The 112192-nt window shown below is 67.2% G+C and carries 103 protein-coding genes and 1 pseudogene (1 of these 104 cut by a window edge); 49 read left to right on the top strand and 55 right to left on the bottom strand.

Annotation, left to right across the window (positions count from 1 at the left end; translation table 11 throughout):
• The 4 genes in view from GLA29479_RS13010 to GLA29479_RS12995 are tightly spaced (at most 5 nt apart) and all read right to left on the bottom strand, a layout consistent with a single transcriptional unit that may run on beyond the window.
• A protein-coding gene (locus GLA29479_RS13010) for an FAD-dependent oxidoreductase (RefSeq protein WP_057971839.1) crosses the window boundary here: on the bottom strand, window positions 1-75 show its start. It extends 1260 nt beyond the left edge of the window; the window shows 75 of its 1335 coding nt (coding positions 1-75); the start codon lies at window positions 73-75; the stop codon falls past the left edge of the window.
• The gene (locus GLA29479_RS13005) at window positions 68-316 is read right to left on the bottom strand and encodes a 2Fe-2S iron-sulfur cluster-binding protein (RefSeq protein ID WP_057916629.1); all 249 of its coding nucleotides are present in this window, start codon (window positions 314-316) and stop codon (window positions 68-70) included. Before GLA29479_RS13005 ends, GLA29479_RS13010 begins: the two co-directional genes overlap by 8 nt.
• Complete coding sequence (locus GLA29479_RS13000) at window positions 313-1428, bottom strand: NAD(P)/FAD-dependent oxidoreductase (protein WP_057971838.1); 1116 nt, start codon at window positions 1426-1428, stop codon at window positions 313-315. Before GLA29479_RS13000 ends, GLA29479_RS13005 begins: the two co-directional genes overlap by 4 nt.
• 5 nt (window positions 1429-1433) lie before the next feature.
• Window positions 1434-2372, bottom strand: coding sequence for a 4-hydroxyproline epimerase (locus tag GLA29479_RS12995; RefSeq protein WP_057916628.1), 939 nt, complete (start codon window positions 2370-2372; stop codon window positions 1434-1436).
• 111 nt (window positions 2373-2483) lie between these two features.
• Between GLA29479_RS12995 and GLA29479_RS12990 the strand changes: the two genes are divergently transcribed.
• The gene (locus tag GLA29479_RS12990; RefSeq protein WP_057971837.1) at window positions 2484-3203 is read left to right on the top strand and encodes an AraC family transcriptional regulator; all 720 of its coding nucleotides are present in this window, start codon (window positions 2484-2486) and stop codon (window positions 3201-3203) included.
• Between the two features lie 92 nt (window positions 3204-3295).
• On the top strand, window positions 3296-4126 hold the full coding sequence (locus GLA29479_RS12985) for a leucine-rich repeat domain-containing protein (protein ID WP_057971836.1): 831 nt from the start codon (window positions 3296-3298) through the stop codon (window positions 4124-4126).
• A gap of 69 nt (window positions 4127-4195) precedes the next feature.
• Here the strand turns inward: GLA29479_RS12985 and GLA29479_RS12980 are convergent, their stop codons facing one another.
• From GLA29479_RS12980 to GLA29479_RS12965, 4 genes are all read right to left on the bottom strand, one after another.
• The gene (locus GLA29479_RS12980; protein ID WP_057971835.1) at window positions 4196-4675 is read right to left on the bottom strand and encodes a RidA family protein; all 480 of its coding nucleotides are present in this window, start codon (window positions 4673-4675) and stop codon (window positions 4196-4198) included.
• Window positions 4676-4682: 7 nt separating this feature from the next.
• Window positions 4683-5759 carry an arginase family protein gene (locus GLA29479_RS12975; protein ID WP_082639012.1) on the bottom strand — a complete coding sequence of 359 codons (1077 nt, stop codon included), beginning with the start codon at window positions 5757-5759 and terminating at the stop codon, window positions 4683-4685.
• A 486-nt stretch (window positions 5760-6245) separates the two neighbouring features.
• Entirely contained in the window at window positions 6246-7601 is a 1356-nt protein-coding gene (locus tag GLA29479_RS12970; RefSeq protein WP_057916624.1) for a Gfo/Idh/MocA family protein, read from the bottom strand.
• Window positions 7602-7753: 152 nt separating this feature from the next.
• Entirely contained in the window at window positions 7754-8161 is a 408-nt protein-coding gene (locus tag GLA29479_RS12965) for a RidA family protein (RefSeq protein WP_057916623.1), read from the bottom strand.
• A 628-nt stretch (window positions 8162-8789) separates the two neighbouring features.
• Between GLA29479_RS12965 and GLA29479_RS12960 the strand changes: the two genes are divergently transcribed.
• From GLA29479_RS12960 to GLA29479_RS12935, 6 genes are all read left to right on the top strand, one after another.
• Window positions 8790-9566, top strand: a complete 777-nt coding sequence (locus GLA29479_RS12960; protein ID WP_057916622.1) for an SDR family oxidoreductase — start codon at window positions 8790-8792, stop codon at window positions 9564-9566.
• Window positions 9566-10855 carry an amino acid deaminase gene (locus GLA29479_RS12955; RefSeq protein ID WP_057916621.1) on the top strand — a complete coding sequence of 430 codons (1290 nt, stop codon included), beginning with the start codon at window positions 9566-9568 and terminating at the stop codon, window positions 10853-10855. Before GLA29479_RS12960 ends, GLA29479_RS12955 begins: the two co-directional genes overlap by 1 nt.
• Before the next feature lie 81 nt (window positions 10856-10936).
• Complete coding sequence (locus GLA29479_RS12950) at window positions 10937-11794, top strand: MurR/RpiR family transcriptional regulator (RefSeq protein ID WP_211264981.1); 858 nt, start codon at window positions 10937-10939, stop codon at window positions 11792-11794.
• Window positions 11791-13269: an N-acyl-D-amino-acid deacylase family protein gene (locus GLA29479_RS12945; RefSeq protein WP_057971834.1), complete on the top strand. Its 1479-nt coding sequence runs from the start codon at window positions 11791-11793 to the stop codon at window positions 13267-13269. The genes GLA29479_RS12950 and GLA29479_RS12945 overlap by 4 nt, the downstream gene beginning before the upstream one ends.
• Window positions 13259-14194 carry a 2-dehydro-3-deoxygalactonokinase gene (locus GLA29479_RS12940; RefSeq protein ID WP_057916618.1) on the top strand — a complete coding sequence of 312 codons (936 nt, stop codon included), beginning with the start codon at window positions 13259-13261 and terminating at the stop codon, window positions 14192-14194. The genes GLA29479_RS12945 and GLA29479_RS12940 overlap by 11 nt, the downstream gene beginning before the upstream one ends.
• Window positions 14191-14874, top strand: a complete 684-nt coding sequence (locus GLA29479_RS12935) for a 2-dehydro-3-deoxy-6-phosphogalactonate aldolase (protein ID WP_057971833.1) — start codon at window positions 14191-14193, stop codon at window positions 14872-14874. The genes GLA29479_RS12940 and GLA29479_RS12935 overlap by 4 nt, the downstream gene beginning before the upstream one ends.
• A gap of 203 nt (window positions 14875-15077) precedes the next feature.
• Here GLA29479_RS12935 and GLA29479_RS12930 read toward each other — a convergent pair whose 3' ends face one another.
• The 3 genes from GLA29479_RS12930 to GLA29479_RS12920 all read right to left on the bottom strand — a co-directional run bounded on the left by GLA29479_RS12930 (window position 15078) and on the right by GLA29479_RS12920 (window position 18271).
• On the bottom strand, window positions 15078-15788 hold the full coding sequence (locus GLA29479_RS12930) for a FadR/GntR family transcriptional regulator (protein ID WP_248842856.1): 711 nt from the start codon (window positions 15786-15788) through the stop codon (window positions 15078-15080).
• A 258-nt stretch (window positions 15789-16046) separates the two neighbouring features.
• A complete protein-coding gene (locus GLA29479_RS12925) occupies window positions 16047-17630 on the bottom strand; it encodes a sodium:solute symporter family transporter (protein ID WP_057971831.1) in 1584 nt (527 codons plus the stop codon).
• Window positions 17627-18271 carry a 2-dehydro-3-deoxy-6-phosphogalactonate aldolase gene (locus tag GLA29479_RS12920; protein WP_057971830.1) on the bottom strand — a complete coding sequence of 215 codons (645 nt, stop codon included), beginning with the start codon at window positions 18269-18271 and terminating at the stop codon, window positions 17627-17629. Before GLA29479_RS12920 ends, GLA29479_RS12925 begins: the two co-directional genes overlap by 4 nt.
• 252 nt (window positions 18272-18523) lie before the next feature.
• On the opposite strand from GLA29479_RS12920, the gene dgoD reads away from it, so the two are divergent.
• Together dgoD and GLA29479_RS12910 are read left to right on the top strand one after the other, a co-directional pair.
• Window positions 18524-19669, top strand: a complete 1146-nt coding sequence (dgoD, locus tag GLA29479_RS12915) for a galactonate dehydratase (RefSeq protein WP_057971829.1) — start codon at window positions 18524-18526, stop codon at window positions 19667-19669.
• Entirely contained in the window at window positions 19663-20415 is a 753-nt protein-coding gene (locus GLA29479_RS12910) for an SDR family NAD(P)-dependent oxidoreductase (protein ID WP_057971828.1), read from the top strand. The genes dgoD and GLA29479_RS12910 overlap by 7 nt, the downstream gene beginning before the upstream one ends.
• 33 nt (window positions 20416-20448) lie before the next feature.
• Here the strand turns inward: GLA29479_RS12910 and GLA29479_RS12905 are convergent, their stop codons facing one another.
• Window positions 20449-21441 (bottom strand): FadR/GntR family transcriptional regulator, encoded by a 993-nt coding sequence (locus tag GLA29479_RS12905; RefSeq protein ID WP_248842732.1) that lies wholly within the window; start codon window positions 21439-21441, stop codon window positions 20449-20451.
• A gap of 144 nt (window positions 21442-21585) precedes the next feature.
• Here GLA29479_RS12905 and GLA29479_RS12900 point away from each other — a divergent pair, with 144 nt between their 5' ends.
• The 5 genes from GLA29479_RS12900 (at window position 21586) to GLA29479_RS12880 (ending at window position 29771) form a co-directional block, all read left to right on the top strand.
• Window positions 21586-24588, top strand: coding sequence for a TonB-dependent receptor (locus tag GLA29479_RS12900; RefSeq protein WP_057971826.1), 3003 nt, complete (start codon window positions 21586-21588; stop codon window positions 24586-24588).
• Between the two features lie 64 nt (window positions 24589-24652).
• On the top strand, window positions 24653-26023 hold the full coding sequence (locus tag GLA29479_RS12895) for a hypothetical protein (protein WP_057971825.1): 1371 nt from the start codon (window positions 24653-24655) through the stop codon (window positions 26021-26023).
• Window positions 26024-26168: 145 nt separating this feature from the next.
• Window positions 26169-26453 carry a transposase gene (locus tag GLA29479_RS12890; RefSeq protein ID WP_057971824.1) on the top strand — a complete coding sequence of 95 codons (285 nt, stop codon included), beginning with the start codon at window positions 26169-26171 and terminating at the stop codon, window positions 26451-26453.
• An 85-nt stretch (window positions 26454-26538) separates the two neighbouring features.
• Window positions 26539-28419 carry a glycoside hydrolase family 35 protein gene (locus tag GLA29479_RS12885; protein WP_057971823.1) on the top strand — a complete coding sequence of 627 codons (1881 nt, stop codon included), beginning with the start codon at window positions 26539-26541 and terminating at the stop codon, window positions 28417-28419.
• Between the two features lie 233 nt (window positions 28420-28652).
• The gene (locus GLA29479_RS12880) at window positions 28653-29771 is read left to right on the top strand and encodes an RICIN domain-containing protein (protein ID WP_057971822.1); all 1119 of its coding nucleotides are present in this window, start codon (window positions 28653-28655) and stop codon (window positions 29769-29771) included.
• Between the two features lie 279 nt (window positions 29772-30050).
• On the opposite strand, the gene GLA29479_RS12875 is transcribed toward GLA29479_RS12880, so the two are convergent.
• Genes GLA29479_RS12875 through GLA29479_RS12860 form a run of 4 tightly spaced genes read right to left on the bottom strand, consistent with a single transcriptional unit; the run spans window position 30051 to window position 32022 of the window.
• Window positions 30051-30995 carry an ADP-ribosylglycohydrolase family protein gene (locus tag GLA29479_RS12875; RefSeq protein WP_057971821.1) on the bottom strand — a complete coding sequence of 315 codons (945 nt, stop codon included), beginning with the start codon at window positions 30993-30995 and terminating at the stop codon, window positions 30051-30053.
• Entirely contained in the window at window positions 30992-31372 is a 381-nt protein-coding gene (locus tag GLA29479_RS12870) for a cupin domain-containing protein (RefSeq protein ID WP_057971820.1), read from the bottom strand. The genes GLA29479_RS12875 and GLA29479_RS12870 overlap by 4 nt, the downstream gene beginning before the upstream one ends.
• Window positions 31373-31426: 54 nt before the next feature.
• Window positions 31427-31633: a twin transmembrane helix small protein gene (locus GLA29479_RS12865; RefSeq protein ID WP_057971819.1), complete on the bottom strand. Its 207-nt coding sequence runs from the start codon at window positions 31631-31633 to the stop codon at window positions 31427-31429.
• Entirely contained in the window at window positions 31630-32022 is a 393-nt protein-coding gene (locus GLA29479_RS12860) for a hypothetical protein (RefSeq protein ID WP_187308465.1), read from the bottom strand. The genes GLA29479_RS12865 and GLA29479_RS12860 overlap by 4 nt, the downstream gene beginning before the upstream one ends.
• A gap of 206 nt (window positions 32023-32228) precedes the next feature.
• Between GLA29479_RS12860 and GLA29479_RS12855 the strand changes: the two genes are divergently transcribed.
• Window positions 32229-33653: an aminotransferase-like domain-containing protein gene (locus GLA29479_RS12855; RefSeq protein ID WP_057971818.1), complete on the top strand. Its 1425-nt coding sequence runs from the start codon at window positions 32229-32231 to the stop codon at window positions 33651-33653.
• On the opposite strand, the gene GLA29479_RS12850 is transcribed toward GLA29479_RS12855, so the two are convergent.
• Together GLA29479_RS12850 and GLA29479_RS12845 are read right to left on the bottom strand one after the other, a co-directional pair.
• Window positions 33565-34095, bottom strand: coding sequence for an MmcQ/YjbR family DNA-binding protein (locus tag GLA29479_RS12850; RefSeq protein WP_211264980.1), 531 nt, complete (start codon window positions 34093-34095; stop codon window positions 33565-33567). The two genes, GLA29479_RS12855 and GLA29479_RS12850, sit on opposite strands and share 89 nt — an antisense overlap.
• A 4-nt stretch (window positions 34096-34099) precedes the next feature.
• Window positions 34100-34507, bottom strand: coding sequence for a GFA family protein (locus GLA29479_RS12845; protein ID WP_057971817.1), 408 nt, complete (start codon window positions 34505-34507; stop codon window positions 34100-34102).
• Window positions 34508-34608: 101 nt separating this feature from the next.
• Here GLA29479_RS12845 and GLA29479_RS12840 point away from each other — a divergent pair, with 101 nt between their 5' ends.
• The gene (locus GLA29479_RS12840; RefSeq protein WP_057971816.1) at window positions 34609-35556 is read left to right on the top strand and encodes a helix-turn-helix transcriptional regulator; all 948 of its coding nucleotides are present in this window, start codon (window positions 34609-34611) and stop codon (window positions 35554-35556) included.
• A 213-nt stretch (window positions 35557-35769) separates the two neighbouring features.
• On the opposite strand, the gene GLA29479_RS12835 is transcribed toward GLA29479_RS12840, so the two are convergent.
• The 4 genes from GLA29479_RS12835 to GLA29479_RS12820 all read right to left on the bottom strand — a co-directional run bounded on the left by GLA29479_RS12835 (window position 35770) and on the right by GLA29479_RS12820 (window position 42525).
• A complete protein-coding gene (locus GLA29479_RS12835) occupies window positions 35770-38181 on the bottom strand; it encodes a S8 family serine peptidase (protein ID WP_057971815.1) in 2412 nt (803 codons plus the stop codon).
• Between the two features lie 512 nt (window positions 38182-38693).
• A complete protein-coding gene (locus GLA29479_RS12830) occupies window positions 38694-40670 on the bottom strand; it encodes a GMC family oxidoreductase (protein WP_057971814.1) in 1977 nt (658 codons plus the stop codon).
• The gene (locus GLA29479_RS12825) at window positions 40667-41158 is read right to left on the bottom strand and encodes a hypothetical protein (protein WP_144436508.1); all 492 of its coding nucleotides are present in this window, start codon (window positions 41156-41158) and stop codon (window positions 40667-40669) included. Before GLA29479_RS12825 ends, GLA29479_RS12830 begins: the two co-directional genes overlap by 4 nt.
• Before the next feature lie 11 nt (window positions 41159-41169).
• Window positions 41170-42525, bottom strand: a complete 1356-nt coding sequence (locus GLA29479_RS12820) for a hypothetical protein (RefSeq protein WP_248842731.1) — start codon at window positions 42523-42525, stop codon at window positions 41170-41172.
• Window positions 42526-42595: 70 nt separating this feature from the next.
• On the opposite strand from GLA29479_RS12820, the gene GLA29479_RS24570 reads away from it, so the two are divergent.
• On the top strand, window positions 42596-42859 hold the full coding sequence (locus GLA29479_RS24570) for a hypothetical protein (protein WP_144436507.1): 264 nt from the start codon (window positions 42596-42598) through the stop codon (window positions 42857-42859).
• A 96-nt stretch (window positions 42860-42955) separates the two neighbouring features.
• Here GLA29479_RS24570 and GLA29479_RS12815 read toward each other — a convergent pair whose 3' ends face one another.
• On the bottom strand, window positions 42956-43909 hold the full coding sequence (locus tag GLA29479_RS12815) for an AraC family transcriptional regulator (protein ID WP_057971812.1): 954 nt from the start codon (window positions 43907-43909) through the stop codon (window positions 42956-42958).
• Window positions 43910-44385: 476 nt separating this feature from the next.
• On the opposite strand from GLA29479_RS12815, the gene GLA29479_RS12810 reads away from it, so the two are divergent.
• Both GLA29479_RS12810 and GLA29479_RS12805 read left to right on the top strand, forming a co-directional pair.
• Window positions 44386-47580 carry an efflux RND transporter permease subunit gene (locus GLA29479_RS12810; RefSeq protein WP_057971811.1) on the top strand — a complete coding sequence of 1065 codons (3195 nt, stop codon included), beginning with the start codon at window positions 44386-44388 and terminating at the stop codon, window positions 47578-47580.
• Window positions 47577-48704, top strand: a complete 1128-nt coding sequence (locus GLA29479_RS12805; RefSeq protein ID WP_057971810.1) for an efflux RND transporter periplasmic adaptor subunit — start codon at window positions 47577-47579, stop codon at window positions 48702-48704. The genes GLA29479_RS12810 and GLA29479_RS12805 overlap by 4 nt, the downstream gene beginning before the upstream one ends.
• A gap of 243 nt (window positions 48705-48947) precedes the next feature.
• On the opposite strand, the gene GLA29479_RS12800 is transcribed toward GLA29479_RS12805, so the two are convergent.
• Entirely contained in the window at window positions 48948-49490 is a 543-nt protein-coding gene (locus GLA29479_RS12800) for a nuclear transport factor 2 family protein (RefSeq protein ID WP_248842730.1), read from the bottom strand.
• A 256-nt stretch (window positions 49491-49746) separates the two neighbouring features.
• Window positions 49747-50061, bottom strand: a complete 315-nt coding sequence (locus tag GLA29479_RS12795) for a hypothetical protein (RefSeq protein ID WP_057971809.1) — start codon at window positions 50059-50061, stop codon at window positions 49747-49749.
• 368 nt (window positions 50062-50429) lie between these two features.
• Between GLA29479_RS12795 and GLA29479_RS25295 the strand changes: the two genes are divergently transcribed.
• Entirely contained in the window at window positions 50430-50669 is a 240-nt protein-coding gene (locus GLA29479_RS25295; protein ID WP_057916602.1) for a hypothetical protein, read from the top strand.
• 4 nt (window positions 50670-50673) lie between these two features.
• Window positions 50674-51057: a hypothetical protein gene (locus tag GLA29479_RS25290; RefSeq protein ID WP_169795658.1), complete on the top strand. Its 384-nt coding sequence runs from the start codon at window positions 50674-50676 to the stop codon at window positions 51055-51057.
• Window positions 51058-51516: 459 nt separating this feature from the next.
• On the opposite strand, the gene GLA29479_RS12785 is transcribed toward GLA29479_RS25290, so the two are convergent.
• Window positions 51517-51921, bottom strand: a complete 405-nt coding sequence (locus tag GLA29479_RS12785; RefSeq protein ID WP_082638625.1) for a DUF4189 domain-containing protein — start codon at window positions 51919-51921, stop codon at window positions 51517-51519.
• A 116-nt stretch (window positions 51922-52037) separates the two neighbouring features.
• Window positions 52038-53165: a TrbL/VirB6 family protein gene (locus GLA29479_RS12780; protein ID WP_169795657.1), complete on the bottom strand. Its 1128-nt coding sequence runs from the start codon at window positions 53163-53165 to the stop codon at window positions 52038-52040.
• Between the two features lie 801 nt (window positions 53166-53966).
• On the opposite strand from GLA29479_RS12780, the gene GLA29479_RS12775 reads away from it, so the two are divergent.
• The 4 genes from GLA29479_RS12775 to GLA29479_RS12760 all read left to right on the top strand — a co-directional run bounded on the left by GLA29479_RS12775 (window position 53967) and on the right by GLA29479_RS12760 (window position 57669).
• Entirely contained in the window at window positions 53967-54578 is a 612-nt protein-coding gene (locus GLA29479_RS12775; RefSeq protein WP_031370056.1) for a response regulator, read from the top strand.
• Between the two features lie 106 nt (window positions 54579-54684).
• Complete coding sequence (locus GLA29479_RS12770) at window positions 54685-55305, top strand: hypothetical protein (protein WP_057916599.1); 621 nt, start codon at window positions 54685-54687, stop codon at window positions 55303-55305.
• Window positions 55302-56669 carry an XVIPCD domain-containing protein gene (locus GLA29479_RS12765; RefSeq protein ID WP_057971806.1) on the top strand — a complete coding sequence of 456 codons (1368 nt, stop codon included), beginning with the start codon at window positions 55302-55304 and terminating at the stop codon, window positions 56667-56669. The genes GLA29479_RS12770 and GLA29479_RS12765 overlap by 4 nt, the downstream gene beginning before the upstream one ends.
• Window positions 56670-56811: 142 nt before the next feature.
• Window positions 56812-57669, top strand: a complete 858-nt coding sequence (locus tag GLA29479_RS12760; RefSeq protein ID WP_057971805.1) for a ParB N-terminal domain-containing protein — start codon at window positions 56812-56814, stop codon at window positions 57667-57669.
• Between the two features lie 457 nt (window positions 57670-58126).
• On the opposite strand, the gene GLA29479_RS12755 is transcribed toward GLA29479_RS12760, so the two are convergent.
• From GLA29479_RS12755 to GLA29479_RS12720, 8 genes are all read right to left on the bottom strand, one after another.
• Window positions 58127-59140 carry a diguanylate cyclase domain-containing protein gene (locus tag GLA29479_RS12755; RefSeq protein ID WP_057971804.1) on the bottom strand — a complete coding sequence of 338 codons (1014 nt, stop codon included), beginning with the start codon at window positions 59138-59140 and terminating at the stop codon, window positions 58127-58129.
• Window positions 59137-60156 (bottom strand): chemotaxis response regulator protein-glutamate methylesterase, encoded by a 1020-nt coding sequence (gene cheB, locus GLA29479_RS12750; RefSeq protein ID WP_057971803.1) that lies wholly within the window; start codon window positions 60154-60156, stop codon window positions 59137-59139. Before cheB ends, GLA29479_RS12755 begins: the two co-directional genes overlap by 4 nt.
• Window positions 60153-62411 carry a hybrid sensor histidine kinase/response regulator gene (locus GLA29479_RS12745; RefSeq protein ID WP_057971802.1) on the bottom strand — a complete coding sequence of 753 codons (2259 nt, stop codon included), beginning with the start codon at window positions 62409-62411 and terminating at the stop codon, window positions 60153-60155. The genes cheB and GLA29479_RS12745 overlap by 4 nt, the downstream gene beginning before the upstream one ends.
• Complete coding sequence (locus GLA29479_RS12740; RefSeq protein ID WP_057971801.1) at window positions 62408-62992, bottom strand: chemotaxis protein CheW; 585 nt, start codon at window positions 62990-62992, stop codon at window positions 62408-62410. Before GLA29479_RS12740 ends, GLA29479_RS12745 begins: the two co-directional genes overlap by 4 nt.
• Window positions 62993-63019: 27 nt before the next feature.
• Window positions 63020-64285: a CheR family methyltransferase gene (locus GLA29479_RS12735; RefSeq protein WP_057971800.1), complete on the bottom strand. Its 1266-nt coding sequence runs from the start codon at window positions 64283-64285 to the stop codon at window positions 63020-63022.
• Complete coding sequence (locus GLA29479_RS12730; RefSeq protein WP_057971799.1) at window positions 64282-64746, bottom strand: chemotaxis protein CheW; 465 nt, start codon at window positions 64744-64746, stop codon at window positions 64282-64284. Before GLA29479_RS12730 ends, GLA29479_RS12735 begins: the two co-directional genes overlap by 4 nt.
• Window positions 64747-64785: 39 nt before the next feature.
• Window positions 64786-66405, bottom strand: coding sequence for a methyl-accepting chemotaxis protein (locus GLA29479_RS12725; RefSeq protein WP_057971798.1), 1620 nt, complete (start codon window positions 66403-66405; stop codon window positions 64786-64788).
• Between the two features lie 397 nt (window positions 66406-66802).
• The gene (locus GLA29479_RS12720; RefSeq protein ID WP_057916588.1) at window positions 66803-67660 is read right to left on the bottom strand and encodes a PA4780 family RIO1-like protein kinase; all 858 of its coding nucleotides are present in this window, start codon (window positions 67658-67660) and stop codon (window positions 66803-66805) included.
• Window positions 67661-67755: 95 nt separating this feature from the next.
• On the opposite strand from GLA29479_RS12720, the gene GLA29479_RS12715 reads away from it, so the two are divergent.
• The 3 genes from GLA29479_RS12715 (at window position 67756) to GLA29479_RS25285 (ending at window position 72179) form a co-directional block, all read left to right on the top strand.
• Window positions 67756-68466 (top strand): rRNA pseudouridine synthase, encoded by a 711-nt coding sequence (locus GLA29479_RS12715; protein WP_057971797.1) that lies wholly within the window; start codon window positions 67756-67758, stop codon window positions 68464-68466.
• A 1286-nt stretch (window positions 68467-69752) separates the two neighbouring features.
• Window positions 69753-70871 carry a ricin-type beta-trefoil lectin domain protein gene (locus GLA29479_RS12710; protein WP_057971796.1) on the top strand — a complete coding sequence of 373 codons (1119 nt, stop codon included), beginning with the start codon at window positions 69753-69755 and terminating at the stop codon, window positions 70869-70871.
• A 201-nt stretch (window positions 70872-71072) separates the two neighbouring features.
• Window positions 71073-72179: an RICIN domain-containing protein gene (locus GLA29479_RS25285; RefSeq protein ID WP_057971795.1), complete on the top strand. Its 1107-nt coding sequence runs from the start codon at window positions 71073-71075 to the stop codon at window positions 72177-72179.
• A 193-nt stretch (window positions 72180-72372) separates the two neighbouring features.
• Here GLA29479_RS25285 and GLA29479_RS12700 read toward each other — a convergent pair whose 3' ends face one another.
• The gene (locus GLA29479_RS12700) at window positions 72373-73404 is read right to left on the bottom strand and encodes a LysR family transcriptional regulator (RefSeq protein WP_248842729.1); all 1032 of its coding nucleotides are present in this window, start codon (window positions 73402-73404) and stop codon (window positions 72373-72375) included.
• 22 nt (window positions 73405-73426) lie between these two features.
• Here GLA29479_RS12700 and GLA29479_RS12695 point away from each other — a divergent pair, with 22 nt between their 5' ends.
• From GLA29479_RS12695 to GLA29479_RS12685, 3 genes are all read left to right on the top strand, one after another.
• Window positions 73427-73966, top strand: coding sequence for a carboxymuconolactone decarboxylase family protein (locus GLA29479_RS12695; RefSeq protein WP_057916583.1), 540 nt, complete (start codon window positions 73427-73429; stop codon window positions 73964-73966).
• A gap of 82 nt (window positions 73967-74048) precedes the next feature.
• The gene (locus GLA29479_RS12690; RefSeq protein WP_057971794.1) at window positions 74049-75611 is read left to right on the top strand and encodes a 2Fe-2S iron-sulfur cluster-binding protein; all 1563 of its coding nucleotides are present in this window, start codon (window positions 74049-74051) and stop codon (window positions 75609-75611) included.
• A gap of 208 nt (window positions 75612-75819) precedes the next feature.
• On the top strand, window positions 75820-76701 hold the full coding sequence (locus tag GLA29479_RS12685) for an alpha/beta fold hydrolase (protein WP_211264979.1): 882 nt from the start codon (window positions 75820-75822) through the stop codon (window positions 76699-76701).
• A 97-nt stretch (window positions 76702-76798) separates the two neighbouring features.
• On the opposite strand, the gene GLA29479_RS12680 is transcribed toward GLA29479_RS12685, so the two are convergent.
• The 3 genes from GLA29479_RS12680 to GLA29479_RS12670 all read right to left on the bottom strand — a co-directional run bounded on the left by GLA29479_RS12680 (window position 76799) and on the right by GLA29479_RS12670 (window position 79242).
• Window positions 76799-77362, bottom strand: coding sequence for a DUF2846 domain-containing protein (locus tag GLA29479_RS12680; protein WP_057971792.1), 564 nt, complete (start codon window positions 77360-77362; stop codon window positions 76799-76801).
• A 127-nt stretch (window positions 77363-77489) separates the two neighbouring features.
• On the bottom strand, window positions 77490-78038 hold the full coding sequence (locus tag GLA29479_RS12675; protein WP_211264978.1) for a DUF6196 family protein: 549 nt from the start codon (window positions 78036-78038) through the stop codon (window positions 77490-77492).
• Window positions 78010-79242: an esterase/lipase family protein gene (locus GLA29479_RS12670; protein ID WP_057973190.1), complete on the bottom strand. Its 1233-nt coding sequence runs from the start codon at window positions 79240-79242 to the stop codon at window positions 78010-78012. Before GLA29479_RS12670 ends, GLA29479_RS12675 begins: the two co-directional genes overlap by 29 nt.
• A gap of 155 nt (window positions 79243-79397) precedes the next feature.
• On the opposite strand from GLA29479_RS12670, the gene GLA29479_RS12665 reads away from it, so the two are divergent.
• Window positions 79398-79820 carry a GFA family protein gene (locus GLA29479_RS12665; protein WP_057971790.1) on the top strand — a complete coding sequence of 141 codons (423 nt, stop codon included), beginning with the start codon at window positions 79398-79400 and terminating at the stop codon, window positions 79818-79820.
• A gap of 47 nt (window positions 79821-79867) precedes the next feature.
• Here GLA29479_RS12665 and GLA29479_RS25280 read toward each other — a convergent pair whose 3' ends face one another.
• Both GLA29479_RS25280 and GLA29479_RS25275 read right to left on the bottom strand, forming a co-directional pair.
• Complete coding sequence (locus GLA29479_RS25280) at window positions 79868-80038, bottom strand: hypothetical protein (RefSeq protein WP_169795656.1); 171 nt, start codon at window positions 80036-80038, stop codon at window positions 79868-79870.
• 37 nt (window positions 80039-80075) lie between these two features.
• On the bottom strand, window positions 80076-80213 hold the full coding sequence (locus GLA29479_RS25275) for a hypothetical protein (protein WP_169795655.1): 138 nt from the start codon (window positions 80211-80213) through the stop codon (window positions 80076-80078).
• Window positions 80214-80600: 387 nt separating this feature from the next.
• Between GLA29479_RS25275 and GLA29479_RS12660 the strand changes: the two genes are divergently transcribed.
• From GLA29479_RS12660 to GLA29479_RS12650, 3 genes are read left to right on the top strand one after another with little or no spacing between them, the layout of a single operon-like run.
• Window positions 80601-81608: a methionine ABC transporter ATP-binding protein gene (locus GLA29479_RS12660; RefSeq protein ID WP_057971789.1), complete on the top strand. Its 1008-nt coding sequence runs from the start codon at window positions 80601-80603 to the stop codon at window positions 81606-81608.
• Window positions 81605-82288 (top strand): methionine ABC transporter permease, encoded by a 684-nt coding sequence (locus GLA29479_RS12655; RefSeq protein ID WP_057916575.1) that lies wholly within the window; start codon window positions 81605-81607, stop codon window positions 82286-82288. The genes GLA29479_RS12660 and GLA29479_RS12655 overlap by 4 nt, the downstream gene beginning before the upstream one ends.
• A gap of 40 nt (window positions 82289-82328) precedes the next feature.
• Window positions 82329-83123, top strand: coding sequence for a MetQ/NlpA family ABC transporter substrate-binding protein (locus GLA29479_RS12650; RefSeq protein WP_057916574.1), 795 nt, complete (start codon window positions 82329-82331; stop codon window positions 83121-83123).
• Between the two features lie 25 nt (window positions 83124-83148).
• On the opposite strand, the gene pcaD is transcribed toward GLA29479_RS12650, so the two are convergent.
• Window positions 83149-83958, bottom strand: a complete 810-nt coding sequence (gene pcaD / locus GLA29479_RS12645) for a 3-oxoadipate enol-lactonase (protein ID WP_057971788.1) — start codon at window positions 83956-83958, stop codon at window positions 83149-83151.
• Between the two features lie 26 nt (window positions 83959-83984).
• Between pcaD and GLA29479_RS12640 the strand changes: the two genes are divergently transcribed.
• Both GLA29479_RS12640 and GLA29479_RS12635 read left to right on the top strand, forming a co-directional pair.
• Complete coding sequence (locus GLA29479_RS12640) at window positions 83985-85085, top strand: LysR family transcriptional regulator (RefSeq protein ID WP_248842728.1); 1101 nt, start codon at window positions 83985-83987, stop codon at window positions 85083-85085.
• Window positions 85086-85302: 217 nt separating this feature from the next.
• The gene (locus tag GLA29479_RS12635) at window positions 85303-85713 is read left to right on the top strand and encodes a DUF6006 family protein (RefSeq protein WP_057971786.1); all 411 of its coding nucleotides are present in this window, start codon (window positions 85303-85305) and stop codon (window positions 85711-85713) included.
• 98 nt (window positions 85714-85811) lie between these two features.
• Here GLA29479_RS12635 and GLA29479_RS12630 read toward each other — a convergent pair whose 3' ends face one another.
• Window positions 85812-86654 carry a dienelactone hydrolase family protein gene (locus GLA29479_RS12630; RefSeq protein WP_211264977.1) on the bottom strand — a complete coding sequence of 281 codons (843 nt, stop codon included), beginning with the start codon at window positions 86652-86654 and terminating at the stop codon, window positions 85812-85814.
• A 120-nt stretch (window positions 86655-86774) separates the two neighbouring features.
• On the opposite strand from GLA29479_RS12630, the gene GLA29479_RS12625 reads away from it, so the two are divergent.
• Window positions 86775-87758, top strand: a complete 984-nt coding sequence (locus GLA29479_RS12625; RefSeq protein ID WP_057973188.1) for a GlxA family transcriptional regulator — start codon at window positions 86775-86777, stop codon at window positions 87756-87758.
• A gap of 184 nt (window positions 87759-87942) precedes the next feature.
• Here GLA29479_RS12625 and GLA29479_RS12620 read toward each other — a convergent pair whose 3' ends face one another.
• The 3 genes and pseudogenes from GLA29479_RS12620 to GLA29479_RS12610 all read right to left on the bottom strand — a co-directional run.
• A complete protein-coding gene (locus tag GLA29479_RS12620) occupies window positions 87943-88935 on the bottom strand; it encodes a glycoside hydrolase family 6 protein (RefSeq protein WP_057971785.1) in 993 nt (330 codons plus the stop codon).
• Between the two features lie 281 nt (window positions 88936-89216).
• Window positions 89217-91385, bottom strand: coding sequence for a prealbumin-like fold domain-containing protein (locus GLA29479_RS12615; protein ID WP_057916568.1), 2169 nt, complete (start codon window positions 91383-91385; stop codon window positions 89217-89219).
• 247 nt (window positions 91386-91632) lie between these two features.
• Window positions 91633-93351: pseudogene (locus GLA29479_RS12610) on the bottom strand (ArnT family glycosyltransferase); the annotation flags it as partial.
• 532 nt (window positions 93352-93883) lie between these two features.
• Here GLA29479_RS12610 and fabV point away from each other — a divergent pair.
• Window positions 93884-95089, top strand: a complete 1206-nt coding sequence (gene fabV / locus GLA29479_RS12605; protein ID WP_057916567.1) for an enoyl-ACP reductase FabV — start codon at window positions 93884-93886, stop codon at window positions 95087-95089.
• A gap of 74 nt (window positions 95090-95163) precedes the next feature.
• Here fabV and GLA29479_RS12600 read toward each other — a convergent pair whose 3' ends face one another.
• Window positions 95164-95439, bottom strand: a complete 276-nt coding sequence (locus GLA29479_RS12600) for a hypothetical protein (protein ID WP_057916566.1) — start codon at window positions 95437-95439, stop codon at window positions 95164-95166.
• A 31-nt stretch (window positions 95440-95470) separates the two neighbouring features.
• Window positions 95471-95797, bottom strand: a complete 327-nt coding sequence (locus tag GLA29479_RS12595) for a DUF2834 domain-containing protein (RefSeq protein ID WP_057916565.1) — start codon at window positions 95795-95797, stop codon at window positions 95471-95473.
• A gap of 607 nt (window positions 95798-96404) precedes the next feature.
• Here GLA29479_RS12595 and GLA29479_RS12590 point away from each other — a divergent pair.
• The 3 genes from GLA29479_RS12590 to GLA29479_RS12580 are packed head-to-tail and all read left to right on the top strand — an operon-like array spanning window position 96405 to window position 99157.
• Window positions 96405-97136, top strand: a complete 732-nt coding sequence (locus tag GLA29479_RS12590; RefSeq protein WP_057916564.1) for a tRNA-dependent cyclodipeptide synthase — start codon at window positions 96405-96407, stop codon at window positions 97134-97136.
• 16 nt (window positions 97137-97152) lie between these two features.
• On the top strand, window positions 97153-98361 hold the full coding sequence (locus tag GLA29479_RS12585; protein ID WP_057971783.1) for a cytochrome P450: 1209 nt from the start codon (window positions 97153-97155) through the stop codon (window positions 98359-98361).
• Between the two features lie 28 nt (window positions 98362-98389).
• Window positions 98390-99157 (top strand): class I SAM-dependent DNA methyltransferase, encoded by a 768-nt coding sequence (locus tag GLA29479_RS12580; RefSeq protein ID WP_082638614.1) that lies wholly within the window; start codon window positions 98390-98392, stop codon window positions 99155-99157.
• Between the two features lie 69 nt (window positions 99158-99226).
• Here GLA29479_RS12580 and GLA29479_RS12575 read toward each other — a convergent pair whose 3' ends face one another.
• From GLA29479_RS12575 to GLA29479_RS12565, 3 genes are all read right to left on the bottom strand, one after another.
• The gene (locus tag GLA29479_RS12575) at window positions 99227-100768 is read right to left on the bottom strand and encodes a class I adenylate-forming enzyme family protein (RefSeq protein ID WP_057971781.1); all 1542 of its coding nucleotides are present in this window, start codon (window positions 100766-100768) and stop codon (window positions 99227-99229) included.
• Window positions 100769-100897: 129 nt separating this feature from the next.
• Window positions 100898-101785 carry an alpha/beta fold hydrolase gene (locus GLA29479_RS12570; protein ID WP_057971780.1) on the bottom strand — a complete coding sequence of 296 codons (888 nt, stop codon included), beginning with the start codon at window positions 101783-101785 and terminating at the stop codon, window positions 100898-100900.
• Window positions 101786-101898: 113 nt separating this feature from the next.
• Window positions 101899-104145 (bottom strand): TonB-dependent receptor, encoded by a 2247-nt coding sequence (locus GLA29479_RS12565; RefSeq protein WP_057971779.1) that lies wholly within the window; start codon window positions 104143-104145, stop codon window positions 101899-101901.
• A 196-nt stretch (window positions 104146-104341) separates the two neighbouring features.
• Between GLA29479_RS12565 and GLA29479_RS12560 the strand changes: the two genes are divergently transcribed.
• On the top strand, window positions 104342-105304 hold the full coding sequence (locus GLA29479_RS12560) for a helix-turn-helix domain-containing protein (protein ID WP_082638612.1): 963 nt from the start codon (window positions 104342-104344) through the stop codon (window positions 105302-105304).
• Window positions 105305-105336: 32 nt separating this feature from the next.
• Here the strand turns inward: GLA29479_RS12560 and GLA29479_RS12555 are convergent, their stop codons facing one another.
• Window positions 105337-105798 (bottom strand): MaoC family dehydratase, encoded by a 462-nt coding sequence (locus tag GLA29479_RS12555; protein WP_057971777.1) that lies wholly within the window; start codon window positions 105796-105798, stop codon window positions 105337-105339.
• A gap of 215 nt (window positions 105799-106013) precedes the next feature.
• Between GLA29479_RS12555 and GLA29479_RS12550 the strand changes: the two genes are divergently transcribed.
• Window positions 106014-106961, top strand: a complete 948-nt coding sequence (locus GLA29479_RS12550; RefSeq protein WP_057971776.1) for an extracellular catalytic domain type 1 short-chain-length polyhydroxyalkanoate depolymerase — start codon at window positions 106014-106016, stop codon at window positions 106959-106961.
• A 126-nt stretch (window positions 106962-107087) separates the two neighbouring features.
• Window positions 107088-107978 (top strand): haloalkane dehalogenase, encoded by an 891-nt coding sequence (locus GLA29479_RS12545; RefSeq protein WP_057916555.1) that lies wholly within the window; start codon window positions 107088-107090, stop codon window positions 107976-107978.
• Between the two features lie 17 nt (window positions 107979-107995).
• On the opposite strand, the gene GLA29479_RS12540 is transcribed toward GLA29479_RS12545, so the two are convergent.
• Both GLA29479_RS12540 and GLA29479_RS12535 read right to left on the bottom strand, forming a co-directional pair.
• The gene (locus tag GLA29479_RS12540) at window positions 107996-108682 is read right to left on the bottom strand and encodes a nitroreductase family protein (RefSeq protein WP_211264976.1); all 687 of its coding nucleotides are present in this window, start codon (window positions 108680-108682) and stop codon (window positions 107996-107998) included.
• Window positions 108658-109530: an EamA family transporter gene (locus tag GLA29479_RS12535; protein WP_057971774.1), complete on the bottom strand. Its 873-nt coding sequence runs from the start codon at window positions 109528-109530 to the stop codon at window positions 108658-108660. The genes GLA29479_RS12540 and GLA29479_RS12535 overlap by 25 nt, the downstream gene beginning before the upstream one ends.
• A 77-nt stretch (window positions 109531-109607) precedes the next feature.
• Between GLA29479_RS12535 and GLA29479_RS12530 the strand changes: the two genes are divergently transcribed.
• From GLA29479_RS12530 to GLA29479_RS25270, 3 genes are all read left to right on the top strand, one after another.
• Window positions 109608-110123: a MarR family winged helix-turn-helix transcriptional regulator gene (locus GLA29479_RS12530; protein WP_057971773.1), complete on the top strand. Its 516-nt coding sequence runs from the start codon at window positions 109608-109610 to the stop codon at window positions 110121-110123.
• Between the two features lie 164 nt (window positions 110124-110287).
• The gene (locus GLA29479_RS12525) at window positions 110288-110770 is read left to right on the top strand and encodes a hypothetical protein (protein WP_057971772.1); all 483 of its coding nucleotides are present in this window, start codon (window positions 110288-110290) and stop codon (window positions 110768-110770) included.
• A 90-nt stretch (window positions 110771-110860) separates the two neighbouring features.
• Window positions 110861-111037, top strand: a complete 177-nt coding sequence (locus GLA29479_RS25270; protein WP_169795654.1) for a hypothetical protein — start codon at window positions 110861-110863, stop codon at window positions 111035-111037.
• Between the two features lie 39 nt (window positions 111038-111076).
• Here the strand turns inward: GLA29479_RS25270 and GLA29479_RS12520 are convergent, their stop codons facing one another.
• On the bottom strand, window positions 111077-112042 hold the full coding sequence (locus GLA29479_RS12520; RefSeq protein WP_425599933.1) for an Lnb N-terminal periplasmic domain-containing protein: 966 nt from the start codon (window positions 112040-112042) through the stop codon (window positions 111077-111079).
• Between the last annotated feature and the right edge of the window lie 150 nt (window positions 112043-112192).

Below are 112192 nucleotides of genomic sequence, written 5' to 3'. Positions count from 1 at the left end.
GCTGGCGGCCGCGCGCGCCGCCGCCAGCCCGGCCGGACCTGCTCCGATCACCAGCACGTCGCAGGGCTCAGTCATCGCGCTGCACCTGCATGCCGTCGCGCGCCACCACCACGCAGGCGCGTTGATGGGCGACGCCGTCGATGCTGACCCGGCACTCGAAACACAGACCCATGCCGCACAGCGGCGCACGCGCCTCGCCACTGCGCGAGCGGCGAAAGCGCAGACCGAGCTGGGCCACGGCCGCAGCGACGTTGGCCCCGGCCGGCACTTCGACGGCGATGCCGTCGATCGACAATTGCACGTTCGAACGTTTCATCGCAGCGCGCGCTCCGGCAAGAATGGCGCGGGATCGATGGCTGGCGCGCGGCCGAGCATCTGGTCGAGCAACAGCTGCGCCGTGCCCAGCGCGGTGGTCACGCCAAGCCCTTCGTGGCCGGCCGCGACCCAGGTGCGCGGCCGGTCGGCGACGGCGCCGATGTAAGGCCTGCCGTCGGGCGTGGTCGGCCGGAACCCGGTCCACACCCGCAGCGCCTGCAATTCGCCCAACATCGGCAGGAACGCGAAGGCGCGTTCGAGCATGCGCCGCAGCATCGGCAACGACACCGCGCGGTCCTCGACACCGAACTCGCGCGAGGAACCGATCAGGATCTGCCCGGTCGGACGCGGCTGCACGTTGAAGGCGACGCTGCTGTCGGCATCGCCGTGGGCGCTGTCGGCATAGCCGAGTTCGAGCAATTGATGGCGCACCCGCCCGGGGTAGCGCTCGGTGATGACCAGGTGCCCTTTGCGTGCGCGCATCGGCAATTGCGGCAGCAGCTCGGGCACGGCGCAGCCGGTCGCGACCAGCACCGGGCCGGTCAGTTCGCTGCCGTCGTCGAGGCGCGCACCGTTCGCGGTCAGCGCGGTCACGCGGCGACCGAGGAAGTCGCTGGCGCCGGCCTGCAGGGCGCGCTGCAGCAAATGCTGGGCGACGCGCGGCGGATACACCACCGCCTCGTCGGCGACCAACATGCCGCCGCACAGGCCCGGGGTGAGCCCGGGTTCTAGTCGGTACAACTCGTCGGCGTCGATTCGTTGCGCGCGAACGCCGGCCGCGGCCAGGCGCGCGATCTTGGCGGCGACGCCGTCGAACTCGCGCGCCTCGCGCGCGACCCACAAGGTGCCGCAACGGCTGAATTCGGCTTCGGGCAGATCGGCGAAGCGTTCCCACAGGGCCAGCGAATACCGCGACAAGGCCAGCTCGGCCGGGTCGTCGTCCATCGCCACCAGATGCCCCATCGCCGCCGCGGTGGCACCGCCGCCGACCGGGCCGGGCTCGACCACGGCGACCCGCAGCCCTTCTTGCACGGCACGCTCGGCGCAGGCGCTGCCGACGATGCCGGCACCGACCACGATCAAGTCGTAGGTGTTGGAAGGCGTTGCGCTCATGCCGGTCACTTCGCCGCGATGCCCCAGGCGAAGGGGTCGGCTTCGTCGATCAACAACTGCGCGTGTGCGGTGATGTATGCGCTGCCGGTGATGGTCGGCAGGACGCCGCGCGGGCCCGGGCGATAACGCCCTTCGAACACGCTGCCGAGCACGCTCTCCTGGCGCCACACCGCGTCCGCCGCGAGCTTGCCGTCGGCGGCGAGGCAGGCCAGCTTGGCGCTGGTGCCGGTGCCGCAGGGCGAACGGTCGTAGGCCAGGCCCGGGCACAGGACGAAGTTGCGCGCGTCGACGCCGGGCGTGGTCGACGGCGTTTCCAGTTCGATGTGATCGATCGGCGCGCCGTCGGCGCCGCTCACGCCGGCCGCTTCCAGCGCATGCCGGATCGCTTCGGAATAGTCGCTGAGCTCGCGCTGGTGCAGCAGCGAGATCACCCGCGCGACGCGGGCGATGAAGAACCAGTTGCCGCCCCAGGCGACATCGCCGACGACTTCGCCGTAACCCGGTACCTCGATGCGCACGCCGGCCAGATGGCGCCAGCTTTCGACGTTGTCGACCGAAACCCGGCCGTCGTCGTGCAGTTCGGCACCGACCGTGCCGACCGGCGTTTCGATGCGGTGCCGGCCCGGCTGAATCCGGCCGAGGTGCTGCAGGGTGCGCACCAGACCGATGGTGCCGTGGCCGCACATGCCCAGATAGCCGACGTTGTTGAAGAAGATCACTGCGGCGGCGGCCTCGGGCTCGCTCGGCGGCAGCAGCAAGGCCCCGACCACCGTGTCGGAACCGCGCGGCTCGCAGGCGATGGCCTGGCGCCAGTGGTCGAATTCGGCACGGAAGCGCTCGCGCTTCTCGGCCAGGCTGCCGCTGCCCAGATCGGGGAAGCCGGCAACCACGACCCGGGTCGGTTCGCCGCCGGTGTGGGAGTCGATGATGTCTAGGCTGTGCATGCCGCCATGCTCGCGTCGGCGGCCTCGCGCGTCTAGGAATCCTTGCCGGTCATGGATGCGGAATTCGGCATAATCAGGCTATCGTTGAGGAACCGCCCGGAGCAGGCCGCCATGTCCCTACTGATTCCCGCCGACCTCATGCAGACCCTGTGCGACGCCCTGCCGGACGTGGTGTTTTTCGCCAAGGACGCGTCCGGCCGCTACAGCCACGCCAACCTGACCCTGGTGCGCCGGCTCGGCCTGAAGCGGCGCGAGGACGTGATCGGCCGCGACGTCACCGAGCTGTTTCCGGCCCGCCTCGGCGGCCGCTATGCGATCCAGGACCGGCGCGTGCTCGACGGCGAGACCATCGAGAACCAGCTCGAAGTGCATTTATTCCCTAACCGGCAACCGGGCTGGTGCCTGACCGGCAAGCGCCCGCTGCCGCTGGCCGACGGCCGCACCGGCCTGGTCGGCCTGTCGCGCGACCTCGGCGCGCCCGACGGCCATCACCCGACCTACGAACGCCTGCGCCGGGTCACCGAACATATGCAGGCGCACTTCGCCGGTGCCTTGCGCGTGACCGCGTTGGCCGAACTGGCCAAGCTGTCGGTCGCGCAACTGGAACGCCATTTCCAGCGCGTGTTCCAGCTGACCCCACAGCAGGCCCTGACCAAGATCCGCATCGAAGCGGCGATGCGGTTGCTGCAGGAAGAGGCGAGCATCGCCGAGGTCGGCCAGTCCTGCGGCTTCTCCGACCAGAGCGCGTTCGCGCGCCAGTTCAAGGCCACCGTCGGCATGGCGCCCAGGGAGTACCGGACTTTGCACCGCGATTACCGTTCCAAGATTTGATGCGCTACCGGATCCTATCGAGGTTCGATTCGCGTTGACCCGTCCATAGGAGGCATAGATCATGCCGCACAGTAACCACAGAATTCGGGTATATGACCGTAGACGGAAACGATGGTCCGACGCTGCAAAGCGAATTCGATGGCAGCGACGTCGCTGCGCTGATCGCAGCCGGCCCTATCCAACGACTGACCATCGATGGCAAAGCGCTGCTGACCAAAGCGCACGCGCGCGAGCTGTCCGCCCTTCCCTTCATCGACGAGTTACGAGTGATGGGCGCGGTCACGCGACGGGCCATGCAACATGTACTCGGAGTACCGCAGTTGCGGGAGCTCGATGTAGGGCGCATTCGGCGCCCAGGCCGCCTACAGGGCTTCGGTTCCGCGGAACATCTGCGCGTGTTTCGCGAACATTACGGGCTGGCGGAGATGGACATACTGGAAGTCGCGCGTAGCCCGGGCTTGACCGAACTGTCGTTGCATTCGGCGCGACTCACGCACCGCGCTTTCGACGCCCTAATGGAAATGCCAGCGCTGCATTCGCTGGATATCGAAGGAACCCCGTTCGATGACGTCATGGCTGCCAGCCTCAAGCGCTCGGCGACCCTGCTCCACCTCGATGCGGGTCGAACTCGGGTCACCGGCAGAGGGCTGGCCGCGATTCGCGAATTCGAACAACTGCGCTCACTCGATCTTTGGTGTACCAACATCCCTCAGGCTGAACTGAACTTGCTCTGCGGCATGCCCATGCTCGAGTACTTATCCCTCGGCTGCGCCCAGGATGAGTACCACCTTCACATCGAAGGCATCCTGCCGATACTGGGCGAGTTGCCGAGCCTGCAACGCCTGTGGCTCGACGGCATCGAAGTTCCGGAGAGGATTCAGGCGGAATTGAAGAGTCGCTACGCCTACGTCCGTATCAACTGAATGCGGCCCGACACCGGATCGGTATCGATCTCGCGAGGTGGAAGAGCGGGGGGCGGTAGTTTTGATCCCTTATGCCAACGCGATCGCCTCGATCTCGATGCGCCAGGCTTCGTCGTAGATGCCGGTCACCACCACGCTGACCGCGGGATCGGCGCGGCCGGTCAACAGGCGGTGGCGGATCTCATGTTCGCGCTTGCGGTCGCGCGCGCGGGCGAGAAAAACAGTCAGCTTCGCCAAGTGGCGCAGGTCCATGTCGGCCGCGCGCAGTTGCGTCTCGATGTTGGCCCAAGCGAGAGCGCATTGTGCGGAAAAATTCCGCGGCGCCTCGCCCTGTGCGTCGACCGGGATCTGGCCGCTGACGAACAGCAGCCTGGTCGCGGCAGTGATGGGATGAGTTTGCGCGGCGTGGATTGATTCGCCGTCGGACGCGGTCGGCGAATCGCCGCCGGCTTCATCAACGACTTTGCTTCGGGGCTTCGACGCTGCGGCAGGCCCCGACAGCAAGGTCATCGCCGCGGCACTGGCCAGCAGGAAGCTGCGCCGCTGCATGGCGAGGTCAGCGTGCCGGTGCGGGCGATGCCGCGTCCGCAGCGCCTTGCCGCGACCAGCGGCCGCTGTCTTCGAAGGCACCCGCGACGGTATCGGCCAGATGCGACGCGAGGCGCCCGTCGGGGTCGAGATCGGGATCGAAGATCGTCAATTCCATGCCGACCGCATCCGGGCTGGCGAGCAGTTGGGCGAGCAAGGCACGCAGTTGCGCGAAGTCGAGGCCGCCGGGGTTCGGCGAGTCGACCGCCGGCATCACCCGCTCGGCCAGCACATCGGCGTCGAGATGAATCCAGTAACCCTTGGTCGGCCTCGCCTCCAGCCGAGCGCGCGCCTCGCGCCCGGCGCGTTCGGCGCCGAGACGGCGGATCGCCGCAGCATCGATGGCGTGGATACCGGAACGCTCGAAACTCTCGACCTCGTAGTCGACCCGGTCCTGGTCGGCGACCGCCAAGCCAAGATGGACGACATCGTCGCTGCGGAAATAAGGCGAACGACCGCGCAGGTCGGACAGCGCCGCCGGGCCGTGCCCGGTCGCCAGGCCGAGATCGAGCCCGGCCGCGGTCAACAGCCCGCGATAACGGCGGCGGTCGCGGATGAAGGAAAAGTCGTCGTGGGCATCGATGAAGGCCAGGCCGTAGCGGCCTCGCTGCTTGAGGGCCAGGCCGCTGCCGAGCAGTACGCTGCAATCGCCGCCGAGCACCAGCACGAACCGGCCCTGGGCGAGCAGCGGCATCAGGCGGTCGGCCAGGGCCTGGCTGTAGTCGCGCAGCGCGGCGCCATTGCGAAAGCCGATCGCGAAGTCGGCAGCGGGCGAATAAGGCGGCGCGTCGACGCGGCCGCCATCATCGGCACGCAGGCGCTGCAGCAGCCCGGTCGCGCGCAAGGCCTCGGGGAGTTTGCGCACGCCCGGTTCGACACCCGGCGCCGGCGGACGCAAGCCCAGGTTGCTCGGCGCATCGATGACGACGAGGGCGGCAAGGTTCGACAAGGCGGCTCCGGGCGCGACGGGCGGCGGCTGAGCGCAGGCCGGCAGCAGCGAAGACAAGGCGGCGCCGAGCACCGCAGGTCCGATCGCGAGGCGCATCCACATAACCTCTTAATGTGTCTTTAGAGGTTATTCCTGTCCGATTGAACCTGTCAATTATGTTTTGACGGTTATGGCTGTGCGACGTCATCTGCGCCATTCATATGGAGGCGGTAGCGTTCCGATTGCCTCCCGCAAGGGCCGCTCCCCACAGGATCTCCTTAGGTCATCGGCCACGGCCGCGCGGTCGCTAGAGCTGATATCCCCTGCAGGCATCGTCGATGACGGCCAGTTGCGCGCTCGCTGCGTATTCGCGGTCGTGGCTCGCGCCGCTCCTATTCTCGTAGCCGGCGGCCTGGAGGCCACGCGGGCAAAAAAGACCCGGCTTGCGCCGGGTGGAGGTCGGATGGAGAGTGCGAGGGTGCGGCGATGCCATGCAGAAGACACCCCGCGACGGGTGCGGCAACCTGCGCATGTCCGGCGATACGTGCCGGCGACCGCCCGCCGGATCGGCGGCGAGCGGCTATCGCATGGCTGCCTCAGACCTCAGTAGCGGTCGTTCAAGGCGAAGATCGGCTTGCGATTCTTCCACTTGCCTTCGGTGAAATCCGGGAATTCCACGGTCTTGTGCTCGGCGATGGACTGCTCCGACAACGGCGTGATCGCGCTCCAGGCGACCGCGTCGTAGATGTCGATCGGCATCGGCGCATCGGCCTTGAGCGCCTCGATGAAGGCGTGCACGACGAAGTAGTCCATGCCGCCGTGGCCGGCGCCGGCCGCGGTCTCGGCGAACCGCTGCCACAGCGGGTGATCGTACTTCTCCAGCCAGGCCTCGGCCTTGTCCCACTCGTGCGGCGTGGTCTTGCCTTCGATGTGGATCGAATCGTTGATGTCCATCCACAGGCCGTCGGTGCCCTGCACGCGGAAGCCGAGCGAGTACGGACGCGGCAACGAGGTGTCGTGCTGCAGCAGGATGGTCTCGCCGTTTTCGCAGGCGATCTGGGTGGTGACCAGGTCGCCGAGCTTGAACTTGACCTTGGCGTTCGGATGCTCCGGGCCGGCCTGCTTGACGATGTAGTCGTGCAGGCCGCGCGCCTTGCTCGAGAACGAGCTGAGGTAGGTGAAACGGTTGCCGCGATGGATGTTGGCGACCATCGCGCAGGGGCCGATGCCGTGGCTCGGGTACAGCTCGCCGTCGCGCTGGACCGAATGTTCGGTGCGCCAGCGCGCCTCCGACCAGCCCTTGGCGCCGAATTCGACGCCGCCGCCGGTGGCGCGCTCGGGGCTGCCGCTGTTGAGTTTCACCGCGCGCAGGTCGTGCTGGTAGCCGCCCTGCAGATGCACGATTTCGCCGAACAGGCCCTGCCGCACCATGTTCAGCACCGCCAGCACGTCGCGGCGATAGCACACGTTCTCCAGCAGCATGTAGGGCGTTCCGGTCTTTTGCTGGGTGCGCAGCACCTGCCAATGGTCGTCGAGGGTGATGCCGGCGACCACTTCGCAAGCGACCGCGATGTGCGCCTGCATCGCCGCGATCGCCATCGGCGCATGGAACTCCCAGGGCGTGGCGATGATCACACCGTCGAGTCCGCCCTTGTCGAGCATCTTGCGATAGGCGTCGTTGTCGCCGCCTTCGCCGTAGGTCGCCGGCTTGGGCCGGCCGGCCTTCTCGATCATCTTCAGCGCGCGGCCGAGCATGATCGGCTCCACGTCGCACAACGCGACGACCTCGACGTCGTCGCGACGCACCAGCTCCTTGAGCAGCACCTGGCCGCGCATGCCGGTGCCGATCAGGCCCAGGCGCAACTTCGAGCGTTTGCGGGCGAAGGCCGGTGTGAACGCCGTGCTGGCCAATACGGTGCCCGCGGTCGCGGAGGTAGCGAGGAAGTCGCGTCGGTTCATGAAGAGAGTCTCGGTCGAGTATGGGGGCGGTGAGGAGCCAGGAGTGAGAAACGAGGCGTGGGGAACGAGTTAGTGAAGAGCGAGGAACCGGTAGCGAGTCGAGAACACGGGGATAGCGGCGGCGTTGGCCGCTCGCTCCTCACTCCTCACTCCTAAGCGCCCCTCAGCGGGCTGTAAGCGATGGCTTCGATCTCGATCTTGCAATCGACCATCATTTGCGAGCGCACGCACGAACGCGCCGGCGGCTGCTCGCCGAAGTACTCGCGGTAGACGCGGTTGAAGGTCCAGAAGTCGCGCGTGTCGTCGAGCCAGACGGTGATCTTGACCACGTGGCTCAAGTCGCAGCCGGCCAGGCCGAGCACTTTCTTGACGTTCTCCATGGTCCGGCGCGTCTGCGCCTCGATGCCGCCCTGCTCGATTTCGCCGCGCTCGTTCATGGCGACCTGGCCGGAGATGTAGACGAAGTCGCCGGCACGCACCGCCGGCGAGAATGGCAGTTGTTGGCCGCCGGCGCCGCTGGGCTCCAGGCCGTAGCGGACGATGGAATCGGAATCGCTCATGGATGGACTCTCTGCGTAAGGAGGAACGGGAAGAACGAAGGTACGACGGCCGGCGCGCGCTCCGCCGCACTACCCGCAGATCGCGGGCAGCATGGCGACCACGCTCGGAGTCGGATGGCACATTCAAGGCCTTCCCATTGCCGACGTGAAAGTATCTTACAAACTTTCATGATGCATTTTGCACTGCAACATGGCGATTTATCATGGCCTCTGCTACATTTTCTTCGCCCATGAAGCCATCTGTGTTTTAAATTTACAGGAATGATCGGATGCCCAGGGGAAACCGCGCCGTGACCCATTCCCCAAGCCCCACGCCTGGGAGTCCGGCCGCGCACCCGAGCCACGCGACCGGCACGCAAGCCGGGCCGCGCCTGCGCCGTTTCACCGTCGAACTGCGGCCGAAATCCTGCGCACCGATCGCGCCTTCGCCGCGCGGCCGCCACGACGGAACCCATGGATTCGCACGATCCCGCTTCGCGCAGATAGTGTGCCGACGCCTCGCTCAGCACACCCAAAACCTCCGCTATCGGCGATATTCCGGTCTACCGTCACCACCCGCTGCTTCCCGATCGCCTCGTTGCGCTCGGTCCGACGCGGCGGGCGCCCCCATTGAAGGAATGATCCGCCCATGAGCCAAAGCCGTTTGACCTTGATCACCGGAGCCGCGGGCGGCATCGGCCGAGGATTGCTCGCCCGTTTCGTCGCCGGCGGCGATCGCGTGCTCGCTCACGATCGCGATGCCGATGCGCTGACCGCGCTGGCTGCGAGCTTCGCGCCCGGGCAAGTGCTGACGGCGGCGTCCGAGCTGTCCGATCTCGACGCCTTGCGCGCCGCACTCGCGCCGGTCACCGAAGCGCACGGCCCGATCGGCGCGGTCATCGCCAACGCCGGCAGCGCCGAAGGACTGAGCCTGGCCGGCACCGCGCCGGGCGCGTGGCAGCGCGACGTCGACGTCAACTTGAACGCCGGCTACTGCACCGTGGAAGCGGCGCTCGACGGGCTAAAGCGTACCCGCGGCAACATCGTCTTCATCGGCTCGGTCAACGGCCTCGCCGCACTCGGCCATCCGGCCTACAGCGCGGCCAAGGCCGGCTTGATCAGCTACGCCAAATCGATCGCGATCGAATACGGCCGGCTCGGCCTGCGCGCCAACGTGATCTGCCCGGGCACGGTCAAGACTCAGGCCTGGCAGGCGCGCGCCGACAAGCACCCGCAAGTGTTCGAGGACTTGAAGAAGTGGTACCCGCTCGGCGACTTCGCCACGCCCGAGGACATCGCCGAGGCCGCCTGGTTCCTCGCTTCGCCGCAGGCTCGCATGATCAGCGGCGCGGTGTTGCCGGTCGATGGTGGCCTGATGGCCGGCAACCGGGTGATGGCCAGCGAACTCACTCTGGAGACGTACTGATGAGCGAGGCGCTGCGTCAGCTCGGGCAGAATTTGTTGCTCCCCGGCGTCAAGGGATTGCCGTTGCAGCAAGCCACGCGCCAGGACGCGATCGGCGGGCTCGGCCTGCACGTTCTCGACGGCACTCTGTCGTATCCGGTCGCGGTGCTGCGCGAGTCCACCCTCGCCCACAACATCGCCTGGATGCGCGATTTCGTCGAACGCGCCGGCGCCCTGCTCGCGCCGCACGGCAAGACCACCATGAGCCCGCAGTTGTTCCAGGCCCAACTCGATGCCGGCGCCTGGGCGATCACCCTGGCGACGATCCCGCAATTGCGCATCGCTCATCGTTTCGGCGTGCGCCGGGTGCTGCTGGCCAATCAGCCGGTCGCGATCGCCGACATCGAAAGCCTGGCCGCGCTGCTGCGCGACGACCCCGGTTTCGAGGCCTGGGTCCTGGTCGATTCCTCGGCCGGCGCACGACGCCTCGCCGATGTGATGCGGCGGCTCGCGCCGCAACGTCGATTGCCGGTGCTGGTCGAACTCGGCGCCGAAGGCGGCCGCACCGGCGTGCGCGGGCTCGACGCCGCGCGGGTACTCGCGCGCGAGGTCGCCGCGAGCCCGGCGTTGCGCCTGGCCGGCATCGAAGGCTACGAAGGCCTGTGGGTCGGCGCCGACCGCGACAGCGACTTGGCACGCGTGCGCGGCCTGCTCGCCGAAATGGTCGAGCTGACCCGTCGCTGCGACGATGAGGGCCTGTTCGACGGCGAGGAGATTTTGATCAGCGCCGGCGGCTCGGCTTATTTCGATTTCGTCGCCGATGCCTTCGCCACCGTCGGCGCGACCACGCGCCCCCTGCGACGCGTACTGCGCTCGGGGTGTTACCTCACCTCCGACCACGGCTTCTATCACGGCCTGCAACAGGAAATGCGTACCCGCCACGACGCCAGCTTCCGCCACGGCCTGCAGCCGGCGCTGGAAGTGTGGGCGGCGGTGCAGTCGCGTCCGGAGCCGGGCCTGGCCCTGCTCACCCTCGGCAAGCGCGATGCGTCCTACGACATCGACCTGCCCAAGCCGCTGTGCTGGCATCGCCCCGGCGAGCCGGCGCCGTCGCCGATGCGCGATGCGCGCATCGCCAAGATGAACGATCAGCATGCCTATCTCGAACTGCCGCACGACCATCCGCTGCAGGTCGGCGATCTCGTCGCCACCGGCATCTCCCACCCTTGCACCACCTTCGACAAATGGCAGGTGCTGCTGACGGTCGACGACGGCTATCGCGTCACCGGCGCGATCAACACTTTCTTCTGATCGCGCCCTCGACGCGATCGACACCCTCTACTCGCCGCGCCACCGACGCGATCGACCATTCTTCCGAGGAACGACCCCATCGTGTCCGACAACCTCATCCCCAAGATCCGCGGAGCGCTCGACACCTTGCGTCCGGCCGAGCGCAAGGTCGCGCAGACCGTGCTGGCCGACCTGGACTTCGCGATTCACGCCAGCATCGGCGCGCTGGCGATACGCGCCAACGTGTCCGAGCCCAGCGTGACCCGCTTCTGCCGCGCGATCGGCTGCGAAGGCCTGCGCCAGTTCAAGGTCCAGCTCGCCCACAGCCTCGCCGTCGGCGTGCCCTACCAGACCGTCACCATCGACAAGGACGACGACGCCGCGACCCTGGTGCACAAGGTCTGCGACAGCATCTCCGCGGCCCTGCACGATGTGCGCGAGCGCACCGACCCGGCTGCGCTCGACGCCGCCGCCGGCTTGATCGCCGGCGCTCGACGCGTGTGCTGCATCGGGGTGGGCTCGGGCTCGGGGGTGGTCGCGCAGGACGCCTTCCTGCGCTTCCTGCGCCTGGACATCGCCGCCACCGCGCACAGCGACGGCCATCTGCAGCGGCTCGCCTCGGGCATGCTCGACGCCAACGACGTGTTGTTCGCGATCTCCCTGTCGGGCCGCAGCCCGGAGGTCAACGACAGCGTGCGCATCGCCAAGCAGCGCGGCGCGCGCATCATCGCCCTGACCCAGGCCGGCACGCCGTTGGGCTGGGACGCCGACGTGCCGTTGTTGCTGCCGCCGTCGAGCGCGGCAACGCCGTACTCGCCGGGCGTGTCGCGGCTGATGCAGTTGGCGGTGATCGACATGCTGGCGATCGCGGTCGCGCTGCGCCAGGAACCGGGCGTGCTCGAGAAAGCGCGTCGGGCCAAGGCCGAAGTCGAACGCACCCAGGTTCCCGGCCGCTCATGAGCACAAGATTCGCACCGGCGGCAGCCACCTTCGATCTGGTCATCGCCGATGCCTGGGTGCTCGACGGCAGCGGCGGCCCCGGCTACCGCGCCGATGTCGCCGTCGACGGCGAACGCATCGCCGCGATCGGCGCGCCCGACAGCCTGCACGGACGCGAACGCGAGGACGCGCGCGGGCTCGCACTGGCACCGGGCTTCATCGACGTCCACACCCACGACGACCGCGCGGTGCTCGACGACCCCGGCGTGTTCAACAAGCTCAGCCAAGGCGTGACCACGGTGATCACCGGCAATTGCGGGATCAGCCTGGCGCCGTGGCGCGCCGACCGCGAACCGCCGGCGCCGCTGTCGTTGATCGGCGGCCAGGCCGATTTCCGTTTCGAACGCTTCCGCGACTACCTCGATGCGGTCGACGCGGCGCGCCCGGCGGTCAACGTGGCGGCCATGGTCGGTCATTCGACCCTGCGCATCGCCGAGGTCGCCGATCTCGACCGCGCCGCCGACGACGCCGAGATCGAACGCATGCGCGCGCGCTTGCGCGAGGCGATGCAGGCCGGCGCGATCGGTTTCTCCAGCGGCCTGTTTTACAAGCCGAGCCGGGCCGCGCCGAACAGCGAAGTGATCGAACTCGTCCGCGAGAGCGGCGCCCACGGCGGCGTCTACGCCTCGCACCTGCGCGACGAATACGACGGCGTGCTCGAAGCGATCGACGAAGCCGTCGATGCCGGCGAGGCCACGCACACCCCGGTGGTGCTGTCGCATCACAAGTGCGCCGGCCCCGCGAACTGGGGCCGCACCGTCGAGACCCTGGCGCGCATCGACGAACGCCGGCGCCGGCACTGGGTCGGCCTCGACGCCTATCCCTACACCGCCGGCTCGACCGTGCTCGATCCGGATTACGTCGACGGGGTGATCCGGATCCTGGTGAGCTGGTCGACGCCGCACCCCGAACAGGCCGGTCGCGACCTGGGCGATATCGCCGCCGATTGGCAAGTCGACCAAAAGGAAGCCGCGCGCCGCCTGCACCCGGCCGGCGCGGTGTATTTCCAGATGCGCGAGGACGACGTCCGCCGCGTGCTCGGCCACGACCGCACCATGATCGGCTCCGACGGCCTGCCGCACGACGCGCACCCGCATCCGCGCCTGTGGGGCGCGTTTCCGCGCGTACTCGGCCATTACTGCCGCGACGAGGGCCTGTTCCATCTGCCCGAAGCGGTGCGCCGCATGACCGCGCTGTCGGCCGACAGCTTCGGTCTGAAACGGCGCGGACGCATCGCCCCCGGACTCGCCGCCGACCTGGTGCTGTTCGACCCCGCCACCATCGCCGATCGCGCCACCTTCGCCGACCCCAAACAACCGGCCGCGGGTATACGCGCGGTCTGGGTCGGCGGTGCCTGCGCCTTGCGCGATGCCCATCCCACCGGCGAGCGCCGCGGCCGCGCTCTGCGCCGCGAGGAGGAACGCCATGCTCGATGAATCGCTCCATCGCAACACGTCCAACACCGGCACCGCAGTCGCCCTGATCGGCGTCGACTGGGGTTCCACCCATCTGCGCGTGCACGCCTTCGACGCGCTCGGCGGCATCATCGCCACGCGCCAGAGCGCGCGCGGCATGGCCTCGCTGCATTCGCCCGAGGCCTTCGCCGCCGCGCTCGACGACTTGCTCAGTGTCGACCTCGACGATGGCGATGCGCCGATCCTGCTGGCGGGCATGGTCGGCGCGCGCAACGGTTGGCAGGAAGCACCGTACGCGCCGCTGCCCGCCCATGCCGATGCGCTCGCCGCGGCGTTGCAGCCGCTGACGTTCAAGCAACGCCGCGCCGCGATCGTGCCCGGCGTCAGCGGCGCCAGCGACGGCTTCGACGACGTCATGCGCGGCGAAGAGACCCAGGCACTCGGCGTGCCGCCCGGCACCCGGCGCGTCGCCGCGCCGGGCACGCACAGCAAATGGCTGACCCTGGACGGCGGCGGCGTGGTTGGGTTTTCCACCTATCCGACCGGCGAGATTTACTCCCTGCTGCTGCATCACAGCCTGCTCGGGCGCGGCCTGCCGGCCGAGGCCTGGTCGGAACGCGGCTTCATCAAGGGCCTGGACACCGCGCGCGAACGCCCCGATTGGCTGCACCAGCTGTTCGGCGTGCGCGCGCGCAACGTCCGCGACGCGGCGCCGGTCGAGGAACTGCCGGCGTTCCTGTCCGGCCTGTTGATCGGCTACGAGTGCCTGGCCGCCAACAACGAACCCGGCGACGGCGGCGAAGTCGCGGTGATCGGCGGCGCCAAGCTCGCCGCGACCTACGCCCTGGCGCTGCGCCGCTACGGCATCCCCCACTACATCATCGAAGGCGACACCGCGTTTTGCCGCGGCTTGTGGCGCATCGCAAAGGCAGCCCGATTCGTATGACCCTCGCCACGTCCACCTCCCTGCCCCTGCCGAGCACGCTGCCGGCCTGGCTCGTCCAGTCGCCGTTCGTCGCGATCCTGCGCGGCATCACCCCCGACGAAGCGCTGCCGGTCGGCGAAGCGCTGTGGGATGCGGGCTGGCGCATCATCGAAGTGCCGCTGAATTCGCCCGATGCGTTCGAGAGCATCGCCCGCCTGCAACGGCGTTTCGGCGATGCGATCCTGCTCGGCGCCGGCACCGTACGACGCGCCGACGAAGTCGACACCCTGGTCCGCATCGGCGCGCGCCTGATGGTCTGCCCGCACACCGATCCGGCCCTGATCGGCTACGCCAAGGCCTGCGGCCTGCTCGCCCTGCCGGGCGCGGCGACGCCGAGCGAATGCCTGGCCGCGCTCGACGCCGGCGCCGACGGGCTCAAACTGTTTCCGGCCGACGCACTCGGCCCGGCGATGCTGAGCGCCCTGCGCGCAGTGCTGCCCGCCGGCACCGCGGTGCTGCCGGTCGGCGGCATCCACACCGACCTGCTCGCGATCTGGCGCAAGGCCGGCGCGGTCGGCTTCGGTATCGGCGGCACGCTGTACAAGCCCGGCACCACCGCGCCGCAGGTCGCCTCGACCGCGCAGGCCTTCAACGAAGCCTGGCTGGAGTCGGTGCCGCCGCTGCGCAACGCGCAGTCGTAATTCGCTTCGCTGCGTCCCGGGCCGGCGCGACGGCCGGCCTCGACCGCTGCGCCCTCGTCGACGGCGCAGCCTGCCGGTCATCGCCGCGCCAGGTTCGGTCGTCGCAAGCCTCCATGCCTGTGACGGCAACGCGGTAGCCGACCGCCGTTCGTCCAGGCGATGTTGTCGACGTCACCGCTTGCATCCTCCTGGCGAAAGCCGACTCAACCGGTCGCGGACCGTGCCGCCAACGACTCGATCAAGGTCGCCGCCTCGTCGAGCAAACCCTGCATGGCCGACTTCGCACGCTTGGCGTCGCCCGCCGCAATCGCTTCGTACACGCGCGCATGGTCCTTCACGCTCGCCAAATCCACGCCCTTGGAGCGGTTGGTGACCACGATCGAGATCCGCAACGCGGTATCGATGAGATCCCGCAGGCGGGAGTAGAACCGGTTGCCGCTCGCTTCCAGGATCGCCACATGGAAAGCGATGTCGGATTCGAGCGCATCGTCGAGGCCCGACTCGGCCGCCCGCATACGCGCGATCGCCTCCCCGATCCGGGCGATGGCCGCCGCATCGCCGCGCTGCGCCGCCATCATCGCGGCCATCGGCTCGAACGCGAGCCTCACCTGGGTGAACTCGAGCAACAACTCCACCGAAGGCTTGCGCTCCAACAACCAGCGCAGGACGTCCGGGTCGAGCAGATTCCAGTTCGCCTCCGGCTCGACCATGGTGCCGCGCTTGGGACGCGCGCTGAGCAAGCCCTTGGCGGTAAGCATCTTGACCGCCTCGCGCACGATGCTGCGACTGGCGCGCAATTGCACGCATAACTCGGCCTCGATCGGGAAGGCCTGTTCCGGACCGTAGTGGCCGGTGACGATCGCCTCGCCGAGGGCCTCGACGATTCTCCGGGTCAAACTTGCGGAACGAGGCATTCGATTCATACGGTCAGCTCCGATAATGGCCGTCGCGACGGTTGCATGCGCACCATCGACGATGGCGAAGCTTACCTAGTCCGAGCAGGCCGCAGTTTCTCATGCCTGCACGCCCCGGGCACTCGCGCCGGCACGGAACGGCGGCGATCAGAGCCGGGCACGGACGCCATGGTCTGCGCCGGACGCGGACAGACCGCGCTGGCACGCCCTTGACGGGCGGCCAGCACGTCGAGCGCGATCGGGAAGACCGACCGCCGTCTACCACCAGGTGGCGTAAAGCGCCACGAGTATCGCGACCACCGCCAACGCCGCCACGTTGAAGCCGGCACTGGTGCGGAAGCCGACCGTCTCGACCTCGATGCGGTTCGACCCGGCACGGGACCCGACCAGCCACGACACCGACATCGCCAGCGGCGCCGTCAGCAGGAACACCAGCCCCATGCGGTCGAGGAACGGCAGCGCCGGCCAGAGGATCTTGAACAGATACGAACACGCTACTGAGCTTATCGCCGCGGCGATCGCGCCGGCCTCGTTCGCGCGCTTCCAGAACAGACCCAGCAGGAAAATCACCGTGATCCCCGGGGTGAAGAAACCGGTGAACTCCTGGATGAACTGGAACGCCTGATCCGACTTGCCCAGCAACGGCCGGGCGGTGATCGCAGCGACGATCACCGCGACGGTGGCCACGATGCGGCCGACCCGGACCAGCCGACGCTGGCGCGCGGGTTCGTCGGCGCGGTCCGCGCCCGACCAATGCTTGTCGAACAAATCCAGAGTGAAGATCGTCGCGATCGAATTGATCTTCGATGCCATGCTGGACACCACCGCGGCGATCAGTGCGGCGAACACCAACCCGAGCACGCCGGGCGGCAACAGCTGCATCATCGTCGGATAGGCTTCGTCGGGCTTGGACAGACCCGGCGCCAGCATGACCGCGGCGATGCCGGGCAGCACGATGATGACCGGCATCAACAGCTTCAGGAAGGCGGCGAATATGATGCCCTTCTGCGCCTGGTCCAGATCGCGCGCGGCGAGCGCGCGCTGGATGATGTACTGATTGAAGCCCCAGTAGCTCAGGTTGGCCAGCCACATCCCGCCTATCAGCACCGACAACCCCGGCAAGTCCTGGTAGTAGGGACTGTCCGGCGCCAGAATCATGTGGAAATGCTCGGGCGCGCGTTCGACCAGTAGGCGGAAGCCGCCGCCGATCCCCGAGTCGCCGCCGATCTTGCCGAGGGTGAGCCCGGAGACCAACAGACCTCCCGCCACCAGCAGGGCGACTTGCACGATGTCGGTCAACGCTACTGCCTTGAGGCCGCCATACAGTTGATACAGCAGGGCGAACCCAGCCAACAGGTACAGCGCCAGACCCTGGTCGATTCCGGCGATCTTGCTGACCGCGATCGACCCCAGCCAGGCGATGGAGGTCAGGTTCACGAACACGTACAGCGCGAGCCAGAACACCGCCATCAGGTTGCGGATCGACGGTCCGTAGCGTTGCTCGAGGAACTGCGGCATCGTGGCGATGCGGTTATGCAGGAATATCGGCAGGATCCATTTGCCGACGATCAGCAGCGTCGCCGCCGCCATCCATTCGTACGACGCGATCGCCAGGCCCAGCGCATAGCCGGAGCCGGACATGCCGATGATTTGCTCGGCCGAGATGTTCGCCGCGATCAACGAGGCGCCGATCGCCCACCACGGCAGCGACCGCGAGGCGAGAAAGTAGTCGTTGCTGCTCTTGCGCTGTCCGTGCTTTTCGCGTGCGACCCAATGCGCCAGGCCGAAAATAACAACGGCGTACACGCCGATGATGACCAGATCGATCGTCGACAGCTTCATGCGCCCACCGCCTTTGCCCGTTCGTCGCCCGCGGCGGCCGCCTCGAAGAAGGCATCGGCGCGCCGGCCGACCTCCTCCGCGGTCATGCCGGGCCGGTACAGACCGCTGCCGAGACCATAGCCGTCGACGCCGGCGTGGCGCCACTGCGCGGCGTTGCGCTCATCCACCCCTCCGACCGCGCATATCCTCACTCCTTGCGGGAGCACGGCGCGCAATGCGCGCACATGGCCCGGGCCATAGGTCGAAGCGGGGAACAGCTTGAGCATATCGGCCCCCGCGGCGATCGCCTCGAAGGCTTCGCTGACGCTGCCGACACCCGGCATCGGCACCAGCCCCAACTCCAGCGCTCGCCGTATGACCGCGGCATTGGTGTTCGGCGCGACCAGCAAGCGCCCCCCGGCCGCATGCAGCCGCTCGACTTGCCCCAGGTCGAGGACGGTGCCGGCGCCGCACAGGCAGTCGCCTCCGAACGCCCGCTGCAACAATTCGATGCTGACGAAGGGCTCGGGCGAGTTGAGCGGCACCTCGATGGCGCCGACGCCGCGCGTCACCAGCGCCTCAGCGATCGCCAGCACCTCCCTGGGCGCGATGCCTCGCAGGATCGCTACGACGAATGGCGTTGTTTCGCGTTTGGACGACATCGTGATCCTTGCTCCGGCCTACGTGGTCGAACGGGCACCGCATCCGCGATGCCGCAGCGTGCTGCTGCGAGCGATTCGCTCCGCCGCGGCGCCATGCCGCGCGGCGCATGCCAGCAAAAAACCCCAGACAGCGTGCGTGGCTTGCGTATACGAACCAGCCCTGGAGCCTTGCGTCGTTGCGGCCGTCGCGATGGCTTAAAGTACTTATATATGATAAAACTACAACCTGTCCATCACCTCGCCCTGTTGCCTATGAGCACCATCGTCCGGATCGAAACCTTCCGCGTGCCGCCGCGCTGGCTGTTCGTACGCGTCGAGACGAGCGATGGCGCGGTGGGATGGGGGGAGGCGAGTCTGGAAGGCCATGCCGAAGCCGTCGAGGGCGCATACGAAGCGCTTCGCGACCGCTTCATCGGCGCGGATGCGAACCGCATCGAGGACATATGGCAGGTCGCCTACCGACTGGGCTTCTACCGCGGCGGCCCGGTGCTGATGTCGGCCCTGGCCGGCCTGGACCACGCGCTGTGGGACTTGCTGGGCAGACGCCTGGGGATTCCGGTCTGGCAACTCCTCGGAGGCAAGGTGCGCGATCGCATCGCCGTCTATGCCTGGGTCGGCGGCGACCGCCCCGCCGAGGTCGAGCAGGCCAGTCGCGTCCGCCAACAACAGGGCTTCACCGCGGTCAAGATGAATGCCACCGAGGACCTGGATTGGCTGGCCCGCCCGCGCGACCTGGACCCGGTGCTCGAACGCGTCGCGGCCGTGCGCGCGCTCGGGTTGGACGTCGGCCTCGACTTCCACGGCCGAGTGCACAAGCCGATGGCGCGCACGCTGATCAGCGCGTTGGAACCGCTCAGCCCGCTTTTCATCGAAGAGCCGGTACTGTCGGAGCATCCCGAGGTGCTGACCCAGCTCGCGCAATTCACCAAATTGCCGATCGCGATAGGCGAACGGCTCTACAGCCGCTGGGATTTCAAGCCGTTCCTGCAGGCGGCATCGGTCGACATCCTGCAGCCCGATTTGAGCCACGCCGGCGGGATTTCCGAATGCCGGCGCATCGCGGCCATGGCCGAAGCCTACGACGTCGCCATCGCCCCGCACTGCCCGCTCGGCCCGCTCGCGCTCGCGGCCTGCTTCCAGCTGGCCACCGCCACACCGAACTTCGTGATCCAGGAGATGTCGCTCGGCATCCACTACAACAGCGCGGACTACGACCTGCTGACCTATCTGAGCAACCCGCAGGTGTTCGACATCCACGAAGGCTACGTCGAGGTGCTGTCCGGCCCGGGCCTGGGCATCGAGATCGACGAAACCAGGGTGCGCGAGGCCGCGCGCATTCCGCATACTTGGCGCAATCCAATCTGGCGCGGCGTCGATGGGAGCATCCGGGAATGGTGAAATTCGCGCGACGTTTCGACAACCGCAACGTGCTGATCACCGGCGGGCTGGGCGGCATCGGCCTGGCCTGCGCCAAACGCTTCGCCGCGGAGGGCGCCAACCTCGCCCTGCTCGACTTCCGCCCCGATCGCGATGCCGAAGCGGCCGCCGCCTGCCGCGCCGCCGGCGCCGCCCAGGCCATCGCGCTGTGCTGCGACGTGTCCGCCGAAGATCAGGTCCAGGCCGCCTGCGCGCGCGTGCGCGACTCCCTCGGCGAGCTCGACATCGTGGTCAACACCGCGGGACTGATGCTGTTCAAGCCGCTCGAAGCCTTCGACGGCGAAGACTGGCGGCGACTGCTCGGCGTCAATCTGCTCGGGCCGGTGTACTTCACCCGCGAATGGCTGCGGCATGCCGCGCCGGGCGGCGCGATGGTCAACATCGCCAGCGTCCACGCCTCGATGACGACGCCGCTGGTGGCGCCCTATGCGGCGGCCAAAGCCGCCTTGCTGTCGCTGACCCGCAGTGCGGCGATCGAAGGCGCCGCGAAAGGCCTGCGCGCGAACGCGGTACTCCCCGGAGCCATCGACACCCCGATGCTGTGGTCCAACCCCAATCTGGAATCGGGCGCCGAGGTCCTCTCGGCCCAGGACATCGGCACCCCGGACGACGTCGCCGGCGCGGTGTTGTTCCTGGCGTCCGATGAAGCCCGGTTCGTCACCGGAACCGGCCTGGAAGTCAGCGGCGGCCGGCTGGCGAGGCTGTAGCCGCGGTCGACACGCGTCGGCTTGCCGGCGCCGCTAGCGTTTCATGCGGCTGAGGTTCGTCCGCGAGTCGTCGACGATCCCGAGCATCGCATCGCGCGCCTTGCCGGCCTGCTGCAAGCGAATCGCTTCGAGCACGGCGAAATGCTGCGGCAACGAGTACTTGAAATCCACCACCCGGCTCGCCGACAACGAGAAATAGGTCGCCAGCGCGGTCTCGATGACCGAGAACAACGACACCATCAATTCGTTGTTGGTCGCTTCCAGCACGCTTTGATGGAACTCCAAGTCGGCCTTGGTCCAGGCGTCCAGATTATTGGCCGCCTCCATCGCCGCATACGCGCCTTTGATCCGCGCCAATTGCCTCCTGTCCCGGCGCTTGGCCGCGGCCGCGGCCGCCGCGGGTTCGATGATCTCGCGCATCTCGGCAAGCTTGTGCACGAAATCCTGCGTCGGCATCGATTCGCAGCGCCAGGCGAGCACATCGGCATCGAGCTGGTTCCAGTAGCGCGTCTCACGCACGCGCGTGCCGGTCTTCTGCCTCGTCTCGATCAAGCCCTTGGAGGTGAGCACCTTCAACGACTCGCGCAACGCGGTGCGGCTGATCGTCATCTGCTCGGCGAGCATTTCCTCGCGCGGCAGCAATTCACCCGGCTTCAATTCGCCGCCGACGATGCGCCTGCCCAGTTCCTGGACCACGTGGCTGTGCAAATTGCGAATGGAAACGGGCTTCATCAAAGCAGGCTTCATCAAAACGGCCTTCAACGTCCAATGTCCCTGGAATGCGGCCGCACGCGACCGGCGTCGCGCGCATGAGTAACGGTCGACAACGCTAACACACCGGGTCGCGGGCTTCGCATCGTCCGTGCCGGCCTCGCCGCATCGCGCCGCGAAGGTCGTCGTACGCGCATCGCAACGGGCGGGCGAGCGCGCTCGCCGGTCCGCGGCCGTCGCAACGCGCAACGCGTCATCCGTCGCGAGCGCACGACGCCGCAGACACAACGACCTGCCGATGGTGCCACGCAGCATCGAGCGCTTCCGGCACGCGATGAGTAAAAAAGCACATTTCGCCGGGAATAGACGGGCGAAAACGGCGATGGGCGGCACTTGACTCAAGAATTATATGTACTTATATATGACAAATACTAGTAGTCCGGTCCTGAGGGGGACGCAATGAAGTTGCAGCAGCGAAACAACCCATACCGCGCGCAGATCAAGCGGTCCCGGCTGGCCTGGGGGCTGGCGGCGGTTCTGGCCGCCGCGAATGGCGCGCACGCGCAATCGATCACCGGCGGCCTGTACGGATATGCGCCGACCCAGGGGCAAGTGAGCGTGCTCGTCGAAAACCCGGAGACGGGCTTTCGCAGAGAACTCAAAGTGGATGCGAACGGCCGCTACACCGCTTCCGGCCTCAACCCCGGCGGTTACACGGTAAAGATCAGTCGCGATGGCCAGCTCGTCTCCGAGAGCCGGATCAGCGTGCGGCCGAACAGCGATACCGCCGTGGCCGCGGCGAGCGCGCAGAACGCGGCCACCGAACTCGACACCGTCGTGGTGACCGGCACCTCGATGGCGACCGAGGTCACGCCGATCGACGTGTCGACCCCCGAACTGACCAATCACTACAGCCGCGAACTCATCAACGGCCTGCCCCTGCCTCCGTCGGCGACTCCCGAACGCATCGCCCTGCTGCGCTCGAACGCACGCCACGACTCCAACACCACCGGCCTGGTGCAGCTCGGCGGCGCCTCGCCGGCCGAGAACCGCTATTACTTGAACGAGTTCGATACGACCAACGACCGCACCTCGCTCGGCTCCAACCGCCTGCCGCGGGAAGCCATCCAGGACACCGAAGTGCTCGCGGGCAGCTTCGGCGCCTCATGGACCAACGCCACCGGGGGCATCATGGCGCAGACGGTTCGCCAGGGCAGCAACAGCTTCCGCGCAGGCTATTCGCTGTACCTGACGCCGCCGACGTCGCGCCTGCTGAACCCGCGCGAGAAGGACATCTACGGTGGCGACGACTCCTACTACAAGTACGTGTCCAACAATCACCGGGATTCGAGCGCGACGCAGTACGCCTGGGGTTCGGGCGCGTTGATCAAGGACAAGCTGTTCGCCTTCGTCCTGCTGGGCAAGACCTCGCCCTGGAAGAGCTACCGCTACACCATCAACCGCGCGACGACCACGACCAGCAGCAACAAGAATGCGTTGGTGAACCTGACCTGGAACATCAACGACGATCAGACTTTCAACCTGATCGGCTCGCGCGACTGGAGCGAATCGGATACGGACACGTATTTGCTGAAAGGCAACTACACCACCGATCGGGTCGCGTTCTCGCAAAGCTCGCATTCCCCGGCCCGCCAGCGGATGCTGATCGGCAACTACCACTGGAACATCACCGACGACCTGCAACTCCGGCTGATGGGCGGCTATCTGGGCCAGATCAACGATCGCGCCCACGGCTCGGAAGACATTCCCTATGTCGACGAGTACAACAGCACCACCCAGAAGACCGTCAACATCGGCGCGAACGATCGCACCGTCAATTTTCGTCCGGACGACTATTGGCGCCGCGGCTACAAAGGCGATCTGACCTGGAACGTCCAGGATCACAAGATCGTGTTCGGCCTGGAGCATTACGTGCACTACCTCGGCCAGGACTGGCATACGCCCTTCGCCGGCTGGTACACCTATTACGACCGGCCGAACACCGTCCAGCTGCAGAACGGCGAGCGGGTCAACGGCAAGTACGTGCAGCATTTCCTCAATCGCGAGTTCGGCCGGATGTTCTCGGTCAACCAGGCCGCCTATATCGAGGACTACTGGCAGTTGAGCGATCGCGTCATGGTCTACGCAGGCCTGCGCTACGACAAGTACGTCAACAAGGATGCCCTGGAACGGCGCTTGTTCTCGTTCCCGATGTACTCGCCGCGACTGGGCCTGTCATGGGACGTCAACGGCGACTCCAGCCTCAAGGTCGGTGCGAACCTGGGCAGGTACTCGCTGTCGATGCCGTCCAACTTCAGCTTCGGCGTGGCGCAGGCGCGCTCGACGACCACCAAGTGGTATCGGTACACCGGCATCGACCCGGTCACCAAGGCGCCGACCGGCCTCACCCAGATAGGCTCGGCCTATGTTCCTCCCGGGCGCGACGGCAATCCGCCGCAGACGCATGAAGTGTCCGCGACCAACCTGAAAGCGCCCTACCGGGACGAGTTCCAGGCTTACGTGCAAAAGGAACTGCCCGGCAACTGGATCGGGCAAGTCGATTTCGGATACTCGACGCTGAAGCGCGTCATCAACCAGACTTGCTACAACAAGGGCATCGTCGACTGGGCGAACAGCCACGGTTATCCGGATTACGAGGCGGATGATATCGCCTGCTTCGAAGTGAACCCGGGTGAAGACGTCACCGTGCTGCGCGATTTCGCCGGCGACGGCAAGCTGCGATCGCTGCGGGTGCCCGCTTCGGCCTTCGGCCTGCCGAAGCCCAAGAACAAATACATCCACCTGACCTTCGACCTCAATCACCACCGCAGCGACGAGGAGCCCTACTATCTCGGCCTCAGCTACACCTGGTCGCGTTCGTTCGGCAACGACAACGGATTCCTCGACCTGGAAGGCCATAACGCGGGTTACATCGGGCAAACCGGCCGCTACGACTTCCCCGAGATCACCCTCGGCGCCAACGGCAACCTGATCAACGATGTGCGCCACAAGCTCACCGCGTCCGGCGTCTACTACTTCAAGAACGGCCTGCGCGTGGGCGGCATCCTCAACCTGCAATCCGGGCAACCGGTCACCTGCTTCGGCTTGAAACCCGATGTCGACAGCCTGTCGTACAACTGGGGCAGCTGGGGACACTACTGCGACACGAAGACCGACCCGGTCGGCGTCACCCCGGCGGGAACCATGGGACGGCTGCCCTGGTTCTGGCAGCTGGACTTGAATGTCGGCTACGACCTGAGCATCGGCGAACATCACAAGCTCAGCCTCGACCTCGGCATACAGAACCTCACCAACCGCCGCGGCATCACCGACCGCTACAACACCTTCAGCGCCGACATCAACGCCGACAACTCGGTCGTACCCGACATCAACTTCCTGATTCCGAGCCAATATCAGGCGCCGCGGACGACCTCGCTGGTGCTGCGTTACGAGTTCAAGTAACGCCGGCCCGGCGCCAGCTTGCACCCATCCCATTCTTCGAACACCGAATCATGAGGACACCCGCATGGCTAACCTTTCCGTGTACACCGCACCGGCCTTGGCCGGTCTGTTGCTCGTCGCGGCGCCTCCGCCGGCGGCGGCGACCACTCCGGCGGGCACCTGGGTCTTGGCGAATCCTTCTCCGCAAGTGAAGGACTACTTCCTGCGAATCGACGTGGATCCGGGCGAGCAGTACCCCGAGCACACCGACTCCGCCTCGAACGTCTACTTCGCGCAGTACATCAAGTTCAATAACGCGGACGGCGGCTACTGGGGCCTGCAGCGCGCGAGCGGAGAAAAGCGCGCGCTGGTATCGATCTGGAACGGAACCGGCGCGATGGGCGACCGCCTTCCACCTGTGGATTGTTACGAGTTCGGCGCGTGCTCCAGCATCAAGGGGCAATACACCTGGAAAGTCGGGCACCAGTACAGGATGCGGGCCGAAGCCAGTCCGCGTTACGGCGGCGACTGGTGGCAGATGACGCTGTACGACCTGACGCTCGGTACTGCCGAGGTGCTGGGGCAGATCAGCGTCCCCTCAAACTGGGGTGGCTTGCACAAGGAAAATGGGATGTTCCTCGAGTATTTCTATGCCGACCCTTACCAGTGTTACTCGCTTCGACACGCCCGCGCCACCATTGCGCCCGTGCGCGGCAATTGGGGCCAGGACACGGCCCTGGCCAGTTTCAACGGGACCGCATACGGCAGCCCGCACCCCTGCGACTCGTCGTGGCTGCTGCCGGGCATGACGCATGCCGGCTACGGCTCGATCTCCTGGGCCGAGGGCGACGGCACCGTCAATGCGGTAGGCAATCAGTACCGCGGGCTGTACGAATGGGGCCAGTACAACAAGCAGGCCACCGCCGGCATGTACTTCGCGGCCGATCTCTCCGTCGACTACCCCTACCTGTACCGCGCGAAACACAACGGCGCCTACGGCCCGTTCCCGGCGCAAGGCCAGTCGAATGCCGACTGGCAGTCGATCGGCCGGGGCTATCCCGTCATCAACGATCTCTACCATCGAAACCAACCGCTGAGGACCTGGGCCGAACGCAACGAGGCCCACGTCGCGGTCGGCGACTATTTCTACTACGACAACCCCAATACCGGCGATCTCGAGTATTTCACCATGGTCAAGAAGGGGGCGCAGTACTTTCCTGTCGACAAGACCAGCAACGAGTTCTGGACCTACAAGGGCCGTCACTACCGCAAGACCGAAACCGTCCCCGAGATGACCATTCACCAATGGGGCGAGAACAACCGTTACGGTCGCGTGGGGTCGGTGTTCAAGTCGGGCGACAAGTACTTCAGGCTGAAGACCAGCAGTCAGTACTGGTATTTCCCGACCACGGCGACCGACAACAACCAGTGGCAGTTCATCGGTTACCACCCGTGACGGCGGATGCCTAGTCGATAATCCTGGCCCGCCCGTTGCGGGAAACGGGTGGGTCGGCGCGACTTTGCTCAGAAGCTTCCGTCGCCCGAACCGACACTGGGCACAGGGAAATCATGCCGCAGAACAAGCCCGAAGGAGGTGCTCAATGCGCAAGAGTCGATTCACCCAGGCGCAGATCGTGGAGATTCTCAAGGAGACCGACAGCGGCATCGCGATCAAGGACCTGGCCCGCAAGCACGGAGTCAGCGTGCCCACGTACTACAACTGGAAATCGAGGTACGGCGGCATGGCTGTCGCCGAAACGGCCAGGCTTCGGGAACTGCAGGCCGAGAACACCGAGCTCAAGCGCCTGTATGCCGAGCAGGCGCTGGAGATTCATGCATTGAAGCAGGCCATCGCAAAACTGCCGGCCCACGCCGTGCACCCGTAAGGCAACATTCATCGTATCGCTCATCCTTCGCCGGTTACGCGGGTCGCTTCCTACCCGCGCGGCGGCCGACCTACGGAATCCGATCATGATCCAACGCGCACGCCGTCACCGCATCGCCGCCGCCCTGCTCGGCCTGGGGCTGGCCTTCGCTTCACTGGGCAGTTTCGCCGCGCCGCGTTTCGCCATCGAAGGCGACCGCTTCCTGCTCGACGGCAAGCCGCACCTGATCCGGTCGGGCGAAATGCATTACCCGCGCATTCCGCGCGAGTTCTGGCGCGAGCGCCTGCGCCAGGCGCGTGCGATGGGGCTCAACACGGTCACCACCTACGTGTTCTGGAACCTGCACGAGCCCGAACCGGGGCGGTTCGACTTCAGCGGCAATCTCGACGTCGCTGCGTTCATCCGCACCGCGAAGGAGGAAGGTCTGGACGTGATCGTGCGCCCCGGGCCCTACATCTGCACCGAACTGGAGTTCGGCGGCTTTCCCGCCTGGCTGCTGCGCACGCCGGGGCTGCGCGTGCGCAGCATGGACCCGCGCTTCCTCGGCGCGGTCGACCGCTACCTGCGCCGCACTCATGAGGAACTCGCACCGCTGCTGAGCACGCGCGGCGGGCCGATCCTGATGATGCAGGTCGAGAACGAATACGGCTCCTACGGCCGCGACCGCGATTACATGGAAACGATCAAACGGCAGATGATCGGCGCCGGTTTCGACCTGCCCTTGTTCACCTCCGACGGCGCCGGCCCGCATTATTTCGAAGGCGGGCCGCTGCCTGGCGTCACCGCGGTGATCAACTTCGACGGCGATATCGCCGACGCCAAGGCCTCGTTCGAGCACCTCAAGGCGTTCCGCCCGCAGGGGCCGCGCATGGTCGGCGAGTACTGGGCCGGCTGGTTCGACCACTGGGGCGAGCAGCACCACACCACGCCGCCCGAGCGCGCGGCGAGCACGGTCGATTGGTTTCTCGGCCAGGGCATCTCGTTCAACCTGTACATGTTCCACGGCGGCACCAGCTTCGGCTGGATGGCAGGCGCGAACTACAGCCGCGACATGCCGTACCAACCCGACACCACCAGCTACGACTACGACGCGCCGGTCGACGAAGCCGGCCGCATCACGCCGAAATACCACGCCTTGCGCGAGGTCATCGGGCGTCATCTCGAAGCCGGCGAAAGTCTGCCCCCGATTCCCGAACCGGCCGCGCCGACCATCGCGATCGCGCCGTTCGTGCTTCGCGAATCGGTAAGCGTGCTCGACGCTCTGCCGGTGCTGAGCCGGCCGATGCGTGCGCAACTGCCGCGGACCATGGAAGCGCTCGATCAGAACTACGGCTTCGTGCTCTACCGCAATACCGTGCCGCAGGGCGCCAGCGGCAAGCTGGTCGTCGACGAAGTGCGCGACTACGCGGTGGCGCTGGCCGACGGCAAGCCTGTGGGCACTTTGGACCGGCGCTTCGGCGAACGCGAACTGGCGACCGGCCTGAAGCCGGGCGAGCGGCTCGATCTGCTCGTCGAGAACATGGGCCGGATCAACTTCGGCACGCGCCTGGACGAAGAGCGCAAAGGCATCACCCGTTCGGTGACGGTCGGCAAACAGGAACTGTTCGACTGGACGATGTACCCGCTGCCCTTGAACGACCTGAGCGGCCTGCGTTACTCCAGCAAGACCGCACCGACCGGCCCGGCGTTCTGGCGCGGCGGCTTCGAACTCGAGCGCGTCGGCAGCACCTTCCTGGACACCCGCGGCTGGGGCAAGGGCCATGTGTGGATCAACGGCCATCACCTCGGCCGTTACTGGAAGATCGGCCCGCAGCAGACCCTGTTCGTGCCCGCTCCCTGGTTGCGCAAGGGCCGCAACGAAGTGGTCGTGCTCGATGTCGAAGGCGGCGGCGCGCGCAGCCTGCGAGGCCTGACCGACCCGGTCTACGAGACCGCGCCGGATGCGTTGAAGCCGCGCGGGAAGTAGGCGCTCCGGCGCTCGCGAAGGAATGCTCCTAAGCAGGTAGGCGGGCCGGCAAGTTTCATGCAGCAACGAAAACCCCTGGCGACCGCAGCGCGGCCGCCAGCGCACTCGGCTTGCCTGTCGCCCGGCTCGTCGCATGGAAATACCGGCCGCGTTCCGGCCGGCAAGGAGCGCACCGCAACGGAGCTGCACGAACGCCGTTCATCCGGATGGCGTACCCACAATCGGAGACCATCATGAAGACAGTGCGATCGATCCAACGCTGGGGGAGCCTGCTACTGCTATCGCTGCTCTCGCTAAGCGCCTCGGCCGGGGACACGCCCGGCAGCTATACCAATTACGCCTTCGATCCTGCGATCAGCGGGCTCGACTCGGTGGATTTCGGCATCACCGTCGAAACCGACCCCGGCTATCGCGCCAACGTCTATTGGAGCAATCAATTCGCTTTCGTTGGAACGCCCTCCGGCGGCTACACCGGCATGCAGAGCAACGGCGGCAAGTCGCGCATGTTCCTGTTCTCGGTGTGGGACGCGACCGAGGCCAAGGCCGGCAGCGCGGGCAGCTACTGTCTGAACTTCGACGGCGAAGGCGTCGGCAAGAGCTGTCGTATGGCGCATGAGTGGACGGCCGGCCATACCTACCGCTTCCGCGTCGCCCACGAAGGCAACCGCTGGTTCGGCGTGACCGTGACCGATCTCACCGGCGGCGGCTCGTTCAAGCTGGGCAGCATCCGCAGCGCTTCCACGCAGCTCTCTCCGAAGGGCATGGTCAACTGGACCGAATACTTCGAGTGGAGTTCGCCGAAGTCGAACTGCTACAACCAGCCCTACTCGGACGCGGAGTTCCTGCTCCCGATCGGCAATGGCGGCACGACGGTCGCCAGCGTTTCCAGCACCAAGGTCAGCGTGCCCTGCGCAAGCCGAGTCGACAAGACCGCGGTAGGCAGTGTCCAGGTCAACGCCATCGGCAATTCGCTGCGCGGCACGGTGGTCAGCGGCAACAACCTGTGTATCGACGCGAAGGGCGGCGCGACGACGAGCAACGTGCCCGCACTCGGTTACGGCTGCCATACCGGCGAAAACCAGGCCTGGGTGCACGGCGTCGACCGCAGTCTGCGCCTGCAGGCCGACCTCTGCCTAGATGTCGAACAGCACCGCACCGCACCCGGCTCGCCGGTCATCGTCTACGCCTGCAACGGCGGCCGCAACCAATTGTGGAACCAGGTCGGCAGCCAACTGCGCAGCGACTTGTCGGGGTTGTGCCTGACCGCATCGACCGCCGGCGCGCAACTGACCGTCCAGACCTGCGGCACGCAGGCAAGCCAGAACTGGACGGTACGCAGGCCCGCGCTTTGAGGCATCCATCTATACAGGTTGCGAATCTCTTCTACGCCGAGTCGATCTACGAGACCGCGCCGAATATCTTGAAGGTGCAGGGTAGTAGTCGTTCGCTGGACCAGGGGGTTCGGCGGGCTAAGGCACCCCCTTTTTTTCAAAGGGGGGAATGCATCGGATCGATAGCCAGGAGTGAAACGATCCGGATGTCTCGACCGACACCGATCGCACCTATCCGAAAGAGGTCTCCCCTCTGAAAAAGGGGGTTAGGGGGATTTGCTCCTGCTCGTCCCCCATCACTCACGCGTCTGCCACCACCTCATCGCTCTCCGACAACGCCAGCAAGGCGTCCGCCATCGCCGCGATCTCTTCGCGCATCGTCAGGCGTTCGAGCCAGCGCGACGGGATCGCGCCGATGCCGTAGAACGCGCCGGCGAGTTGGCCGCAGATCGCCGCGGTGGTGTCGGCGTCGTCGCCAAGGTTGGCCGCACGCAGCACCGCGGTTTCGTAGTCGTCGCTGTGCAGGAAACACCACAGCGCGGCCTCCAGCGATTCGACGCTGTAGCCCGACCCGACGATCGCGTCGTCGCGCTTGCCGGCGTATTCGCGGGCGTGGATCGCCGCCACCTTGGGGCTCGCCGGCGGCGGCATCGCCGGGGTCAGCACCGCCTCCTTGCCGGCGCCCATCAGCGCGGCGCGCAACTGCATCGCGAACAGGCGCGAGCAATCCAGGGCCTCGGCGGCGCCATGGGTGGTGCGGGTGGATTCGGCCGCATAGTGCCGGGTCGCCTGGGCATGCCGGCGCCACAGCATCGGCACCGGCGCGAGCCGCATCAGCGCGCCGTTGCCGGCCGCGCGCGGGCCGGTGTCGCCGGCGAAGGGGCCATGGCCGGTCATGAAGCGCGTCAACGCCGCGCTCACCGTCATACCGATATCGAAGCACTCGCCGTTGCTGCTCATGTAGCCAACTTCGCGCCAGTTGCAGTAACGGTTCATCTGGTCGCGCGCGTCGAAACCGCGGCGGTAGATCAGGCTTGCGGCCAGGCACAGGGCCATCGAGGTGTCGTCGGTCCACTGCCCGGCGCGCAGCCCGAACGGCCCGCCGCCGACCATGTCGGTCAGCGGCGCGAAGCTGCCGCGCGCGCTGAACTCGACGGTGGTACCGACCGCATCGCCGCAGGCCAGGCCCAACAGACAGCCCAGGTAGCGTTCGCGCAAACCGAGCGTCGGCGCCGTCGTGCTCATGCGATCTCCGGCTCGATGTCTTCGTAGTTGGCCGGCTCGAAACGCGGCGTGCAGATCGCCAGAAACAACAGATCGCTGTCGCCGAGGTTGGCGATGCGTTGCGCAACGCCCGGCGGAATCACCACGACGTCGCCGGGGCCGACGATGCTCGGCGGCAGATCGCCGACCTCGACCCGGCCGCGGCCTCCGAGCACGACGTAGCGCTCGCTGGTGTCGCGCAGACGATGCAGTCGGGTGGTGACGCCGGGCTCGACGCGGGCGCGCGCGATCGAGGCCTGCGGGTCGTCGCTGGAGTTCCACCACTCGATGATGTGGCAGCGTTCTTCGAAGTAGTACTCGGCGGTGTCGGCGTTGGAAACGATTCGGGCGTGAGGCATCGCGCAGGCTTCTTCGGCGGTTTGCCGCCAGCTTAGCCTGCGCGGGCAGCGGGCTTAAACGCCGACGCCGTGCGGTTCGACCACGCCGGTGGCGATGCCGACCACGACCACGCCGATCAGCACGATCGACAAGACGATGCGGCGCGTCAGCGCATTGACGGTGCGCTTGCTGGTGCCTTTGTCCACCAGCATGTAGTACAGACCGGCGCCCAGGTTGTAGAGGATCACCCCAAGGAAGGCGGCGACGAACAGGATCTTCATGATTCGACCTTGCCCGCGAGCGGGCGGGTGCTGTTTCGGTGGGAGTCCGCTTGAGCGGCGTCCCCGGCGGTATGGGTCGCGGCACGAGCGCGCAGCCAGCGCCAACGCACGACGATGGCCAGGGTCATGACCAGCAGGAACAGACCGTAGGCGACCGAACTGGCCAGCACCTGCTTCCAGATGGCGCCGGCGTTGGGGTCGGCGTTGTGCATGCTCCAGTGCATGCCCCACCCGGCCAGCAGGGTCGCGAGGATCAGGCTGGCGCTGTCGAAGGCGGTGCGGGCGCCGCCGCGCGGCTGGCGCGGATAGGCCCAGAACAGCCAGGCCAGGATCGAAAACCACGGCACGAACAGGATCAGGGCCAGGTTGAGTTCGACTTGCGGGTTCATGGCGGTGGGCGTCCGGAGGGTGCTCTTGCTACGGGAGGCATTCTGCCCGGACCGGATCAGAAGTCGTAGAATCAGATTTCGGATAAAAAAACAGATCAGTTGCAACTCGACCGAAGCCGTCGCCTGCCTCTCGGCGGGCGTGGGAACGACACGCCCTCCCGCTCATCAGTCAGCCGCGTACCGAATCCAGGCCGCCCCGAACCGACATGAAGCGCTACCAGGCCCTCGCCGACGACATCGCCCGCTCGATCCGCCAGGGGCTGCTATCGCCCGGGCAGCGCTTGCCGTCGGTGCGCCAGGCCAGTGCGGCACGGCAGCTCAGTCCGTCCACCGTGTTCCAGGCCTATTACCTGCTGGAGGCGCAGGGGCTGGTGCAGTCGCGAGCGCGCTCGGGCTATTACGTCAGCGAGCAGGCCCGAACGCTGCCGCCGGAACCCGACGCGGCCTCGCAGCCGGACGGCGAGTCGCGCCCGGTCGACGTCAGCGAGCTGGTGTTCGAGGTGCTGGAGTCGGCGATGGCGCACGACATCGTGCCGCTGGGCTCGGCCTTCATGAGCCCGGCGCTGTTCCCGCTCGCCAAGCTCGGGCGGGCGATGGCGCACGAGGCCGTGCACCTGGACCCGCGCAGCACGGTCGACGATCTGACCCCGGGCAATGCCGAACTGCGCCGCCATATCGCTCTGCGCTATCGCATCGGCGGAGTCGAGCTCGGCGCCAACGATCTGGTCGTGTGCAACGGCGCGATCGAGGCCTTGAACCTGTGCATCGCCGCCGTGACCCGGCCCGGCGATGCGGTACTGGTGGAATCGCCATGCTTCTATGCCGCCCTACAGGTGCTCGAACGCCACGGCCTGCATGCGATCGAGGTGCCGACCCATCCGCGCGACGGCATCGAGCTCGGCGCGTTGGCCACCGCGATCGCGCGCCATCGGCCGAAGGCCTGCTGGCTCATGACGAACTTCCAGAACCCGCTCGGCAGCACGATGCCGGACGCGAAGAAGCGCGAACTGGTCGAATTGCTGGCGCGCCACGAGCTGCCTTTGATCGAGGACGACGTCTACGGCGAGCTGCACTTCGGCACGCACCGGCCGGCGCCGGCCAAGGCCTACGACCGGCACGGGCTGGTGCTGCATTGCTCGTCGTTCTCCAAGACGCTGGCGCCGGGCTACCGCATCGGTTGGGCCGCAGCCGGGCGTTATACGCAGCAGGTGGCGCGGCTCAAGCTCACCAACACCCTGGCGACCTGCGTACCGGCGCAGTTGGCGATCGCGCGCTACCTGCAGCGCGGCAGTTACGAGCGCCACCTGCGGCGGCTACGCACCACCCTCGCCGCGCAGCAGAGCGCCTACCTGACCGCGGTCGCCGAGCATTTCCCGCAGGGCACGCGCGTGACCCGTCCCGATGGCGGCTATTTCCTCTGGATCGAACTGCCGGAAGACCGCGATGCCTTACGCGTGCATCGCGAGGCGGCGCGCCGCGGCATCAGCATCGCGCCTGGGCCGATCTTCTCCGCGCATCGCGGTCACGGCCACTGCCTGCGGCTCAACTACGGCCATCCGCTCGATGCCCGCGTCGCGGCAGCGTTACGAGCCTTGGGCGAGCTTTCGTCGGCGCGATCGGCGCCAGCCTGAGCCGCTGCGCCTCATCGGCCTCGGCCAGCATCTCGGCCTGGCGCTTGCGGCTGAGCCCGCCGAGCGCCTTGCGGTACGACCAGTCGACCAGCTCGCATAGATAGTCGTCGGGCAGGCGCCGCACGTCGACGAGGGTGACCCAGTGGTAGCGGCCCATGAAACGCGCCGGCTTGGCGCCGGGCATGTCGGTCAGTTCGACGAAGCGGTCCGGCGTGACCTTGAGGCTGAAACGCCAGCGCTCGGGCTCGCTGGTCTTGAAGTAGGCGAAGAACTTCTTGCCGACGCTGTAGACCAGGATGTTCGACGGCGCCGCATGCAAGACCTCGTCCGCGCCCGGGTAGGCACGGCACCATTGCTTGAGTCGCTCGGTATCCATCGCGTCGGCTTCGTTGCGGTCGGGCCGTGCATCCTCGCACAGCCGCGCCGCAGCGGTCGCAGCCATCGGCTCAAAGGTGGCGCGTTACCGCCGGCACTTCGAACCAGTTGTTGTGGCGGCCGTCGAAATAGGTCACCGGCACCTCGGCGAGCTCGGCGTGTTCGATGTTGTCGATGCAGGCCACGTTGACCGAGTAATAGTCGCCGCCGATCTCCTCGACATAGCCCTTGCCGAACACGTGCACGCCGCAGTGCTTGCAGAATTGATGATGGGCGACCAAACCGCCGAACTGATAATTATTGAGGGCGTCCTCGCCCGACAGCAGGCGGAACGCGCTCGGCCGGATCACCGCGCCCCACTTGCGCAACTTGGCGCAGATCGAACAATTGCAGCGTCCGCTGCCTTCGGCCAGGTCGACGTCGGCTTCGCAGCGCACGGCGCCGCAGTGGCAGCTCAACTGGTAGGTCTGGACGGTCATGAGGGGCATTCCTGGTCGAAGGGCGGGCGTACCGCGGGACAGGCTCAGGATACGACTAATAGCGGACAGGATATGTCCTAAATAGTCGCTAGACTGGGCCCATGCTCAAGACCTCGACCCGATTGCTGCGCCTGCTGTCGTTGTTGCAGCAGCGGCGCCACTGGACCGGCGCGGAACTGTGCGAACGCCTCGAAGTGGAGGCGCGCACGGTCCGCCGCGACGTCGAACGCCTGCGCGAATTGGGCTACCCGATCCAGGCCTCGGTCGGCGTCGGCGGCGGCTACCAATTGTCCGCCGGCACCTCGCTGCCGCCGCTGTTGCTCGACGACGACGAGGCGGTCGCGGTCGCCGTGGCCCTGCGCAGCGCCACCGGCAGCGTGTCGCGCATGGAGGACACCGCGCTCGGCCTGCTCAGCAAGCTCGACCAACTGATGCCGGCGCGCCTGCGCCGCCGGGTCAGCGCGCTGTACTCGGTGACCGTGTCGCTCAGCCACAACAACGCCACGCCCGACGTCGACACCCTGACTCACCTGGCCACCGCCTGCCGCGATCATCTGCTGCTCAAGCTCGGCTATCGCGACCGCACCGGCAAGCCGAGCACTCGCAACGTCGAGCCGCTGCGCATGGCGCATACCGGGCAGCGCTGGTACCTGGTCGCCTGGGATCGCCAGCGCGAAGACTGGCGCACCTTCCGCATCGACCGCATCGCCCAGGTGCAGACGCCGGGGCCGAGTTTCGTGCCGCGCACCCTGCCCGAGGACGTCGCCACCTATGTCGAGCGCTCGATCCGGCAACCCTCGCAGTTGCATCGCCTGCGCGCGCGCCTGCAAGGCTCGGCCGAAGCGCTCGCGACCCGCATCCCCAGCTGGTGCGGCGTGCTCGAGGCCGTCGACGATCATTACTGCCTGCTGCACGTCGGCGCCGACTCGGTCGACCAGGCGGTCGCGCTGCTGGCCATGACCGGCGTGGAATTCGAGATTCTCGATGCGCCGGAACTGCTGCCGCAGTTGCGCGAAGTCGTCGCCCGCCTGCAGCGGGCGATGCAATGAAGCCGCGCCGCCGAGGCTGAGCGCGCCCGGCATCCAAGCTTAAGCAGTGGCGGATCGAACACCGGCCGCCACGCAAGGCGATGCCCGCCGTGTCGGCGGGCATCGTGGCCATGGGCCCCTGCGAAGCCGACGCCAAGGCCGGCTCGGTGACGGACCCGCGCCGCGCGGACACGACGCGGGTCCATGACCTGTTTACCGCGCCGCGTTGCCGCCTTACTGCGCGACGGCGTCGGAGCAGGCGGTGTCGTTCTCGCCGTGCAACACGTCGTAGCTCTTCTGGCCTGCCGGCAACGGGTTGGCCTGCGCCGGCAGCAGACCGCGGTAGGCCGGGTCGTACAGCGCCGACAGGAAGCAGGCCTGCGACTGCGCGTGGAACTTCAGCCGGCCGGTGCCGTAGCTGCTGTCGAAGCCGGCGACGCCCAGGTCGTTGCCGCCGGTACCGGCCACATAAGTCAGCGAGTCCTGGACCGATCCGGCCAGCGACACGTTGCGCTGGCGCAGCGCCAGGGCGTGGGCAGCGCGCTGCTGCTCGGTCGGATTGGCCGGCAACACCGGGACGGTCGCGTTGGTCAGCTGGCGTTGATGCTGCAGGCCGAGCAGCGCGAGCGCGGCCACGTGCGGCGTCGCCGAGGAAGTGCCGTTGAACTCGTTATCGCCATAGGACACGGTATCGACATTGGCGAAGTTCGCCATGTCGGGCTTGGCGTTGCCTACCGCCTGCCCGTTCGGGCGCGCGCCGCCGGCGGCGAGCACCGGACCGCGCGAACTGTAGGCCTCCAGGTTCGAGGTCGCCGCATCCAGCGCCGCCACCGTGATCGCGCTGGCCGAGTCGGCCGGGTGGACCAGCGAACGTTCGGCCTGGGCGTACTGCGGGGTGTAATAGCCGCCGATCATCAGGCGCAGGAAATTGTTCGCGCCAGCGGTCTTGCGGACGACGCGCAGACCGAACTTGCCGCCGCCGGCGAAGCGGTTGGCGTTGAATACGCCGTTGCATTCGGCGGTCCGGGTGGCGGCCGACGGAATGAAGGAGACGCCTTCCAACGGGGTCTGGCCGGCGCCGCCGTTCTGGAGTTCGTCCGATTGCGTCGCCACGACCCAGCCGGCCGGGGTGATCACGCGTCCGTTGCGGCGGACCGCGTCGGCCCAGCGCACCAGCTCCAGCCGGTAATCGGCATCGGTCAAGTTGTTGGCGTTGGTCCAATCGTTCCAACCCAGGGTCGCGCTGACCTCGAAATCGTCCTGGTCCTCCGCGCTGAAGGCACCGACCGGGATGCAGCCGCCGAAGTCGGCGCCGAGGTTCAAGCGATTGACGGTGTCGACGCCCGCCGCACTGAGGTCGAAATCCTGCCGCACGTTGGCGACCGCGCCGGCGGTGCTGTTGCCGTCCCAATGCTTCTGCGCTTCGTTGCCGGCGGCGTTGAGGACCAGCACGCCGTTGCGCGTGGCCGCCTCGATGGCGTCGTACAGCCCCTTGAGGCCGCTGCCGGTGCCGGTGCCGTCGCCCGGCCCGTACAGATCGAAGCCCAGCGACGCGGTGATGACCTGCGATCGCGGTTCGCCCTGGCTGACGTTCTGGGCATCGAGGTTGGCCGCGTCCTGGACCGCACTGACCCAGTCGGCTGCGCCGGAGCTGTCGTAGACGCGGAACGAGGCCGCCGGCGCGATGTCGTAGACGATCTCGGTCACCGCGTTGCCGTGCGCCGCGCCGCGGTGGCCGAACGCCTGCCCCTGCAATGCGCGCATGGTGATCTTGTTGGGCTCCGCGGCGGTGTTCCTCGGCCATTCGCCGGCGGCCTGCAGCGCCGCGACTTCGCCGTTGAGATTGCCGAAATGATCGATGATGGCGATGTTCAAGCTTTCGCCGCGCAGATCCCTGCGCAGATTCTCGGCAAGTTGATCGTAGTTGCCCAGCGTGCGCAGATGGTCGATGTTGCTGGCGGTGGCGCCATCGCTGAACACGGCCGTCTGCGACATCTTCATCAGCGACACCTGGGCCACCGATTGCAGACCGGCGACCCATTCCAGCTTCGCCAACGGCACCAGGGCTTCCAGCACCGGCGAACCGTTGACCTGGGTCGCCTGCATGCCGGCGGCGAGCAAGGTCTCGCGCAGCGTCGAGGTGGCACGGTCGAGCAGGCTCGGGTTCTGCACGTCTTCGAAGCTCAGGGCCAGATCGAGATTGACCTTGACCTTCTCGCCTTCGCGGAAGCGCCGCGGGATGCCGGCGCGATCGAGCGCGGCGATCTGCGCCGCGGCACTGATGGCCTGCTTCGCAGCGCCCTGAGCGCTGCCCGAGCTGCCGGAGGCCGCGGCGCCCGTCGTTGCCGCGGTCGACGACGACGCGTTGGCGGCCTGAGTCTGCGCGAGCCATTGCACCGCTTCCAGCAATTGACCGCCGCCGAGCTTGGCCTGCGCATCGTTGCGCGGCGTGGGTGCGGCGTGGGCGACGCTGCGCAGGCTCGCGCCCCCGAAGGAGCCCGAAGCCCGCGACGATGCGGCGAACGCATCGCCGGGCGCACCGAGCGACTGTTGCTGGGCATCCTGGCGCGACCACATCAACACGGTCGCGCAAGCCGCGACCAGGCCGAGCACGGCGAATGTCTTGTTCGAAGGGATCTTCTTCATTCTTTGCCTTTCCTATTCGTGTGATTGCAAGCACGGAACACCGTCGCCGATGGGCGCACGCCCACGGCAGGCCAAGGTGAAGACCTTGTTCCGGCGAATGGAAACCTCGATAAGAACCGTTCGTGCGCAAGGGGCTTCGAACCGGCTCACTAGATCAAACGTGACGCGCGTTTCATTCCCCTACCGCGGCGTCGAATTTTTCATAGAACGAATCGCAATAACGTCGCGCGTGGGGTGATCCAGCGAACTTGCGTTAGGTTCGAACAGTCGGTTCGAACAGAAGATCGGATTCGATCGGACATCTGCGACAGCGTTGCCGAGCATTCCGTTTCCGTTGAAACCGAAACCCGCGACGACCCGCGACGCTTATCCCAATTCGCGCGCGGCCGAGTGGCTAATTCAACGCCTCCGCCATCGCAACGACGATGGCGGCGCACAATGCAATGAGGCCGCGCCCCTCCCGGACGCGGCCTCCTCTACCCTCCCTGCAGTATCCGCTCGAGCCCGAGGGGTTAACCGAGATCGTGCAGGATATTGTCCGCCGCCTGCAGCGCCAGGGCGGCGATGGTCAGGGTCGGATTGGCGGTGGCGGTGCTCGGGAATACGCCGCTGCCGACCATGTACAGATTGGAATGGTCCCAGGACTGTTGCCGTCGGTTGAGCACCGAATCGCGGGGAGCGGTGCCCATGCGGTAAGTGCCGATGATGTGGCCGGCGCCGTAGAAGGTGAAACGGTCTCCCTTGTATTCGAACGTGGTCGGCGTCACCGTGTCGCCGCTGGATTGCACCGCCGCCGGCAGCTGCGTGTATTCCTTGGCGCCGAGCGCGTTGAAGATCTGGGTCGACACTTGCTTGGCCGAGACGAAGGCGTTGCGCACGTAGTCGTCGCGGATGCGATACGTCACCGCCGGTCTCGGCAGGCCGAGGTTATCCGTCAGCGACGACAGCTGCACCCGGTTGTCGGGATCGGGCAGTTGCTCGATCAGATAACCCAGGCGTAACTGGCGCACGTAGATCGCGTTGAGCGCATTCACCAGGCGAGTGCCGAACAACTTGCTGAAGGCCGGCAGGGTCGGATCGAAGCGCAGCGGCTGGCTCTGCTGGTTGAGCGAGTCGCCGTTCAATTGCGTGTTGTTCTGGCCGAAGATGAAATCGGACAGGGTGGTATTGGGATCGTTGGTGGCCCAGTTCCAACCCTCGTTGCCGATCTCGATGCGATAGGCCGCACGCTGGCTGCGGAAGGCACCGTCGCGCGCCGCCTCGATGCCCGCCGTCGACAGCGGCCCGCGAAAGGCATAAATCGGGTCCTTGGCCAGGCCCCAGGCCAGGTACATGACATGGTCCATGAGGTTGCGGCCGACCTGGCCGGAGCTATTGGCGACGCCATTGGGCCAGCCCGGATTGTTTTTCGACATCAGCAACAGTTTCGGCGTCTCGATCGCGTGCGCGGCCAGCACGTAGCGCTTCGCCGTCACCGTGCCGGTGCCGGTCGACGGCCCGGTCTGGCTGTCGTAGGTGATGTAGTCGATGCCGCTGACCTGGTTGCCGTTGAGACGGATGTTGCTGGCGACCGCCTTGTACAAGATCTGCACGTTGCCGGTCTGCAAGGCCTGGGCCAGGGTCACGCTGCCGTCGTACTTGGCCTGGATCGGGCAGATCGGAATGCAGTTGGTGTTGCCGGCGCACTGGCGGCGATTGCCGGGCCGCGAATTGCGCCCCTGCGGGGTCGGCGTGACGAACAGCGGGATGTCGTCGACCTTGAGCGTGGTGACTTTCTGCGCATACAACACGTCGTTCATCGACTCCACGATGCCCGGCATCGGAAAGCCGTAGTTGTCGCCGTACTCGCCGCTGAATTCGACGTTGAAGGTCTTGTACAACTCGACCATCGCCTGCTTGTCGGCCGACACGCCGATCACCTCGGTGGCCTTGCGGTAATACGGCAGCAGTCGGTAGAAGAACTGCGATCCGCCGGGCCAGTCCACGCCCTGGCCGTAACGGCTCTTGAGCTGGAAATCGTTGGGCAGGTTGTTGAGCGAGGTACCCAGCCAATGCCAGGTGGTGCCGCCGGCGACGCGTTCATAGGAACTGCCGAAAGCGAAGGTCAGCTCCGGGCTGTCGGGCGCTATACCCGCCTGTGGGGCGTCGTAAACGAAATAACTGATGTTCCGGTTTTGCCAGGCATTGATCTGCAACACCGTGTAGCGCGGCGTGTTGAGGCTGGACGGATTGGGTTGACCGAGCGGATTGTCGTCGGTGGCCGGGACGGCGCCCTGAATGGTCGGCGGGTACGGCGATTCGGGGGTCTTCGCGTTGGACGTGAAGAAGGTCTGCAGGTATTCCTCGCGGCTCTTGGGCACCGGCGGCCCGCCTTCCACGATCAGCACCTGCTTGCCAGCCTTGCCGAGTTGGTAGGCGACGATCGAACCGGCGATGCCGGAGCCGACGATCACCACGTCGAAGCCGCCGGAAGGCGTGACGATGCTCATACCGGGTTCTCCAGGTAGGCGCTCAGCGGCGGCGGCGGATTGGCCCAGTAACCGTAGTTGTAGGTGGTGCTGCCCATCGGATGCGATTGCATCACCCGCCAGACCAGGCCCTGGGTGTAGCTGTCGGCCGAGATCACTTCGCTGAAGGTCTGGCCGTGAGTGGATGCGGGCGTATCGATCACCGTCGGCCAGGCGCCGGCATACCATAGGAACAGCAGTTTCCGGCACGGGAGTTCGTACTCGGGCTTGTCCGCGAACAGCAGCGTTACCACGCGCTCCTCGCGATCGGGCGGATTGCCCAACAACTGCTTGTCGATGAGTCTGTACCAGAGCAGGATGTCGTCGACCGTCGCCTGAGTCACACGCTCGACGAAGGTCTTCAGATACAGGGACTTGATGTCGTGGGTATCGTCATCAGGCGCCAGCGCTCCGCGCTTGAATCCGGTCAGGCCGATGCTGAGGCTGATGAAAGTGTCCATGGGGTCCATCGCGAGGCTCCTTATTGCGCGCGCTGCAGCAGGTAAGTGAAGTCCGAGGTCATGCCGTTGGTCATGGTGGCGTTGTTGTGGCAGCCCATGCAGCTCGACGAGCCCTGCGGCGTCTTGCCCTGGATGTAGGTTTCCAGGGTCGCGTTGGCGAGGAAGGTCGGCGCCGGCGTGCCGCTGGGGTCGATCGGGTTATGCGCCTGGGTCGGCCACTGCGTGCTGATCAGCTCGTAGTTGGCCCACACCGAGTTCGCATTGGCGCTGCGCAGCGAGGCCTGGTACTGGGTGTTGAGGTTCTTGGTCCGATCGGTCAGCGGGATCTCGCGCACCACCTGGGTCGGCTGGGTGTAGCTCGCGTTCGGGTTCCACGGCCGCGGCGGCGGTTCGTTGGCCAGGCAGGCGGTGCAGCGCTTGTTGAAGAAGTTGTAGCTCGTCTTCGACTGCGGTTCGCCCAGGCTCGGTGCGTTGTCGACGTGCTCGAAGGTCGACCACACCCACTGCGGCGCCGATTTGGTCTTGTGGACGATATGCAGGCCGACCAGGCCCATCGTCTGCAACTTGCACGAAGCCGACACACCTTCGTGCTCGCCCGGATTGGTATAGACCAGCGCCTTGATGGTGTGGAAACGGCTGCGGTCGTCGTTGGCGCCCATCACCTTCCACGAGGACTTGATCATGATCGCGCCGACATTGCTCGGCGTCTGTTTCTGGGTGAAGTCGGCCGGCTTGTTGAAGGCGGCCTGGCCGGCCTTGCTGTACAGCCGATCGCTGACGATGCGATTGAACATGTCCTGGTTCATCATGATCGCGAAACGCACGTACTGGCCGTTCTGGTCGATCAGCGGGCCGGTCTCGAAGGGCTCGGCGCTTTCGTCGAGCACGTTCGGGGTCTTGCCGACCTGGGTTAGGTTGAGGGTGCCGTCGCCCACGCCCTTGCACACTTCGGGCGGCGGCGGGTCGGTGCCCCACGCCGGCGGCGCGGCGCCGCCGGGCAGGAACACCTCGCGGCTTTCCTTCCAGTTCTCCCACACCGTCGGAAGGTCGGCGCCGATGGTGGTGCCGGTGTTCGGATTGCCGTCGGCGGCGGCAGGCCAGTTCACCGCAACGAAGGTCTGCCACGACAGCAGATCGAAATCGTCCTGCAGGTCCTGCAGGTTCGGATTGCCCTGCGTCACGTCGACGTCGAGCGGAATCTGCCAGCTCAGCGGCGGCAAGGCGGCGAGCTTGCCGTCGGCGGCCTGGGCACGGATATCCGCGCGCGTCAGCTTGTCGTGCGGCTCGGGCTTCACGCCGCTGTCGGCGCAACCGCCCAAGGCGATCAGTGCTATGGACGCCGACAGCATCAGACTGCGGCGGTATCGGTGTGTCATGGCGGGACCCCTGCTCCTTGGTCTAACGAAGCGAAGGCTTTCGCTCCGTCGCGGTGCAGGCAGCGTCCCTATGCTGGTGTATTGCGATTCCATGCCGACGAATCCGGCTTGGCTGGCGATCGCAATCGCTGGCTCCACTCGCGTCGAGCGCAGAAGCTACCGATGCGTCGCGGGTAAAAATGCGACGCGCGCGGCAAAAGAAAAATATCCGGGGTTTATTTGCGTTCGCGCCGCCGACGCTGTCCTGCAACGCACTTCGTTTGCGTTACTGCTTACAGCGCACGCGTTGCGCCTGCGCATCGTCAATGAACGCAAGCGCGGTGAGCGAAGGTGAGTGCGCGCGAGATCCGCACGTGGCAGAGCGAATTCGTTGGCCTGCCGAACCACGCGAATCTGCGGTGCCTCGATGCAGGCGCCTCGACCCGGCCGGTCAGCTCTGCGGCGCGCTGCGCGCCTGCACCACTTCCGCGCGCGGCGGCGCGCCGAACAAACGCTTGTACTCGCGACTGAACTGCGAGGGGCTCTCGTAGCCCACGCGATGCGCGGCGACCACCGCCTCGACGCCGTTGACCATCATCAGCCGGCGCGCCTCGTGCAGGCGCAGCTGCTTCTGGAACTGCAACGGCGACATCGTGGTCACCGCCTTGAACTGGTGATGCAGCGACGAAGTACTCATGTGCACTTGCTCGGCCAGGGCCTCGATGCTCAGCGGTTGCAGATAGCACTGGCGCAGCACCGCCACCGCCTTGGCGATGCGGTTGGAACGGCTGTCGCTGACGGTCAGCGCGCGCAGACGATGACCTAGGTCGCCCATCAGCACGCGATAGAAGATTTCGCGCAGCGCCAGCGGCGCCAGCACCGGCAGGTCCTGCGGCGTATCCAGCAAGCGCATCAGGCGCAGCACCGCATCCATCAGGGTCTTGTTGACGCGGGCCGCGTACAGGCCGAGATCGGCCGAATGGTGGCTGCCGCCGTAGCCGCGCTCGGCCAGCGACTGCCCGGCATCGACCAGCAAGCGGGCGATATCGGCCGGGTCGATGTCGATGCGCAGGCACAGGTAGGGCTTGTCGGGCGTGGCCTCGACGACCTGGCCGATCATCGGCAGGGTCACCGACACCACCAGGTAATTGAGCGGATCGTAGTGATACGTGCGGTCGGACAGGGTCACGACCTTGCGGCCCTGAGCGACGATGCACAGGCGCGGCTCGTACACCGAAGGCGAGCATTCGGTCGGCCCGCTCATGCGGATCAGGTGCAGAGCGCCGACCCCGGTCGGGTGCACTCCGTCGCCGTGCGTCAATCGGGCAATCCGGTCCACCAGCTCGGCCTGCGCCGCGCAGCTCCCGCGTTGGGCGATCGATTCTGCGGAAGTATTGGCGTTCATGGCTTCCCGTCGACTATCGGGTTGCGGCGATTATCGGCACGAATCTGGCCGCAGACTGTGCCGCTTCGGCCGAATTGCAGGAATAGGCAATGATGCGACAGTAATGTACTAACGCGCCGGCGGCCCAGGGACTAAGTTATGCCCAATCTCCCGTCGAGCGCCACGGCAAGGGCCCGGCGGGGGACGAGTCTGCGCTCGACGACGCCGTCCTGAACGGGGCGACGCCCGGCGACCGCCGGCGCCGGCCCCGGAGCGGGCCGTAAGGACAGGCGCGGCAGGCGCCATCCCCTCTTCGCCCAGCGAGGCCGAGCCCAGCCCGGAACCCCAGCGCCACCCGTGCCCACGTCGACGCGCCGTCGAGCGCCCGCCCGATCGTCGCGGCCAACGCGCAGTCATTCCCGCTGCGTGCGGCCGACGATCAGGCCGCGCGGCGCGGACGCTCGCTCCATTCATCCAGCCGTCGGAAACCTCTCGCGATGTGGATAGTTCAATACGCCTTGAGCCGCCGCTACACCATCGGCGTCCTGGCGATCCTGATCCTGCTGTTCGGCGTGTTGTCGGCGCGCAAGATGCCGACCGATATCCTGCCCGAGGTCGGCATCCCCTCGGTCAACCTGGTCTGGACCTACAGCGGCCTGCCCGCGGCCGACGTCGCCGCGAAGATGACTTCGTTCTCGGAGGCGGCGATTCTCAACACCGTCGACGACCTCAAGGAAGTGCGCTCGGAAACGCTCAACGGCGCCAGCATCGTGCGCATCGATTTCCAGCCCACCGTCAGCCTCGACCGCGCCCTGGTGCAGATCACCGCGGTCTCGCAGACGATCCTGCGGCGCATGCCGCCGGGCACCTCGCCGCCGCTGGTGGTGCGCAACAACGTGTCGAGCACGCCGGTGCTGCAACTGGTGCTGTCCTCGGATTCGCTGACCGAAGCCCAGCTCTACGATTACGCCCGCCTGCAGTTGCGCTCGCAGATCCAGACCATTCCCGGCATCCGCATGACCCTGCCCTACGGCGGCGCGCCGCGGCAGATCATGGTCGACCTGGATCCGGCCAAGCTGCAGACCTACGGCCTGACCCCGGCCGACGTCACCGGCGCGCTCGAACGCGGCAGCCCGACCCTGCCCTCGGGTTCGATCCGCGAAGGCCGGCGCGAGATGCAGATCTCGATCGACACCAGCCCGGCCACCGCGGCCGAGTTCCTGGAGATCCCGGTGACCGCGCGCAACGGCGTGGTGATCTACGTGCGCGACGTGGCCTCGGTGCGCGACGGCGGCGCGCTGCAGACCAACATCGCGCGCATGGACGGCTCCAGCGCGGTGTCGGTGGCGCTGATCAAGCTCGGCGGCGCGTCCGCGGTGGAGATCGTGCGCGCAATCCGCGAGCGTCTGCCCGAGATCGAAGCCTCGGCGCCGCCGGGCACGCGCATCCAGCCGATCTTCGATCAGTCGGTGTTCGTCGATAACGCGATCGGTTCGATCGAACACGAAGCGGTGCTGGTCGGCCTGCTGGTGGCCCTGGTGGTGCTGGTGTTCATCGGCTCCTGGCGCTCGAGCATGATCGTGCTGTCGGCGATCCCGCTGGCCCTGCTCGCCTCGGTGGCGATGCTGCATCTGCTCGGCTACACCTTCAACGTCATGACCCTGGGCGGCCTGGCGCTGGCGATCGGCATCCTGGTCGACAACGCGGTGGTCGACGTCGAAAACACCAACCGCAACATCGCCCTGGGCAAGGACGTGCGCACCGCGATCCTCGACAGCGCCAAGGAAGTGGTGTTCCCGGAGATGGTCTCGACCATCGCGATCTGCATCGTGCTCACGCCGATCCTGCTGATGACCGGGCTGTCGGCGTGGGTGTTCACCCCGCTCGCGCTGGCGGTGATCTTCGCCATGCTGGCCTCGTTCCTGCTCTCGCGCACCCTGATCCCGGTGCTGTGTTACCTGCTGCTGCCGGCCGACATCCAAAGCCGCGCCAACCCGCGCTGGGCGCCGGAAAAGTTGTTGCTCAAGGTCAGTCATAAAGTCGAACACGTGCTCGACCGGCTGCGCGACAAACATCATGCGCTGCTGATCCGCCTCGGCCATCACGGCGCCGTGCTGGGCCTGGTCGCGGTGCTGGTGTTCGGCGCCGGCGCGCTCGCGGCGATGTCGCTGGGCCGCGAGTACTTCCCCCAGGTCGACGCCGGCCAATTGCGCCTGCAGGTGCGCCTGCCGACCGGCACGCGCCTGGAAGAGACCGCGGCGCGGGTCAGCGAAATCCAGCGCGAGATCCGCAGCATCATCCCGCCGGCCGAACTGCAGACGGTGTACGAACAGATCGGCGTGCCCGATGCGATCAACCTGTCGCTGGTCGACAGCACCGTGGTCGGCTCGTTCGAGGCCGAGATCATGCTGCAACTGCGTTCGCCGCACGCCAACAGCCACGATTACCTGGTCAAGATCCGCCAGCGCATCGCCGAGCGCTTCCCCGACGTGAAACTGTTCGAGCGTCCGCCCGACGCGACCAGCCGCACCCTCGCCGGCTCCGCCGCGGCCGCCTTCGAGGTGCGCCTGATCGGCCGCGACGTGCCCGGCAACCTCGCCGCCGCGCGCCAGATCGAGCAACGCCTGCATCAGGTGCCGGGCGCGGTCGACATCGCCCTGCGCCAGGTGCTCGACCTGCCCGAGTACCAGGTCAAGATCGACCGCACCCGCGCCGCCCAACTCGGCCTCGACGCGCAGCAGGCCAGCCGCGCCGTGCTCGCGGTGCTCGGCTCGGCCGGCACGGTCTCGCCGGTGTACTGGACCGACACCGTCAACGCCATCGCCTACACCGTGCAGGTGCAGGCGCCGATCGACCGCCTGCGCGACATCGACGCCCTGCTCAACGCACCGCTGCGCATCGGCGGCGACGGCCAGGCGGTGTTGTTGCGCAACATCGCCACGGTCACGCCGCGCAACGTCCCCGCCAGCATCGCCCGCACCACCCTGGCACCGACCATCAGCGTGGTCGCGAACGTGCAGGGCACCGACCTGGGTTCGGTCTACGACCGGCTGACCGCGATCACCGGCGAGCTCGGCGGCAAGCTCAAGCCCGGCAACCGCATCGAGATCGTCGGCCAGGCCGGCGAAATGCAGAGCGCCTATGGCGAGCTCGCCGCCGGCTTGGCGATGTCGGCGATCCTGGTATTCCTGGTGCTGGTGGTGAACTTCCAGTCGTGGATCCAGCCGCTGGTGGCGATGTCGGGCCTGCCGGTGGCGATCGCCGGCGCCGCCATCGGCCTGTTCGTCACCGGCACGCCGTTGAGCGTGCCGGCGCTGATGGGCGTGATGATGGTGATCGGCGTCTCCACCGCCAACAGCGTGCTGGTCACCAGCTTCGCGCGCGGCCTGATCGCCGACGGCCACGACCCGGAATTGGCCGCCTACGAATCCGCCGCAGTGCGTTTGCGCCCGGTGTTGATGACCGCCTGCGCGATGGTGCTCGGCATCATCCCGATGGCGATCGGCCTGGGCGACGGCGGCGAACAGAACGCGCCGCTCGGCCGCGCGGTGATCGGCGGCCTGCTGTTCGGCACGCCGGCCACCCTGATCCTGGTTCCTTCCATCCTGGCCGTGATCGGCCGCCGTCGGAAACCGCAGGCGCAGACCGACCCGGTCGACGCCGCCGCCATCGCCGCAGGAGTCGCTCCATGAACATCGTCCTCAACGGCCCGTTGTTGCGCACCGCCGTGACCGCGGCCCTGCTCGCCGCGTTGTCGGGCTGCGGCCGCAGCGACGCCGAGACCACGCCGGTCGCCGCCCTGCCCGAAGTGCTCACGGTGCAGGCCAAGGCCGCCGACCCGATCACCGAGCTGTCCTTGCCCGCGCGCGCGCAGGCCGGCGAGTCGGCGCAGTTGTACGCCCGCGCGACCGGCTTCGTCAGCGAACGCAAGGTCGAACTCGGCGACCGCGTCGCTGCCGGCCAGGTGCTGGCGACGATCTCCGCGCCGGAGATCGACCAATCGGTGCGCGAAGCGCGCGCGGTGCTCGCCCAGACCACCGCCGACCAGGAACTGGCCAAGGTCAACTACGACCGCGCCCAGGCGCTGATCGGTTCGGGTGCGATCTCCAAGGAATACTTCAGCGACCGCAAGGGCAGCTTTGATGTCGCAGTCGCGGCGCGCAACGCCGCCCAGGCGCGGCTGACCGCAGCCCTGGAACGGCAGTCGTTCCAGGCGGTGCGCGCGCCGTTCGCCGGGGTGGTGGTGGCGCGCAACATCGAGCGCGGCGATCGCGTGGTCGGCGATTCGGCCTCGGCCAGCGCGCCGATGTTCGAGGTCAACGTGCTCGACCCGCTGCGCGTGGTCGTCGACGTACCGCAGAACGCCGCCCTGCAGATCGAACCGGGCCTGGAAGCGGAGGTCAGCTTCCCGGAATTGCCTGGGCAGGTCTTCAAGGCCCAGGTCGCACGCAGCGCGCGCAACCTCTCGCGCGAAGCCGGGGTGATGCGCACCGAGCTGCGCCTGCCCAACCCCGACAGCCGCATTCCGGCCGGCATGGTCGGCACCGTGCGCCTGCACCTGCCGCGCGCGGCCGCGGCGGTGGTGCTGCCGGTGTCGACGGTGATCCAACGCGCCAGCGGCGCCCAGATCGTCGCCCTCAAGAGCGACTCGACCATCGCCTATCGCGACGTCACCCTGGGCCGCAACCTCGGCAACGAGATCGAGATCCTTAGCGGCATCCGCCCGGGCGAGACCATCGTGCTGGCGCCGAACGCGCTGCTCGCCGAGGGCAACAAGGTCCACGCCAAGGCCCTGCCGCCGCCGAAGAAGTCCTGAGTCGACCGCGGCCCGCGCTCTCCGGGCAGACGTCAGCTCGGAAGTCGCGTTGGCCGGCATGGGCGGATACCGCAAACCCCGGTCGCGAAGGCCGACGCGCCCCGGCGCTCATTGGTCCACCGATCAAGCAGATACGCCGAAACCTCCCCGTGCTCGGCACGGGGAGGCGGTTTGCTTGCGGACAGATTCAGCGCGACGCGATCGCAGGCGCAACGCGGCGGGCCTCAGGCCCGCGGGGCCCGCTCAGGGCTTATTGTCGACGTGGCCGTAGCTGATCACGCGGCCGACTTCCCAATGATCGGCCTGCTGGCGCCAGATCAGCAGGAAGTCGCTGATGCCGTCGCACTGGCCGGTCTTGACCTGGCAAAAACGATGCTGCCCGGTTTCCAACGCACCGTAGTTCTTGATCGGGCGCACCTTGACCGTGCCCGGGATCAGCTCGCGGCGGATCTTGCCGCAGGCACCGGCGCGGGTCTGGGCGATCATCGATTCGCGCGTCCAGGAGACGCCGCCGATGTCGTGATAGAACTCGACGTCGGACGAGAAATAATCCGAGTAGCGCTTGAGCTGCTTCGGGTCGGTGCAGCGGTTGAACGCGTCGAACACCTGCGTATCGAGCCCGGCGATGGTGTCGTGCAAGGCCTTGTCGGCGGCACTGGTATCGGCGGTCGCAGCGGCAGGCGGAGCAGCCGGCGCGGCGGGCGCATTGGGTTCGGCGGCGGAAGCGATCCCGGCGGGTAGAGCGAGCATTGCGGTAAAGCCGAGTACCCAAGCCAACTTGATCATCGATCCACTTCCCTTGTGTCGGTCCGGGGATCATAGCCGGAGCCGGCTGCTTCGTCGCCTGTCCGGCCTCGCACGCCCGCGGCCGCGGCCCTGAAACGCAGGAAAACCAGGGCCTTGGGCCGGCCCGGATCGAATGGGGTCCGGCCGGCTCAAGCAGTGCCGCGGACGGATCGCGCCCGTGGCCTGCGCCCGGCGCGATGCCGACAATAACGAGCGATGCGGCATCGACCCGCCGGCTAGACCGGCCTGCGCCGATTCATTCGTCCTGCGCCAGCGACGACGAGACCGCATCGATGGTCCCGATGCCGGCCAAGGGCAGCATGCACAGCGCACGCTCGCCCGCCGTCGCCGCGACATCGCCCGCGGCCTGGACGGCGGCGGTTTCCAGCGCCATGGCCTTGCGCGCTTCGGCCAGGAGCGGCAACAACTTGTAGAACGAATTGGCGACTGCGCGCCGACCCATCGCCGAATAACGGTCGCCTTCGCACAACGCGAACCAGGTCGCGTCGTACAGGGCCTGCATGGCGCGGCTGGGCTCCGGGCCGCGATCGGGGCGGGTCTCGAACGTCATGGCGCACTCCACTCGGCCGCGCGATGGCCGATGACGACACCATAGCGAGCCGACGTCTCACCTCGAGATACGCGCGCCGCATTTATGGACTTCGTTCATGCGCACGTCATGTCATGACGTCATTCCGTACGGATTCGGTTCAGCCCATCCGCCTCGCGGCGTGAACTGTGGCGCAAATCGCGCAGGCAATGCGATTCCGCCTCCGCCATCCGCGCCCGCGTGTCAGCCGGTGGGACGCTGCGATGGAAGGCTGATACCGACACGAACACGGCCATCCCCGGTCGCCACGTCGGGTCGCGTGCATCGCGGCCGCCCGCCTTCCCGCGACGACATCGCGTCGGCGCCTTTCCCAAGGATTCGATCCACCCATGAGCGACATCATCGATCAAGCGCAGCAATTCGAGGAGATCAACCTCGCCCAATCGCTGCAGGCCCATCTACTGGCCGCAGAAACCATGACCCGGCCGATCGCGGCAGGCTATTGCTTGAACCACGCTTGCCTGGAACCGTTCGACGACGACCCGCAGCGGCTCTATTGCGGCCCGGCCTGTGCGGAGCGGCATCATCGGCAGATGCAGCGTGATGGTCATGCGCTGCGGCGCAAGTAGTCGGATGCGTCGTTGGCTCCGGGCCATCGCCGGGATGGCTGATTACCAGAACCCTGCGGTCGACTTGAAGCCCTGGTGTGTCGTTGCCGTTGCCGTTGCCGTTGCCGTTGCCGTTGCCGTTGCCGTTGCCGTTGCCGTTGCCGTTGCCGAGATTTTGATTGGCTTTGACGCTGTGCCGGTCAACAGTAGACCCGGAGGGCGGCGCACAGGACGTGCGCCGTTTTTCGATAGGACAAGGATGTCCTATCGAAAAATCCCGGCGACAGCACCGTACTCGTGGCCTGTGCCCTTGCAAGGAGAGCCCTTTTCTTTGGTTACCTTTCTTTTGGGCTTAGCAAAAGAAAGTAACCCGGCCGCGTCAGCGGACGGAAGCTCTGCTCTTGCTTGATGTTTTTTGTAGAAGCAAGATCAAACGCCAAAAGCTTCCGCCACTAAAGCGGCGGGTTACTTTCTTTTGTCATAAGCAACAAAAGAAAGGTAACCAAAGAAAAATGCTTCTTTTTGAATCACAGGCCCGCACGAGCGGTGCCGACGCAGGGATTTTTCATACGGGACATCCCTGTCCCGATGAAAAACGGCCCGCATCCCTGCGGGCCGCCCTCCGGGTCTGCGATTGCCTTCGCTAGTGCGGCACGGCGCACAGCAACAGCCAAGCAATAGAAACAACAACAGCAATGGCAATGGCAATGCCAACAGCGACGGCTACGACAGCTGCAACGCTGCTCTTGGGTAGGAGCGGCGCAAGCCGCAACCACGCCAGGACCGCTTGCGCCGCACCGGCCAGCAAAAGACAACCATCGAAACGGCGTGCTCGTGCCGCGTGTCTCAGCAACCCGGCACTTCTTCGCTAACGCTCCCGCACCGGAAAACTGCACTCCGCGTAGTACAACTGACAACGCATATCCTTGCGCGCCTCGCAGGCGCCCAAACCGATTTCCGCGGCGCGTTCGGCGCTGCTCGCCGTCGTCGTGTCCGATTGGCGATCGCCGGCGACCACCACCACGCAGCTATCGCGATAGCTCATCTCGACCTTGCAGGCCTGGCCACCGCGCGCGCGGCAATCTTCCAGGGCGACGCGTCGGGCCTCGCGCTTGCTGCGCGTGTCGCTCGCCGCACCCATGATCCCGGCCGCCGCATCGAAGGCAAGCGCGCCCCATTGGCTGGCCCAACGCGGTCCCGCGGTCCCACGCGGGGCCGGGCTACTGGGCATCGGCGCGCAGGCGGTCGGCGAGGCCGCGGTGTAGGGAACCATGCCCGGCGGACATCCGCCTTCGGCCCAAGCAGCCCCCGCCGACACGGTGGACAACGCCAACACGGCGATGCAGATCGCGCGTTTGCGGTGCTAGGATGAACGCTCACGCATCGCCATCAGCCCCTGCGCACCGTATCTTCGCCGCGCGACTCGCGCCCCGGCGGCGGCCGGCCGAGTTCGTGCGCCGCCCCCGTCGTCAAGGCCGGCGTGGCGGCGCGCTGCTCGCTGCCCGACTGCGGCGACAAATGCGAGCCGGCCGAGGCCTGGCCCGACGTCGCAGGAACGGCGCCGGCACCGCCGCCGAACGCCGAGTAATGCACGAAGTTGCCCATGGTGCCGTTGAAGAACACCGCCGCTACCGGCGGCGCGACGACGATGAAGGTGGTGAGGATCAGGCCGATGCCGCCCTGCTGCATCGCCAGGCTGGTCATGCCTTCCGCATCGAGACCGACGATACCGTTGAACGCCTTCGACACCCAGAACGCGACCGCCACTTTCGCCAGCAGCTTCATCGCCATCGCCGTGACCACGCTCAGCGTCGCCATCGAGAACAAGGTGCCCAGGCCGTACAGCAACCAACGACGGAACAGTTCCTTGGTCTGCTCGAAGAGCAGGCACAGGATGAACAAAGGGCCGAGACCTATGAACACGGCGATGCCGAATTTGTACAACAGCAACATCGCCCCGGCCGTCATCGCCGGACTGGCCGAACCGAAGCCGGCGAACAACAATGCCCGTGCCTTCTCCTCGCGCATCGCATCGTCGCCATCGACGACCTGCACCGCATCGATCGCGGCCAGGGCGACCTGGGTATAGGCCAGGTTCTGGTCGATGCTGTCGGCGGCGGTGCGACCCTCGATGCCGGTGAACACCTGATGGATCTCGCGGTCCAGACTATCGGTGAACAAGCCGTGCAGGCTGCCGCCGAACATCGACATGCCGGTGGCGACCGAAACGATGACGGCAACCCGCATCGCATTGACGACCAAGGCCATCATCGGCTCGCGCGATTGCCCGGTGACGATGCGATAGCCCGTCAGCAACACCCACAAGGTCACCAGGGTCAGGGCGATGCCGCTGGCCCAGGCCATCATCCGCCCCATCAGCTGCAGACCGAAGGTGTCGATCTCGTGGCTGAAGTAGCCGTCGATCAGTTTGTAGAAGGCGAAGTCGCCCAGTCCCGACTGGATGCCGGCGAGATACGCCTCATGCAGCCCACTCGACACGCGATCCATCCCTGCCATTGCGTCCCCCTCCATTGCGGCCGGGCCCGCCGATGAGACGGCCCGCTGACCGGCGCCTGATTACGGCGCCACCTTGGGTGTGCGCACTCTGCGCAACCATCCGGAAGCCTCGCCTCCGGCCTGGAAAAACCCTACGAATCGCAGCCGCGCACACGGACCCGCGATGGGTCCGCCGCCCGATGGCGCGGCCGTTGCGTCGTGCCGCAATGTGATGCGTGCGCCTCGAAGGCTGTTGCTTACAGCGACGGCTCGGATCGCGTGGTTCGGGTCGTGCTTCCCGGCTCGTGCTCTACGTATCGTGCTTCCCAGGTCGTGCTGTACGAGTCGTGCTGTACGAATCGCGCTTTCCGACTCGCGTTTTACGAGTCGTGCTTTCTGACTCCTGCCTTACGAGTCGTGCGGCTCGGGTCGCGCCATGCAAGTCGCGTTGCCCGGGTCGCAGCGCCCGAATCGCTGGACGGGAAACCCGCGCTTCGGAGCGGATATCCGTCGCGACGAGACCGCGGTGCGAGTGTTCCGTTGCCGTTCGCAAGCCTTCGTTTGCGAATGCGGTGGCGAACTGCGTCCTCACTGCGGATGCCTCGCGGCGACATCGAATCCGTGAGTGAGGCTAGCACCGGAATTCCGCAAGGCGTTGTAGGAAAACTCTGATTCGCCGTGCGCGTTTGGCCACGCCTTGTAGACAAATGTCTACGTTCTTGTGGACACAAAGCAAATTCAAGAAGCGATGCTTGCCAACTCTGGGGTTTTGTTGAGATTAGGTGTCATCCAGATGGATCTGACTTGGCAAGAGAGTTCGTAATGATCCGCGTCTTCATGATCGACGATCACCCCCTCATGCGCACCGGAATGCGCTGGGTACTGGAAGAAGCGGGCGACATCGAAGTGGTTGGCGAAGCCGCCAACGGCCGCGATGCGCTGGCCCTGATTCCTACGTTCGCCATCGACCTGGTGGTGTGCGATTTCGACCTGCCCGATACCGACGGCCTCGACCTGACCCGCCGCCTGCTGCGACAGGATCCGGAACGCAAGGTGCTGATCGTCTCGATGCTCGAACGCAGCCCGATTCCGCGGCGGTTGCTCGCCGCGGGCGCGCTGGGCTACGTCAGCAAGACCAGCGATCCGCTGGTGGTCTTGCGCGCCGTACGCGAAGTGGCCAGCGGCCGGCGCTTCCTCGACAACGCCCTGGCCTGCCAGGTGTTGTTCGACTCTTCGCCGTTCGACCAACTCAGCCCGCGCGAGCTCGAGGTCGCGATGCTGATGGTCAAGGGCGAAAGCATCCGCCGCATCGCCGATTCGCTGCGCGTCACCGAGTCGACCGTGCGCACGATCCGCTCGCGCGTCTTCGACAAGCTCGACGTCCGGGGCGATGCGTCCCTGGTTTATCTCGCGGTCGAGCATGGCCTCGCCTGACCGCGCGAAGCCGCGCGCGGCGCCATCGACCGCTGCGACGGCGACGACCGCGGCGCTGCCGAGTCGCTGCCGCAGCATCGCTCCTCCACCTCCCCCGCGAGCCTGCATGCGCCTTTTTCCCGCCGCGCCCGGCCTGATCCTCGCCTTCGTCCTGGCCCTCTGCGCTTGCTCCAATGTCTCCGAGCCGACCATGCCGCACTACCGACGCAATCCACATCCGCAGCAGCGTTACGAGGTCACCCTGCGTCTCGACGACGCGCCCGGTCCGGTACTGACGCTGCAGGGCGCGGCCCAGTACGAGGTGGCGGACCTGTCCTGCGTGCCCGAGTTGGCGGGGACGGGGGTGCGGCCGGTGCCGCGACACAGCCTGCCGGCGACCTATATCCGCACGGCGACCGACCGCTACGTCATCGCCGTGCACGCCGACGCGATGCACGACGAGGACTACCACGGCCTCGGCGTCTGCCGTTGGAAGCTCGCCGCCCTGCACGTCAGCCTGCACCTCGCCGACCGCCAGCATCGCGACATCGCCATCGATCCGACGCTGCCGGGCGAGGCGCTGCTGTCCGGGCGCGGCAGCACCCTGCATTTCTGGCGCGACGGGCGTCCGCGGGTCAATCCGCAGGACGCGGTCGCCCTGGATTACCAAGGTCCGCGCACATACCGCGAGGAGATCCGCGCCGACGTCTTCTCCGTCACCTTCATTCCGAGGGCGAGCACGCCATGAACCGCCATAGCCAGCAGTACGCCAACCTCGCCAGCGACGCCTACAACCCCTACGCGCCCGGCCGCCGCGCCCGGGGCCTGGAAGAAAAAGTGCGCATCGACGAGGTGACCTACAAAGTCATCGAGCACGTCGACCGCCCGTCCGGTTACCAGGGCACGATCTACCAGCGCCTCGACACCGGCGCCATCGTGGTCGCGCACCGCGGCACCGAATTCGGCCGCGAGTTCGTCAAGGACGGTCTGCTCGCCGACGGCGGGATGATCGCCGCACGGGTCAACCGCCAGGCCGACGACGCCATCGGCCTGACCCGCCGCGCCGTGGAGTATGCACAGGGCTTGAAACACGAACTCGGCCGCGACGTGCCGGTGACGGTCACCGGCCATTCGCTCGGCGGTTGCCTGGCGCAGATCAGCGCCTACCGTTTCGGCCTGGGCGGCGAGACCTTCAATCCCTATGGCGCCGCGAGCCTGCGCGATCGCATCCCCGAAGGCGGCATCCAGGTGCTCAATCACGTCATGGCCGGCGACATGGTCAGCGCCGCCGGCCGGCATTTCGGCCGGGTCCGCATGTACGCGGTCGAACAGGAGGTCGATACCTTGACCCGGGTCGGCCGCTATGCCGACAACGGCGACCGCCTCGACATCCGCTATGCCCTGCCCGCGGCCGCGGCCGGCTGGGAGTCGCACCGCATGCACCACTTCCTCCCCGTCGACGGTGAGGGGCGGCGCGACCGCTCGGTGCTCGACGACCCGCAGGCGCAACGACTGGCGCAGCAGCATCGGCCGATGTTCGACAAGTACCGCAGCGACATGCTGCTGACCCGCGAAGGCGCATCGATCGCGGCGGCGCTCGCGCAAGGCGCGCGCGGCGTGGCCGGCGAACTCCTGCGCTACCTGCCCGATCGGCCGCAGAGTCCGTTCGACGAAACCGTACGACACCTGCCGCCGTTGCCGGCCGCGGCGCCGTCCGACCCACGCCTGGCCGGGCACCCGGACCACCGCCTGTATGGGCAAGTCCGCGCCGGCGTCGCCGCGATCCAGCATGGTCAGGGCCTGGCGCGCGGCGAAGACGGCGAACGCACCGCCGCGAGCCTGCTGGTGCTCGCCAAACGCTGCGGTTTGAGCCGAGTCGATCAGATCGTCGCCGGCCATGCCCCGGGCCAGCCCGAGCAGTTGTTCGTGGTCCAGGGCGATCCGCGCGACCCGGCCCATATCCGCGCGCAGATATCGGCCGCCGACGCGGCGAAGACGCCGGTCGCCGAATCGCTGCGCGAACTCGCCGCCCTGAACGCCCGGGCACCCGCGCAAGCCCTGGCGCCCGACGCCCAGGACCGGATCCGCCCGGCGCCGATGCGCCCCCACTGAATGCCGCAGCGGGCGCTCGGGCTCATCCGCCGCCCGGGCCAACGCCGGCGAGACCGGCAAGGCCGCAGGCCAGGATGGGCACAGAGCTGACCGATGGGCCGCATCTGCCTACAATGCCGCGCCCGAAGTTGCAGTGCCCGCCATGGAAATTCTCGTCAACCAAGAGCTCAAAGCCTATATCGACCCGCTGACGGAGGAAGAGCACGAAGCGCTGGAGCGCAGCATCCTCGCCGAGGGTTGCCGCGACGCGCTGGTGCTGTGGGGCGACGTCCTGGTCGACGGCCATAACCGCTACGGCATCTGCCGCAAGCACGGCCTGCCGTTCCAGACCGTGCAGAACCCGCGCTTCCAGTCGATCGACGACGTCTACCTGTGGATGATCGACCAGCACCTCGGCCGGCGCAGCGTGTCCGATTTCCAGCGCGGCGTGCTGGCCCTGCGCAAGCGCGAGATTTTGGCCGAGCGCGCCGCCGCCGGCGCACCGGCGGCGGCCGACGCCGGCAACGACGACGCCCCCTGGGACACCTCGGCGGCCGAACCGGGCGCCGATGCGGCGCAGCCCGCAGCGGCAGCCGCGGCCAAGCCGGCGCCGGGCGCGCGCAAGCAACGCGGCGAGATCGCCCGTGAGGCGCGCCTGAGCACCGCCCAGGTCGGCTTGATCGAAACCATCCACAAGCAAGCCGCGCCGGAAGTGGTGGCCGCGGTGAAGTCGGGCACGCTGTCGCTCAATGCCGCCGCCGCGGTCGCGACCTTGCCGGAAGACGAGCAGCGCGCTGCGGCCCTGGCCGGCAAAAGCGAACTCAAGGAAGCCGCCAAGCGCGTGCGCGAATCGCGGCGCAAACCGCGCGAGGCGCGCGAAGGCGATGAGGGCGAAACCTCGGCGCTGGACGCCGCGCTCGCCGATCAGATATTGGCGTTGCGCGAACGCGTGGCCGAGCTGACCGCCGAGAACGAATCGCTGCGCGAACAACTCGCGCTGCTGCAGGCCACCGCGGCCTGATGAGGGCCGCGGCCGCAAGCCGCGCCGGCCTGAGCGAAGGCCTCGCGCTGCTGATCGGCGGTGCGGTGCAGGGGCAAAAGCAGAAGCAGCCTCCCCTTTGTCAAAGGGGGGAACTGCCTCGGTGAGTCCAGCGACGCGGCCTCGACCGAAGACTCGTGGCGGCCGGCTGAGATGCCAGGCGTTTGACGCTATACGTCACTCATTTGCGTCAGTTCTTTGCACTCAATCGCACAAAGCACATTAATCATCCCGCTGGCACTGAGCCATGCGCCGCGCCGTGGGCGAAGCCATTTTCCGTCGTCCCCGATCTGACCGACGGCGCACCACGGCATGCGGGTTACAGGGAACGCATGCGCCGCTGCGAACGTAACGGCGCTTGGCCGCACTCAGCGGCCTTCGTATCGACCTTTGCTAATCGGCCTTCTGCAAATCGGCCTTCTGCAAATCGGCCGACGGCTCAGGGCAGTTCGCGGTGAACCGCCTGGTTCTTACCGGCGCGCTTGGCTTCGTAGAGGGCGAAATCCGCCGCTTCGAGCAAGGGCTCGTAGGAATCGCCGCTGCACGGCGAATAGGTCGCGCCGCCGACGCTGACGGTGACGCGGCCCACCTCGGCGCCGGTGTGCGGGATCGCCAGCTCGTAGACGCTGGCGCAAATCTGCTCGGCGACGCGGCGCGCGCCTTCGCTCGGCGTCGACGGCAACACCAGCGCGAACTCTTCGCCGCCGAAACGCGCGGCGACGTCGGCCGGGCGTTGCGCGCAACGCTGCACCGCGCCGGCCACGGCCTTGAGCGCCTCGTCGCCGATCAGATGGCCGTAGGCGTCGTTGTAGACCTTGAAGTTGTCGACATCGACCATGAGGATCGAGAAGTCGCCCTGCTCGCGCACCGCACGGCGCCATTCGGTGTCGAGGTAGCTGTCGAGGTAGCGGCGGTTGTTGAGCCCGGTAAGGCCGTCGACATCGCTGAGCCGGCGCAGCACCTCGTTCATTTCCAGCAGCTTCTGCTGGTTCTCGCTGAGCGCGCGATAGGCCGCGTCGCGTTCGATCTGGTTGAGATAGGCCTGCGAGTGGTGGCGGATGCGCGCGACCAGTTCGATCGGGTCCGGCAGCTTGACCAGATAGTCCGCGGCTCCGGTGGCGAAGGCCTGGCTTTTCACCGCCGCGTCCTCCTTGCTCGACAGGACCACGATCGGCACGTTGCGCAAGCTCGCGTGCACCCGGTACAGGTGCACCAGGGTCATGCCGTCGACGCCGGGCATGACCAGGTCCTGCATGATCACCGTCGGCTGCAGGGCCTCGGCGGTCGCGACCGCGTCGCTGGCCGAGCTGCAGTAATGGAACTCGATGTCCTGCTCGCTGGCGATCGCGCGGCGCACCGCCTCGCCGATGATCGGCTGGTCGTCGACCAGCAGCACGACGAACCGACGCCTGCGCGGCGTGGCCGGCGTAAAGCTCGGGGAATGCTCAGTCATGGCGCTAGGTTCCTGATGTCGCCGAAGAGCGAACGCAACTTCGCTGCGATTCGATCCAAGGGAAGAATGTCGACGGCGGCGCCGCGATCGGCAGCCGCCTTGGGCATGCCGTAGACGGCGCTGCTGGCCTGGTCCTGGGCGATGGTGTGGTGACCGCGCATGCGCAGCGCGTGCAGACCGCTGGCGCCGTCGCGGCCCATACCGGTCAACAGCACGCCGACGATTTCGCCGGGCCAGTCCTTGTTGATGCTCTCGAAGAACACGTCCACCGAAGGCCGGTAAGGCTGCTCGACCGGTTCGGGCGTGTAGGCCAGCGTGCCGTCGGGCTGGAACACGAGATGCTCGTTGGTGCCGGCCAGCAGCACGCTGCCGGCGCTCGGTCGATCGCCCGGCCGCGCCAGCCGCACCGGGTTGGCGGAAAAACGGTTGAGCCAATCGGCCATGCTGCTGGCGAACTTTTCGTCGATGTGCTGGACGACGACGATCGCGGCCGGGAAGCCGGCCGGCAAGCCGCCCAGCAACTCGGACAGCGCCGCCGGACCGCCGGCGGAGGCGCCGATCGCGACCAGGCGCTTGGTACTGGAACGGCGCGCCGGCAGCTGCTTGACCTGCCGCGACGGCGCATCGCCGACCAGACGTCCGATCAGGTCGATCTTGGCCAGCAGCTCCTGCGCGCCGGCGTAATCGTCGATACCGAGAGTCGGCACGTCGGCGGCGTCGATGGCGCCGTGGCCCATGGCCTCGAACACCAACGAGGCGTTGCCGCCGACGCTGGCGGTCACCACCAGGATCGCGCAGGGGCTGCGCGCCATGATCTGGCGCGTCGCCTCCACCCCGCCCATGCCCGGCATCAACAAGTCCATCAACACCAGATCGGGCGTGTCCTCGGCGCAGCGCGCCACCGCCTCCTCGCCGTTGGCCGCGGTCCAGGCGATGCTGTGCTCGCTGCGCCGGCCGATCGCGCGGCGCAGCGCTTCGACCGCCAGCGCCAGGTCGTTGACGATGCCGATCCTCATGCAGCGGCCTCGCCGATCAAGTCGACCACCGCCTGCAACAACGCTTCCTCATGGAAGCCGCCCTTGGTCAGATAGAAATCGGCGCCGGCATCGAGGCCGCGCCGGCGATCTTCCTCGCGATCCTTATACGACACGATCATGACCGGCACGCTGCGCAGACGCGCATCCTTCTTGATCAGGCCGACCAGCTCGATGCCGTCCATGCGCGGCATGTCGATGTCGGTGACGACCAGGTCGAAATGACCCGCCCGCACCGCGTTCCAGCCGTCCATACCGTCCACCGCCACCTCGACCACGTAACCTCCGCTTTCGATCAGTTTGCGTTCGAGCTCGCGTACGGTGAGTGAATCGTCGACCACCAGCACGCGCTTGCGGGTCGCGGTCTGCGCGCTGTCGTCGTAACGCAGCTGGGTCAGGCGGCCGGTCGACACCAGGCGCTCGACCGAACGCAGCAGGTCCTCCACGTCGACGATCAGCACCGGCGTGCCGTCGTCGAGCAGGGCACCGGCGCTGATGTCCTTGACCTTGCCCAACTGGCTCGGCAACGACTGCACCACCAACTCGCTGACGCCGCGGAAACGCTCCACCGCCAGGCCGTATTCGTGGCCGCCGCCGGGCGCGCCGAGCACGATCACATGCAGTTGCTCGGGCGCGGCCTTGGCCTCGGAGCCGCCGAGCACCTGCTGCGCCGACACCAGACCGATGCGACGGCCGTTCAACTCGAAATGCTGGCGCCCTTCGAGCCAGTGCACGTCCTCGCGCGCAACCATCGCCGTGCAGACGATCTGGGTCAGCGGAAACGCATAGGCCTCCGCGCCGATCTCGACCACCAGCGCGCGCAGCACCGAGGTCGTCAGCGGCAAGTGCAACTGGAAACGCGTGCCGCCGCCGGCTTGCGACGACAGGCGCACGGTACCGCGCAGTTGCTTGACCATGTTCTGCACGGCGTCGAGGCCGACCCCGCGCCCGGAGATCTCGGTGACCACCTCGCGCAGGGTGAATCCGGGCAGGAACAGGAATTCGAGCAGTTCCGCCTCGCTCAGGCGCGACGCGGTGTCCTCGTCGGCCAGGCGCCGGGCAATGACTATCGTGCGCACCTGTTCCAGATCGATGCCGCGGCCGTCGTCTTCGATGGTGATTTCGAGCAGGCCGGACACGTGATGCGCTTCCAGCCGCACCAGGCCGCCGACGGGCTTGCCGTCGGCGCGGCGCTGCTCGGCCGACTCGATGCCGTGATCGACCGCATTGCGCAGCAGGTGGCCCAACGGCGCTTCGAGCTTGGCGAGGACATCGCGGTCGACTTGGGTCTTGGCGCCGACGATCTCCAGGCGCGCCTCCTTGCCGAGTTCGCGCGCCAGATCGCGGACCATGCGCTTGAACCCGCGGGTACCGTCGGCGAACGGCCGCATATGGCTCGACAACGCCTCGTCGTAGAGGCGATGGGCGACGCTGGCGATGCGGCGCTCGTACAAGTCCAGCTGGGCGATTCTATCGGCTAGTTGCCGCTGCGACTCGGCGATCGCCGAGCGCGCCTCCATCAGCAACGCGTTCGCATGTTGATCGCGCGACATGCCCGGCGAGATGTCGGCCAGCCGGTCCAGCGCGACCGCGCTGTCGTGCTGCAGACGCTTGAGGCGGCTCAACGAGCGGATGTAGGGATCGAGCCAGCGCGACACCACCAGCGACTCGCCGGCCAGGCCGAGCAGGCGGTTGAGGCTGCGTGCGGTGATGCGCAGCACCCGCTCTTCGCTTTCGGCCTCAGCATGGGCGGCCTCGGCGTGAGCGGCCTCGGCGGCCGAGGCGTGTTCCGCGTCGGTCTCTGCCGCCGCCGATGCCGGAGCCGGATCGGCGGCCAGGGCCGCGGCCAAGGCGGCGCGGAAACGCTCGGCGTCCGGCGCATCGTCGCGCATCCACGGCGCAGTCTCGGTGGCCGGCGTCGCAGCGATGCGGGCGAGCAGGTCGACGCCGCCGAGCAGGGCATCGATGACGACGTTGCCGAGGACCAGCCGCCCCTGTTGCGCCTCGACCAGGCAATCTTCCATCGAATGCGCGACCGCCACCGCGGCCGACAGGCCGAGGATGCGCGCGGCGCCTTTCACCGAATGCGCCGCGCGCATGCAGGCTTCGAGCTCCGGCGCCGAGGCCGGATGACTTTCGAGGATCAGCAACCCCTCGGTCAGCACCTGCGCCTGCCCTTCCACCTCCATGCGGAACAGGTCGTGCAGCGAATAATCCTGGAGGTTGCCTGTGCTCATCCGAGCCGCCGATTGAGTGCGCCGAGCACCAGCGCGTCGTCGAGCACGCCGACGTTGCGCTGGCCCATGGCCAGAATGCCGGTGCTGAACGGCGAAACCGAATGCGCGACCGTCGCCGGCACGTTGCCGATCGCGGCCGGGTCGTAACGATGCGAACCGTGCACTTCGTCGGCCTCGAAGGCCAGGCGCTGCTCCTGCCAGGCCAGCACCACCAGGCGCCGGTTCAACAAGCTGCGCGCGGCATCGGCCTGGCCCGCTTCCAGATGGAACAGGGATTCGAGCGCGACGCAGACGGTGAGCTGCCCGCGCACGTTGACCAGCCCGCGCACCACACCCTCGCGGCGATGCGGCAAGGTGTGGACCGGGCGCGGCTCGATGACTTCGTCGACCACCGAGGCGGCCAGGCCCAGCCATTCCGCGCCGAGGCGGAACACGAACAGCGACGCGGTCAGCGACCTCAGGTCTTCGGCTTTGGCGGCGACGTGCCGGGTCGCCTCGCGCAGCGCCTCCGGCGCGGGCGCGCGGTCGAGCAAACGGGCCACGGCGCTGCTCGGTCCGGCCGGCGTGTGCTTGGCGCTCATCCTCGGTGGCCTCCGTCGGCGCCCATGTCAGCCTGCCGTCCTGCGCGAGCGTTGCGCGCGCAGGCGCAGGACGCGCCCGCCGGCGGCATCGCCGCGGGTTTCGAGCAGCAACGCCAGATGCATCAGGGTCTCTTCGTGTTGTGGCTGCAAGTACAAGGCCTTGCGGAAATAGTCTTCGGCGAGCTCGTTGCGGCCCTTCGCCCCCTCGATCAGCCCGAGCAGGTACAGCGCACGCGCCGACGGCCCCTGTGCCTGCAGATAGGCCTGGCAGGAGCCCGCTGCCCGATCGAAGTCGCCGTTATCGGCCAGGCGCTGCGCGGCGTCGAGCAAGGCTTCTGCGCTCTCGGCAACTGCCGGCACGGGGCTCGCCGAGGGCGCCGGCCGCGCCAACGGCCGCGGCTTGGCGATGGCTTTCACCGTGGTGGCCTTGGCGGCGGCGCCCGCCAGCGCCGACGCCGTCGTCGCCAACATCGCCGCCGACACCGCGACACCGCTGTCGGCTCGCGGCGGACGGAAGGCGAAAGCCATCGGCAACTGCGCCGAGGCGAAACCCTGCGACAGGATCAACCCGGCTTCGGCCGGACCGACGAACAGCAGCCCTTGCGGACGCAGCAGACGCTTGAGAATGCCGACCGTGCGTATCTGGGTGTCGGCATCGAAATAGATCAGCAGGTTGCGGCAGAAGATCGCGTCGTACACCGCCTCGCCGGGCAGGAAGGCGACGTCGAGTACGTTGCCCTGGATGAAATTAACCCGCGAACGCACTGTCTCCGGCAACTGCCAGCCGCCCGCCACGGTGGTGAAATGGCGCTCGCGGAACTGCAGCTCGCGGCCGCGGAACGAGTTGCTGCCGTACAGGCCGCGCAGCGCCTTCGCCAGCGCGCGCTCGCTGATGTCGACCGCGTCGATGCTGAGCCGCTCGAGCGGAAAGCCGGCGTCTTGCAGGGCCATCGCCATCGTGTAGGGCTCTTCGCCGGTCGAACACGGCAGGCTCAGCAGGCGCAGACGCTCGCCGGGATGGGTGACCGCCCAATGCAGGCCAAAGGTTTCCGACAAGGCGCTGAACGCCTGGGTGTCGCGGAAGAACCAGGTCTCCGGCACCACCACCGCTTCGATCAGTTCCTGCTGCTCCAGCGGAGAGGCGCGCAGCGCCTGCCAGTACTCGGCGAGTTGCTTGCATCCGCACGCGGTCATGCGGCTGGCGACGGCGCGCTCGACCACGGTCGGGCCGATGGTGCTGGCATCCAGCCCCATGGTGTCCTTGAGCCATTGCTGGAAGCCGCCCGGCTTCATGCGCTTTCGACCGAGGCTTGGAACAACAGTTCGCGCACCGAGCCGGGCAGCAGTTGTTCGATCCGCACCCACTGGATCAGGCCCTGCGCATCGGCGACGACCGGCCCCAGATACGGCGCCTGCGCCGCATCGACGCCGGCCGCAGCGAACTCGGCGGCCTCGCGCCGCACCGTTTCCAGCACTTGCTCGGCGATCAGGCCGAGCTTGCGCGTGCCGCCGTCGCCGACCGGGTAATTCACCACGATCACGCGTGTGCTCAACAGCGCGCGCGCGGGACGCCCCAACGCCAACTGGCACAGGTCGATCAGCGGCACCGGTTCGCCGCGATAGTCGAAGGCCCCGGCCACCGCGGCGGGGGCCTGCGGAATGGCTTTCGGCTCGACCAGGTTCAGCACCGAAACGACCTGCGCCGCCTCGATGGCGTAACGGTCCTGGTCCAGCTGGAAGACAAGAAACAGCACGGCATCGTCCTCCCGGGTGCGTCTGACGGTCGGCAGCGCTTACGCCAGCAACTTGAACTTGGACACCCCGTCGCGCAGCCCGGCGCTGACCTGATGCAGTTCGTCGATGGCCTGGTTGGACTGCTTCAAGGCATCGACGGTCTGCTGCGCGGCCTCGCTCAACTGGCCCAAAGCCAGGTTGATCTGCTCCGCCCCGGCCGCCTGCGCCTGCACGCCTTCGTTGACCACCTCGAAACGCGGCACCATCGCCTGCACGTGTTCGATCACCTGCGACAACTGGCCGCCGACCTGCTGTACGTCGCCGGTGCCGCGGCGAACCTCTTCGGAAAACTTGTCCATACCCATCACGCCAGCCGACACCGCCGACTGGATCTCGCGCACCATCTGTTCGATGTCGAGCGTCGCTACCGCGGTCTGATCGGCGAGGCGGCGGATCTCGACCGCCACCACCGAGAAGCCGCGGCCGTATTCGCCGGCCTTTTCCGCCTCGATGGCGGCGTTGAGCGAAAGCAGATTGGTCTGGTCGGCGACCTTGGTGATGGTGGTGACGACCTGGCTGATGTTGCTGGCCTTCTCGGCCAGCACCGCGAGCTTGGCGCTGATCGCCGCGGTCGCGTCGATCATCCGGCCCATGGTCTCTTCCATCTGCGCCACCCCATCCTGGCCGTTGCCGGCCAACGAGGCGGTCTGCTCGGCGCTGCCGGCGACCGTGCCCATGGTGCGCGCGAGTTCCTTCGAGGTCGCGGCGATTTCGCGCGAGGTGGCACCGATCTCGGTGGTGGTCGCGGCGATCTGCGCGGCGGTGGCCTGCTGCTCGCGCAGGGTCGCGGTGATCTCGTTGATCGAGGAATTGACCTGGATGCCCGAGGTCTGGATCTGCCCGACCAGTTCGGCCAGCTCGCCGCTCATGCGGTCGTAGCCCTGCGCGACGGTGCCGAATTCGTCGCTGCGCGAGAACCCCAGACGCTGGCTGAAATCGCCCTTGGCCATGACGTCGGCGGCGCGCGCCAGCCGGTGCAGCGGCAAAGTGATCGCCTTCAACAGGAAGAAGCCGGCCAGCACCGCGGCCAATACCGCGCCGGCGAAGGTCAGGCCGATGCCGAGCTCGGCCGATTTCACCGAAGCGTCGATGCGATTGCCGGACGCGACCGCCTCGTTGTAGTTGTAGTGGATGATGCGGGTCAGGGTTTCGACCGCCTTGGCGAAGATCGGAGCGGCGCGCGTGCGAATCGCTTCCTGCAAGCCCGCGGTGCCGCTCTCGCCGGCCCGGATAAGGTCCGGCTGCAAGGCGAACAACGACGCACTGAAACCGGCGAGCGCATCGACATTGCGGCGATCGTCGGCTTGAATGGCGGTGGCGCGGTAGCGACTCAGGGCCTGTTCGAATGCGGTGCGGTGGACACGCAAGCGCTCTTGCACCTCGGCGCGCTGGCCCGCATCGGCGGCCGCCAAGCTGTTGAGCGCGGCGTAGTAGGTATGCCACTCGGTTTCCATCTGCCCGGAGACGTACAGCCCGGGAATGGAATCCTCGCGCAATCGGCTCTCTTCGAGCTGGATGCCGTACAGCCGCTGCAGGGCGATGCCGCCCATCACCACCATCGCCACGATGATCACGGCGAAGCTCAAGATGATTCGCTGCCGAATCGTGATGTTATTCATGACCGATCCCCGTGTATGCCATGAAGCATTACCTATCTGGGCAGTGATTGTGAGGACCGCCTGTCGCGGACGAAGCCCCAGTGTAGAGACGCACTGCGAACCTGCCCACCGTAACGGCTACGCGAACGGCCCGCCCCCTTGGACCGCTATCGAGCCTATGGCGTGCCCTGCGCGGACGCCGTGAAAAGCCAACGCCGTCTCACTATGCGTCGGCCCGGCCGTGTCGCGGCCTTAATCTACACCCGGCTCCGGATCGCGCACGCTCGTAACGGCGGCCGTCGCCCGATGACAGGCGAAGGGGGGCGAAGGGGGCGAAGGATGGGCGGATGCGGCGGACGCCGGACCGGGGCCGAACCCAGCCCGGTCGGCCGATCCTTTGGCCGTCGACGCGGCCGGCTCAGTCCATTTCGGCCGCGGCCTCGCGGCCCTGCTGGCGGATCAGCGCTTCGTCGCGGGCATCGTTGATGGCGTGGCGGACGCTGTCGAGGTCGACCGCGGACTCGTCGTGCGCGAACACGCCGGTCAGTTCGCTGTCGGGACGCAAGTCGCCGGCCTCGAACAGGGCCCACATTTCCTCGGCGTACCAGGTGTCCAGCAGCTCCGGCGCCCAGGCGCCGAGGCTGGCGGTGAGGTTGTTGACGTCGCGCAACAGCATCTTGCGCGCGGCATTGTTGCCGGCGGCGCTGACGACCTGCGGGAAGTCGATGATGACCGGGCCGTCCGGGGCGACCAGGACGTTGTACTCGGACAAGTCGCCGTGGATCAGGCCGACGCAGAGCATCTTGACCACCTGCCGCACCAGGAAACGGTGGAAGCCGCGGGCCTGCTCCGGCGCCAGCTCGACCTCGCCCAGGCGCGGCGCGGAGTGGCCGTCGGCGTCGGTGACCAGTTCCATCACCAGTACGCCGTGGTAATAACCGTACGGTTCGGGCACGCGCACACCGGCATCGCGCAACTGGTACAGCGCCTCGACCTCGGTGTTCTTCCAGGCGGTTTCCTGCTGCTTGCGCCCGTACTTGGTGGCCTTGCCGATCGCGCGCGCCTCGCGGCTGCCGCGCACCTTGCGCCCCTCCTGGTACTGCACGCGCTGCTGGAAGCTGCGCTGCGCCATGTCCTTGTAGACCTTGGCGCAGCGGATCTCGTCGCCGGAACGCACCACGTAGACCGCGGCCTCCTTGCCGCTCTTGAGCGGGCGCATGACCTCGTCGATCACGCCGTCGTCGATCAGCGCCTGCAATCCGGGTGGAGTCTTCATGAAATCCTGTGGGGGAAACGGCGCCGGCTGAGGGGGAATCCCGGCGTAACAGGCGTATATCTTTACACTTGGCGACCCCAGTATCGAATTCCGTCATGTCCGAACCCGTCCGCCTCGACAAACGCCTCGCCGAACAAGTCCCCTGTTCGCGCACGGACGCCCAGCAATACATCGAGGGCGGCTGGGTGTCGGTGGATGGCGAGATCGTCGAGGAGCCGCAGACCCTGGTCTCGACCCAGACCGTCGAACTGGCCGCGGACGCCCGCCTGGAACCCATCGAGCCGGCGACGATGCTGCTGCACAAACCGGCCGGCCTCGATCTCAAGGACGCCGCCGGCCTGGTCACCCCGGCCACCCACGCGCCCGGCGACCTGTCCGAGGTGCGCGTGCTCAAGCGCCATTTCCACCGCCTGACCCCGCTGGTCCCGCTCGATAGCGACGCCAGCGGGCTGGTCGTGCTGACCCAGGACGGTCGCGTCTGGCGCCGCCTGACCGAGGACTACGCCCAGATCGAACAGGAGTTCGTGGTCGAGGTGGCCGGCGACCTGTTGCCCTACGGCATGCAGAAGCTCGCCCACGGCCTGAGCTACCAGGGCCGCGCGCTGCGGCCGTGCAAGGTCAGCTGGCAGAACGAAACCCGCCTGCGCTTCGCCATCAAGGACGTACAGCCCGGGCAGTTGCGCGACATGTGCCGCCAGGTCGGGTTCGACGTGGTCTCGATCCGCCGCCTGCGCATCGGCCGCATCTCGCTGAGCAAGATGCCGGTCGGCGAATGGCGCTACCTGCCGGTCGGCGAACGCCTCTGATCGCGAGCTTCCGTCCACGGCCTAAGGGACTGACACAACCCGCCTCTTTGTAAGCCTCTCCTTTTTAATCAGCCTCCTTTGCAAAGGGGCAGGCGCCTGCATCGTTGGGCTGAGCAGCCTTGCCACCGCGCCCGGGGATTTGCGGGCAGGTTGCCGCGATCTAGCCGGAACAAGGCCCTCCCTGCCTTTTTTCAAAAGGGGGGGAACTGTCGGAGTAGCGGATACGCCGGAGCCGCATCTTGAGCGTGGACGAAGCGACGGCATCACCGAAGCGACGAGCATCGACAGCCGACGGGGCTCATGCAATTCGCCTCGTCTTAAATTCCCCCCTTTGCAGAGAGGCCAGGCGCCCGCGTCGGTCGGCGATCGCTCCCGAGCGCTGCGCCTTCGACGCCGATATGCGGGCCACCGTCGACGCTGCACTCATTCTCGGGATGAAGACCTTGCGCTACACCATTCGCGCTACGGCGAACTGATCGAGCGCTTGCGTCGCTGGCGAGTGCCCGACCGAGAGCAGGCCCCATCCGATGCGTCGGGCGCGTCGACGCGAATCCAACGCCCTGACGACCTATGTTTTTTTATTACATGAGCGGAATTCGGCTGCCCTGCCTCACACCGACGCTCCCTAAATGTATTTCGAAACACATAACGAGCTTTCACGGCCGATAAACCCCGCCATACCGCTCATCGGAAAATAGAAAAAATCCCCGGTAAACTCTTACGTTTCAAGCTATCGCAACGGCCTTTTACCGGCATCTAGACTCCCTCCTCGCGCAAAAGCCGCATGACTAGGGCGCCTGGAAAAACACATAACAATAAATTCTAAATAAATCCCAGGAAAGTTAGCTACATTCGCCGGCAACGGTTCATGTGCTATCGCCACAAAGCTCCACCGATGCGGCACCGCAGCCTCCCGCGGCCCCTCGTCGAACCTCCGAGCACAGAGCGAGCAAGCACACCCCTCCGCGACAGGAGTGCAGCAGGCGATGCTCGCTTTCGTTACCGACGCCGTAGGCGACGCGCAGCCATTCGCGCCACTCAAGGACTCGTGCATCGCGCACGAATCGGGTGCCGCGATATCAAGACCGGCACCGCTCCCCCTCACTCGCCGAATGCATTCGCAGCGCCGGCGCACTCGGTACGACATGAGCGCGCCCGACCGCCGCGCATACGAACCCGGCCGCAATGAAGAACGACCCGCTCCTGAGTTTCGCGCCAGCCTGGGCGGGCCTGCATGGATCGCGAACATCGTGGCGCGATACCGCTACAGCCTCGGAGTAAGAGTCATGAATATCGTCAAGTCGCTGCGATGCTGGGGAGCGCTGCTGCTGTTGGCACTGTCACCCCTCCAGATTATGGCCGCCGCACCGGGTGGCTACACCTACTACGAGTTCGACCCCGCCATCACCGGGTTCGATTCGATGAATTACGGCATCACGGTGGAATCCGATCCCGGCCCTCGGGCCAACGTGTTCTGGGCCAATCAGTTCGGGCTCGTCGGCCGTCCCGGTGGCTACGCCGGCATGCAACGCCACTCCCAACTCGGCGGTTTTCTCCTGTTTTCGGTCTGGGGCGCGACCGCAGGCCGAGTCGGCAGCTCGGGCAGTATCTGCGGCGCGTTCGACGAGTTAGGTACCGGCTACAGCTGTCACATGGTCTACGACTGGAAGGTCGGCCACACCTATCAGTTCCATCTCGCACACGAAGGCGGCGGTTGGTTCGGCGTCACCGTCACCGACCTGGCCACGGGCGCCTCGGTGAAGATCGGCAGCGTGCTCACCGCGGCCACCCAGATCTCACCGAAAAACATGACCAACTGGGTCGAGTACTGGGAATGGAACTGGCCGCAGTCGAACTGCTACAACCAGCCCTATAGCCGCGCGGAATTCCTGCTGCCCATCGGCAACGTCGGCACCGCCTCTCCTCGCGTCGCCAGCATCTCGCGCAACTATGTTCCGGGCTGTTACGGCCGGATCGATACGCTGCCGATCGGCACCGTGCACCACTACGCCATCGGCAACTCGCCGCGCGGTGCGGTGACCGATGGCGGCGGCCTGTGCCTGGATGCGAGAGGCGGCGCGACCACCAGCAATGTCCCGGCGCAAGGCTTCGCCTGCCACGGCGGCGAAAACCAAGCCTGGGTGCACGGTGTCGATCGCACGCTGCGGCTGTGGACCGACCTGTGCCTGGATGTGGCCAACGGACAGACCGCGCCAGGCGCGCCGGTGATCGTCTTCAGTTGCCATGGCGGCCGTAACCAACAATGGAATCGGGTCGGCAATCAATTGCGCAGCGACCTGTCCGGCCTGTGCCTGACTTCAGCGGGCGCCGCCACGCAACTCACGATCCAGGCCTGCACCTCGCAAGCGAATCAAAACTGGCAGATCCCCAAGCCGGCGCCTTGAGCGGCCGGCCCGTATGCATCGCCGATGCCCCGCATCGGCGATGCCCGGCGACACCGCACGAACGCGCCCGGCCGCGCGGAAGGCGAATGCCGGCAGCAAGCACACCAAAGACCCGCTCATGGCTTACGCGCCAGCCTGAGCGACCTGCATGGATGGCGAACGCCACGGCGCGAGTACTGCTACAGCATCGGAGTAAGAGCAATGAAGATCGTCAAGTCGTTACAACGCTGGGGAGCGCTGCTGCTGTTGGCATTGCTGCCCTTGCAGGTTATGGCCGCCGCACCCGGTGGCCACACCTTCTACGAGTTCGACCCCGCCATCGCTGGGTTCGATTCGATCAATTACGGCATCACGGTGGAATCAGATCCCGGCCCTCGGGCCAACGTGTTCTGGGCCAATCAGTTCTGGCTCGTCGGCTATCCCGGCGGTTATACCGGCATGCAACGCAAGGCCGGCACCGGCGGCTACTTCCTGTTGTCCGTTTGGGGCGCGAGCGCCGGCAAGCTCGGCAGTGCCGGCAGCGTTTGCGCAGAATTCGATGAGTTTGGCACCGGCTACGGCTGCCATATCACCTATCAGTGGAAGGAGGGCCACACCTATCAATTCCATGTCGCACATGAAGGCGGTGGCTGGATCGGCGCGACCGTCAACGATCTCACCGACGGCACCAGCTTCAAGATTGGCAGCGTCCTCACCAAGGCGACCCAGATCTCGCCGAAGAACATGAACAATTTCACCGAGTACTGGGAGTGGAGCTGGCCCACGGTGAATTGCTACAACCAGCCCTATAGCCGTGCCGAGTTCCTCCTGCCGGTAGGCAATCCCGGCACACCTCTGGCCAGCGTCGCGCGTGTACTCAGGACCAATATCCCGGCATGTGACGGCCGGATCGATCAGACGCCGACCGGGAGCGTGCACCAGCATGCGATCGGCAACTCGCCCCGTGGCCCGATCGTGCATTCCGGCAATCAATGCCTCGATGCCTACACCTACCAAAGCGGCGTCCAGCCCATCCTCGGCACCTGCCATGGTCTCGATAACCAGGCTTGGGTCTACGCGGCGGACAAAACACTGCGCACCGCCTCGAATCTGTGCATCGACGCCTACAACGGCGGCACCACGGCAGGCACGCCGATCTACGTCTACACCTGCCACGGCGGCGCCAACCAGCAATGGAACCGGGTCGGCAGCGAATTCCGCGGCGTCCAGTCGGGCCTGTGCCTGCGGGCCGCGGGCGCCGGCTCCGACTATCACCTGACCCTGCAACGCTGCGAACAGGGTTGGCAGATCCCGCTCGCGACACCTTGACCGAAGAGGCGGCCCGACCGCGTCGGGCCGCCTCCATTCTCTGCATGACACAGGAGGGCGGTCGCAGTCGTTTGCATCGACACCGCGAATCCGGCGAGCCGTAGCTCCTGGCTCCTCCCGGCTCGCTGGCGCCAAAATACCGGCGAACCGCAACTACCGGGTGTTTCTGTCGACGCCGGCCGGCAGCCGCCGCTCAATTCAACGCGCTATTGCCCCGCAGTTGCGCGACCACCATATCGACGAAGGTGCGAACCTTAGGCGAGGCGTAACGCCCTTCGCGATGCAGTACATGCACGGGCAGCGACGAATGCCCGTACTCGCCCAATACGATTTTCAGCTGTCCGGAAGCGAGGTGCGGCGCCACCTGGTAGGACAACAGCCGGGTGATACCGAAACCCCGCACCGCCGCCTCGATCGCCGCATCGTTGGTGGTCACGATCAGGCGAGGCTTTATCCGCACCGACTGCGCCTTGCGGCCGTCGCCGAACTTCCACTCGCTGGACGGGCTGATGCCGAGCGCGGAAATGATGTCGTGCCGGGCCAGGTCGGCGGGGGTCTTCGGCAAGCCGCGCCGGCGCAGATAGTCCGGCGACGCGCACAACAGCCTGCGCACCTGCGCCACCCGGATGGCCTGCAGGCTCGAATCGGGCAGCTCGCCGATGCGCACGCCGACGTCCAGCCCCTCTTCGATCAGGTTGGCCACGCGGTCGAGAAACAGCGCCGACACCTGGGTCGCCGGATAGCGCTGCAGGTAGTCGACGACGATCGGCAATACGAACAACTTGCCGAACTGGACCGGCGCGGTAACGGCCAAGTGCCCGCGCGGTTCGGCGTTGATGCCGGCCGCCGCTTCGTCCGCTTCGTCGACCTCGGCCAGGATCCGCCGCGCATCGTCGAGATAGCGCTGCCCCGCTTCGGTGGCGCGGACGAAGCGGGTGGTGCGGTCGAGCAACTTCACCGCCAGCCGCTCTTCAAGACCGGCGATCGCCCGCGTCACCGCCGGCGGCGACAGGCCGAGCTTACGCGCGGCCCGGGCGAAGCTTTCCTCTTCGGCCACCGCGACGAAGACCGTCATCAGGTGCAGTCGGTCCATCCGGATTATTCCTCTAATCGCAATAATGAATTTTGCTTCCCGGTGATTCTTATGACAAGCGAAATGGCGGAAAGTGACGTCACCCCGAGGCCTGCAGGCAACCACGCCGGCTTCGACCGCACCTAACTCCACACGTCCCCTTCAGGAGCTTCCCATGAGCCGCATCGCCGTCATCGACCGCAACACCGCCGACACCGAACAACAGCAGTTGCTGGACGCCATCCAGCGCGAGCTCGGCTCGGTGCCGAATTTCCTCAAGGTATTCGCCAACTCGCCGGCCGCTCTGCGCGCCTTCCTCGGCCTGCACGGCATCGCCAAGGAGGGCAGCCTCGACCTTCAGACCCGCGAGCGCATCGCCCTGGCCCTGGCCCAGCAGAACGCCTGCGAGTACTGCCTGTCCGCACACACCGCGCTGGGCCGCAATGCCGGTTTGAACGGCGACGAGATCGCCGCCAACCGCGCCGGCGGCAGCCAGGATGCCAAGGCCGCGATCGCGGTGAAGTTCGCCCGCTCGCTGGTCGAGCACCAGGGCGAAGTCACTAGCGCCGAGATCCTCGAGGTGCGCGAGGCCGGCTTCAGCGATGCCGACATCGTCGAGATCATCACCCACGTCGGCATGAACCTGCTGACCAACATCCTCGGCAAGGCCAGCCGGGTCGAGATCGACTTCCCGAAGGTAGCCTTGGCCGCCTGAGCGGCCGGCCCCAGGCCGCGCGCCACCACGATCACCAGAACCAGGGCCGGCGGCGCCGCATCGCCGCCGGCTGGAGTACGCCATGAGCCGCGCATTCGCCGATATCACCTTCACCCCCAGCGTCAAAGACGCGCAGCAACGCCACGGCAGCCGCGAGGCCAATCGCGCCTTCGAACTGGCCGAGGATGCGCGCGACTCGATCGGCGAGCGCGAGGCCGAATTCATCGCCGAACGCGACAGCTTCTATCAGGCGACCGTGTCCGAAACGGGCTGGCCCTACGTCCAGCACCGCGGCGGCCCGGCCGGCTTTCTCAAGGTGCTCGATGCGAAGACCATCGGGTTTGCCGACTTCCGCGGCAACCGCCAATACCTCAGCGTCGGCAATCTCGCCGCCGACGGCCGCATTTCGCTGATCCTCATGGATTACCCGAACCGGCGCCGGCTCAAGATCTGGGGCCGCGCGCGCATCGTCGATGAAAGCAGCGACGCCGCCCTGATCGCAAGGCTTGAAGTGCCCGCATACCGCGCCCGGGTCGAACGCGGCATCGTCATCGAAGTCGAAGCCTGCGATTGGAACTGCCCGCAACACATCACCCCGCGCTACACCGAGGCCGAGATCGAACGCATCGCGCCGGCACGGCCGACGCCGCCGAGCGAGGAAAAGCCGCGCGCGGCCGAGGCTGCCGTCTGGGGCGAGGGCCCACTGGAACTGGTCGTCGCCGGCGTCAGGCAACTCACCGCACGGGTGCGGGCCTACGAACTGCGCCATCCCCAGGGCGATGCCTTGCCGGCGGTCGCCGCCGGCGCGCATCTGCGCGTGCCGGTGCAACTGGACGGAAAGACCGAGCTGCGCCACTACTCGATCAGCTCCGATCCTTCGCGGCGCGATGCCTACGAGATCGCGGTGCTGCGCGAAGACGCCGGGCGCGGCGCATCGAAAGCCCTGCACGCGGGCTTCGAGCTGGGGCTGCGCCTGCGTTGCGAGCCCGCGCGCAACGACTTCGCGCTGAGCGAAGACGCGCGTCCCGTGGTCCTGATCGCCGGCGGCATCGGCATCACCCCGATCAAGGCCATGGCGCACACGCTGGCGCGGCGCGGACAGCCGTTTCAGATCCACTATGCCGGCCGCGGCCTGCGCGAACTGCCGTTCCTGGAGGCCTTGCAGGCGCAGTTCGGCGAACGGCTCAGCGCGTATCCGGCCGATCAGGGATTGCGCCTGGACCTGCGCCGGCTGTTGTCGAACGTGGCAGCGGATGCGCTGATCTATGCCTGCGGCCCCGCTCGCCTGATCGATGAGCTCAACGCCGTCGCGGCGAGCCTGGGGATCGGCGAACGCGTCCGGATCGAACGCTTCGATGCGGCCGCCCGGCCCGACGACCGCGCCATCGAAATCGAGCTGCGCCGTTCCGAGCGGCGGGTCCGCGTCGCCGGCTCGCAGACGATCCTGGATGCGCTACTGCTGGCCGGCGTGAACGCGCCATCGGATTGCCGGGCCGGCAATTGCGGGACTTGCGCGGTCAAGGTGCTCGACGGCGTACCCGAGCATCGCGACAGCGCCCTCAGCGCCGCCGAAAAGGAGCGCGCCGCCTTGATGTGCATTTGCGTGTCGCGGGCGCATTCCGAACATCTGGCGCTGGATCTCTAGCGCGTCATCGCGTCGCCCCACCCTCGTTTCGATCCATCCGGTCGTCGCGACCGGAACGACCTCCCCCACTCTTCCGAGAACCGTCATGCCTCGATTGTCCGTAGCCCTGGCGAGCGCAGCCCTCGCGAGCGCCGTACTTCTGTTCCCCCCACTCCCGGCCGAGGCTTCCGCCATCGCGGAGACTCTGCCGCCCACCGCCGAGCGCCCCATGACCAGCCATCACCATATCGCCGTCGACGGCACCGAACTGTTCTATCGCGAGGCCGGCCCCAAGGACGCGCCGGTCATCGTGCTGCTGCACGGCCTGCCGAGTTCCTCGCACATGTTCCGCGAATTGATCCCGCTGCTCGCCGACCGTTATCGGGTCATCGCGCCGGACTACCCCGGCTTCGGCGCCAGCGCCGCGCCTTCGCCGGCCGAGTACGACTACAGCTTCGACCGGCTCGCGCAAAGCGTCGACCGATTGCTGCAGGCGCTCAAGGTCGAGCGCTACAGCCTCTACCTCTTCGACTACGGCGCGCCGGTCGGCTTTCGCCTGGCCGTCGAGCACCCGGAACGCATCCAGACGCTGATCGTGCAGAACGGCAATGCCTACGATGAAGGCATGGGCACGTTGTGGGACCCGTTGCGCGCCTATTGGAAGGAGCCGACCCCGCAACGCTCGGGCTTGCTCGCGGAAAAGCTGCTGAGCCTGGCCTCGACGAAATGGCATTACCTCGAAGGCGTGCGCGACCCGTCGGCGATCGCGCCGGAAAATTGGTTGCTCGACCAGGCTTTGCTGGATCGACCGGGCGTGCAGGACATACAACTGCGCTTGCTCTACGACTACGGTTCCAATCCCGGCAAGTACCCGCAATGGCAGGCCTATTTCCGCGAACGCCAGCCGCCGATGCTGGTGCTGTGGGGCAAGAACGATCCGATCTTCCTCAGCGCCGGCGCCCACGCCTACCAGCGCGACCTGCCGAAGGCCGAGGTGCATCTGTTCGACACCGGGCATTTCGCCCTCGAAGAAGACGCGCAACCGATCGCCCTGCGCATCCGCAGCTTCCTGGGCTGCCAGCTGGGCGAGTCGCAGGCCAATCAAGATTGACGGACACGGAACCGGCGCCGCTGCGGTGTCCGCAGCGGCGCTGGCTTGATCGCTGCGCCGCCCGATCCGGGCGAATCGTCGGATCGCGAACCGAAGATCAGCCCTTCGGCAACAACAGCTTGCAGCTGCGGATCGCGGTCTGTGCCGCCGCCACGTCGGCGTTGCGGCGGTAGTGATAGCCGCCCTTGAATGCGCCGATGAGGATTTCCTTCTCGATGTAGGCCACTTCGCCGGCCGCCACCTCGAAGCTCAACGGCTCCTTGCATTTGCCGTCGCCGCTCAGCACGTGCTGACCCGGCTCGACCAGCAGTCGATAGAAACAGTAACCGCGGGTCTGGCCGATCGGCTGGCCGTCGAGCACCACGTCCATGCCGACCAACACCGCGACGAACTGCTTGCGGTAGAGATAGATCACGCCCTTGCCGGGCTCGGGCTGGAACTTCAAGGCCGCCGCGGTTTCCGCCGGCGTCGCCTTGCGGGTGGCCTGGTTCTTGAACGCGAACAACCAGACCAGGTAGACCACGAAGCCGACGACCAGCAGGCCGATCAGCCAGTTGAGGAAACTCGACCCGCTGGCTATCGAAGCCAGTACGCGTCCTGCGATGGCGCCGACGATGATCAGCGGAAGGATTTTGAGAAAACTTGCACGACCTTGTGCCATGACGATCCTGAAACGTTAAGGGCCGACAGCATAGCCAAGCGCAGCCGCGGCCACACGCATGTGATCGGGCGGTTGTCGTGGCACCAGGCCGGGTCGGCGCGGCCGATGAAGGCGGCGGCCGGCGCTGTTACGGCGCCAGCGTCATTTTCTCCGGCGACACCAGTGCATCGAGTTCGGCCGCGATCTCCGCCGCGACCGCCACCGGCACGCCCCAGTAATCGAAGATGCCGCCGTCGCGGCGGTTCTGCCCGCAGGTCACGAACACACCGGTGCCGAACTTGCGCTTGAGCCGCGAGGCCAGCCAGCCGACGAAACCGCTGTTGTCGACGCGGCTCGGAAAGTGGAAGCGGAACAAGGCGAACAGATCCTCGGCGGGGTCTGTGCAGGGCACCAGCTGACTCCAGACTTCATCGTCGCGCACCAGGGCCAAAGCATCGGCACGCACCGCGGCAGGAAAATCGGCCAAAGGGAACTCGACAAAGGCATAGGTGCCCGGATATGCCAACAGGCGCGCCTGCTTGGTCACGACCAGCAAGCGGGTGTTGGTCTGTTCGATCGTTTCCCGCGATATGTCTACCACTGCAACCTCCGCCGGCCGCTGCCGGCCCGATGATGGATTCGTCTGCCCCAGTCCGGCCGCGACCGCCTCACTCCAACCAGTGCCGGATGCGCTCATAGACCTGCGGGTCGCCGAGCAGGTCGAGATGATGCAGGCCATGGCCCACCCATTGCCGCGACTTGGGAATGCGCAGGTCGAAGGCCGGATCGGGATGATGCCCGAGCGCGCTGGCGACCGGCACCAGGCCGTCGCCGCTGAGCCTGTCGATGCCCCCGTCCTTCGCTGCACCGTTCTTGTCGGTCGAAACCGCCACCGCGTAACTGCGCACCTGCGCCGGCAGCGGTAGCGGCGTACGCGCGTCGCGGCGTCCGTCGCGGCCGTGCTTGCGCCAGTCCGCGTCGAGCAGGTTGCCGTGGCGCAGATCCTGGATGCCGGCGCTGCGGATCTTGCCGAGGCGGGCGAACGGCGCAGTGTAGGGACTGCGACCGATCAGCATGTCGAACCAACTGCCGGCGCGTTCGAGCGGCGCACCGTGATGCGGCGTGCCGAGAAAGATCAGACTGTCGAGGCGCTCCGGCCAGCGCAGCCCGGCGCGCGCGGCGGCATGGCAGGCGCTGCGCGCGACCAGGCCGCCCATGCTGTGGCCGACGATGGCCAGGCGCTCCACCGGCACCGGCCACTCGCGCAACAGGCGCTCCAGGCGCGCGGCGAACTCGCGGCCGTTGCTGGAGATGTGGCGGCCGCTGTTGTAGTGCAGATAGACCGGCATCCAACCCGCATCGCGCGCCAATGCCGCGCCATGGTCGTGGCCGTTCCAACGCCATTGCAGGTCGTTCATGCACAGGCCGTGCACCATCACCAGCACCTTGCCGGTCGCGTGCGGATAGGCAGCGGCCAGGGTCTTCCTTCCCAGGCACAACGGCTTTCCGTCGCTGCGCAGGCGCATGCGGATCGCCAGCGGATTGGCGGTCGCGGCCAGATGATCGCCGAGCACGCCGTTGAGCGCGGCGGCCACGCCGTCGCGCTGCGGCAGCGAGTCGATCCGGTCCAACAGCGGCGCGAACTGCGCGAGCGCCAGGTCGAGACCGTCGCCGACGAAACGGGCGATGCCGCGCACGCTGCGGTAAACCAACCCGCTGATACCGCGGGTCGGATCGCGCACCGGCGCGCCGAGCGGGCCCGGCAGGGCGACGATGGTGGCGTGGACGGATTCGACCAGGTCGACCACGCCGGTGATCGCGTCGATGCTCAGGCGGCCAATACCGCGCAGGTCCGCACCAGGGCCGTTGCCGGTGTCGGCCGGGGACGAGCGTTTCGGCATGAGCCACCAGCGCGCAACCACGGGCTTGCAGCCTAGCGCAGTCGGCGTCGCGAATTGGGACTGCGGAACTCCGGGATCGCGGGGTTCTGGCGTACGGTGGCGGCGCGAACGGCGCATGACGCGGTTCGCGCCCGGCTCGCGAGGAGAGACGAACAATGAGCGACACCCACTTCGAAGGCGGCTGCTTGTGCGGAGCGGTCCGCTATCGCGCCACTTCGGCCCCGCTGCGCGGGGTGATCTGCCACTGCGGCCTGTGCCGCCGCCATTCCGGCGCGCCGGCGCTCGCCTTCGTGCATTTCCCGGCCGACGCCTTCGCCTGGCTCGCCTCGCCGCCGAGTTGGTACCGCTCTTCCGAGCATGCCGAACGCGGCTTCTGCGGAGTGTGCGGCAGCACGATCGGCATGCGCGAAAGCGTGTTGGCCGATCGCGTGCAGGTCTGCATCGGCAGCCTCGACGAACCGGAGCGGGCAGGCATCGACGATCACGTCTGGACCGGTTCGCAACTGCCCTGGTTCGAAGTGGCCGATGCGTTGCCACGTTTCACCCGCAGCAGCACGGCGGTGCCGTCGAAGGCCTAAGCGCCGAGCTGGGCCAGGAGCGGCCGGCCGCTCCTGGCCGGGTTCGATCAAAGACTGCGGAACAGGGAACCGATCAGCAGCAGTACGAAACCCAGCGCCACCAGCCAGAACGCGAAGCCGGCCAGGAACGGCAGATAGCCGAGCCGGGCGGCGATGCCGGCGCCGCCGGCCAACAGGGAGATGAAGAAGATCGGAAAGCTGGGCGGGGTCAGACGCATGGAAAACCTCGTGACGGAAGACGGATGCAGGTCCGCATTAGCTCCGGCCCATGCTGGCGATGAGGGCGGCGACCACGGCCAGGATCGATGCGACCGTCAAGGCGGCCACGAGCGAGGCCGACGGCCCGGGTTCGTGACCGTCTTGCGGAGTCTGGTTGTCCGATTTGCCGCTCATGCTGCTGGCTCCTGCCATGCCGATACCTGCATGAGGCAATCCACACGAATCGTGCCAACGGCTCACCGGCGCGAGAGCCACCAACGGCGCGCTGTGCGACACAAAGCACACTAGTCGGCGCAGGCTGCAAAACCGCTTATCACGTCACATTTTGACCTGCGCCGTCCGCCATCACAGACACCGTCACGGTCGACGCCGCTGTCCCGCACGATCCGGCATAAGCACATAACCGTTGCAACGGGCCCGGGGCCTGACCCCGCCTTACAATGCGGGCCGCCTCACGGTTTGCCGGGTGATAGTGTGGCGGTCCGACGCCCGGCCTCGGAGTGGCGACGTGCCGCGCCGCACGGCCTCGCCTCTCCCGCACAGCCACGCCCACGACGGTCCATGATCCAATTCCAGCAGGTCCATAAATCGTTCCGCGTCGGCGGTCACGAGGTGCCGGCCTTGCTGCCGCTCGATCTCGACATCGTCGAGGGCGAGGTGTTCGGCATCATCGGCCACTCCGGCGCCGGCAAATCGACCCTGATCCGGCTGATCAACGGCCTCGAACGCCCCAGCGGCGGGCGGGTGCTGGTCGACGGCGAAGACGCCAGCGCGCTCGACGGCGCCGGCCTGCGCACACTGCGCCAGCGCATCGGCATGATCTTCCAGCATTTCAACCTGCTGTCCTCGCGCACGGTGGCGGCCAACGTGGCCTTTCCGCTGGAGCTGGCCGGTACCCCGCGCGCCGAGATCGCCGCGCGCGTCGCCGAGCTGCTCGCCCGCGTCGGCCTGAGCGCGCACGCCGACAAATATCCGGCGCAGTTGTCGGGCGGGCAGAAGCAACGCGTCGGCATCGCCCGCGCCCTCGCCTGCCGGCCGCGCATCCTGCTGTGCGACGAGGCCACCAGCGCACTCGACCCGCAGACCACCGCCTCGGTGCTGGCGCTGCTGGCCGAGATCAACCGCGAACTCGGCCTGACCATCGTGCTGATCACCCATGAGATGGAGGTGATCCGCCGCGTCTGCGACCGCGTCGCGGTGCTCGACGCCGGCCGCCTGGTCGAAAGCGGCCCGGTCGCCGACGTATTCCTGCATCCGCGCCATCCGACCACGCGCCGCTTCGTCTCCGAGGCCGAGCACGTCGACGAAGGCGGCCTGCACCGCGATTTCGCCGCCGTGTCCGGGCGTTTGCTGCGCCTGACCTTCATCGGCGAGCACACCTACGAACCGTTGCTCGGCCGGGTCGCCCGCGAGACCGGCGTCGACTACAACATCCTCGCCGGCCGCATCGACCGCATCAAGGACACGCCTTACGGCCAGCTCACCATCGCCCTGGTCGGCGGCGACAGCGATGCCGCCATCGCCGCACTCGGCGCGGCCGGGGTGCACGTCGAGGAGATCGCGCGATGAGCCCGAACCCCGGTTGGTTGCAACACCTCGATGCCGGCAAGTGGGCCGAGATCGGCCAGGCCACGCTCGACACCTTGCTGATGCTGGCCGGCGCGCTGCCGCTGACTCTGCTGATCGGCCTGCCGCTCGGCATCGCCCTGTTCCTGACCGGCCCCCGTCAGCTGCGCGCGCAGCCGCGTCTGTACGGCGTGTTGTCGCTGATCATCAACATCCTGCGCTCGGTGCCCTTCATCATTTTGATGATCGTGATGATTCCGCTGACCCTCGCGGCGATGGGCACCTCGCTCGGCGTGCGCGGCGCGATCCTGCCGCTGGTGGTGGGCGCGGCGCCGTTCTACGCGCGCTTGGTGGAAACCTCGCTGCGCGAAGTCGACCGCGGCATCATCGAGGCCTGCCAGGCGATGGGTGCGACGACGCGGCAGATCGTGTTGCGCGCGCTGCTGCCCGAAGCGCTGCCCGGCTTGATCGCCGGCGCCACCGTGACCACCGTCGCCCTGATCGGCTATACCGCCATGGGCGGCGCGATCGGTTCCGGCGGCCTCGGCGACCTCGCCTACCGCGACGGCTATCTGCGCTCGCACACCGACGTGGCGGTGGTGACGGTGCTGCTGTTGTTGCTGCTGGTGCAGGCGCTGCAGACGCTCGGCGACAAACTCGTGGCGCGTTTCAGCCGACGCTGAGCGGGCCGCCCTACGCTATCGAATCGATCGAGGACGCAAGATGAAAAAGCTGTTGGCCATCCTGGCATTGACCGCCGCAGGCCTGAGCGGTTGCGGCGGCGGCAACGATGCGGCGTCGCAAAAGCTCACCGTCGCCGCCACCGCGGTGCCGCATGCGGAAATCCTCGAAGTGGTGAAGCCCCTGCTGGCCAAGCAAGGCGTCGAGCTGGACGTGCGCGTGTTCAACGACTACGTGCAGCCCAACGACCAGGTCGCGCAGAAGCTGCTCGACGTCAGCTATTTCGAAACCGAGCCCTATCTCGACTCCTACAACCGCAGCCGCGGCACGAAGCTGACCACCATCGTCGGCGTGCACATCGAGCCCTTCGGCGCCTACTCGCGCAAATTCAAGTCGCTCGACGCGCTGCCGCAGGGCGCCGACGTGGTCATCCCCAACGACCCGAGCAACAACAGCCGCGCCCTGATCCTGCTGCACAAGTCCGGGGTGATCCAGCTGCGCGACCCGACCGATGCGCTGGCGACCCTACGCGATATCACCGCCAACCCAAAGCAGCTCAAGTTCCGCGAACTCGACGCGGCGATGCTGCCGCGCATCCTCGACCAGGTCGACCTGGCGTTGATCAATACCAATTACGCGCTCGATGCCGGGCTGGACCCGACCAAGGACGCGCTGGCCATCGAAGGCCGCGACTCGCCCTACGTCAACTTCCTGGTCGGCCGGCCGGACAACCTCGACGACCCGCGGGTCAAGAAACTCGCAGCGGCGCTGACCGGCCCGGAGGTCAAGAGCTTCATCGAGAAGAAGTACCGCGGCGCGGTGTTGCCGGCGTTCTGAGCGGCCGTCGCCGGGCGCTCGCGCATCACGCGATACTCGCGCGCCCCAACAGGAAGCCGAGCACGGCGCTGATGAACTCGGCCGGGTACTCGACGTTCGACAAATGCACCGCCGGCAGCACCAGCAGACTCGCGCCGGGCACACTCGCGGCGATGGCCTCACCGTGGCTGGCCAGGGTCACCGTGTCGTAGCGGCCGGCGATCACCAGGGTCGGGCGCGATACGCGATCGAGCGCCTGGCGCATATCCAGGTCGCGCACCGCCGCGTAGTTGCCGGCCAGGCCGCGCGGATCGGTGGTCAGCAACATGCCTCGGAAGGCCTGGATCACCGGCCCGTTCGCCTCGCGCATCGCCGCCGGGAACCAGTTGCCGAGGAACCTCTCGGCGGTGTCGGTCATGTCCCCGACACCCAGCACCGAGGCGATGCGCTCCGCCCATTGCTCGGCCGGCCCCAGATAGGCCGAAGTATTGCTCAGGATCAAACGGTCGATGCGCTCGCCGGCGTGGACGCCGAGCCACTGCCCGATCATGCCGCCCAGCGACAGGCCGAGAAAATGCGCGCGTTCGATGCGCAGGGCGTCGAGCAGGTCGAGCACGTCGCGGCCCAGGCGTTCCAGCGAGTACTCGCCCGCGGGTACGTCGGACGCGCCGTGGCCGCGCGTGTCGTAACGCAGCACGCGGAAATGCCGCGCCAGTTCCGCCACTTGCGCATCCCACATGTGCAGATCGGTGCCGATCGAATTGGACAGCACGAGCAACGGGCGGTCGGCGGCGCCGTCGAGGCGGTAGGCGATGCGCACGCCGTCGCTGGCGCTGAGGTAAGACAGGTCGTTCATGGCGATGCTCCGTTCGGATAGGCCGCTTGGGAGCTCTGCAGGCGGTCGTTCGGCCCGGTAGCGCTCCTGCAACGGCAGACGCCGTGGAGCGAATCCTAGTTGCGGCCGAACTCGACGGATATTACAAAGCTCGTACATTCTTTGTAGTTATCTCCGACATGAGCGCCTTCACCCTGCACGACCTGCAATGCTTCGACGCCGTGGTCCGCGCCGGCGGCTTCCAGGCTGCGGCCGCAACCTTGCATCGCTCGCATCCGGCGGTGTTCGCCGCCGTGGCCAAGCTCGAGCGTCAGCTCGGTTTCGACTTGCTGGACCGCAGCGGTTACCGGGTGCGCCCGACCGAAGCCGGCCAATCCTTCCATCGCCGCGCCCAGGCCTTGCTGCGCGAGATGGAGGAATTGCGCACCCATGCCGCACAACTGGCCATGGGCGAGGAAAGCGAACTGCGCGTGGTGATCGGCGACCTCTGCCCGAGGCCGCAGATGCTGGCCCTGTTGAGCCGTTTCTTCGCCGCCTGCCCCGGCACCCGCTTGCATCTGCATTTCGAGGCGGTCGGCGGGCCCGTGGAGCGTTTGTTCGACGGCGACGCCGACCTGATCCTGCACCGCGTCGACAAGCGCGACCCGCGCATCGAGTGGATGGACCTGTGCCCGGTGCCGTTCGTGCCGGTGGTCGCTGCGGGCTTCCTGCCGTTCCCGATCTCGCGCGCGATCAAACCCGAACGCATGCGCGACTTCACCCAATGCGTCATGCGCGACAGCGCGCGTCACTCGCCGCCGCGCGACTACTTCACGATCGAAGGCGCGCACCAATGCACCGTCGCCGATCAGCTCATGAAGAAGGACCTCATCCTGCAGGGCATGGGCTGGGGCCACATGCCGCGTTTCCTGATCGAACAGGAACTGCGCGAGGGCCGCCTGCATTCGATCGCCGGCCGCTACCTGCCCGGCAGCGTCGAGGAACTGGTGGTGGCGCGGCGCAGCGACCGCGCGCACGGCCCGGTCGCGAACCGGCTATGGGCGCATCTCGGCGAACAGGCATCGCGCTTTCGCGCTTCGATCGAAGCAGCGGCAGCGCCGACGACAAAGCCGCCGGCGAAGTCCGCGCGCCCGCCGGGGAAACGCTGACGGCGCCGAGTGCGCGCATAACGCAAGTCACGTGGCGATCCGTCCATACCCCGGCGACGGGCGCGGCCCGCATGGCGCCCGCCTCGTCTCGCCGCGACGCAGCACCGTCGATTCATCTGCATGTTGCATCGTTGGCGATGCCTGCTTTGGCCTGTCCGGCTGACACCTGTCGTTGGCTTGGTCGTAACTGGACTCAAGGCCACAGGAGTAGCCGATCATGAACACCGCGTTGAACACCGTACTTTGGATCGCCCTCGCTATCGCCGCCGCAGCCGCGGGCTGCAGCCCGGTCGCCGCCAGCCAGGTCAGCGGTTGGTGGGGCGGCAATTGGACCTGCACCATCGACGGCCGCCCTGCCAAGATGAAATGGAGTGCCGTCGACGACAGCCAGACGAGCTGCGACGGCGATGTCTGCAGCAGCACCTCCGGCGTGCGCTGGCAGGGCCGGTTTTCCGACAACGGCTCGCGTTGGGTGGCGTTGAACAACCCGCGCCGCGGTAGCAACGGCGGCTTGTATTTCAATCATGCCGACGGCAATCGCTGGTATCTGCCCACACCGACGGGCAACCGCAGCAAGGGCTGGACGACCTGGAACGGCCAGCGCTATCCGCTGGTGTGCTGGCACTGACCGGCCGGTCGATGCACCGTGCCGCGCGCTGAACGCTTCGGCGACCGCCTGCCCGCAGCTCGCGACAGGCGGCCGTCGATGTCGTCGCCACACTCGCGTCATTCCTTCGCGGCAAGACGCCGGGCGAAGAAAGCCAGGATCTCGTCGCGCGCGGCGATCGTCGGCTGGCCGGCTTCGTCGATCAGATGCGCCGTCACCACGCTGTGCGGGCTGGCGACCACGTGCTCGAAGAATGGCGCCAGGCCCTCGCGATTGGCGGCGCTGTCGGGCAGCACCCTTGCGACGAAGCGCTCGCCGAGCGCCTCGGCATAAGCGGCGAAGCGCTGCGCCTTGCAGAAGCGGTCGCCGTCGAAACGATAGGCCATGACGGTGAGGTCCTCGCGATCCAGGCGCTGCCGCACCGCGGCGAGTTGCTCGGGCGCGATTTCCAATCCGGCCGGGTCGTCCAAAGGCAGCGAAGGCTGCGCCAGCACCGGCGCCAGCATCGAAGGTTCGAGCATCATGCTCAGGGCGAAGTTGCCGGTGAAGCACATGCCGATCGCGCCGACGCCGGGGCCGCCGCATTCGCCGTGGGCCAGCCGCGCCAGCGCACGCAGCCACTGGGTGACCGGGCTCGAGCCCTGGCCGGCGAAGGCGCGGAACTCGGCACTGACGCAGGCGCGCTGGAAGATCGTCTTACTCTCCTCGACACCGGGCACGGCGCCATCGCGGCCGAACAGCGAGGGCATGTAGACGGTGAACCCCGCGTCCCGGACCCAGCGAGCGAAGCGCGCCACCTGCGGGCTAATGCCCGGCATTTCGGTCATGACGATGACGGCCGGCCCGGCACCGGCGACATGCACCGGTTTCTCGATGCCATCGAGAAAAAACTTGCGCGGCTCGAAGTCGTCGAGCGGGTCGGGCTGGCGGAGACCGATGCGGTTGATCGGGGTAGACGGCATTCGCGGGTGTCCTCGGGTCGGGCGCTGCATACGCGGCGCGGCATCGGCTCAGCCGCATTGCAACCCGCCGCGCGCTAGACTTCGAGTGTCCGCTTGGACATGTTTCGGGCGTTTTCGGCCATGCACGATTTCACCGTCCTGATCCTGCCCGGCGCCTACGCCAGCAGCGTCGCTGTCACCCTCGACCTGCTCGGCGCCGCGGCCGCGCTCGCGCCGCGACTGAAAACGCCGCGACCGGTCTGGCGGCTGCTATCGCCCGACGGCGGCAGCGTGACCCTCGGCAACGGCCTGCGCATCGACACTCGGGCGATGCCCGGCCGCGCGCGCGACGACGCTTCGACCTGGGTGGTGCCGGGCCTGGGCGTGGACCAGAGCGCGCGACTCGCCGATCGCCTGACTCGCGCCGACGCGCAGTGCGCGATCGCAGGGCTGCGCCGCCACGCTGCACGAGGCGGCAGCGTCGCCGCCTCGTGCTCGGCGGTGTTCCTGCTGCAGGCCGCCGGTGTCTTGCAGGGGCGCCGGGCCACTACCTCGTGGTGGTTGGCCGCGGAGCTGCAACGCATCGCCCCGGACTGCAAGGTCGATGCCGACCGCATGGTCTGCAGCGACGGCCCGGTCAGCACCGCCGGCGCGGCATTCGCCCAGTCGGACCTGATGCTGCAGTTGCTGCGCCTGCGTTTCGGCGGCGAGCTGGCCGACGTCGTCGCCAAAATGCTGCTGCTCGACGGCCGCCAGGCGCAGACGCCGTTCGTGATCCCGTCGATGCTCGCCGGCGGCAACGAACTGGTGACGCGGCTGACCCGGCGCATCGAGTCCTCGCTGCCGCGTCCGCCGAGCCTGAGCGAACTCGCCGCGGAGTTCGCGATGTCGCCGAGAACCCTGGCCCGGCACGTGCGCGCCGCCACCGGACGGACCGCGCTGGCCTTGATCCAGAGCGTGCGCTTGAACCGCGCACGGCGCTTGATCGAGACCAGCCGCATGAGCATCGAACAGGTCGCCGCGCAGGTGGGCTACGAGGATGCGACGGCGTTGCGGCGACTGATGCGCAAGGCCACCGGTGCCACGCCGAGCCGGTTTCGCAGGAACCATCATCAATCGGGGTAGGAGCGGATCGGGGTAGAAGCGGCGCAGGCCGCGACCATGAAGTTCGGCATGCGGCCCAGCTACACGCAGACGAATGAATGCGTTCGCCACGAGGGCACCGCCCTTGGCTCCGCGCGGCTGCACCGGCTGCCGCGGTTTTGCGGTCGCGGCTTGCGCCGCTCCTACCCTTTAAGGCGTTACGCGCTCACCACCCGTCGATCAGGCGGATGGCGATATCGGGCGAGAACTGTCCGGCCGGTATACCCGGCGCAATGCCGCAGTTGCCGTCGGAATCGCCCGGCACCTTGATCCACAACAGCATTTCCGCGCCGCTGCCGCTGCTCTGCGAGACCGTGCCGAGCTTGCGGCCGGGCGGGTTGCACCATTCGCCGTTGGAGCCGTTGCCGTTGCGGCTGGTGTCGACCACGAACGGCTTGGGGTAGCCGAACTGGCGCTGCAAGGCGCCGGCGACCGCGACGCCGTAAGCATTGGAATCGGCGGTGGTGTAGTAGTTCGATACGTTCAGGGCGAAACCGCGAATGCCCTTGACCCCGGCAGAGTTCAAGCGCCGCGCCATTTCGTCGGCGCCGATCCAGCGGGCGTTGCCGCCGTCGTGATAGACCAGCGCATTCGGCGCGCGCAGCCTGAATTCGTTCGCGGCGTATTGCAGCAAGCCGGTGCGGATGGTGCGCTGGTCGGCGGGCAGGCAATCCAGCTGGGCCAGTGCGTCGGGCTCGATCACCACCACCGCGCGGCGGCTACCGATGCCCGCGGCGAAGCCTGAGATCCAGGCCCGATAGGCCTCGGGACTGCCGGCGCCGCCGCCGGAGTGACTGCCGCAATCGCGGCCGGGGATGTTGTAGGCGACCAGGATCGGCAGCTTGTCGGCGGTCTGCGCCGCACCGACGAAGCTCGCCACCGCGGTATTGATGTTGCCGCTCCAGTTGCCGAACCAGCGCGCCATCGGCTTGGACGCGATCGAGTTCTTGATCCGGGTGGCGCGCGAATCGGCCGGATGGCTGCGCACCCAGATCGCCGGATTGGAGTCGGGGTCGACATAGAAGCCGCTGCTCTGATTGGCCGCGGTCGCCGCGACCGGCATCAGTGCAACGGTACACAGGGCAATGACGCCTGCGATGAAACGGCTGCGGCGCTGCCGACGAACCGCCGCCGGACCGGTGATGGAATATCGATACATGGATCCTCCTGCGTGCGAACCGCGACCACACAGAAGGTGACCTCGAAGCCAGCCGCGCTCTTCCAAGCGCCTCACACTTTGGGACATCCGCGGCGCTGCGGACGCGACCGGGATTTCATTCCGGCACGCAGCTCACGCAATGAACCGGCCGGTCACTCGTCGAGGCGGATGCCGATTCGCAGACCGCGTTCCGTGCGGCCGCATGTGCGATCTCGAGCATCTGCGATCTACGCCTCGACGCGAGCCCCCGTCTCAACGAGCCGGAATCCGGATCGCGATCGCTAGTCGACCTGGCAAGTCAGGGTAATGGTGACCGTTGCGCCGCTGGCGATAGTGCCGAGCGCCGCACCGCTGTCGAGCGAGGCCAGCGTGATCGGCGCGACCGGGCAGCCCGCACCGCTGCAGGTCGGCGGCGCGGTGCAGGTCAATCCGCTGCGGCTGGCGATCGGATCGCGCAGCACCGTACCGGTTACGGCATCGGGGCCGTTGTTCGTCACGACGATGGTGTAGGTCGTAGCCGTGCCGCGAACCAGCGTATCGCCGGGCTGATCGCTGCTGCCCAGACCCGGCGTGTTGGTCTTGGTGATCGACAAGTCGGCGATCGGGCTGCGCGTGTTGGCGAAAGTGCAGGTGAGATCGTCGCCGACCGCCGCGGTGACGTTGAACGTGGCGCCGCTGCCGCTGGGCGTCTGCCCTCCGGCGAGTGCGTTGGCGCAACTGTAGGCACTGCTGTAATTGGCCAGGCTCGCACCGGCCGCGGCGATTTCCGAGAACGCGTAACTCGCGCCGGCCGTGCCCGGGTTCAGGGTGGCGACTCCGGTCGCGGTGCTGCCGGAACCGGTGGTCGTCACCGACGCCGGCCCGCCGGTGCCGGCGATGGCGAGGGTGAACTGGTCGGTCGCCACGAAGCGTCCCAGCGGCAAGGACTTTTGCACGCGCAGGATAGGCTGTTTGGCATTGGTGAAGACACAGGCGATGTCGGCGGCCGTCGCGGTGACCGTCGCAGGGATCGTCACCGCACCGGTAGTGGCGGTCGCAACCGGATTGACGTTGCCGGTGATGGCGCTGTTGGCATCGGTGCAGGTCACGCCGGTCTGCACGAAGCCGGACGCGGGCGTTTCGGTCAATGTCACCGCGGTACCGGGCGTGGTCACCGACAGCGCGGTCGGCGCGGCGGGCGTCGGCGTGTTCGGCGCCGTCGTCGTGATCGCCGGCACGGCGCCTGTGAGATTGGTCGCGGCGAAAGCGAACGGCCCGCCGACACCGCCGACCGTGGTCTTCTGCACCTTGACGGTCGGTGCCGCGACGATCCAGTAAACGACGATGCGTCCGTCGCCGCCACCGTTAACCGCCTGATTGTAGGCCGCGCCGGTGGCGCCGCCGGCGCGGCCGATCGGCACCGTGCGCGGCGCGCCCGCGGCGGAATAGTCGGTATCCCCGGTCGTTCGCGGCGGCTGGTTGACGACGTTGTTGTTGGCCGCGGCGATCTCGGCGGTGAACTCGATCGATTGAAAGCGGTTGCTGGCGGCGACGAAACCGGAACCGCCGCGGCCGGAGTTGGTGGTATCGGTGCTGCAACGGCCGACCACCCCGCCGGAATTGAAGGTGTAAACCGTCCGGCCGCCACCTTGGAAGCCGCCGCCGCCGGCGGTGGCCCAGTTGGTCGGCATGTCGATGTTGGCGCAGTTACTGCCATCGGCGGGCACCGTCCAGGAATCCGCGCTGCCCTGCATGGTGCCGCTGATGGTCGGACCGGCGGAACGCGGGCTGGTGTAGTTCCAACTCAGCGTGCCGGGCGTGGCGCCATAGCCGGACAGCGCGCCGTTGCCATTGGTACCGCCGCTGCGCAACGCGAGTGCGCTGTCGAGGTTATTGCCGTTGCTGTCGGAACCGCCCCCGCCACCGGCAACGGCCAGGGCGCGTGCCGTGCTGGTGTTGGTCACCGCTCCGGTGCCGGTGAAGACACCGGACAAGCCGCCGCCCTGATCGTGCTGGCCGCTGCCGCCGAAGCCGAATGCGCCCGGATCGTTGGCGCCGCCGGGCCGGACCGCGCGGCTGCCGCCGCCGGCGACTACCAGCGAATACTGCGTGCCGGCAGCGGTATTGAAGAGCGCGCCGGTGTAGCCGCCGGCACCGGCCTTGGAGGCATCGGCCAGGAATTCCTTGCCGCCGCCACCGCCCCAGACCTTGAAGTACACGCCCAGCGCATTCGCCGGCGCGGTGACGGTGACCTGTGCTCCGGTGTAGTCGTGTTGTTCGCGCACTACGGCGATGCTGGGTCCGTATAGCGTCGTCAGATTCGGGGCCGGGGTGGCGCCGACCTGGGCCTGGGCAGCATCCGGAATCATCGACGAGACCGCGACGGCGAGCGCGAGGAAACCCGAACCGACCGCTACCAGATGGGACTTGCGGCAGGACTGCCGAACCGGGTCGGACGGTCTCGTTCCCATGAGCACCTCATGCAAGGCAGCAAGCAGCAGGGATAGGCATGCACGAGGATCGGCATCGCCCGAATGCGTTATCCCTTATACCCCTCAAGTCCAGGGCCGACCACTACAGCGTTTCCGAAAGCGTAGCGCGCGCGCAACGTCCGAGCTCCTGTCCTAGGCGGGAACTGGTGCTCGACGTCGTTACCAGCGCTCGCAGGCTGCAGGCGTCGGCGACCACCGGCGCCAGACAGACGTCCCAATCCATGCTCAGCGCATGCTCGGCGCTCGACCAGCTGCAGCCGAGCGTCGCGCTGCCCGGCACCAGGGTCCAGCCGCGCCGGTTCGCATGCCCGAGGTGCTGGGTGCGTGAGGTGTCGATGCATGCCGCCAGGGCGATGTCCTGCACCAACAACCAGCGCGTCTGCGGCGACTGCCGCTGCCACTCCAGTCCGCGTCGCATCTGCACCGGGAAAATAGCCTTGAAGCCGAACTCGGCGACCTTCCGGTCGGCCATCAACAGGTTCTGCTCGCGCCACGCCACCAGGCCCAGTTCGGCCGCCGGCCCGATGCGCTTGCCGACTTCGGCCATCAGGCCGCGCGCGGACGAGGAATCGTTGAGCAGCGGCGCCATGACCAGGCCGAACGCCACCCACAGACCGACGAGCATGGCGATCATGCCGGCGAAAGCGCGGCGTCGCCCAGCCCACAGCAGGCAGGCCAGGCCCCAACCGCCGACCGCGGCGACGCTGGCGGCCAGCGCCGAGGACACGTCCTCGAGCGAGCGCTCGGCAACGAAGCGCCGTTCGAAGCCGGGATCGCCGAACCACATCGCCAGGCCGCCGCTCAGCAACAACACGGACAACACCGCGGTGAAACCGAGCGCGACGCGCTGCGCCGATGCCTTGCGCAGCAAGCCCGGCAGCAACGGCGCCAGCGCCAACGCCACCATCGGCAACGCCGGCAAGATGTACATATCGCGCTTACCGCCGGGAATGCTGAAGAACAGCAGGACCAGCAACCACCACGCCAACGGCAACAGATAACGCGCATCGCGACGGCGCAGACGCCGGCGCCAGGCCGGCAGCGCCCACGGCAAGGCGAGCATGGTCGGCAACCACATGGTCGCCATCACTTCCAGGAAGTACCAGGTGGGTTGGCCGTGATCCCAGGACGCGCCATAACGCTTGGCGGTCTGGCGCACCAGGATGTCGTTGAGATAGGCCGAGTACTGGCCGCCATCCGGCCCGAGCGCGGCGATCGCCAGCGGCACCAACCAGATGCCGGTGGCGGCGACGAAGGCCAGCGGCCCGAGCCAGAACTTCGCGTTGTTCGCGTGCAGCTTCACGTTCCAGCCGCGCAACGAGGCGATGCCGGCCGGGATCAGCATCAGCAAGGCGATCGCGCCGACGCCCTTGCTGATCGTGCCCAGCCCCGCCGCGGCCCAGCCGAGCATCCACATCGGCCAGTCCGGGCCCCGTTTGCGCGCGCTCAGCAAGACGTGGCGCAGCAGACCGTAGTTGGCCAGGGTGATCCAGAACACCACCAGGGGATCGATCTGGGCCTTCTTCGCCTGCCAAGTGAACTGCAGGGCGAACAACAGCGCATAGCCGGCGTAGAGACCGACACGACGCGTCCACAGGCGGCGGCCGAGATCGACCACGCACCACAGCGTGCCCAGCGAGGCCAGCAGCGAGGGCAGCAGGAAGGCGATGCGCCACTCGCCGAACACTCGGTAGGCGGCGGCCTGCAGCCACATGAACAACGGCGGCTTGTCCGAATACAGTTCGTGGCCGCGATGCGGGAACAGCCAATCGCCGCTCTCGATCATCTGCTTGGCGACGAGGGCGAAACGCGGTTCGTCGGCCGGCCAGGGATCGCGCAGGCCCAGTCCGACGCCGAGCACCAGCACCGCCAACACCCAGAACAGGACGACCTGGTTGCGTCTGGCGACGTGGTATGGCGCGGCACTGTGCGGGATCGTGGTCATCGCGTGATCGGTGTGGGTGGCGTGGTCTCGAAGCAGGGTCTCGAAGCAGGGTCGCGCAGCTAGGTCGTGCCGCCGCGAACGCCGGCAACGCGAAGCGCCGGCATTGTACCGAGGCCGATCGCGCCTTCCCTACGCCCGCGCGCACCGGCAAGAGACGCAATCGACCGAGGCTCGCATCCTCGATGTCCGATTAATGTCGGAGCCCGGGCCGCCGCGGGCGCGTCGTGCGCAGCGACGCCCATGATGCGCAATACGCCACCGTTCGGAAACCGCGATCAACCAAAGGGCCGGCCGCTCCCCGGCCTCGGCTGGGCGAGCGCACCCGTTCGAGGCATACTTTTCGCCCTGGCCGGTCGACGGCATCGCGCCGCCCCCGAGCTTGTCCGGGCTGCGCTTCAAGGCCCGGCCGCGGCCGGACGGCCGCTCGCGACGGATGCGCCACGGCTCGCCTTCGACCGCGACGGCAGCACTCTCCAGCCCGCGGCGCGCATCGCGCTGTCGCGGGCGCCCCATCGATGACGAGGTAGACCAGTTGATCATCCACCCCAAGGTTCGCGGCTTCATCTGCACCACCACGCACCCGCTCGGCTGCGAGCTCAACGTACGCGAGCAGATCGAAGCCACGCGCGCGCGCGGCGTACGCAAGGATGGTCCGAAGAAGGTGTTGGTGATCGGCGCGTCCAGCGGCTACGGTCTGGCCGCGCGCATCACCGCCGCGTTCGGCTTCGGCGCCGACACCCTCGGCGTGTTCTTCGAGAAGCCCGGCAGCGACAAGAAGGCCGGCACCGCCGGCTGGTACAACTCGGCCGCGTTCGACAAGTTCGCGAAGGCCGATGGCCTGTACAGCAAGTCGATCAACGGCGACGCCTTCTCCAATGAAGCGCGCGACACCGCCATCGAGCTGATCAAGAACGAGATGGGCGGCCAGATCGACCTGATCGTGTATTCGCTGGCCTCGCCGGTGCGCAAGCTGCCCGACACCGGCGAGCTCAAGCGCTCGGCGCTGAAGACCATCGGCGAGCCCTACGTCTCGACCGCGATCGACACCAATAAAGACACCATCATCCAGGCCACGGTCGAGCCCGCCACCGAGCAGGAGATCGAAGACACCGTCACGGTGATGGGCGGGCAGGACTGGGAGCTGTGGATCGACGCGCTCGAACGCGCCGGCGTGCTGGCGCCGGGCGCGCGCACCGTCGCCTTCAGCTACATCGGCACCGAAATCACCTGGCCGATCTACTGGCACGGCGCGCTCGGCAAGGCCAAGGTCGACCTCGACCTGACCGCCCAGCGCCTGGATGCGCGCCTGCGCAAGATCGGCGGCGGCGCCAACGTGGCGGTGTTGAAATCGGTGGTGACCCAGGCCAGCGCGGCCATCCCGGTGATGCCGCTGTACATCTCGCTGGTGTTCAAGGTGATGAAGGAAAAGGGCCTGCACGAAGGCACCGTCGACCAGCTCAGCCGTTTGTTCCGCGAGCGCCTCTATCGCGAAGACGGCCAGGCGCCGCAGACCGACGAAGAGCATCGCCTACGCCTGGACGACTGGGAACTGCGCGACGACGTCCAGGACACCTGCAAGGCGCTGTGGCCGCAGGTCACCACCGAGAACCTGTTCGAGCTCACCGACTACGCCGCCTACAAGCACGAGTTCCTCAAGCTGTTCGGCTTCGAGCGCAGCGACGTCGATTACGACGCCGACGTCGACCCCGACGTGAAGTTCGACTGCATCGAACTCTGAGTCCGCGGCGGATTCCGTCGCGCTGCACCGACTCCGCTCCTGTCGCAGGAGCGGAGCCCGGCTCGCCGGCCGCGTCACTTATACCGGCGGCGCTCGGCCGTGAGCGCCTGCTCGGATACGAAGCCGGTGCCGCAGTTCCGGCAGTAACACCCCTCGACGAACTGTTGCAACGGCGCCTCGCGCAGGTGCGAGGGCAGGACGTCGTCGACGCGAAGATCGGCCGCATATGCCATCCGGGGGTCCTTGCCCGGCGTGGCGACCCAGGCTTCGTCGATCAACAGCAACTTCGGCGCCAAGGCGGCGGCCGAACCGCAGCGCGGGCAAGATTCGTCGGACGGATGCGGGTTCATTGCGCCTCCTGCGCTGCGTCGGGTTTGCCCCTCAGGGCATACCGGCATCGAGTTTCGCCTGGCGCTGATACAGAAACAACGGCAGCCCCAGGGATACTCCCACGAGCAGGGTCGCGACGACCGGCGCCCACAGACGGCGCACGCGCAGGCGACGGCCTTCGCTTGCGATAAACACCAGCAGCACCAGCGCCGACACCAGCACGTCCATGCCGAAGAAGGCGCCGATGCGCGTGGAAAACAGCTCGGCGAAGAAACGCGGCAGATCCGGGCCGTGCTCGACCAGCCACGGCAGCAACTGCGCATACGGCAGCAGCGATCCCGGCAGGCACAGCAGCAGATACCAATGTCTGAGTTTCATCGTCGTCCTGCGGCTGGATGGAGAAAGCCGCGGCGCGGCTTTCGATGAAGTCGATGGAGCGGCCGCCAAGCCGTCCGCACCGCCGAAACCATAAACCATCGGCCCCGCGCTTGCCCGCCGCGCCGCATCGGCGATAAGGCGGATCGCTGCGCATAAGGACTCGAAGCGGCCTGCGGTTGCCGCATCGCTGCCTGCCGAGCACCGCAGGCCTGGAGGAAATGCCGACGACCGGCGCCGAATCTCCATTCGATTCGACGCTCACCCACGCTCATCCGGGTTAACTCCGCATCGCTTTGCTTGCGCGTTCCAGGATGAATCGTGACGGGCACCCGCAGTCCTCCGCTTCGGTGCCGACGAACTCCATAAACGCGACCGAGGTAACGTCGTCCACGCGTGATCGGCGTAGAGTGCCGCCCGAGCTTTCGGGTCGGCCTGCATGGCCGCGGCACCTCTTGCCGCCATGGAGGCGCCAGGCGCCGGACGCACAACGACGGCCGGATCCGCAAGGTTCGCGGCCGATACAGCGGCGACCGCGATGTTCGACATGCCGCATTCGCCGGCCGCGTCGGCGCAAACGTCTTGATCGGCTCAAGGAGGAGTGGGGGTCATGTCTGTCTCGATCGCCGCCGAAACACTGGACCGCCCTCGCCTGCCGATCGCCGCCGACGACGCCTCCGGCCGACCGTACGCGCATCCCTACACCGATGCCTGCGCAGCCATTGTCGACAGGGCCGAACATGTCGTGATCGGGCTGAGTCCGTTCAACGGCTATTTCAGCGCCATCGCCATCCAGCGCATGATCGCCTGGGGTTGCCGGCACTTCCGCAAGGTCGACGTGCTGCTGCCGGGCTACGAGGCGATCTATACGCTCACCGCCGCGGGTGTCGCTCCGATCGAGGCGACGCGCAAGCTCAGGCGCGAATTGCTGCGGCTGCGCAACACCAGCCTGCGTAGCCTGCAGGACCACGATGTCGAGCAGCCGCAGCAACGCATCCGCAGTTGGACGCGGCTGCTCGAAAACCGCTCCTACCTGGCCTTGCGGCAGCAAGTACGGCGCTCCTATCACGAAGATTTCTCGGTGCGGCAAGCCTGCCGCAACGCCGCGATCAACGCGGTCGAAGGCGCCATGGGCCGGCGCCCGGACGAGAGGCAGCTCGCCCAGGCCGTCCATTACCCGCTCGCCGAGCTGCCCTTCTTCGTCGACAGCCCGGCGATCTACGGCGTGCGCAGCTCGGTCTTCGCCTACCCGCGACCGATCGCCCTGGTCCGCTCGCTGTCGATCGGAAGCGACGCCGCGCTCGCCCGGACCGATGGTCAAGGATTCGTCTCGTTCGAATAGCGACAGGAGAGTCGCCATGCCCAGCCCGCTCGATCAAGCCCAGGACATCCTCAGCTATCCGTTCGCCATCGGCCCGCTCGGCACGCCGCCCGAGACCATCGCCTGGGCGCGCAAACACCGGCCGGTGTGCCCGATCAGCCTGCCCAGCGGCACCCGCGCCTGGATGGTCACGAACAAGGACGACATCGGCCTGGTCCTCAGCGACAAACGCTTCTCCCGCGACCTGACCTACGCGGGCGCACCGCGCTTCGTCGGCGAGGATTTCACCGCGGTGCCCGGCGGCCTGTTCAATCTCGATCCGCCCGACCACACCCGGGTACGCCGGGTCATCGGCCATTTCTACACCCGCAGCGGCGTCGAGCGGTTCCGTCCGCTGGTCGAACGGCATGCCGCGCAGTTGCTCGACGCCATGGCCGAGGGCGACAACCCCGCCGACCTGATGCAGGCCTATTCCACCCAACTGCCGCTGCACAGCAGCTGCGACATGCTGCAGGTGCCGGTGGATTTTCGCGAGCAGTACCTGGCGTACTTCCATACCCAAACCAATTACCAAGCGACGGCGGAGGAAGTCGCGCAGGCGACGGCCAAGATCCTGGATTTCTCGCGCGACATCGTCGCGCTCAAGCGCAGGCACCCCGGCCTCGCCGATCCCATCGGCGCCTTGATCGAAGCGCGGAGGCAAGGCTTGATCGACGAAGACGAACTCGTCGGCACCGTCTGCTATCTGTTCGTCACCGGCTCGGAGCCGCTGATCCCGCCGCTGTCGACCGGCGTGTTGACCTTGCTGGAACATCGCGCCCAGTTGCAGCAGTGCATCGACGATCCCACCCTCTGGCCCAAGGCGATCGAAGAGGTGTTGCGCTATCACCATAACGGCGTGCTGGGCCTGCCGCGCGTGGCCACCGAAGACGTGGCGCTCAAGGACACGGTGATCCGTCGCGGCGAAGCGGTATGCGCCACCATGCTCGGCGTGACCTGGGACCCGAAGTACTACAGGCACCCGGCCAAATTCGATATCCACCGCTCGACTGACGGCACCGCGACCTTCGGCGCCGGCCCGCACTTCTGCCTCGGTTCGGCGCTGGTGCGGATGTTCCTGGAAGTCGCCTATCGCATGTTGTTCGCTCGCTTTCCGCGCCTCGCCCTCGCCGTACCCGCCAGCGAGATTCCCTGGGAGGAGAACATCCTCTTCATCCGGCCGGTCAGCCTGCCGGTCGCCTGGTGACCCATCCACCGACGTTACCGAGGTTCCCATGCACACGATGGACAGCCAGTTCGATGCGCTCGCCGACGCCTACGAGAGCAGCATCGACGAAATGCCGTTTCGCCGCCATATCGAAATGCACAGCGTGCTGCGCGTGGTCGGCGACACCCGCGGCCTGCGCGTGCTCGACCTGGGCTGCGGCAGCGGGCTCTACACCCGCGCCATCGCCGAGCGCGGCGCACGCCGCGTGGTCGGCATGGACGTGTCGGCCGGGATGATCAGCCACGCCCGTGCCCACGAGCGCCTGGCCCCGCTCGGTATCAGCTACTACTGGCGCGATGCCGCGCGCGACCCGAGCACCGTCGCCGAGGACCTCGGCGAGCGCTTCGATCTGGTCACGGCGGTGTATGTATTGCCGTATGCCGAATCCCGCGCAGGCCTGAGCGCGATCTGCCGCACCGCCTTCGAGGCCTTGTCCGGCCCGGGCGACCGTTTCGTCGCGGCGGTGCTGAACCCGGAGTTCTCCAGCGACGAACAGTGGTACCGGCATTACGGCATGACCCTGAGCGCCGCGCAGGGCCGGCAGGAAGGCGCGCCGGTGCACCTGCACGCCTGGTTCGGCGAGCACACGCTCGACCTGGATGCGTTCTATTGGTCGCGCGACGCGCACGACCGCGCCTTCCGCGAGGCCGGTTTCAGTAGCACGCAGTGGCACATGCCGACCCTGTCGGAGACCGGACGCAGCGTCAGGGACGACGACTTCTGGCACAACTACCTCGAGCAGCCTCATGCCTTGATCGTCGAGGCCACCCGCTGACCGCCCGGCCGCGGACAGCCCGCACTCTGCGCACAGGCGATCTTCGCCGCTTCGCTGCGAAGCCGCGGCTCAGACGCTCGGCCAGTACGGCGCGCGCAGCTCGCGCTTGAGCAGCTTGCCGGTCGGGTTACGCGGCAAGTGATCGCGGATCTCGACCGCGGCGACCCGCTGCTGTTTGCCGACCCGCTCGTTGAGCCAGTGCTTGATCGCTTCGCCGTCGCCGGCCTCGGCGTCCTTGACGATCACCAGGGCCAGCGGCGATTCGCCCCAGACCGGGCTCGGCACGCCGATCACCGCGCATTCGGCGATCGCGGCGTGCTGCATCAGCACGGCTTCTATGTCGGCCGGATAGATGTTCTGGCCGCCGGAGATGATCAGGTCCTTCTTGCGGTCGAGGATGTACAGATAACCCTCCTCGTCGAGGCGGCCGATGTCGCCGGTGCGCAGCCAGGTGCGTCCGGCCTCGTCGACCCACAAGGCCTGCGCGGTCGCCTCGGGCCGGCGCCAATACCCCGCCATGGCGAAACGGCTGCGGCCGACGATTTCGCCGGCCTCGCCGGCTTCGAGCGGGCGATCGTGTTCGTCGAGAATCAGCAGGTCGACACCCGGCAAGGGCTTGCCGACCGAGGCGAGATGGCCCTCGGCGTCCTCCGGGTCGAGCGCGGTGATGATGCCTTCGGTGGTGCCGTAAACCTCGATCACATCGCAGCGGCAGGTCTCGATCAGGCCGGCCTTGGTCGCCAGCGGCAAGGACGAACCCACGCTCATGATCGCTTGCAGCGAGGAGCGGTCGGTGGTCCGGAACTGCGGATGATCGAGCAGGCGCTGGTACTGCACCGGCACCATCGCGGTGTGGGTGATGCGCTCGCGCGCGATCGTCGCCAGGGTGTCGGCGACGTCGAAGACGTGCCGCAACACCACCGTGCCGCCGCTCAACCAGGTGCCGAGCAAGGCCGCCCAGCTGATGTTCGAGTACAGCCCGGTGACCAGCAGGGTGCGGGCCCCGGCGTGATAACGCAGCGCCAGCGCCGCGTCGTAGGCCCAGGCCACGCGCGTGCCATGCGTGTGGACGATGCCTTTCGGCTCGCCGGTGGTGCCCGAGGAATAGATGATGTTGCACAGATCGGTCGCGGCCACCGGCACCGCCGGCGGATGCGCGTCGGCGCCGCCGAGCCAATCGGCATACCCGCGCCAACCGGCCGTGGCCGGGGCGCCCTCGCCTGCGACTTCGATGCGGGCGATGCCGGCGATCGCACCGACGCGGGCGGCGTGATCGGCGGTCGCGAATACGAATACGGCCCCGGAATCGGCCAACATGCTCGCCGCGCTCTCGGCGCTGATCGCGGTGTTCAGCGGCACGGCGACGCAGCCGGCCTTCATGATGCCGACGATCAACTCGGCCATCTCGATGCAGTTGGACATCAGCATCGCGACGCGGTCGCCGTGGCGCGCGCCGGCGCCGATCAGGGCATTGGCGATGCGGTTGGTGCTGCGGTCCAGGCTTTGCCAGTCCAGGGTACGCTGCGGCGCGACCAGCGCTGGCGAGCGCGCGCGCCAGCGGCCGTGCAGGGCGAAGATCTCGGGCAACAGCGGTTGCGGTGCATCCAGCATGGAAGGGTCTCCGTGTCGCGGGAACGCTCGGTCAGGGCGAAGGGGCTAAGGCAAGAGGGCGAGGCACGCGGCGCTCGCCGCGGCCCGCCCAGATTGAGGGCATCGACGTGCGCAGACAGGGCCGCGGTCTCAATCCGCAACGTCGAGCAGGGTTTCTATGCCGATCCGGGCATCCAGTTCCGACAAGGACGGCGCATGGCCGACATCGGGCACCTCGACCAGGCGCACCAAGGGCGACACCGCGGCCATGCGCCGCGCAGTCTTGGCCTCGAGGATGTCGGACAAAGCACCGCGCAGCAGCAGGATCGGCCGGCCGGCGGCGAGCTTGCGGTACAGGTGCCACATCAGCGGGCGCAGCAGCCACAGCTTGGTCGGGCTGACCGTGCGGATGATCTTCGGGTCGTAATCGAGCACCAGCAGGCCATCGTCGCGAATCCGGAACATACGCTCGATCATTCGCGCCCAGTCCGCGCGCGTGTACTTCGGATAGGCGGCGCTGCCGATGCGTTCGATATACGCCGCCGCGTCCTCGCGCGTCATCGCCGGCACCGGCACGCCGGCGTAGCGCGCGATCCGGTCCAGCGCCGACTTCGGCGCCTGCGGGCCGGCGTCGTTGAGCACCGCCGCCGCCACCGCCGCAGGCTGCTTCACCGCCACGGTCATGGTCACCCACACGCCGAGCGAGGTGCCGATGAAAACCGCGCGCGGAATCGATTGCGCGGCCATCAGATCGAGAATATCCAGCGCATAACGGTCGGCGCTGTAGGTTGAGGGGTCATCGGCGTACTGCGAGCGGCCGCGGCCGCGCAGATCCACCGCCAGCACGCGCCGCCCGGCCGCGGCGAGCACCGTGGCGATCTCGTCGAAATCGGCCGAGTTGCGGGTCAGGCCCGGAATGCAGATCACCGGGCAGCGCGGCCTCGCGTCGGCGTAGATCGCCGCGGGGTAATCGCGGGCGTACAGCCGCAGCCCGTCGCGGCTGTGCCAATGCAATGCGTCGTAGGGTTCAGCCGACATGATGGGGGGAGATTCCTGTGCCAACGAAAGAGCGACCGGCCCCTGAGCGAATGCCGATCGAGGGCCGATCGAAACGCCCGCAGCGTTCGCGGCGAGCGTCGGAGGACCTGCGCTCAGAATTCGTAGCGCGCCGACAGGCTTACGGTGCGCGGCGCGCCGTAGAAACCGGTGACGATGTCGAGCGCTGCGATGTGGTAACCGGTGCTGCGATACGATTTGTTGCCCAGGTTGCTGCCCTGCAGGCTCAAGGTCCACGGCTGGTTGATCTGCCAGATCAGGCCGGCGTTCCACAGGCCGTAGGCCGGCTGCGCGATCAACGGCGACAACGTGGTCTCGGGATAGGTCTTGCTCTGGTAGCTGTAGTTGATGCGTCCGCCGAGGCTGCCGCCGCTCGCGAGCGGATACAGCGCGTCCAGACTCAGCCCGCCCGACCACTTCGGTGCGTTGGTGAAGCGCTGGCTGTCAGCGATGTCGACTCCGCCGCTGCGATACTCGTCGTACTTGCTGCGCAGGTAAGCGACGTTGCCGCTGAGCGTCCAATGCTCGGAGGGTTTCCAGGCGAACTCGTGCTCCAGTCCCTGGATGGTGCCCTTGCCGGCGTTGGTGAAGTCGCCGAAGAAGCCCGGGCTGCCGTTCGGCAAGGTGTAGGAGGTGAACACCGACAACTGGATGTTGCTGTAGTCGTTGTGGAACAACGAGGTGTTCATCATCAGGCGGTCGTCGAAGAAGGTCATCTTGCTGCCCAGCTCGTAGGACTGGACCTTCTCGTCGTCGATCGGCCGGCACGAGGCCGGGATCACCGCGCAGTTGGCGCGGATGTTGTAGCCGCCGGAATGGAAGCCGGCGTTGTAGCTGGCATACAGGTTGACGTGATCGTTGGCGCGCCAGGACAAAGTCAGCTTCGGCGATACGTTGCGCGAGGTGTGGGAACCGGTGAAGTCGGCCAGCTCGGCGATCGGCACCTGGAAGGCGCCGTCGGCATAGGCATAGTTCTGGATCAGCGCGTCCTTGGTTTCTTCGGTCAGGCGCAGCCCCAGGTCGAGGCTCCACTGCGGGTCGAGATCCCAGGTGAAATCGCCGTAGGCGGCGATGCTGCGGGTGCCGATGCGCCCGCTGCTGACCGCATACTGCGACAGCCGCAACGCGGTGTACGGCGGCGAGCCCAGGAAGGTGCTGCGGTTGATGCCGCCGGCCGCGCCCCTGAAGTAGAACAGGCCGAACACGCCGTGGAGCTTGCCGCCGGCATCGTAGTTGGCCTGCAGTTCCTGGCTGAACTGATGATCGCTGTAACCGCCGGAAGCTTCGCCGATGCGTTCCGGCAAGGTATCGAAATCGATGTTGCTCTGGGTCGACGAGCTGCGGTAGGCGGTGATCGACTTGAACGCCCAGTCGGCGCTGGCGATCCATTTGAAGGTCAGCGCCGCGCCTTCCAGCTCGCTGTGGTTGACCTGGGGCATGGCGCTGCGGGTGTCGAAGTCGCTGGCGAGCGGCCGGTAGGCGGGATAATACTTGTTCGCCTTCAACATCTTGGCGCCGCGCGGATTGGAGTTGTCGTGCATGCCGTCGAGCGCGAGTTCGACGTTGAAGTTGTCGGACGGGAAATAGCCGAAGGTGGCGCGCGCGGCATTGGTGTTCTTGTTGCCGTTGCGGCTGTCCTGGACCAGGTTCTTGCCGTAGCCGTCGTTGTGCATGCTGGCGACGGCGACGCGGGCGCGCCAGACGCCATCGTCGCTGGCGCCGCCCAGGCTGGCCTTGGCGCCACGTTCGCCGTGCGTGCCCACGGTGGCCTCGATGGAACCTTGAGTGCTCTTGGGCAAGGGGCTCGACACGTACTTGATCGCGCCGCCGATGGTGTTCTTGCCGTACAGGCTGCCCTGCGGGCCGCGCAGTACTTCGATGCGACTGACGTCGAACACATCGAGCAAGGCGCCCTGCGGCCGCGCCAGATAGACGTCGTCGAGGTACACGCCCACCGCCGGGTCGAAACCCCAGGTCGGGTCGGACTGGCCGATGCCGCGGATGTAGGCGGTCAGGGTGGTGTTGGAACCGCGCGCCGCATACACCTGCAGCGACGGCACCTTGCCTTGCAGGTCGGCGAGGGTCTGCACGTTCTGCTTGAACAGGGCCGAGGCGGTGAAGGCGCTGACCGCGACCGGCACGTCCTGCAGGGTTTCCTCGCGTTTGCGCGCGGTCACCGTGATCGATTCCAACTGGGTGGGTTTCTTTTCCGATTCGATCGGCGCCGCTTCGGCCGCGGTTCCGGTCTCGGGCGATGCCCCCTGCACCTCCTGCGCCCGTACCGCCGACAGTTGCGTCGACATCGCCACACCGATCGCCACGCTCAAAAGCCTGTGTCTCATCCTGGTCCGTTCCCCTGCGCGCATCGCCGCCGTCGCGATGACGGCATGCCTGCAACATAGCGGCGACAGGGCGCGGCGGTTCCACCGCGGGAGCACACCGCATTGACCCTGAGTGCACAGACGTGCTGCGTCGCAACATGCAGCGCGAGCCGCAACGCTCCTAAGATGCCGATCGATAGTTCACCGAGGGATCGCCATGTTCGCAACCGAGGTTGCAGCGCCGACTGCATTCCCCGCCAAGGCCGCGGCGGGTCCACGGATCGCGATGGGCGGCTGGTCGACCGTGCATTCGCCGGGCTTCGGCAGCGCCGACATTCAACTGACCCGTCCCGAAGGACGCATGGGCTGGCTGGCGAGCCAATCGGTCGGCGCGCTGCAACTCAACCACATCGCCCTCAGCGGCCTGCACATGCGCCGCACTCCGCAGCATCTGTCGGGCCTGGCGCAGAACTACGTGCTCGCCCTGCCCGCCGCCGGCAGCTCGCGCAACGTCGTCGGCGGCCACGAAGTGATCCTGGTGCCGGACCGCATCTATCTGATCTCGGCCGCGGTGGTCGGCGAAGTCCAACCGGAAGGCTGCTACAAAAGCTTCAACACCCTGATACCGACGCATCTGCTGCAGCAACGCGTGTCGCATCTGCCGACCGTGTTCTCGGCGCCGCTGGACGGCACCGATCCGCGCGCGGAATTGCTCGGCGCCTATGCGCGGCAGATCGACCGCCTGGCCAAGCAACTCGGCGAAGGCGAGGCGCAGGTGCTGACCACCCAGCTGTGCGACCTGGTCGCGCTGATGCTGCGCGGCGATTCGCGCACCTTCTGCGACGACCGCTCGCTGGCTGCCGCGCACAAGCAGCGCGCGCTGGATTTCATCGAGGCGCATTACTCGAACGAAGACTTGTCGGCCGAAATGATCGCCCAGCGCTGCAGCATTTCCGAAGGCTATCTGCACCGTCTGTTCCGCGACAGCGGGCAGTCGGTGATGGAGCGGCTGCGCGCCCTGCGCCTGGGCAAGGCCCACGACATGCTCAGCAATGCCGCTTTGGCGAAACTGCCGATCTCCGAGATCGCCTACCGCAACGGCTTCCGGTCGCAGTCGAATTTCTGCCGCGTGTTCCGTCAGCACTTCGGGGTTTCGCCGAGCGAACTGCGCCGCCACTGAGCGCGGCACGCGGTCAGCGCAGCCCCGCTCGATCAGCGGTACAGCATCGCCGCCATCTCGGCGACCAGCGCCGGCTTGTCCTTGCCGTCTATTTCCATGACGTTGCGGGTGATCATCAGCAGGCGGCCCTCGCCCTTCGCTTCGACGCGGACCAGGGCCACTCGCACCCGCACCCGCTCGCCGGCCAGCACCGGCGCCTGGAACCTGACCTCGCCGAGACCGGCGTTGAGGGCCTGCGAAATGTCTTCGGGCAGGATGCCGAGCTGCATCTGCAGCGGCGCGAGCAACGACAACAACAGGAAACCGTGGGCGATGGTGCCGCCGAACGGGCTCTCCTTGCGGCAGCGTTCGACATCGACATGGATCCACTGGCGGTCGCCGGTGGTCTCGGCGAATCGGTCGATCATCGTCTGGTCGACCGTCTGCCAGGGGGATACACCGAGCTCCTTCGATGCGTACTCGCCGAGATTTTCGAAGGTATAGCGCTGGCTCATCGAGACTCCCTGGCCGATGCGGTGAGGTGCGCCCCAGCTTAGCGCGGTGGCCGCGCCCGTCGGCGAGGTCCGGATGGATTCGCGACCGCGGCCCGCACTTCGCGTAAGCGATCGGCTGTGGTCAACACATGGTGCGCCCGCGGTGAAACCCGGCCCGATGCGAGCGGCTACAACGCGAAGACCACGCGGTCGTCCGGCCGCCAGGAGAGACTGTCATGTGGTTATCGTCCATCGCCCTGCGCCATCGCTTCCTGTGCGCACTCGCCGCCCTGTTGTTGGTGTCGTCGATCCCGGCGCCCGCATACGCAGCCGGCTATTTCCGCGACCTCTACGTCAGCCTGGCCGGCGCCCGCGATTACCACGGCTACGTGCCGAGCAGTTACCGCCCCGGCGTGCCGATGCCGATGCTGGTGGCCCTGCACGGCTGCACCGAGAACGACGTCGGTTTCGAGTTGCTCTCGGGCTGGACCCAGCTCGCCGAGCAACGCGGTTTCATCGTCGTCTTTCCCGACCAGAACAACCTCGCCAATCCGCTCGGCTGCTGGAACTGGTACCTGGAAAGCAACCAGCATCGCGGCCTCGGCGAGCCGTCGATCATTGCCGGCATCACCAACAAGCTGCGCTCGCGCTACAGCGTCGATCCGCGGCGGATCTACGTCACCGGCGTGTCCGCCGGCGGGGTCATGGCCAACATCATGGCCGTCGCCTATCCCGACCTGTACGCCGCTGCCAGCATCCTCGCCGGCTGCGAGTACGACTGCGACATCCTGCAACTGCAGTCGCCCGAAACCTCCGGCAACAAGGCCATCGCCGAGATGGGCAGCCGCCGGCGCGCCGTGCCCACCCTGATTTTCCAGGGCACTGCCGACCTCGTCGTCGCCCCGGCCACCGCCGAGCGCATCGTCGGGCAGTGGGCGACGGTCGCGGGCATCGACACCGTCGCCGACGAGGTGGTGCACGGCCAGGTGCCGGGCGGCCGCTCCTACACCCACAAGGTGTATCGCGCAGCGGCGACCGGCCCGTCCTTGATCGAGTCCTATCTGATCGACGGCGCCGGCCATGCCTATCCCGGCGGCTGCCCTTGCAGCCTCTACGGCGATCCCTCCGGCCCCGATGCCAGCGGTCTCACTTGGGATTTCTTTCTCGCCCATCCCAAGCCCTGAGTCGTCGCAGGAGACGGACCGCCGTCTCCCGCGAGCTAGCTGGCCCGATGTTTTTGCCCGCATCTGGCCCTACCGGTGCGCGGGCGGCGGGGAAAAAATCAGGTCAGTCCAATCGGAAGGCCTGCCATGAACGCCCAAGAACACCCCGTGCTCCCCGTCGACACCCTGCCGCGCCGGCGCATGCAGGTGCTCGATACCGAAATCAGCTACGTCGATATCGGCGAGGGCGCGCCGATCGTGTTCCTGCACGGCAACCCGACCTCGTCGTATCTGTGGCGCAACATCATTCCGCAGGTGCGCCACCTCGGCCGTTGCCTCGCACCGGATCTGGCCGGCATGGGTCAGTCCGGCCCGATGCCCGGCGGCGGCTATCGCTTCGCCGACCACGTGCGCTATCTCGACGCCTGGTTCGAAGCCATGGACCTGCCCGCAGGCATCGCCCTGGTGCTGCACGACTGGGGCTCGGCGCTCGGCTTCCATTACGCACGCCGGCATCCGCAGCGCATCGCCGCGATCGCCTACATGGAATCGCTGGTGCAATCGCGGAGTTGGGCGGACTTCCCCGCCGGCCGCGACAGCTTGTTCCGGGCGATGCGTTCGGAACAGGGCGAACGACTCGTGCTCGACGAGAACTTCTTCGTCGAGACCGTACTGCCCAAGAGCATCCTGCGCCAACTCAGCGAAGAGGAATTGCAGGCCTATCGTGCACCGTTCGCGACCCGCGAATCGCGCCTGCCCACCCTGGCGTTCGCGCGCGAGCTGCCGATCGACGGCGAGCCGGCCGACGTCGCCCAGGCCGTGGACGCGTACGCCGATTGGCTGGCATCGAGCACCCTGCCGAAGTTGTTCGTCAACGCCGAGCCCGGGGCCTTGTTGACCGGACGCGCACGCGAGTTCTGCCGCAGTTGGAAGAACCAGACCGAAGTGACGGTGCCGGGCATTCACTACCTGCAGGAAGACGCACCGCATGCGATCGGCAGCGCGCTCGCCGAATTCCTCTCGACCCGGGTCCGCTGACCCCGGCGCCGGCGCGTTCAAACGTAGGCGATGACCTCGTGCACCGGCTTGCGCGGTTTCTGCGGCCAGTTGCCCGGCAGCGGATGGCCGACGGTGACGACCAACACCGGCACTTCGTCGGCGGCGAGGGCGAACTCGCGCGCGACACCCGCGAAATCGATCCCACCCATCGCGCCGGTGGCCCAGCCCATGCCTTCGGCGGCGAGGATCAGGGTCATTGCCGCCAGCGACGCCGAACGAATGGCTTCGTCGCGTTGCAAGGACGGATCGTCGGCGTGCGCACGCGTCGCCTGGGCGACCCAACCGTCGGCCATCGATTGCGCCATGATTCCGGCATCGACCGAGGGTTGCAGCGCCCGCTGCAGGTGTTCGTGCGCCGCGAGCGTACCGCAGACGATGAAGGCCACCGAAGCGTCGGCGATCTTCTGCTGGCCGTAGGACAGCGCCTTCAGGCGCGCTTTCGCCTCGGGCGTGCGCACGGCGATGAATTTCCAGTTCTGGAAGTTGTAGGCCGACGGCGCGCGCGTGGCCTGATCGACCAGGGCGGCGATGTTCTCGTCGGAGATCTGTCGATTCGGGTCGTAACGGTTGGCCGACACGCGCGATTCGATGAGTTGTCTGATCGGATGGTTCATGACATTTGTTGATGAGAGATCGGGGGAGAAGCGAGCACGCAAGTTCAGGCCGGCCTGCTGCTGCGCCATTGCACGGCCAGCACGCTGCCGAGCACGATCAGCAAGCCGAGCAGCGACAGACCGGTGAGCGATTGGCCGAGCAAGGCCCAGCCGAGGATCACCGCAGTCAATGGGCTCAACAGGCCGAGCGAGGACACCGCCACCTGCGGCAGACGCGCCAGGCCGCGGAACCACAGGGCATACGAGATCAGAGCGCCGGCAATCGACAGATAGACATAGGCCGAGATCTGCATCGCGCTCAGGCGCGGCAGCGGTGCATCGATGGCGAAGGCCACCGGCGCCAACATCAGGCCGCCGAGCAGCAGCTGCCAACCGGTCAGGGCGAACACCGGCATATCGCTGCGCCAGCGCCGGGTCAGGTAGTTGCCGGTCGCCATGCAGGCGGCGCCGGCCAGAGCCGCGGCGATGCCGACCGGCTCCCATACCGTGTCCGGCGACAGCAGCAGCACGCCCATGCCGATCACCCCGAGCACGCAGGCCCAGACGGTGAACTGCAACGGCCGGCGCTGGTCGACCGCCCAGGTCAGGGCGATCACCAGCAAGGGCTGGATCGCGCCGACCACCGCGGCGAGACCGCCGGGCAGGCGGTAGGCGGCGACGAACAGCAGCGCCTGGAAGACGGCGATGTTCAAGCCCGACAGGCCCAGCAGGCGGAGCCATTCGCCGCGCGCCGGCCAATGCCGCATGAAGGCGACCAGCAACAACCCGGCCGGCAAGGTGCGGATCAGGGCGGCGGTGAAAGGTCGGTCCGGCGGCAACAGCTCGGACGCGACGATGTAGGTCGAACCCCAGATGGCCGGGGCCAGGGCGGTCAGGAGCATGTCGATCCAGACCGGGCGGTGCGAGGCTGCGCTCATGAAACTATCTTCAATTCAAGATAAGATCCTAGCCTGAAGACAACTTGTCTTGAAGTCAAGACAAATCAGGAGCCATCATGGCCAGAAGCAAACGGCAGCCGGACTCGGTCGACGCGATCCTCGAACAATGGCGCCGCGAGCGCCCCGATCTCGATGCGAGCCCGATGGGCGCCATCGGCCGGGTCAAGCGCTGCGCGGCCCTGCTGCAGCGCCGGCTGGACAAGACCTTCTCGACCTTCGACATGACCAGTTGGGAGTTCGACGTGCTCGCCACGCTGCGGCGTTCCGGCGCGCCGCATTGCCTGGCGCCCACCGCGCTGTTCTCGGCGCTGATGATCACCTCGGGCACCATGACCCACCGCCTGCAACGCCTGGAAGCGGCCGGCTGGATCGAACGCCGCGCCAATCCCAGCGACGCGCGCAGTCTGTTGGTGCAGCTGACGCCGGCCGGCCTGGCGCTGATCGACCGGGCCGTGGAAGCGCATATCGAGAACGAGCGCCGCATCATGGCGGGCCTTGCGCCGTCCAGCCTGCGCTCACTCGACGATGCCTTGTCGGAACTGTTGACGATGCTGGAGTCCACGGCCGAATGAGCGGCGCGCGGCAGAGCTCGAACGGCCGTGATCGGCCCGAATCGACCGCAATGCGGCACCAGCGCGAGCGCTCAAACTGAACCGCCGTCGCCGGGGTTAGGTGGCAGTCACCCGACGCGCCCATGCTGACTACGGAAAGCACACTTCCGCCCAGGGGGACGACCATGCAGCTACCGATCGGACGGCCGGGCAACGGCCACGACGACCTCACGCAGTATCCGGTGGTCGTGCACGCCATGAGCAACGCGAACGAGCCCGACGGCCGCATCCGGCCGGACGACACCCACGCGCATGGCTTCGGCGTCTATCGCGCGGCGACCGATCGGCAAGTGGGAGCACGCTGGGTCGCGGCATTGAGGCGGACGCTGGATCCGCGATTCCTCGCCGCGCCGCTGCCGGAACTCGCCCTGCAGGCCGTCAACGCAATGCCCGGCTCGGCGGAACCCGAAATCGGTTGGCAAACCTCGACCTGCGTGTGCGTGTCTTTCGCATGGCGACTGCGCGCCGAGCCGGATCTCAGCGACCGCTATCTGGCCGACTTCGGGCTCATGCGCTCTTGGGTCGATCTGCATTGCCGTATCCCGATGCATGCGAACTATGCCCGCGCGCCCCAGGAACTGACAGGGCAGTCACGGCCCCTCGCCTAAGCTGTATTGCACGCGGCGTACACCACCAAGGGGAAGGCCATGCGCTTGTCGATCCGATTGAGGCGTAACGGCAATCCGAAGCTGTCGCCCGTGCCCATGTCCGACCTGGGCGTGGCCGCCCTGGACGGCGTGCCCGGCGTCACCGCACCGAAGATCACCGACACCATCCGCGAGGATGCGATCTTCTCGTTCGTGTGGAGCGGCCCCGGCATGCCCAAGGTCACCGACGAATACCTGCAGGGCTTCGGCTTGTCGCGAGTCGAGTGAGCCTCGGCCGCAGCGCGTCGAGCCGCTCGCGCGCAGGCCTCAGCGCGCGCGGACCTGATCGGCCGCCACGCCCGGCACGCCTTCGCGGATGAGTTCCGAGAACGCCGACGACTCGCCCGCTGCGCGCGCGCGATCGGTCACGCGACCGCGATCGTGCAGGGTGCGGTAGTCGTAACCGGGCATCAATCCGTCCTGGTCGTAGGCGTACTCGGCCAGATAGCCCGACAGCAGCAACCGGTAATCGAGCGGCAAGCCCGGCGCGATCTGGCGCATCAGGTCGAACACGATGGTGGTGCAGTTGCTGGTCAGAGTGTTGTAAAAACTCGGCTGCCTTTCGAGCTCGCCGGCTTCGGCGACATAGCCGAGAAACAGCGAACGCAGCGCCGCCTTCGGCAAGCGCAGCCGATACAGATAGACGTCTTCGTTGCGCACGTTGCTGCGCACCCGCAGGATGTCGCGCTCGTCGGCCGCGACCAGGGTGGTTTCGAACTCGCGGAAGAAACCGCCGAGGGTCGAGAACTGCTCGCCGCGCTCCTTGCGGATCTCGACCGAGAACACCAGCTTGCGGCCATCGTCGAAACCGAACGACACCAGGGTGTGGGCGATCGCCGGCCCCATCCAGTAGGACAACACCAGGTCGGCCGACTGCAGACGAGCGAGGTCGTATTCGCGGCGCTCCCAGCGCGGCGTGTAGTCGTGGTCGCTGCGCCAATCGAAATTACGCACGTTGTCGAGCCGGACCCGGTCGCCGTCGACCTGTGCGTGGAGGTGGCGGGCCACGTCGTCGGCCCACACCCGCGTCTGCGACGGACGCAGCGTGCTCCACCACAACAGCACCCCGGCGAAGGCCACCAGATAGACCCACAACGCCGGCCTGCGCAGGCGGCGGACCACGAACAGCGCCGCCAGCGCGCTGACCACGAAGGCCGCCACGGCCAGGCTCTTGAACACGCCCGCCAGCGGCAATCGATACCACAGGGCCAGCCCGCCCCAGGCGGCGGACAAGACGATCGCCGGCGCCAGCACTAGCCAGCGCAGCCAAGGCGCCGCAGGTTTGCGGCCATGCTCCGGGAGGCGACAGCCAAGCGCCGCCGGATCGACGCCCCGGCTCATGCCGGCGCCCCGCTGCGCGCGCGGCGGCGCGAACAGCGCAAG

Origin of the sequence: Lysobacter antibioticus, assembly GCF_001442535.1 — a bacterium.
Classification (GTDB): Bacteria; Pseudomonadota; Gammaproteobacteria; order Xanthomonadales; family Xanthomonadaceae; genus Lysobacter; species Lysobacter antibioticus.
The sequence above is the reverse complement of the archived record's forward strand: the minus strand, read 5'-3'. Positions and strand labels throughout refer to the sequence as shown.

Bases quoted from the DNA above. Each gene is read 5' to 3' on its own strand.
- GLA29479_RS13005 (WP_057916629.1), bottom strand. From the start codon at position 316: ATGAAACGTTCGAACGTGCAATTGTCGATCGACGGCATCGCCGTCGAA.
- GLA29479_RS13000 (WP_057971838.1), bottom strand. From the start codon at position 1,428: ATGAGCGCAACGCCTTCCAACACCTACGACTTGATCGTGGTCGGTGCC.
- GLA29479_RS12995 (WP_057916628.1), bottom strand. From the start codon at position 2,372: ATGCACAGCCTAGACATCATCGACTCCCACACCGGCGGCGAACCGACC.
- GLA29479_RS12990 (WP_057971837.1), top strand. From the start codon at position 2,484: ATGTCCCTACTGATTCCCGCCGACCTCATGCAGACCCTGTGCGACGCC.
- GLA29479_RS12985 (WP_057971836.1), top strand. From the start codon at position 3,296: ATGACCGTAGACGGAAACGATGGTCCGACGCTGCAAAGCGAATTCGAT.
- GLA29479_RS12980 (WP_057971835.1), bottom strand. From the start codon at position 4,675: ATGCAGCGGCGCAGCTTCCTGCTGGCCAGTGCCGCGGCGATGACCTTG.
- GLA29479_RS12975 (WP_082639012.1), bottom strand. From the start codon at position 5,759: ATGCGCCTCGCGATCGGACCTGCGGTGCTCGGCGCCGCCTTGTCTTCG.
- GLA29479_RS12970 (WP_057916624.1), bottom strand. From the start codon at position 7,601: ATGAACCGACGCGACTTCCTCGCTACCTCCGCGACCGCGGGCACCGTA.
- GLA29479_RS12965 (WP_057916623.1), bottom strand. From the start codon at position 8,161: ATGAGCGATTCCGATTCCATCGTCCGCTACGGCCTGGAGCCCAGCGGC.
- GLA29479_RS12960 (WP_057916622.1), top strand. From the start codon at position 8,790: ATGAGCCAAAGCCGTTTGACCTTGATCACCGGAGCCGCGGGCGGCATC.
- GLA29479_RS12955 (WP_057916621.1), top strand. From the start codon at position 9,566: ATGAGCGAGGCGCTGCGTCAGCTCGGGCAGAATTTGTTGCTCCCCGGC.
- GLA29479_RS12945 (WP_057971834.1), top strand. From the start codon at position 11,791: ATGAGCACAAGATTCGCACCGGCGGCAGCCACCTTCGATCTGGTCATC.
- GLA29479_RS12940 (WP_057916618.1), top strand. From the start codon at position 13,259: ATGCTCGATGAATCGCTCCATCGCAACACGTCCAACACCGGCACCGCA.
- GLA29479_RS12935 (WP_057971833.1), top strand. From the start codon at position 14,191: ATGACCCTCGCCACGTCCACCTCCCTGCCCCTGCCGAGCACGCTGCCG.
- GLA29479_RS12930 (WP_248842856.1), bottom strand. From the start codon at position 15,788: ATGCCTCGTTCCGCAAGTTTGACCCGGAGAATCGTCGAGGCCCTCGGC.
- GLA29479_RS12925 (WP_057971831.1), bottom strand. From the start codon at position 17,630: ATGAAGCTGTCGACGATCGATCTGGTCATCATCGGCGTGTACGCCGTT.
- GLA29479_RS12920 (WP_057971830.1), bottom strand. From the start codon at position 18,271: ATGTCGTCCAAACGCGAAACAACGCCATTCGTCGTAGCGATCCTGCGA.
- dgoD (WP_057971829.1), top strand. From the start codon at position 18,524: ATGAGCACCATCGTCCGGATCGAAACCTTCCGCGTGCCGCCGCGCTGG.
- GLA29479_RS12910 (WP_057971828.1), top strand. From the start codon at position 19,663: ATGGTGAAATTCGCGCGACGTTTCGACAACCGCAACGTGCTGATCACC.
- GLA29479_RS12905 (WP_248842732.1), bottom strand. From the start codon at position 21,441: ATGCTGCGTGGCACCATCGGCAGGTCGTTGTGTCTGCGGCGTCGTGCG.
- GLA29479_RS12900 (WP_057971826.1), top strand. From the start codon at position 21,586: ATGAAGTTGCAGCAGCGAAACAACCCATACCGCGCGCAGATCAAGCGG.
- GLA29479_RS12895 (WP_057971825.1), top strand. From the start codon at position 24,653: ATGGCTAACCTTTCCGTGTACACCGCACCGGCCTTGGCCGGTCTGTTG.
- GLA29479_RS12890 (WP_057971824.1), top strand. From the start codon at position 26,169: ATGCGCAAGAGTCGATTCACCCAGGCGCAGATCGTGGAGATTCTCAAG.
- GLA29479_RS12885 (WP_057971823.1), top strand. From the start codon at position 26,539: ATGATCCAACGCGCACGCCGTCACCGCATCGCCGCCGCCCTGCTCGGC.
- GLA29479_RS12880 (WP_057971822.1), top strand. From the start codon at position 28,653: ATGAAGACAGTGCGATCGATCCAACGCTGGGGGAGCCTGCTACTGCTA.
- GLA29479_RS12875 (WP_057971821.1), bottom strand. From the start codon at position 30,995: ATGAGCACGACGGCGCCGACGCTCGGTTTGCGCGAACGCTACCTGGGC.
- GLA29479_RS12870 (WP_057971820.1), bottom strand. From the start codon at position 31,372: ATGCCTCACGCCCGAATCGTTTCCAACGCCGACACCGCCGAGTACTAC.
- GLA29479_RS12865 (WP_057971819.1), bottom strand. From the start codon at position 31,633: ATGAAGATCCTGTTCGTCGCCGCCTTCCTTGGGGTGATCCTCTACAAC.
- GLA29479_RS12860 (WP_187308465.1), bottom strand. From the start codon at position 32,022: ATGAACCCGCAAGTCGAACTCAACCTGGCCCTGATCCTGTTCGTGCCG.
- GLA29479_RS12855 (WP_057971818.1), top strand. From the start codon at position 32,229: ATGAAGCGCTACCAGGCCCTCGCCGACGACATCGCCCGCTCGATCCGC.
- GLA29479_RS12850 (WP_211264980.1), bottom strand. From the start codon at position 34,095: ATGGCTGCGACCGCTGCGGCGCGGCTGTGCGAGGATGCACGGCCCGAC.
- GLA29479_RS12845 (WP_057971817.1), bottom strand. From the start codon at position 34,507: ATGACCGTCCAGACCTACCAGTTGAGCTGCCACTGCGGCGCCGTGCGC.
- GLA29479_RS12840 (WP_057971816.1), top strand. From the start codon at position 34,609: ATGCTCAAGACCTCGACCCGATTGCTGCGCCTGCTGTCGTTGTTGCAG.
- GLA29479_RS12835 (WP_057971815.1), bottom strand. From the start codon at position 38,181: ATGAAGAAGATCCCTTCGAACAAGACATTCGCCGTGCTCGGCCTGGTC.
- GLA29479_RS12830 (WP_057971814.1), bottom strand. From the start codon at position 40,670: ATGAGCATCGTCACGCCTTCCGGCGGCTTCGACGTGGTGATCGTCGGC.
- GLA29479_RS12825 (WP_144436508.1), bottom strand. From the start codon at position 41,158: ATGGACCCCATGGACACTTTCATCAGCCTCAGCATCGGCCTGACCGGA.
- GLA29479_RS12820 (WP_248842731.1), bottom strand. From the start codon at position 42,525: ATGACACACCGATACCGCCGCAGTCTGATGCTGTCGGCGTCCATAGCA.
- GLA29479_RS24570 (WP_144436507.1), top strand. From the start codon at position 42,596: ATGCTGGTGTATTGCGATTCCATGCCGACGAATCCGGCTTGGCTGGCG.
- GLA29479_RS12815 (WP_057971812.1), bottom strand. From the start codon at position 43,909: ATGAACGCCAATACTTCCGCAGAATCGATCGCCCAACGCGGGAGCTGC.
- GLA29479_RS12810 (WP_057971811.1), top strand. From the start codon at position 44,386: ATGTGGATAGTTCAATACGCCTTGAGCCGCCGCTACACCATCGGCGTC.
- GLA29479_RS12805 (WP_057971810.1), top strand. From the start codon at position 47,577: ATGAACATCGTCCTCAACGGCCCGTTGTTGCGCACCGCCGTGACCGCG.
- GLA29479_RS12800 (WP_248842730.1), bottom strand. From the start codon at position 49,490: ATGATCAAGTTGGCTTGGGTACTCGGCTTTACCGCAATGCTCGCTCTA.
- GLA29479_RS12795 (WP_057971809.1), bottom strand. From the start codon at position 50,061: ATGACGTTCGAGACCCGCCCCGATCGCGGCCCGGAGCCCAGCCGCGCC.
- GLA29479_RS25295 (WP_057916602.1), top strand. From the start codon at position 50,430: ATGAGCGACATCATCGATCAAGCGCAGCAATTCGAGGAGATCAACCTC.
- GLA29479_RS25290 (WP_169795658.1), top strand. From the start codon at position 50,674: ATGCGTCGTTGGCTCCGGGCCATCGCCGGGATGGCTGATTACCAGAAC.
- GLA29479_RS12785 (WP_082638625.1), bottom strand. From the start codon at position 51,921: ATGGTTCCCTACACCGCGGCCTCGCCGACCGCCTGCGCGCCGATGCCC.
- GLA29479_RS12780 (WP_169795657.1), bottom strand. From the start codon at position 53,165: ATGGCAGGGATGGATCGCGTGTCGAGTGGGCTGCATGAGGCGTATCTC.
- GLA29479_RS12775 (WP_031370056.1), top strand. From the start codon at position 53,967: ATGATCCGCGTCTTCATGATCGACGATCACCCCCTCATGCGCACCGGA.
- GLA29479_RS12770 (WP_057916599.1), top strand. From the start codon at position 54,685: ATGCGCCTTTTTCCCGCCGCGCCCGGCCTGATCCTCGCCTTCGTCCTG.
- GLA29479_RS12765 (WP_057971806.1), top strand. From the start codon at position 55,302: ATGAACCGCCATAGCCAGCAGTACGCCAACCTCGCCAGCGACGCCTAC.
- GLA29479_RS12760 (WP_057971805.1), top strand. From the start codon at position 56,812: ATGGAAATTCTCGTCAACCAAGAGCTCAAAGCCTATATCGACCCGCTG.
- GLA29479_RS12755 (WP_057971804.1), bottom strand. From the start codon at position 59,140: ATGACTGAGCATTCCCCGAGCTTTACGCCGGCCACGCCGCGCAGGCGT.
- cheB (WP_057971803.1), bottom strand. From the start codon at position 60,156: ATGAGGATCGGCATCGTCAACGACCTGGCGCTGGCGGTCGAAGCGCTG.
- GLA29479_RS12745 (WP_057971802.1), bottom strand. From the start codon at position 62,411: ATGAGCACAGGCAACCTCCAGGATTATTCGCTGCACGACCTGTTCCGC.
- GLA29479_RS12740 (WP_057971801.1), bottom strand. From the start codon at position 62,992: ATGAGCGCCAAGCACACGCCGGCCGGACCGAGCAGCGCCGTGGCCCGT.
- GLA29479_RS12735 (WP_057971800.1), bottom strand. From the start codon at position 64,285: ATGAAGCCGGGCGGCTTCCAGCAATGGCTCAAGGACACCATGGGGCTG.
- GLA29479_RS12725 (WP_057971798.1), bottom strand. From the start codon at position 66,405: ATGAATAACATCACGATTCGGCAGCGAATCATCTTGAGCTTCGCCGTG.
- GLA29479_RS12720 (WP_057916588.1), bottom strand. From the start codon at position 67,660: ATGAAGACTCCACCCGGATTGCAGGCGCTGATCGACGACGGCGTGATC.
- GLA29479_RS12715 (WP_057971797.1), top strand. From the start codon at position 67,756: ATGTCCGAACCCGTCCGCCTCGACAAACGCCTCGCCGAACAAGTCCCC.
- GLA29479_RS12710 (WP_057971796.1), top strand. From the start codon at position 69,753: ATGAATATCGTCAAGTCGCTGCGATGCTGGGGAGCGCTGCTGCTGTTG.
- GLA29479_RS25285 (WP_057971795.1), top strand. From the start codon at position 71,073: ATGAAGATCGTCAAGTCGTTACAACGCTGGGGAGCGCTGCTGCTGTTG.
- GLA29479_RS12695 (WP_057916583.1), top strand. From the start codon at position 73,427: ATGAGCCGCATCGCCGTCATCGACCGCAACACCGCCGACACCGAACAA.
- GLA29479_RS12690 (WP_057971794.1), top strand. From the start codon at position 74,049: ATGAGCCGCGCATTCGCCGATATCACCTTCACCCCCAGCGTCAAAGAC.
- GLA29479_RS12685 (WP_211264979.1), top strand. From the start codon at position 75,820: ATGACCAGCCATCACCATATCGCCGTCGACGGCACCGAACTGTTCTAT.
- GLA29479_RS12680 (WP_057971792.1), bottom strand. From the start codon at position 77,362: ATGGCACAAGGTCGTGCAAGTTTTCTCAAAATCCTTCCGCTGATCATC.
- GLA29479_RS12675 (WP_211264978.1), bottom strand. From the start codon at position 78,038: ATGAGCGCATCCGGCACTGGTTGGAGTGAGGCGGTCGCGGCCGGACTG.
- GLA29479_RS12670 (WP_057973190.1), bottom strand. From the start codon at position 79,242: ATGCCGAAACGCTCGTCCCCGGCCGACACCGGCAACGGCCCTGGTGCG.
- GLA29479_RS12665 (WP_057971790.1), top strand. From the start codon at position 79,398: ATGAGCGACACCCACTTCGAAGGCGGCTGCTTGTGCGGAGCGGTCCGC.
- GLA29479_RS25280 (WP_169795656.1), bottom strand. From the start codon at position 80,038: ATGCGTCTGACCCCGCCCAGCTTTCCGATCTTCTTCATCTCCCTGTTG.
- GLA29479_RS25275 (WP_169795655.1), bottom strand. From the start codon at position 80,213: ATGAGCGGCAAATCGGACAACCAGACTCCGCAAGACGGTCACGAACCC.
- GLA29479_RS12660 (WP_057971789.1), top strand. From the start codon at position 80,601: ATGATCCAATTCCAGCAGGTCCATAAATCGTTCCGCGTCGGCGGTCAC.
- GLA29479_RS12655 (WP_057916575.1), top strand. From the start codon at position 81,605: ATGAGCCCGAACCCCGGTTGGTTGCAACACCTCGATGCCGGCAAGTGG.
- GLA29479_RS12650 (WP_057916574.1), top strand. From the start codon at position 82,329: ATGAAAAAGCTGTTGGCCATCCTGGCATTGACCGCCGCAGGCCTGAGC.
- pcaD (WP_057971788.1), bottom strand. From the start codon at position 83,958: ATGAACGACCTGTCTTACCTCAGCGCCAGCGACGGCGTGCGCATCGCC.
- GLA29479_RS12635 (WP_057971786.1), top strand. From the start codon at position 85,303: ATGAACACCGCGTTGAACACCGTACTTTGGATCGCCCTCGCTATCGCC.
- GLA29479_RS12630 (WP_211264977.1), bottom strand. From the start codon at position 86,654: ATGCCGTCTACCCCGATCAACCGCATCGGTCTCCGCCAGCCCGACCCG.
- GLA29479_RS12625 (WP_057973188.1), top strand. From the start codon at position 86,775: ATGCACGATTTCACCGTCCTGATCCTGCCCGGCGCCTACGCCAGCAGC.
- GLA29479_RS12620 (WP_057971785.1), bottom strand. From the start codon at position 88,935: ATGTATCGATATTCCATCACCGGTCCGGCGGCGGTTCGTCGGCAGCGC.
- GLA29479_RS12615 (WP_057916568.1), bottom strand. From the start codon at position 91,385: ATGGGAACGAGACCGTCCGACCCGGTTCGGCAGTCCTGCCGCAAGTCC.
- GLA29479_RS12600 (WP_057916566.1), bottom strand. From the start codon at position 95,439: ATGAACCCGCATCCGTCCGACGAATCTTGCCCGCGCTGCGGTTCGGCC.
- GLA29479_RS12595 (WP_057916565.1), bottom strand. From the start codon at position 95,797: ATGAAACTCAGACATTGGTATCTGCTGCTGTGCCTGCCGGGATCGCTG.
- GLA29479_RS12590 (WP_057916564.1), top strand. From the start codon at position 96,405: ATGTCTGTCTCGATCGCCGCCGAAACACTGGACCGCCCTCGCCTGCCG.
- GLA29479_RS12585 (WP_057971783.1), top strand. From the start codon at position 97,153: ATGCCCAGCCCGCTCGATCAAGCCCAGGACATCCTCAGCTATCCGTTC.
- GLA29479_RS12580 (WP_082638614.1), top strand. From the start codon at position 98,390: ATGCACACGATGGACAGCCAGTTCGATGCGCTCGCCGACGCCTACGAG.
- GLA29479_RS12575 (WP_057971781.1), bottom strand. From the start codon at position 100,768: ATGCTGGATGCACCGCAACCGCTGTTGCCCGAGATCTTCGCCCTGCAC.
- GLA29479_RS12570 (WP_057971780.1), bottom strand. From the start codon at position 101,785: ATGTCGGCTGAACCCTACGACGCATTGCATTGGCACAGCCGCGACGGG.
- GLA29479_RS12565 (WP_057971779.1), bottom strand. From the start codon at position 104,145: ATGAGACACAGGCTTTTGAGCGTGGCGATCGGTGTGGCGATGTCGACG.
- GLA29479_RS12560 (WP_082638612.1), top strand. From the start codon at position 104,342: ATGTTCGCAACCGAGGTTGCAGCGCCGACTGCATTCCCCGCCAAGGCC.
- GLA29479_RS12555 (WP_057971777.1), bottom strand. From the start codon at position 105,798: ATGAGCCAGCGCTATACCTTCGAAAATCTCGGCGAGTACGCATCGAAG.
- GLA29479_RS12550 (WP_057971776.1), top strand. From the start codon at position 106,014: ATGTGGTTATCGTCCATCGCCCTGCGCCATCGCTTCCTGTGCGCACTC.
- GLA29479_RS12545 (WP_057916555.1), top strand. From the start codon at position 107,088: ATGAACGCCCAAGAACACCCCGTGCTCCCCGTCGACACCCTGCCGCGC.
- GLA29479_RS12540 (WP_211264976.1), bottom strand. From the start codon at position 108,682: ATGGCGCAGCAGCAGGCCGGCCTGAACTTGCGTGCTCGCTTCTCCCCC.
- GLA29479_RS12535 (WP_057971774.1), bottom strand. From the start codon at position 109,530: ATGAGCGCAGCCTCGCACCGCCCGGTCTGGATCGACATGCTCCTGACC.
- GLA29479_RS12530 (WP_057971773.1), top strand. From the start codon at position 109,608: ATGGCCAGAAGCAAACGGCAGCCGGACTCGGTCGACGCGATCCTCGAA.
- GLA29479_RS12525 (WP_057971772.1), top strand. From the start codon at position 110,288: ATGCAGCTACCGATCGGACGGCCGGGCAACGGCCACGACGACCTCACG.